Origin of the sequence: Bradyrhizobium sp. BRP23 (assembly GCF_020194135.1) — a bacterium.
Taxonomy (GTDB): domain Bacteria; phylum Pseudomonadota; class Alphaproteobacteria; order Rhizobiales; family Xanthobacteraceae; genus Bradyrhizobium; species Bradyrhizobium yuanmingense.
On record NZ_JADYVW010000006.1, the window covers coordinates 340,928 to 454,404 of the forward strand.

General features: G+C 64.9%; 102 protein-coding genes (2 of these 102 running past the window's edge). 48 read left to right on the plus strand and 54 right to left on the minus strand.

The annotated features are described in order from the left end of the window. The 9 genes from pqqB to I6F24_RS19180 all read left to right on the plus strand — a co-directional run. A protein-coding gene (gene pqqB / locus I6F24_RS19140) for a pyrroloquinoline quinone biosynthesis protein PqqB (protein ID WP_036007351.1) crosses the window boundary here: on the plus strand, nt 1–576 show its 3' portion. It extends 354 nt beyond the left edge of the window; only the last 576 of its 930 coding nucleotides appear in the window; its start codon lies off the left edge, out of view; it ends in the stop codon at nt 574–576. Beyond that, nucleotides 573–1,352 (plus strand): pyrroloquinoline-quinone synthase PqqC, encoded by a 780-nt coding sequence (gene pqqC, locus I6F24_RS19145; protein WP_036027260.1) that lies wholly within the window; start codon nt 573–575, stop codon nt 1,350–1,352. The genes pqqB and pqqC overlap by 4 nt, the downstream gene beginning before the upstream one ends. 11 nt (nt 1,353–1,363) lie before the next feature. Then, the gene (gene pqqD, locus I6F24_RS19150) at nt 1,364–1,675 is read left to right on the plus strand and encodes a pyrroloquinoline quinone biosynthesis peptide chaperone PqqD (protein WP_036027261.1); all 312 of its coding nucleotides are present in this window, start codon (nt 1,364–1,366) and stop codon (nt 1,673–1,675) included. Further along, entirely contained in the window at nt 1,672–2,853 is a 1,182-nt protein-coding gene (gene pqqE / locus I6F24_RS19155) for a pyrroloquinoline quinone biosynthesis protein PqqE (RefSeq protein ID WP_074447547.1), read from the plus strand. Before pqqD ends, pqqE begins: the two co-directional genes overlap by 4 nt. Beyond that, the gene (gene pip / locus I6F24_RS19160; RefSeq protein ID WP_036027268.1) at nt 2,843–3,829 is read left to right on the plus strand and encodes a prolyl aminopeptidase; all 987 of its coding nucleotides are present in this window, start codon (nt 2,843–2,845) and stop codon (nt 3,827–3,829) included. Before pqqE ends, pip begins: the two co-directional genes overlap by 11 nt. Nucleotides 3,830–3,842: 13 nt before the next feature. Next, a complete protein-coding gene (locus tag I6F24_RS19165) occupies nt 3,843–4,520 on the plus strand; it encodes a DUF4286 family protein (RefSeq protein ID WP_036027271.1) in 678 nt (225 codons plus the stop codon). Nucleotides 4,521–4,760: 240 nt separating this feature from the next. Beyond that, on the plus strand, nt 4,761–6,560 hold the full coding sequence (locus tag I6F24_RS19170) for an FAD-dependent oxidoreductase (RefSeq protein ID WP_036027274.1): 1,800 nt from the start codon (nt 4,761–4,763) through the stop codon (nt 6,558–6,560). Then, the gene (locus tag I6F24_RS19175; RefSeq protein ID WP_225112121.1) at nt 6,530–8,377 is read left to right on the plus strand and encodes a 2-oxoacid:acceptor oxidoreductase subunit alpha; all 1,848 of its coding nucleotides are present in this window, start codon (nt 6,530–6,532) and stop codon (nt 8,375–8,377) included. The genes I6F24_RS19170 and I6F24_RS19175 overlap by 31 nt, the downstream gene beginning before the upstream one ends. Continuing rightward, the gene (locus I6F24_RS19180; RefSeq protein WP_225112120.1) at nt 8,374–9,429 is read left to right on the plus strand and encodes a 2-oxoacid:ferredoxin oxidoreductase subunit beta; all 1,056 of its coding nucleotides are present in this window, start codon (nt 8,374–8,376) and stop codon (nt 9,427–9,429) included. The genes I6F24_RS19175 and I6F24_RS19180 overlap by 4 nt, the downstream gene beginning before the upstream one ends. Here the strand turns inward: I6F24_RS19180 and I6F24_RS19185 are convergent, their stop codons facing one another. Then, nucleotides 9,430–9,876 carry a DUF4399 domain-containing protein gene (locus I6F24_RS19185; RefSeq protein ID WP_036007306.1) on the minus strand — a complete coding sequence of 149 codons (447 nt, stop codon included), beginning with the start codon at nt 9,874–9,876 and terminating at the stop codon, nt 9,430–9,432. It lies immediately after the preceding gene. 17 nt (nt 9,877–9,893) lie between these two features. Next, nucleotides 9,894–11,459 (minus strand): SUMF1/EgtB/PvdO family nonheme iron enzyme, encoded by a 1,566-nt coding sequence (locus I6F24_RS19190; RefSeq protein ID WP_225149124.1) that lies wholly within the window; start codon nt 11,457–11,459, stop codon nt 9,894–9,896. A gap of 321 nt (nt 11,460–11,780) precedes the next feature. On the opposite strand from I6F24_RS19190, the gene I6F24_RS19195 reads away from it, so the two are divergent. The 6 genes from I6F24_RS19195 to I6F24_RS19220 all read left to right on the plus strand — a co-directional run bounded on the left by I6F24_RS19195 (nt 11,781) and on the right by I6F24_RS19220 (nt 14,548). Further along, a complete protein-coding gene (locus I6F24_RS19195) occupies nt 11,781–12,401 on the plus strand; it encodes a hypothetical protein (protein WP_225149125.1) in 621 nt (206 codons plus the stop codon). Nucleotides 12,402–12,440: 39 nt separating this feature from the next. Further along, nucleotides 12,441–12,890, plus strand: coding sequence for a DsrE family protein (locus tag I6F24_RS19200; RefSeq protein WP_225149126.1), 450 nt, complete (start codon nt 12,441–12,443; stop codon nt 12,888–12,890). A gap of 214 nt (nt 12,891–13,104) precedes the next feature. After that, nucleotides 13,105–13,428, plus strand: a complete 324-nt coding sequence (locus tag I6F24_RS19205; RefSeq protein ID WP_036027285.1) for a metalloregulator ArsR/SmtB family transcription factor — start codon at nt 13,105–13,107, stop codon at nt 13,426–13,428. After that, complete coding sequence (locus I6F24_RS19210) at nt 13,425–13,853, plus strand: SRPBCC domain-containing protein (RefSeq protein ID WP_057026040.1); 429 nt, start codon at nt 13,425–13,427, stop codon at nt 13,851–13,853. Before I6F24_RS19205 ends, I6F24_RS19210 begins: the two co-directional genes overlap by 4 nt. A gap of 39 nt (nt 13,854–13,892) precedes the next feature. Continuing rightward, nucleotides 13,893–14,096 (plus strand): hypothetical protein, encoded by a 204-nt coding sequence (locus I6F24_RS19215; protein WP_225149127.1) that lies wholly within the window; start codon nt 13,893–13,895, stop codon nt 14,094–14,096. 11 nt (nt 14,097–14,107) lie between these two features. Further along, nucleotides 14,108–14,548 carry a DUF1801 domain-containing protein gene (locus tag I6F24_RS19220; RefSeq protein ID WP_225149128.1) on the plus strand — a complete coding sequence of 147 codons (441 nt, stop codon included), beginning with the start codon at nt 14,108–14,110 and terminating at the stop codon, nt 14,546–14,548. Between the two features lie 213 nt (nt 14,549–14,761). Here I6F24_RS19220 and I6F24_RS19225 read toward each other — a convergent pair whose 3' ends face one another. The 3 genes from I6F24_RS19225 to I6F24_RS19235 are packed head-to-tail and all read right to left on the minus strand — an operon-like array spanning nt 14,762 to nt 19,548. Next, entirely contained in the window at nt 14,762–16,300 is a 1,539-nt protein-coding gene (locus I6F24_RS19225; RefSeq protein WP_225112114.1) for a SpoVR family protein, read from the minus strand. Then, nucleotides 16,297–17,574: a YeaH/YhbH family protein gene (locus tag I6F24_RS19230; protein ID WP_225149385.1), complete on the minus strand. Its 1,278-nt coding sequence runs from the start codon at nt 17,572–17,574 to the stop codon at nt 16,297–16,299. Before I6F24_RS19230 ends, I6F24_RS19225 begins: the two co-directional genes overlap by 4 nt. A 30-nt stretch (nt 17,575–17,604) precedes the next feature. Then, complete coding sequence (locus I6F24_RS19235; RefSeq protein ID WP_036007284.1) at nt 17,605–19,548, minus strand: PrkA family serine protein kinase; 1,944 nt, start codon at nt 19,546–19,548, stop codon at nt 17,605–17,607. A gap of 850 nt (nt 19,549–20,398) precedes the next feature. Here I6F24_RS19235 and I6F24_RS19240 point away from each other — a divergent pair. From I6F24_RS19240 to I6F24_RS19265, 6 genes are read left to right on the plus strand one after another with little or no spacing between them, the layout of a single operon-like run. After that, nucleotides 20,399–23,248, plus strand: a complete 2,850-nt coding sequence (locus I6F24_RS19240; RefSeq protein WP_225149129.1) for a bifunctional transaldolase/phosoglucose isomerase — start codon at nt 20,399–20,401, stop codon at nt 23,246–23,248. A 13-nt stretch (nt 23,249–23,261) separates the two neighbouring features. Beyond that, nucleotides 23,262–24,266, plus strand: a complete 1,005-nt coding sequence (gene gnd, locus I6F24_RS19245) for a phosphogluconate dehydrogenase (NAD(+)-dependent, decarboxylating) (protein ID WP_225149130.1) — start codon at nt 23,262–23,264, stop codon at nt 24,264–24,266. A 22-nt stretch (nt 24,267–24,288) separates the two neighbouring features. After that, nucleotides 24,289–25,800: a glucose-6-phosphate dehydrogenase gene (gene zwf, locus I6F24_RS19250; protein ID WP_225149131.1), complete on the plus strand. Its 1,512-nt coding sequence runs from the start codon at nt 24,289–24,291 to the stop codon at nt 25,798–25,800. Then, a complete protein-coding gene (pgl, locus tag I6F24_RS19255) occupies nt 25,800–26,549 on the plus strand; it encodes a 6-phosphogluconolactonase (protein WP_225149386.1) in 750 nt (249 codons plus the stop codon). The genes zwf and pgl overlap by 1 nt, the downstream gene beginning before the upstream one ends. Further along, nucleotides 26,536–27,078, plus strand: coding sequence for a gluconokinase (locus I6F24_RS19260; RefSeq protein ID WP_225149132.1), 543 nt, complete (start codon nt 26,536–26,538; stop codon nt 27,076–27,078). The genes pgl and I6F24_RS19260 overlap by 14 nt, the downstream gene beginning before the upstream one ends. After that, the gene (locus I6F24_RS19265; protein ID WP_225112109.1) at nt 27,075–27,887 is read left to right on the plus strand and encodes an HAD family hydrolase; all 813 of its coding nucleotides are present in this window, start codon (nt 27,075–27,077) and stop codon (nt 27,885–27,887) included. Before I6F24_RS19260 ends, I6F24_RS19265 begins: the two co-directional genes overlap by 4 nt. A gap of 209 nt (nt 27,888–28,096) precedes the next feature. On the opposite strand, the gene I6F24_RS19270 is transcribed toward I6F24_RS19265, so the two are convergent. Together I6F24_RS19270 and malQ are read right to left on the minus strand one after the other, a co-directional pair. Then, nucleotides 28,097–29,899, minus strand: coding sequence for a glycoside hydrolase family 15 protein (locus I6F24_RS19270; RefSeq protein ID WP_225149133.1), 1,803 nt, complete (start codon nt 29,897–29,899; stop codon nt 28,097–28,099). 30 nt (nt 29,900–29,929) lie between these two features. Beyond that, nucleotides 29,930–31,891 carry a 4-alpha-glucanotransferase gene (gene malQ / locus I6F24_RS19275; RefSeq protein WP_225149134.1) on the minus strand — a complete coding sequence of 654 codons (1,962 nt, stop codon included), beginning with the start codon at nt 31,889–31,891 and terminating at the stop codon, nt 29,930–29,932. A 204-nt stretch (nt 31,892–32,095) separates the two neighbouring features. Between malQ and I6F24_RS19280 the strand changes: the two genes are divergently transcribed. Genes I6F24_RS19280 through treY form a run of 6 tightly spaced genes read left to right on the plus strand, consistent with a single transcriptional unit; the run spans nt 32,096 to nt 46,096 of the window. Beyond that, on the plus strand, nt 32,096–34,042 hold the full coding sequence (locus tag I6F24_RS19280; protein ID WP_225149135.1) for a maltotransferase domain-containing protein: 1,947 nt from the start codon (nt 32,096–32,098) through the stop codon (nt 34,040–34,042). A gap of 11 nt (nt 34,043–34,053) precedes the next feature. Next, entirely contained in the window at nt 34,054–37,347 is a 3,294-nt protein-coding gene (treS, locus tag I6F24_RS19285; RefSeq protein WP_225149136.1) for a maltose alpha-D-glucosyltransferase, read from the plus strand. Beyond that, a complete protein-coding gene (gene glgB / locus I6F24_RS19290; RefSeq protein ID WP_225149137.1) occupies nt 37,340–39,478 on the plus strand; it encodes a 1,4-alpha-glucan branching protein GlgB in 2,139 nt (712 codons plus the stop codon). The genes treS and glgB overlap by 8 nt, the downstream gene beginning before the upstream one ends. Before the next feature lie 3 nt (nt 39,479–39,481). Continuing rightward, a complete protein-coding gene (gene glgX, locus I6F24_RS19295; RefSeq protein ID WP_225149138.1) occupies nt 39,482–41,560 on the plus strand; it encodes a glycogen debranching protein GlgX in 2,079 nt (692 codons plus the stop codon). Further along, on the plus strand, nt 41,557–43,308 hold the full coding sequence (treZ, locus tag I6F24_RS19300; RefSeq protein ID WP_225149139.1) for a malto-oligosyltrehalose trehalohydrolase: 1,752 nt from the start codon (nt 41,557–41,559) through the stop codon (nt 43,306–43,308). Before glgX ends, treZ begins: the two co-directional genes overlap by 4 nt. A gap of 1 nt (nt 43,309) precedes the next feature. Then, nucleotides 43,310–46,096, plus strand: a complete 2,787-nt coding sequence (treY, locus tag I6F24_RS19305) for a malto-oligosyltrehalose synthase (RefSeq protein ID WP_225149140.1) — start codon at nt 43,310–43,312, stop codon at nt 46,094–46,096. Between the two features lie 2 nt (nt 46,097–46,098). Here treY and I6F24_RS19310 read toward each other — a convergent pair whose 3' ends face one another. Next, nucleotides 46,099–46,416, minus strand: a complete 318-nt coding sequence (locus tag I6F24_RS19310) for a polyhydroxyalkanoic acid system family protein (protein WP_036007246.1) — start codon at nt 46,414–46,416, stop codon at nt 46,099–46,101. Nucleotides 46,417–46,595: 179 nt separating this feature from the next. Between I6F24_RS19310 and I6F24_RS19315 the strand changes: the two genes are divergently transcribed. Further along, nucleotides 46,596–46,760 (plus strand): DUF3309 family protein, encoded by a 165-nt coding sequence (locus I6F24_RS19315; RefSeq protein ID WP_009798696.1) that lies wholly within the window; start codon nt 46,596–46,598, stop codon nt 46,758–46,760. Nucleotides 46,761–46,891: 131 nt separating this feature from the next. Here the strand turns inward: I6F24_RS19315 and ligD are convergent, their stop codons facing one another. Beyond that, nucleotides 46,892–49,567 (minus strand): DNA ligase D, encoded by a 2,676-nt coding sequence (gene ligD, locus I6F24_RS19320; protein ID WP_225149141.1) that lies wholly within the window; start codon nt 49,565–49,567, stop codon nt 46,892–46,894. Nucleotides 49,568–49,685: 118 nt separating this feature from the next. Here ligD and I6F24_RS19325 point away from each other — a divergent pair, with 118 nt between their 5' ends. Continuing rightward, on the plus strand, nt 49,686–50,570 hold the full coding sequence (locus I6F24_RS19325) for a Ku protein (RefSeq protein ID WP_225149142.1): 885 nt from the start codon (nt 49,686–49,688) through the stop codon (nt 50,568–50,570). 120 nt (nt 50,571–50,690) lie between these two features. Here the strand turns inward: I6F24_RS19325 and I6F24_RS19330 are convergent, their stop codons facing one another. The 8 genes from I6F24_RS19330 to I6F24_RS19365 all read right to left on the minus strand — a co-directional run bounded on the left by I6F24_RS19330 (nt 50,691) and on the right by I6F24_RS19365 (nt 59,811). Beyond that, nucleotides 50,691–51,380: a response regulator transcription factor gene (locus tag I6F24_RS19330; RefSeq protein WP_036027320.1), complete on the minus strand. Its 690-nt coding sequence runs from the start codon at nt 51,378–51,380 to the stop codon at nt 50,691–50,693. Then, nucleotides 51,377–54,100, minus strand: a complete 2,724-nt coding sequence (locus I6F24_RS19335) for a sensor histidine kinase KdpD (protein WP_225149143.1) — start codon at nt 54,098–54,100, stop codon at nt 51,377–51,379. Before I6F24_RS19335 ends, I6F24_RS19330 begins: the two co-directional genes overlap by 4 nt. A 40-nt stretch (nt 54,101–54,140) precedes the next feature. Then, entirely contained in the window at nt 54,141–54,746 is a 606-nt protein-coding gene (locus I6F24_RS19340; protein ID WP_225149144.1) for a K(+)-transporting ATPase subunit C, read from the minus strand. A 108-nt stretch (nt 54,747–54,854) separates the two neighbouring features. Further along, entirely contained in the window at nt 54,855–56,972 is a 2,118-nt protein-coding gene (gene kdpB / locus I6F24_RS19345) for a potassium-transporting ATPase subunit KdpB (RefSeq protein ID WP_225149145.1), read from the minus strand. A 23-nt stretch (nt 56,973–56,995) separates the two neighbouring features. Further along, entirely contained in the window at nt 56,996–58,699 is a 1,704-nt protein-coding gene (kdpA, locus tag I6F24_RS19350) for a potassium-transporting ATPase subunit KdpA (protein ID WP_225149146.1), read from the minus strand. 111 nt (nt 58,700–58,810) lie between these two features. Continuing rightward, nucleotides 58,811–58,900: a K(+)-transporting ATPase subunit F gene (locus I6F24_RS19355; protein ID WP_035698142.1), complete on the minus strand. Its 90-nt coding sequence runs from the start codon at nt 58,898–58,900 to the stop codon at nt 58,811–58,813. A gap of 11 nt (nt 58,901–58,911) precedes the next feature. Beyond that, nucleotides 58,912–59,067, minus strand: coding sequence for a hypothetical protein (locus tag I6F24_RS19360; RefSeq protein WP_156446730.1), 156 nt, complete (start codon nt 59,065–59,067; stop codon nt 58,912–58,914). Between the two features lie 162 nt (nt 59,068–59,229). Next, nucleotides 59,230–59,811, minus strand: a complete 582-nt coding sequence (locus I6F24_RS19365; protein ID WP_036007209.1) for a TetR/AcrR family transcriptional regulator — start codon at nt 59,809–59,811, stop codon at nt 59,230–59,232. A gap of 85 nt (nt 59,812–59,896) precedes the next feature. On the opposite strand from I6F24_RS19365, the gene I6F24_RS19370 reads away from it, so the two are divergent. The 3 genes from I6F24_RS19370 to I6F24_RS19380 all read left to right on the plus strand — a co-directional run bounded on the left by I6F24_RS19370 (nt 59,897) and on the right by I6F24_RS19380 (nt 62,965). Then, nucleotides 59,897–60,637, plus strand: coding sequence for a crotonase/enoyl-CoA hydratase family protein (locus I6F24_RS19370; protein ID WP_225149147.1), 741 nt, complete (start codon nt 59,897–59,899; stop codon nt 60,635–60,637). Nucleotides 60,638–60,721: 84 nt separating this feature from the next. Next, nucleotides 60,722–61,357: a uracil phosphoribosyltransferase gene (upp, locus tag I6F24_RS19375; protein WP_036007202.1), complete on the plus strand. Its 636-nt coding sequence runs from the start codon at nt 60,722–60,724 to the stop codon at nt 61,355–61,357. A 33-nt stretch (nt 61,358–61,390) separates the two neighbouring features. Beyond that, nucleotides 61,391–62,965, plus strand: a complete 1,575-nt coding sequence (locus I6F24_RS19380; protein WP_225149387.1) for an AMP-binding protein — start codon at nt 61,391–61,393, stop codon at nt 62,963–62,965. A gap of 20 nt (nt 62,966–62,985) precedes the next feature. On the opposite strand, the gene I6F24_RS19385 is transcribed toward I6F24_RS19380, so the two are convergent. Beyond that, nucleotides 62,986–64,152: an acyl-CoA dehydrogenase family protein gene (locus I6F24_RS19385; protein ID WP_060735112.1), complete on the minus strand. Its 1,167-nt coding sequence runs from the start codon at nt 64,150–64,152 to the stop codon at nt 62,986–62,988. A 96-nt stretch (nt 64,153–64,248) separates the two neighbouring features. Here I6F24_RS19385 and I6F24_RS19390 point away from each other — a divergent pair, with 96 nt between their 5' ends. Both I6F24_RS19390 and I6F24_RS19395 read left to right on the plus strand, forming a co-directional pair. Then, on the plus strand, nt 64,249–64,752 hold the full coding sequence (locus I6F24_RS19390; RefSeq protein WP_346656912.1) for a MaoC family dehydratase: 504 nt from the start codon (nt 64,249–64,251) through the stop codon (nt 64,750–64,752). Next, nucleotides 64,752–65,603, plus strand: a complete 852-nt coding sequence (locus tag I6F24_RS19395; protein WP_225149149.1) for a CoA ester lyase — start codon at nt 64,752–64,754, stop codon at nt 65,601–65,603. Before I6F24_RS19390 ends, I6F24_RS19395 begins: the two co-directional genes overlap by 1 nt. A gap of 31 nt (nt 65,604–65,634) precedes the next feature. Here the strand turns inward: I6F24_RS19395 and I6F24_RS19400 are convergent, their stop codons facing one another. After that, nucleotides 65,635–66,036: a hypothetical protein gene (locus I6F24_RS19400; RefSeq protein WP_225149150.1), complete on the minus strand. Its 402-nt coding sequence runs from the start codon at nt 66,034–66,036 to the stop codon at nt 65,635–65,637. 264 nt (nt 66,037–66,300) lie between these two features. Here I6F24_RS19400 and I6F24_RS19405 point away from each other — a divergent pair, with 264 nt between their 5' ends. Next, nucleotides 66,301–66,519, plus strand: coding sequence for a hypothetical protein (locus I6F24_RS19405; RefSeq protein WP_225123961.1), 219 nt, complete (start codon nt 66,301–66,303; stop codon nt 66,517–66,519). Continuing rightward, nucleotides 66,516–66,692, plus strand: a complete 177-nt coding sequence (locus tag I6F24_RS19410) for a hypothetical protein (protein ID WP_225112092.1) — start codon at nt 66,516–66,518, stop codon at nt 66,690–66,692. The genes I6F24_RS19405 and I6F24_RS19410 overlap by 4 nt, the downstream gene beginning before the upstream one ends. A 294-nt stretch (nt 66,693–66,986) precedes the next feature. Here I6F24_RS19410 and I6F24_RS19415 read toward each other — a convergent pair whose 3' ends face one another. The 4 genes from I6F24_RS19415 to I6F24_RS19430 all read right to left on the minus strand — a co-directional run bounded on the left by I6F24_RS19415 (nt 66,987) and on the right by I6F24_RS19430 (nt 69,711). Further along, on the minus strand, nt 66,987–68,093 hold the full coding sequence (locus I6F24_RS19415) for a trypsin-like peptidase domain-containing protein (RefSeq protein WP_109145920.1): 1,107 nt from the start codon (nt 68,091–68,093) through the stop codon (nt 66,987–66,989). 164 nt (nt 68,094–68,257) lie between these two features. Continuing rightward, nucleotides 68,258–68,593 carry a hypothetical protein gene (locus I6F24_RS19420; RefSeq protein ID WP_074447551.1) on the minus strand — a complete coding sequence of 112 codons (336 nt, stop codon included), beginning with the start codon at nt 68,591–68,593 and terminating at the stop codon, nt 68,258–68,260. A gap of 87 nt (nt 68,594–68,680) precedes the next feature. Further along, the gene (locus I6F24_RS19425; RefSeq protein WP_225126118.1) at nt 68,681–69,172 is read right to left on the minus strand and encodes an Hsp20/alpha crystallin family protein; all 492 of its coding nucleotides are present in this window, start codon (nt 69,170–69,172) and stop codon (nt 68,681–68,683) included. 77 nt (nt 69,173–69,249) lie between these two features. Next, nucleotides 69,250–69,711, minus strand: a complete 462-nt coding sequence (locus I6F24_RS19430) for an Hsp20 family protein (RefSeq protein WP_225149151.1) — start codon at nt 69,709–69,711, stop codon at nt 69,250–69,252. Between the two features lie 309 nt (nt 69,712–70,020). Between I6F24_RS19430 and I6F24_RS19435 the strand changes: the two genes are divergently transcribed. Beyond that, nucleotides 70,021–71,583, plus strand: a complete 1,563-nt coding sequence (locus I6F24_RS19435) for a hypothetical protein (RefSeq protein ID WP_051056911.1) — start codon at nt 70,021–70,023, stop codon at nt 71,581–71,583. On the opposite strand, the gene I6F24_RS19440 is transcribed toward I6F24_RS19435, so the two are convergent. Continuing rightward, nucleotides 71,572–72,873 carry an MFS transporter gene (locus I6F24_RS19440; RefSeq protein ID WP_036007173.1) on the minus strand — a complete coding sequence of 434 codons (1,302 nt, stop codon included), beginning with the start codon at nt 72,871–72,873 and terminating at the stop codon, nt 71,572–71,574. The two genes, I6F24_RS19435 and I6F24_RS19440, sit on opposite strands and share 12 nt — an antisense overlap. 366 nt (nt 72,874–73,239) lie before the next feature. On the opposite strand from I6F24_RS19440, the gene I6F24_RS19445 reads away from it, so the two are divergent. From I6F24_RS19445 to I6F24_RS19455, 3 genes are all read left to right on the plus strand, one after another. Further along, nucleotides 73,240–74,454 (plus strand): ABC transporter substrate-binding protein, encoded by a 1,215-nt coding sequence (locus I6F24_RS19445; protein ID WP_225149152.1) that lies wholly within the window; start codon nt 73,240–73,242, stop codon nt 74,452–74,454. 8 nt (nt 74,455–74,462) lie between these two features. Beyond that, nucleotides 74,463–76,196 (plus strand): FAD-dependent oxidoreductase, encoded by a 1,734-nt coding sequence (locus I6F24_RS19450; protein WP_225149153.1) that lies wholly within the window; start codon nt 74,463–74,465, stop codon nt 76,194–76,196. Between the two features lie 77 nt (nt 76,197–76,273). Beyond that, a complete protein-coding gene (locus I6F24_RS19455) occupies nt 76,274–77,068 on the plus strand; it encodes an IclR family transcriptional regulator (protein WP_225149154.1) in 795 nt (264 codons plus the stop codon). Nucleotides 77,069–77,221: 153 nt separating this feature from the next. Here I6F24_RS19455 and I6F24_RS19460 read toward each other — a convergent pair whose 3' ends face one another. The 4 genes from I6F24_RS19460 to I6F24_RS19475 are packed head-to-tail and all read right to left on the minus strand — an operon-like array spanning nt 77,222 to nt 81,725. Then, nucleotides 77,222–78,001, minus strand: a complete 780-nt coding sequence (locus I6F24_RS19460; protein WP_225149155.1) for an SDR family oxidoreductase — start codon at nt 77,999–78,001, stop codon at nt 77,222–77,224. A gap of 39 nt (nt 78,002–78,040) precedes the next feature. Then, the gene (locus I6F24_RS19465) at nt 78,041–78,784 is read right to left on the minus strand and encodes an aspartate/glutamate racemase family protein (RefSeq protein WP_225149156.1); all 744 of its coding nucleotides are present in this window, start codon (nt 78,782–78,784) and stop codon (nt 78,041–78,043) included. 9 nt (nt 78,785–78,793) lie between these two features. Next, on the minus strand, nt 78,794–80,059 hold the full coding sequence (locus I6F24_RS19470) for an FAD-binding oxidoreductase (protein WP_225149157.1): 1,266 nt from the start codon (nt 80,057–80,059) through the stop codon (nt 78,794–78,796). Nucleotides 80,060–80,063: 4 nt separating this feature from the next. Then, nucleotides 80,064–81,725 carry a thiamine pyrophosphate-binding protein gene (locus I6F24_RS19475; protein ID WP_225149158.1) on the minus strand — a complete coding sequence of 554 codons (1,662 nt, stop codon included), beginning with the start codon at nt 81,723–81,725 and terminating at the stop codon, nt 80,064–80,066. 213 nt (nt 81,726–81,938) lie between these two features. Between I6F24_RS19475 and I6F24_RS19480 the strand changes: the two genes are divergently transcribed. Beyond that, nucleotides 81,939–82,628 carry an aspartate/glutamate racemase family protein gene (locus I6F24_RS19480; RefSeq protein WP_225149159.1) on the plus strand — a complete coding sequence of 230 codons (690 nt, stop codon included), beginning with the start codon at nt 81,939–81,941 and terminating at the stop codon, nt 82,626–82,628. 59 nt (nt 82,629–82,687) lie between these two features. Here I6F24_RS19480 and I6F24_RS19485 read toward each other — a convergent pair whose 3' ends face one another. The 6 genes from I6F24_RS19485 to I6F24_RS19510 form a co-directional block, all read right to left on the minus strand. Beyond that, on the minus strand, nt 82,688–83,473 hold the full coding sequence (locus tag I6F24_RS19485) for an ABC transporter permease (protein WP_225149160.1): 786 nt from the start codon (nt 83,471–83,473) through the stop codon (nt 82,688–82,690). Continuing rightward, nucleotides 83,470–84,282 carry an ABC transporter permease gene (locus tag I6F24_RS19490; RefSeq protein WP_225156461.1) on the minus strand — a complete coding sequence of 271 codons (813 nt, stop codon included), beginning with the start codon at nt 84,280–84,282 and terminating at the stop codon, nt 83,470–83,472. Before I6F24_RS19490 ends, I6F24_RS19485 begins: the two co-directional genes overlap by 4 nt. A gap of 68 nt (nt 84,283–84,350) precedes the next feature. Further along, entirely contained in the window at nt 84,351–85,397 is a 1,047-nt protein-coding gene (locus I6F24_RS19495; RefSeq protein ID WP_036027380.1) for an ABC transporter substrate-binding protein, read from the minus strand. A gap of 21 nt (nt 85,398–85,418) precedes the next feature. Further along, nucleotides 85,419–86,726, minus strand: coding sequence for an FAD-binding oxidoreductase (locus tag I6F24_RS19500; RefSeq protein WP_036027382.1), 1,308 nt, complete (start codon nt 86,724–86,726; stop codon nt 85,419–85,421). Between the two features lie 14 nt (nt 86,727–86,740). After that, complete coding sequence (locus tag I6F24_RS19505) at nt 86,741–87,457, minus strand: HAD family hydrolase (RefSeq protein WP_036027384.1); 717 nt, start codon at nt 87,455–87,457, stop codon at nt 86,741–86,743. A gap of 33 nt (nt 87,458–87,490) precedes the next feature. After that, nucleotides 87,491–88,570: an ABC transporter ATP-binding protein gene (locus I6F24_RS19510; RefSeq protein ID WP_225149162.1), complete on the minus strand. Its 1,080-nt coding sequence runs from the start codon at nt 88,568–88,570 to the stop codon at nt 87,491–87,493. Between the two features lie 210 nt (nt 88,571–88,780). Between I6F24_RS19510 and I6F24_RS19515 the strand changes: the two genes are divergently transcribed. Then, entirely contained in the window at nt 88,781–89,719 is a 939-nt protein-coding gene (locus I6F24_RS19515; RefSeq protein WP_036027386.1) for a LysR family transcriptional regulator, read from the plus strand. A 247-nt stretch (nt 89,720–89,966) separates the two neighbouring features. Here I6F24_RS19515 and uxuA read toward each other — a convergent pair whose 3' ends face one another. The 6 genes from uxuA to I6F24_RS19545 all read right to left on the minus strand — a co-directional run bounded on the left by uxuA (nt 89,967) and on the right by I6F24_RS19545 (nt 96,351). Beyond that, complete coding sequence (gene uxuA, locus I6F24_RS19520) at nt 89,967–91,157, minus strand: mannonate dehydratase (RefSeq protein ID WP_225149163.1); 1,191 nt, start codon at nt 91,155–91,157, stop codon at nt 89,967–89,969. A gap of 72 nt (nt 91,158–91,229) precedes the next feature. Continuing rightward, complete coding sequence (locus I6F24_RS19525; RefSeq protein WP_225156463.1) at nt 91,230–92,279, minus strand: L-idonate 5-dehydrogenase; 1,050 nt, start codon at nt 92,277–92,279, stop codon at nt 91,230–91,232. Beyond that, on the minus strand, nt 92,276–93,682 hold the full coding sequence (locus tag I6F24_RS19530) for a TRAP transporter large permease (protein ID WP_109144799.1): 1,407 nt from the start codon (nt 93,680–93,682) through the stop codon (nt 92,276–92,278). The genes I6F24_RS19525 and I6F24_RS19530 overlap by 4 nt, the downstream gene beginning before the upstream one ends. Nucleotides 93,683–93,686: 4 nt before the next feature. Then, a complete protein-coding gene (locus tag I6F24_RS19535; protein WP_036007120.1) occupies nt 93,687–94,265 on the minus strand; it encodes a TRAP transporter small permease in 579 nt (192 codons plus the stop codon). 216 nt (nt 94,266–94,481) lie between these two features. Beyond that, on the minus strand, nt 94,482–95,459 hold the full coding sequence (locus I6F24_RS19540; protein WP_225139182.1) for a sialic acid TRAP transporter substrate-binding protein SiaP: 978 nt from the start codon (nt 95,457–95,459) through the stop codon (nt 94,482–94,484). Nucleotides 95,460–95,526: 67 nt separating this feature from the next. Continuing rightward, complete coding sequence (locus tag I6F24_RS19545; protein ID WP_225149165.1) at nt 95,527–96,351, minus strand: FadR/GntR family transcriptional regulator; 825 nt, start codon at nt 96,349–96,351, stop codon at nt 95,527–95,529. 143 nt (nt 96,352–96,494) lie between these two features. On the opposite strand from I6F24_RS19545, the gene I6F24_RS19550 reads away from it, so the two are divergent. Both I6F24_RS19550 and I6F24_RS19555 read left to right on the plus strand, forming a co-directional pair. Beyond that, nucleotides 96,495–97,979, plus strand: coding sequence for a mannitol dehydrogenase family protein (locus I6F24_RS19550; protein ID WP_225142136.1), 1,485 nt, complete (start codon nt 96,495–96,497; stop codon nt 97,977–97,979). A gap of 95 nt (nt 97,980–98,074) precedes the next feature. Further along, nucleotides 98,075–98,482: a nuclear transport factor 2 family protein gene (locus I6F24_RS19555; RefSeq protein WP_036007097.1), complete on the plus strand. Its 408-nt coding sequence runs from the start codon at nt 98,075–98,077 to the stop codon at nt 98,480–98,482. Between the two features lie 24 nt (nt 98,483–98,506). On the opposite strand, the gene I6F24_RS19560 is transcribed toward I6F24_RS19555, so the two are convergent. Then, nucleotides 98,507–99,262, minus strand: a complete 756-nt coding sequence (locus I6F24_RS19560; protein WP_225149166.1) for an HAD family hydrolase — start codon at nt 99,260–99,262, stop codon at nt 98,507–98,509. Nucleotides 99,263–99,417: 155 nt separating this feature from the next. Between I6F24_RS19560 and I6F24_RS19565 the strand changes: the two genes are divergently transcribed. Both I6F24_RS19565 and I6F24_RS19570 read left to right on the plus strand, forming a co-directional pair. Then, entirely contained in the window at nt 99,418–100,266 is an 849-nt protein-coding gene (locus I6F24_RS19565; protein ID WP_225149167.1) for an SDR family oxidoreductase, read from the plus strand. A 122-nt stretch (nt 100,267–100,388) separates the two neighbouring features. Next, nucleotides 100,389–101,657: a serine hydrolase domain-containing protein gene (locus I6F24_RS19570; protein WP_225149168.1), complete on the plus strand. Its 1,269-nt coding sequence runs from the start codon at nt 100,389–100,391 to the stop codon at nt 101,655–101,657. Between the two features lie 55 nt (nt 101,658–101,712). Here the strand turns inward: I6F24_RS19570 and I6F24_RS19575 are convergent, their stop codons facing one another. Beyond that, the gene (locus I6F24_RS19575) at nt 101,713–102,600 is read right to left on the minus strand and encodes a dienelactone hydrolase family protein (protein WP_225149169.1); all 888 of its coding nucleotides are present in this window, start codon (nt 102,598–102,600) and stop codon (nt 101,713–101,715) included. A gap of 616 nt (nt 102,601–103,216) precedes the next feature. Between I6F24_RS19575 and I6F24_RS19580 the strand changes: the two genes are divergently transcribed. Then, complete coding sequence (locus tag I6F24_RS19580) at nt 103,217–103,795, plus strand: MarR family transcriptional regulator (RefSeq protein ID WP_036007089.1); 579 nt, start codon at nt 103,217–103,219, stop codon at nt 103,793–103,795. A gap of 12 nt (nt 103,796–103,807) precedes the next feature. Here I6F24_RS19580 and I6F24_RS19585 read toward each other — a convergent pair whose 3' ends face one another. Beyond that, entirely contained in the window at nt 103,808–104,764 is a 957-nt protein-coding gene (locus I6F24_RS19585; RefSeq protein WP_036027405.1) for a hypothetical protein, read from the minus strand. A gap of 819 nt (nt 104,765–105,583) precedes the next feature. On the opposite strand from I6F24_RS19585, the gene I6F24_RS19590 reads away from it, so the two are divergent. Continuing rightward, nucleotides 105,584–106,354, plus strand: a complete 771-nt coding sequence (locus I6F24_RS19590; protein WP_192893304.1) for a response regulator transcription factor — start codon at nt 105,584–105,586, stop codon at nt 106,352–106,354. A gap of 112 nt (nt 106,355–106,466) precedes the next feature. On the opposite strand, the gene I6F24_RS19595 is transcribed toward I6F24_RS19590, so the two are convergent. The 11 genes from I6F24_RS19595 to I6F24_RS19645 form a co-directional block, all read right to left on the minus strand. Then, the gene (locus tag I6F24_RS19595) at nt 106,467–106,925 is read right to left on the minus strand and encodes a hypothetical protein (RefSeq protein WP_036007081.1); all 459 of its coding nucleotides are present in this window, start codon (nt 106,923–106,925) and stop codon (nt 106,467–106,469) included. Next, complete coding sequence (locus tag I6F24_RS19600) at nt 106,922–107,434, minus strand: flagellar biosynthesis protein FlgN (protein WP_225146819.1); 513 nt, start codon at nt 107,432–107,434, stop codon at nt 106,922–106,924. The genes I6F24_RS19595 and I6F24_RS19600 overlap by 4 nt, the downstream gene beginning before the upstream one ends. Nucleotides 107,435–107,473: 39 nt before the next feature. Next, nucleotides 107,474–107,953, minus strand: coding sequence for a rod-binding protein (locus I6F24_RS19605; RefSeq protein WP_225149170.1), 480 nt, complete (start codon nt 107,951–107,953; stop codon nt 107,474–107,476). Beyond that, entirely contained in the window at nt 107,950–108,369 is a 420-nt protein-coding gene (locus I6F24_RS19610; RefSeq protein ID WP_036007058.1) for a hypothetical protein, read from the minus strand. The genes I6F24_RS19605 and I6F24_RS19610 overlap by 4 nt, the downstream gene beginning before the upstream one ends. Nucleotides 108,370–108,376: 7 nt before the next feature. Then, nucleotides 108,377–109,129: a flagellar biosynthesis protein FliR gene (fliR, locus tag I6F24_RS19615; protein WP_036007054.1), complete on the minus strand. Its 753-nt coding sequence runs from the start codon at nt 109,127–109,129 to the stop codon at nt 108,377–108,379. Continuing rightward, the gene (gene flhA / locus I6F24_RS19620; protein ID WP_036027411.1) at nt 109,126–111,207 is read right to left on the minus strand and encodes a flagellar biosynthesis protein FlhA; all 2,082 of its coding nucleotides are present in this window, start codon (nt 111,205–111,207) and stop codon (nt 109,126–109,128) included. The genes fliR and flhA overlap by 4 nt, the downstream gene beginning before the upstream one ends. A 75-nt stretch (nt 111,208–111,282) precedes the next feature. Next, nucleotides 111,283–111,549 (minus strand): flagellar biosynthesis protein FliQ, encoded by a 267-nt coding sequence (gene fliQ / locus I6F24_RS19625; RefSeq protein WP_025034323.1) that lies wholly within the window; start codon nt 111,547–111,549, stop codon nt 111,283–111,285. Then, nucleotides 111,546–111,965, minus strand: coding sequence for a flagellar hook assembly protein FlgD (gene flgD / locus I6F24_RS19630; protein WP_036007048.1), 420 nt, complete (start codon nt 111,963–111,965; stop codon nt 111,546–111,548). Before flgD ends, fliQ begins: the two co-directional genes overlap by 4 nt. Nucleotides 111,966–111,980: 15 nt before the next feature. Continuing rightward, nucleotides 111,981–112,391, minus strand: coding sequence for a flagellar biosynthesis repressor FlbT (gene flbT, locus I6F24_RS19635; RefSeq protein ID WP_225149171.1), 411 nt, complete (start codon nt 112,389–112,391; stop codon nt 111,981–111,983). Then, the gene (flaF, locus tag I6F24_RS19640; protein WP_225149172.1) at nt 112,391–112,735 is read right to left on the minus strand and encodes a flagellar biosynthesis regulator FlaF; all 345 of its coding nucleotides are present in this window, start codon (nt 112,733–112,735) and stop codon (nt 112,391–112,393) included. Before flaF ends, flbT begins: the two co-directional genes overlap by 1 nt. Nucleotides 112,736–112,803: 68 nt before the next feature. Then, a protein-coding gene (locus I6F24_RS19645; protein ID WP_036007038.1) for a flagellar hook-associated family protein crosses the window boundary here: on the minus strand, nt 112,804–113,477 show its 3' portion. 373 nt of this gene lie beyond the right edge of the window; only the last 674 of its 1,047 coding nucleotides appear in the window; its start codon lies beyond the right edge, outside the window; it ends in the stop codon at nt 112,804–112,806.

Sequence of the window (113,477 nt, forward strand, 5' to 3'; positions counted from 1 at the left end):
CTCAGCTCCAACAGCATCTTCAACGTGCTGAACGAGAAGAACGTGCGACGCCAGCCGATTGCTCTCCGCGAGCCGTTCGAGCCGCGGCTGCCCGACGGTGCGCGCTCAGGGCTCGAGGTGCTGCCCTTTGCCGTGCCGGGCAAGTCGGCGTGGTATCTCGAAGGCAAGGCGCATCCGGGCGGCGAGAGCGGCGACGGCGACACGCTGGGCCTGAAGATCACCGACAAGGCCACGGGCAAGTTCTTCTACTTCATCGCGGCCTGCGCCGAGGTGACCGACGCGCTCAAGGCCGAGATCGACGGCGCTTCACTGGTGTTCTTCGACGGCACCGTCTGGCGCGACGACGAGATGATCAGGGCTGGCCTCGGCCACAAGACCGGCAAGAGCATGGGCCATGTCGCCATGTCCGGCGAGGACGGCGCCATCGCCCGGCTGGCCGATCTCAATATCGACAGGAAGCTGTTTCTGCATATCAATAACTCGAATCCGGCGCTGCTGCCCGGCTCGCCCGAGCGCAAGCTCACTGAGGAGGCGGGCTGGCAGATACCCGCGGATGGAACGGAGATCGTGCTGTGAACGCCGCATCACTGACTGGAATGACCGCACTCTCGATCGGCAAGGACTTGAAGCTCAACTCCGCCGAGGAGCTGGAGGCAACGCTGCGCCACATCGGCGCCACGCGTTATCACAGCCTGCACCCGTTCCATAAGCTGCTGCATGGCGGCAAGCTGAACAAGGGCCAGGTGCAGGCGTGGGCGCTCAACCGCTACTATTACCAGAGCACCATTCCGATCAAGGACGCGGTGGTGATCTCCCGCTTCCGCGACCGCGCCACGCGGCTGGAATGGCGCCATCGCATCGAAGACCATGACGGCGACGTCGGCAGCGAAGGCGGCATCGAGCGCTGGATCAAGCTGACCGAAGGGCTCGGGCTCGACACCGCTTACGTCGAATCCACCGAAGGCATCTTGCCGGCGACGCGCTTCGCGGTGGAAGCTTATGTGCACTTCTGCCGCGAAAAAAGCCCGCTGGAGGCGATCGCCTCCTCACTGACCGAGCTGTTCGCGCCCAACCTGCATGAGGAGCGCATCGCCGGCATGTTGGAGCACTACGACTTCGTCAACCCGGATATCATGAGCTACTTCAAGCGCCGCCTGACCCAGGCGCCGCGCGACGCCAATTTCGCGCTCGATTATGTCAAGAGGCACGCCACGACGCCGGAGCAGCGCGCGCAGGTCTGCAACGCGCTGATCTTCAAGACCAACGTGCTGTGGGTGCAGCTGGATGCGCTCCAGCATGCCTATGTCGAGGGCCACATTCCGCCGGGCGCGTTCGTGCCCAAAGCGAGCTGAGGATTAAAGCAATGGCCGGGCCGCGAAACATCAGCGTCAGCGAGGCAAGCCGCCCCGTGCTGCCGCGGCATGCCAAGCTGAAATATGACGAGACCCGCAAGGTCTGGGTGATCCTGGCGCCGGAGCGGGTGCTAGCGCCGGACGAGATCGCGGTCGAGGTCTTGCAACTCTGCAACGGCGAGCGCAATGTCGGCGACGTCGCCGATCAGCTCGTCGCAAAGTACGCAGCGCCGCGCGAGGCGATCCTGGCCGACGTCATCGCCATGCTACAGGATCTCGCCGACAAGGGCTTTCTCACCGAGATCAGGGAGAAGACGTCATGAGCGACGTGACCATCCCGCCCAGCGACAGCCTCGCGGTGCTGGAGAAGCAGCGCTCGACGGCGGAGACGTTCGGCATTCCGCTCGCGGTGCTGCTCGAGATCACCCATCGCTGCCCGCTGCAATGTCCCTATTGCTCCAACCCGGTCGAGCTCGACCGCTCCGGCAAGGAGCTGACGACGGACGAGTGGAAAAAAGTGCTGAGCGAGCTCGCCGAGATCGGCGTGCTCCAGGTGCATTTCTCCGGTGGCGAGCCGACGGCGCGGAAAGATCTCGTCGAGCTGGTCAAGCATGCCAGCGACGCCGGGCTCTACACCAATCTCATCACCTCGGCCGTGCTGCTGACGCGCGAGAGGCTCAGCGATCTCGCAGATGCCGGGCTCTGCCATGTGCAGATCTCGTTCCAGGGCATCGAGGACGGCCTCGCAGATCGCGTTGCCGGCTACAAAGGCGGCCACCGCAAGAAGCTCGAAGTCGCGAAATGGACGCGCGAGCTCGACTTGCCGCTCACCGTGAACGCGGTGATGCACCGGCAGAACCTGCACCAGCTGCCCGACATCATCCAGATGGCGCTCGATCTCGATGCCGACCGGCTCGAGGTCGCCAATGTGCAATATTACGGCTGGGCGCTGAAGAATCGCGCCGCGCTAATGCCGACCGTGGCGCAGCTCGATGAGTGTACCCGCCTCGTTGAGGAGGCGCGCGAGCGGCTGAAGGGCCGACTGACGATCGACTACGTGGTGCCGGATTATTACGCGCTGCGGCCGAAGAAGTGCATGGGCGGCTGGGGCCGGCAGTTCTTCAACATCTCGCCCGCCGGCAAGGTGCTGCCCTGCCATGCCGCCGAGAGCATCACCGGGCTCGATTTCGAATCGGTGCGCTCCAACCATTCGATCGCCTGGATCTGGCAGAACTCGGAGGCCTTCAACCGCTATCGCGGCACCGGCTGGATGAAGGAGCCGTGCAAGTCTTGCGAGTTCCGCGAGATCGATTTCGGCGGCTGCCGCTGCCAGGCCTTTGCACTGACCGGAGACGCCGCCAATACCGACCCGGCCTGCGCGCTGTCGCCGCTGCACGAGACCATCTTCAAGCAGGCGGAAGCCGAAGCCGAGGGCGACACCAGCCGCTTCCTCTATCGCAACTTTGCCGGCGGCACCCTGGAATCCGAGAATGACGCCTGACGCCGACGCGGGCTCAGCGGCCAAACGCACTGATCCCTTTGCGCCGCTGACCTCCGATATGCTCGACGTCGGCGACGGCCATGAGCTCTATGTCGAGAGCGTCGGCCGCAGCGACGGCATCCCCGCGGTCTATCTGCATGGCGGGCCCGGCAGCGGCTGCCAGCCCGACCATCGCCGGCTGTTCGATCCCGACCGCTTCTGCGCCGTGCTGTTCGACCAGCGCGGCTGCGGCCGCAGCCGGCCCAAGGGATCACGCGAGCACAACACCACACAGCATCTGATCGCGGACATGGAAACGATCCGCGAAAAGTTTGGCTTCGAACGCTGGATGGTGGTCGGCGGCTCCTGGGGCGCGACGCTGGCGCTGGCTTATGCAGAGGCGCATCCCGAGCACGTCTCCGGCATAGCGCTGCGCGCGACGTTTCTCGGCACGCGGGCCGAGGTCGAGACGGCCTTCACCTCGCGCCTGTCGCAATTCCATCCGGCGCTGTACGAGGATTTCCTCAGCGTGCTGCCGCCAGAGGAGCGCGAGCGGCCGGTGGACGCCTATTGGCGCCGCATCCTCGATGCCGACCCTGCCGTGCATGGCCCGGCGGCGAAGGCCTGGCACGACACCGAACGCGCTCTATCCGAGCACAAGCCGGCACGGACGCGGCTCGACCTCGCCGGGCTGAACGTCTGGCGCACATTGCCGGCGACGCCGTTCATGGAAGCGCATTATTTCATCAACGACAGCTTCATGAACGAGGACCAGCTGCTGCGGAACGCGGGCCGGCTCGACGGCATTCCCGGCATGATCGTGCAGGGTCGCTATGATCTGTTGTGTGCTCCCGCGACAGCGCAGGCCCTTGCGAAAGTATGGCCCGGTTCCGAGCTTCGCATCGTGGAAGAAGCCGGGCATTCGCTCTATGATGGCGGCGTGAGGGACGCGGTCATGAAGTCGATCGCGGACCTTGCGTCGAAGATCGGGCGATGAGAGGACAAGAAGAATGCCGCTCGCCGGAAAGGGCATGCTGCTGACGTCGATGAACATCGACGCTGCGGACGAGGCCGATTTCAACCGCTGGTACGATCGCGAGCATCTGGAAGAGCGTGTCGCAATCGACGGATTTCTCGAAGCGCGGCGCTATGTCGCGCATGCCGCCAACCCCAAATATCTCTCGCTGTACTCGACCGAAACGCTCGGCGTGCTCGACAGCCCCGCCTACCGGGCGCGCCTCGCCGACCAGACCGAATGGTCGCGGCGATCCATGGCGCGCTTCAGGGACATGCTGCGCGTGGTCGCGCGCATCACAATCAGCAAGGGTACTGGCCGCGGCGCGTCGCTCGGCCTGGTGCGGCTGCGGCCGACGCCCGACAACGCCGGTGCGTGGCGTGATGCGCTGCAAGAAAAGCTGGCGCCGCAGGACCGCGACGGCATCATCTCGATGCACCTGCTCGAAAGCGAGCCGGAATTGTCGGGCGCAACGGCGGGAATTCCGGCGGTGCGCAACGAGGGCGCGCGCGACTGGTTCGTGCTGATCGACGGCACGCATGTCAATGCGGTCTCCGCCGTCATCGCAGAGCGCTTCACCGGCCCGGCTGCGGCGCCCTTCCCGCTCCCCATCTCCGTCGGCACCTACTGCCTGATGTGGGACCTCGCCAAGAGCGATGTCGCGCGCGGCTGAACGGCATCCGCATCGCAGCATATTGCACCGCACGCATCTCGTGCGCCGCGCGTTAATGCCGTGCACGCGTAGCTCCCATGAAAGCGGTGACGCGCGCAAATTTGCCGTTGTACTTCGGAACGGTTCTAATAAGCTAACCCAATGACGTCATTCAGAAACCAGATCGAAGCGCGTTAAGCGCTCGCCAAGCTCAAACAAAAAAGGCCGCGGGGTCTTCGGGCCTGCGCGGACAGGGTAGGAATGAAACCGACCGACATCGCGGCCCCCGACTACTTTCACAAAGTGGTCGATTGCCAATGGGCCTGTCCTGCGCACACCCCGGTTCCCGAATACATCCGATTGATCGCCCAAGGCCGCTACAGCGATGCCTACATGATCAATTGGAAATCGAACGTATTTCCCGGCATTCTGGGACGCACCTGCGATCGTCCCTGCGAGCCGGCGTGCCGGCGCGGACGCGTGGAGGAAAATCCTGTCGCGATCTGCCGCCTCAAGCGTGTTGCAGCGGATTTCAAGGACGACATCAGGCAGCGGCTGCCGAAGCCCGGGCCGAAGAACGGCAAGCGCGTTGCGCTGGTCGGCGGCGGTCCCGCTTCGCTGACGGTGGCACGCGATCTCGCGCCGCTCGGCTATCACTGCACCGTGTTCGATGCCGACCCGGAAGCCGGCGGCATGATGCGCACGCAGATCCCGAAATTCCGCCTGCCCAATTCCGTGATCGACGAGGAGACCGGCTACATCCTCAATCTCGGCGTCGAGTTCAAAGGCGGTCACCGCATCGACAGCATGAAGGCGCTGCTCGCCGAGAAATACGACGCCATCTTCGTCGGCTCCGGCGCGCCGCGCGGCCGCGAGCTCGAGCTTCCCGGCCGGAAAGAGGCAGCCGCCAACATCCATATCGGCATCGAATGGCTGGCCAACGTGTCGTTCGGCCATGTCGACAAAATCGGCAAGCGCGTCATCGTGCTCGGCGGCGGCAACACCGCGATGGATTGCTGCCGCACCGCACGCCGGCTCGGCGGCGAGAAAGTCACGGTGGTCGTGCGTTCCGGCTTCGACGAGATGAAGGCCTCGCCCTGGGAGAAGGAGGACGCGATCCACGAGGATATCCCGATCCTCAACTACATGGTCCCGGTGGCCTTCAAGCATGTCGCCGGCAAGCTGATCGGCGTCACCTTCCAGCACGTCAAAGCCGAATACGACGCCAAAGGCCGCCGCAACCTCGTGCCTTCGGGCGATCCCGATCAGACCATTCCCTGCGACGACGTGCTGGTCGCGGTCGGTCAGGAGAACGCCTTCCCCTGGATCGAGCAGGATTGCGGCATCGAGTTCGACAAATGGCACATGCCGAAGGTCGATCCGAAGACCTTCGCCTCGACCAACCCGAAAGTGTTCTTCGGCGGCGATGCCGCGTTCGGCCCGAAGAACATCATCTGGGCGGTCGCGCACGGCCATGACGCCGCGCTGTCGATCCACAAGATGCTCTCGGGCGAAGCGGTCGACGAGCGGCCGCTGCCGGAGGTGCAGATCTCCTCGCAGAAGATGGGCATCCACGAATGGAGCTATGACAACGACATCTCGCCCGACAAGCGCTACAAGGTGCCGCATCGCGACAAGGTCGTTGCGCTGAAGGACATCCGCGCCGAGGTCGAGCTCGGCTATGATGTCAAGCTGGCGCTCGGCGAAGCGCATCGCTGCCTGAACTGCGACGTGCAGACCGTGTTCTCGACCTCGCTCTGCATCGAGTGCGACGCCTGCGCCGACATCTGCCCGATGGATTGCATCACCTTCACCGCCAACGGCGAGGAAAGCGATCTGCGCCAGCGCCTGAAGGCGCCCTCCGCGCATCCGGACCAGGACCTCTACGTCTCCTCGGACCTGAAGACCGGGCGGGTGATGGTGAAGGACGAGGATGTCTGCCTGCATTGCGGGCTGTGCGCCGAGCGCTGTCCCACCGGCGCCTGGGACATGCAGAAATATTTCATCGAGATGACCCACGCAGGTTCGACATGTCCGACAAAAAGCCGATCAGCAGCGTAAACGACTTCGTCGTCCGCTTCGCCAACGTCAACGGCTCGGGCTCGGCCAGCGCCAACGAGATGTTCGCGCGCGCGATCCTGCGCCACGGCGTGCCTGTCAGCCCACGCAACATCTTCCCCTCCAACATCCAGGGCCTGCCGACCTGGTACGAGGTGCGCGTGACGGAAGCCGGCCATCTCGGCGCACGCGGCGGCGTCGACATGATGGTGGCGATGAATCCGCAGACCTGGGACAAGGACGTCGCCGGCATCGAGCCCGGCGGCTACCTGTTCTACGATTCCACCAAGCCGATGCCGTCGACCAAATTCCGCGACGACATCACAGTGATCGGCGTGCCGCTGACTGCGATCACCAACTCGACCTATACCGATCCGCGTCAGCGACAGCTGTTCAAGAACATCATCTATTTGGGCGCGCTCAGCGCGTTGCTCGACATGGACCCCAAGCTGATCGAGCAGCTGATCGGCGAGCAGTACAAAGGCAAGGAGAAGCTGCTCTCCTCCAACGTCCATGCGCTGCATCTCGGCCGCGACTGGGCGCTGCAGAATCTGAAATGTCCGATTGGGCTGCGCGTGAAGAAGTCCGACAAGGTCGGCGACCGCATCTTCATCGAGGGCAACAGCGCCGCCGCGCTCGGCGCGGTCTATGGTGGCGCCACCGTGTGTGCCTGGTATCCGATCACGCCGTCCTCGTCGGTGGCCGAGGCTTTCACCGCCCATTGCAAGAAGTACCGGCACGATCCTGAAACGGGCAAGGCGAAATACGCGATCGTGCAGGGCGAGGACGAGCTCGCGTCGATCGGCATCGTGATCGGCGCGTCCTGGAACGGCGCCCGCGCCTTCACGGCGACCTCCGGCCCCGGCATCTCACTGATGACGGAGTTCATCGGCCTCTCGTACTTTGCCGAGATTCCGGCCGTGATCATGAACATCCAGCGCGCCGGCCCCTCCACGGGCATGCCGACCCGCACCCAGCAATGCGACATCATCGCCTGCGCCTATGCCTCGCATGGCGACACCAAGCATGTGCTGCTGTTCCCCGAGGACCCGGCCGAGGCCTTCGAGTTCGCGGCCGCCGCCTTCGATCTCGCCGAGCGGCTGCAGACGACGATCTTCCTGATGCTCGATCTCGACATCGGCATGAACCACCGGCTCTGCCGCCCGCTGAAGTGGGACGATGCCAGGCAGTATGACCGCGGCAAGGTGATGACGGCGGCGATGCTGGAGGAAGGCCGCGACTTCGGCCGCTATCTCGACGTCGACGGCGACGGCATCCCCTACCGCACCTATCCCGGCACGCATCCGACCAAGGGCTCCTACTTCACCCGCGGCACGTCGCGGGACCGCTATGCGCGCTACTCCGAGGAAGGCACGGTCTACGCCGACAACATGCAGCGCCTGATGCGCAAGTTCGAGACCGCGCAGGACCTGGTGCCGCGTCCGCTGCAGGCCAATGCGGAACGGCCGACCAAATATGGCGTGATATATTTCGGCTCGACCTCGCCGGCGATGGACGAGGCGATCGGCCTGCTGGAAGCGCGCGGGCATCAGCTCGACCGTCTGCGCATCCGCGCCTTCCCGTTCCATTCCAGCGTGGCCAGCTTCCTCGCCGAGCACGATTTCGTATACGTCGTCGAGCAGAACCGCGACAGCCAGCTGCGCCAGCTCATCGTCAACGAGAACGGCATCGATCCCGTCCGGCTGGTGCCGATCGTGCATTACGACGGCACGCCGATCACCGCCCGCTTCATCGCCAAAGCCATTGGCGACCACCAGGACCACCTCAAGGTGACCCCGCTCCGCAAGGCCGTGTCATGACCTACATCGCAAAGCCCAAATTCCATCATCCAGGCCTGAAGAAGAACGCGCTCGGCTACACGCATCGGGACTACGAGGGCAAGATCTCGACGCTGTGCGCGGGCTGCGGCCACGATTCGATCACGGCCTCGATCATCGAAGCCTGCTACGAGCTCTCGATCGAGCCGCATCGGGTGGCGAAGATCTCCGGCATCGGCTGCTCGTCGAAGACGCCGGACTATTTCCTCGGCAATTCGCACGGCTTCAATTCCGTGCACGGCCGCATGCCATCCGTGCTGACAGGCGCCAACCTCGCCAACCGCGAGCTGATCTATCTCGGCGTCTCCGGCGATGGCGATTCCGCCTCGATCGGTTTCGGGCAGTTCGCGCATTCGATCCGGCGCGGCGTTAACATGACCTATATCGTCGAGAACAACGGCGTTTACGGCCTGACCAAGGGCCAGTTCTCGGCGACCGCCGATCGCGGCTCGAAGAGCAAGAAGGGCGTCACCAACACCGACAACGCCATCGACCTCGTCGCCATCGCGCTGCAGTTAGGGGCCACCTTCGTGGCGCGCTCGTTCTCCGGCGACAAGAGCCAGCTGGTGCCGCTGATCGCCGCCGCGATCGGCCACAAGGGCGCGTCCTTCATCGACGTGATCAGCCCCTGCATCGCCTTCAACAACCATGCCGGCTCGACCAAGAGCTTCGACTATGTCCGCGAGCACAATGACGCCGTGAACCGGCTCGACGTGCTGGTCGGCCGCGACCCGATTGCGGTGGACTACGCGCCCGGCACGGTGCAGGTGGTCGAGCAGCACGACGGCAGCAAGATCGCGCTGCGCAAGATCGATGCGGATTACGATCCGCACGACCGCCTGGGCGCCCAGACCTTCCTAGCAAGGCACGCCGCCAAGGGCCAGATCGTCACCGGTCTTCTGTACGTCGACCCTGAGGCCGAAGACCTGCACGAGCATCTCAACACGGTCGAGACGCCGCTCAACGCGCTGGAGGCGGACACGCTCTGCCCGGGCTCGGCGGTGCTGGACAAGATCAACGCCAGCCTGCGGTGATCATCTTCGCGCTGATGCCGCCGGCCTAACGCGTATCGTGATCTTCTCCGACACGACGGGTGGTTCGAACGGATAGTGCTTGGCGTCGCCAAGCACCAGTTGCAGCGTGTGCGTGCCCGGCGGAAGCTCGAGAAACGTTTCGGTTTGTCCGGCTCCGAAATGCAGATGGGACTTGTCCTGCGGAATCGGCTCCTTGGCATCAATGGGGTCTTTCACATCGATCAACAGATGATGGTGGCCGGCATTGTGGTAGTCGTCACCGGCATGCGTCACGCCCATGTTGCGCAGGCCGAACCGGACCCAAAACCCACCACGGATCTTCTGGCCGTCATACGGCGAGATGAAATAAAGCTTGGCGTCCTTTGGCGCAGTTTTGCCTTGCGGATAGGCCGCGCCGGGGAGCAATGCGATGGCGGCCGCGAGCGCGATACAGGAAACGATCTTCATCAAATTGACTCCAGTACCTACGGACTGAGCGCGATCCGGAATCCATGCGTGGGGTAACGGACGCCGGTGTCGTATCCACCGCGGTTTGACGGCCGCACATATCTCGAATCGTTCTTCCAGGAGCCTGAGCGCAGGACATGAGAGCCGCAGTCAGGGCTAGTCCACGCCGAGCCGTCGCTGGGCGCGCCCTGATACGTCCGGTGCCAGCAGTCTGCGACCCACTGATCGATGCCGCCGCCCATGTCGTAAAGCCCGAATGGATTGGGCTTGAAACTGCCGACCTTGGCCGGCTGCTCGGCCGCAAGTTCACCGCAATCCTTGCAGCCCGCCATGCCCGGCTGGAGCTTGTCGCCCCACCAATATTTGGTCTGTGTCCCGCCGCGTGCCGCATATTCCCATTCGGCTTCGCTGGGAAGCCGGTAGGGCTTCTTCGTCGCTTGCGCGAGCCAGGCGACATATTGCTGCGCATCGGTCCAGCTCACATTGCTGACCGGGGCATCGTCCTTGCCAGTGGCCGTGAATCCGCACGCCTTGGCGGCAGCGCATTCGTTCCACTCCTGCACCGTTACCGGATATTTTCCGATCGAGAACGGCTTGATCGTGACCTGATGGACGGGTCGTTCGGTCGGATCGTCATTGCTTCCCATCGCGAAGCTGCCGCCACGAATGGCGATCATTTCGGGTTCCCGGACCGGCGTCATCGATGGACTGGATGCCGGAGACGGTGAAGGCGATGCTGCGGGCGGTGGCACCGTTGTGGGCAACGGAGAAGCCGCGGGTGCGGCTTGTGGCGCCGGTGCTGCCGGGCTCGGTAACGACGGAACGGACTGCGGCGCCGGCGAAGCCAACGGCGCCGCGATCGGGGGAGCGGCAGCCTGTTGCCCCACCTGGCTGCGGTGCTGCACCAGCACGTACCAAAGCACGTAGCCGGCAATCACCAGCAATGCCGTGATCAGAAGAAAGAGCAGGACGTTCTCACGCCGGCTTCTTGTCTTGCCGACCGCATCAGCGTCCGGCAGCACACGATACACGCGCACCGGATCGGTGATGTTCTTGACCTTGCGGTCGCCGAGCGACTCATAGCCGCATACGATCTTGTGTTTGATCTGCTCGTAGATCGCGCCGGATATGAAGACCTGCCCCGGCTCCGCGATGCCCTCGATACGCGTGGCGATGTTGACGCCGTCACCATAGATGTCGTCCGGCTCCACGATGACGTCACCGAGATTGACGCCGATCCGATATTCGAGCCGGGAATGCTTGGGAGTGGAGGCGTTGCGGCCGACGAGATTCTGCTGGATGACGATGCTGCATCGAACGGCTTCCACGGGACTGTCGAATATGGCGATGAAGCCGTCGCCGGTCGTCTTCACCAGACTTCCATGGTGCTCGATGATGCTGGGCTGGATGATGTCGCGCTCGATCCGCTTGACGCGGGCATGCGTGCCTTCCTCGTCGGCCTGCATCAACCGGCTGTAGGAGACGATATCGCCGACGATGATCGCGGCGAGACGGCGAGGCATTCCGCTGTGCGGCGGCGGCTCGTCGGGATTTCCGGGTCTGAAGTTGCGAATTTCGCCCATGCGGGGGACTCCACAAACTTACAAGGCAGCCCCAGCCTACGACCGCTAAAGGCGATCGTCTGTGAAGGCTATCACATTGACGAACCGAGACAATGTCGCAGCGATTGCAGGCTTCAAGTTCCGAAGAGCCGCCCGCTTCACCGCTTGAACCTTCTCGAGCCTATCAGTGACTAAGGCGGAGCGTGAAGCGAGTTGCGCGAATCCGCACCGCGACCACCGCTCGAGCGGCTTGCGACGGTTGAACGCGGGTCACCAATTCTGCGTCTAACAGACAGCAGCTCTGTCCTGCTGCGACGAAATTGTCGTGTGCACGAGACCCTTATGAAGCTCGTCATCCTTGCTGCCCTCACTTTTGCTGCGCTGACCAGCGTCGGCCGCGCCGAGGAAGTCGACGATATCCGCGAGGCCGGTAAGGCCGAGGCCGAGACCTTCAATACGCGGATGTATGCGAAGCCTCCCGGCGACAAGGCCTATGCCTGCTTCGTCCGCCGCTACGATGCCGACCATCTGGCGCGGCATCCGAAGCAGAAGGTCGCCGCGATGAAGCTGCTGATCTCCGCGGAATTCGACAAGGAGGACAAGGAGCTTCACCATTCCTTCCGCCTTGGCTTCAGGTACCGTCACCGCAGCGGCGATTTCGACTCCAGCGGCTCGTGCAACCACGCCGTATTCACCAGGAGCGGCGACGAGGTCCGCCTCGGCTGCGGCGTCGACTGCGATGGCGGCGGCATCGGCGTTGCGCTCTCCAAGGACGACAGGTCCGCGATCGTGCGGCTCGAACGTGTCAGGGTCTGGCAGAACAACAAGCCGGACGATGACGCCGAGCATTCGCTGACCGCCGGCGCCGACGACAAGATTTTCCGGCTCGACCGGGCCGACAATCGCGAGTGCGCCTCGCTGGTGACCGACCGCAAGGAACTCGCGGCGCTGCGCCACAAGTGATATGCCTGCGTAAATTCGGACTTCGTCGAGGAGATCGCCATGAACCGTCGGAACATCCTGTGGAGCGCCGTCTCGGCACTCGGTGCGGCGCTTGGCGTCTCCAGCGCGAAAGCCACCACCGCCACCGCGCCGTCGAACAAGCTCAAGGTGGCCTATCACCTCAGCGACGCCGAGAAGGTCCATTTCGTGCTCGGCAATATCCAGAACCACATCGACGGCGTCGGCGGCCCCGAGCACGTGACGATCGCGCTGGTGATCCACGGCCCGGCGCTGAAGGCGTTTCACTCGGCGCAGGCCAACCCCGACGTCAGCAAGCGCGTCGGTGACTTCTCAAAGGGCGGCATCGAGCTCGCCGCCTGCGGCAACACGATGAAAGCGCAGAACGTGACGCTGAGCGAGCTGCTGCCAGGCTTCGTCAACGCCGAGAACGGCGGGGTGGTGCGGCTCGCCGAGCTGCAGTCGCAGGGGTATCTGTATTTGCGGCCGTAGGTGGGCACGGCGATGGCTGGCGCAGCCCTTTCCGCGTTCTTGCGAGGAGCCCTTGCGACGAAGCAACCCAGACAGCCTCTGCGGACAGATTCTGGATTGCTTCGCTGCGCTCGCAATGACGGGGAGTATGGCGGCGCCGCAGCCCTCGTCACTTGACTTACCCATAACTCCACAGTTATGTGTCTATCCATAACCTCCCGGTTATGGATTTTTCATGACTCCCACCCCCGACCTTCTGTTCAGAACGCTCGCCGACCCCACCCGGCGCGCGATCTTCGAGCGGCTGTGCCGTGAGGGGGAGCAGACGGTCGGGGCGCTGACGGCGCGATCAGGCGTGTCGCAGCCGGCGGTGTCGAAACATCTTGGCGCCCTGAAACAGGCGGGCCTGGTGCGCGACCGGCACGAAGGACGGCAGACCCATTACAGCGCGCAGCCCGGTGCGCTCAATCCGCTGATCGACTGGACCGGCCAGATGGCCGGGTTCTGGCAGAAAAGGTTAGACGCCCTCGACGATCTCCTGAAGAGGATGGACCAATGAACGACCCCGCCGAGACGCGCTCCGTCGTGATCGAGCGCGAATTTGCCTATCCCGCCGAGCGGCTCTGGCGCGCGCTGACGCAGCCGCATCTGATCGAGGAATGGCTGATGAAGAACGACTTCAAGCCGGTCGTCGGCCATCGCTTCAATCTGCGCGGCGAATGGGGCGGCGTGCTGGATTGCGAGGTGCTCACCATCGAACCGCAGAGGACGCTGGCCTACACCTGGAATTTCTCGCATGAGGACGCCGCCTTCGACCTCAAGAGCATCGTCACCTTCACGCTGACGCCGACGAGCGCGGGCACGCATCTGCGCGTCGAGCAGGCGGGCTTCCGCCCGACGCAGAAACAGGCGTTCGGCGGCGCGCATGCCGGCTGGAAGCAGTTTTTGGCCAAGCTGGACGATTTGCTGGCGCGGGCGAGCTAGCTCCACCACCCATTCCGATCATTCTCAAAGGAGGTCCCAATGAGCACGCCTATGTGGATTCGGCAGATTCATCGCTGGCTGTCGATGGCTTTCACGCTTGCCGTCATCGCCAACATCGTGGCGATGACGATGCAAGTCGAGGCCGTGTGGATCGGCTTCCTGGCGCTGGTGCCGCTGATTCCGCTGCTCGCGACCGGGCTCTATCTGTTCGCGCTGCCTTATCGCGGCCGCAGCAACACGTGAACGAGGCGGTGATGAAGAAGCCCGTGACGGCGAAGACGAGCAGCGCGAAGCAAGCAGGTACCGCCTCGCCATCCAAGCTGATCGACGGCCGGATCAAGGAGCTCGGCGACTGGCGCGGCGAGATGCTGGGGCGGGTTCGCGCGCTGATCAAGGAGGCCGACCCTGATGTCGTCGAAGAGTGGAAATGGCGCGGTGTTCCCGTCTGGGAGCACGACGGCATCATCTGCACCGGCGAGACCTACAAGGAGGTCGTGAAGCTGACCTTCGCCAAGGGCGCCGCGCTGGCGGATCCCGCAGGTCTCTTCAATTCCAGCCTCGACGGCAATGTGCGCCGCGCGATCGATATTCGCGAGGGCGAAACGATCAACGAGAAGGCGTTGAAGGCGCTGATCCGCGCGGCGGTCGAGCTGAATGCGAGCAAGAAGAAGCCGGGGAAGCGATCAGCCTCGTAGACGCGATGGGCCGCCACAAGTGCCTTCCTTCTCCCCTTGCGGGAGAAGGTGGCGCGAAGCGCCGGATGAGGGGTCTCCATCGGCACGGGAGAGTGCGGAGAGATACCCCTCACCCCAGTGAGCTTATGTCTGCCGGCATCGCTGCCCTCTCCCGCAAGGGGCGAGGGCACATCAATGCGCATCTCGCGTGGTGCCCCATGTAGGCAGCCCCCGTCACGCCACCGCCGCCGCGATCGGGCGCGGGCTGACGACGTATTCGCGCAGGACCTTGTCGTTGGCGTCGACCTCGATCAGTGCGACGTCGTAGGTCCAGAGATCGGCCAGGTGCTGGAGCACGCGCTTGGCGTCGGTCTCGTTGAGCTGCGAGCCCTTGATGACGTGGTGATGCAGGATCAGGCGGCGGTCGCCGGAGAGATCGACGTCGACCACCTCGATATTGGCATCGATGAAGCCGACATCGTGCTGCCGCGCCAGCTCGCGGCGGACGCGGCGGAAGCCGCGCTCGTCGTGGATGGCGTCGACCCGGATGCCGGCGCGCTCCTCGGGATCGTCGTGCAGGTGGAACATGCGGAAGTGCCGCATCAATTTCGGGCTCAGGAACTGCCCGATGAAGCTTTCGTCGCGGTAATTGGCCCAGACGTCGCGCAGCACGCCCATGACGTCGCCCTTGCCGGCGATGTCGGGAAACCACTCGCGGTCCTCGTCTTCGGGATTGGCGACGATGCGCTCGATGTCCTGCATCACGGCAAAACCGAGTGCGTAAGGATTGAAGCCCGAGAAGCGCGGGTCGTCGAATTCGGGCTGGAACACCACATTGGTGTGCGACCCCAGAAATTCGAGGAAGTTGCCGTCGCTGATGCGACCCTGCTCGTGCAGCTTGGTCATGATGCGATAATGGACGTAGGTCGCCGTTCCCTCGTTCATGACCTTGGTCTGGCTCTGCGGATAGAAATATTGCGCGATGTGGCGGACGATGCGGAGCAGCTCGCGCTGCCAGGGCGCCAGCCGCGGCGCGCTCTTCTCCAGGAAATAGAGCAAATTCTCCTGCGGCAGGCCGAGCAGCTTGCGGCGGCGCTCGATGCTGAGCGTGGAGCGGCTCTTGGCGGCGCCCTTCGGCACGGTGCGCCAGAGATCGTTGAAGACCTCCTCCTCGTGCTGACGGCGACGCCCTGCCCGCTTCTCCTCGGCGCGCAGATCGAGCTTCTTCTTGCCGGGATAACGGTCGATGCCGTGCGACATCAGCGCGTGCGCGGCGTCGAGCGTGCGCTCGACCTCGATGCGGCCGTAGCGATCCTCGCACTGCATGACGTAGTTCTTGGCGAAGTCGAGATAGTCCAGGATGCCGTCGGCATCGGTCCATTGCTTGAACAGATAATTGTTCTTGAAGAAATGGTTGTGGCCGAAGGCGGCGTGCGCGATCACCAGCGTCTGCATCGTCGCCGTGTTCTCCTCCATCAGATAGGATATGCAGGGCGAGGAGTTGATGACGATCTCGTAGGCCAGCCCCATCAGGCCCTTGCGGTAGGACGCCTCATGGAACGCGAAGTGCTTGCCGAACGACCAGTGCTTGTAGAACAGGGGCATGCCGACCGACGAATAGGCGTCCAGCATCTGCTCGGCGGTGATGACCTCGATCTGGTTCGGATAGACGTCGAGGCCGAGATCCTTCAGCGCCACCTCCTCGCAGGCATCGGTGATGCGCTGCAAGGTGTGGAAATCCCAATCGGCGCCTTCGAACAAACGTTCCTTCATGGAGCGGCCTTCTCCTGGGCAGTGTCGCGGCGCTGGAACAGATCGTGGAATACCGGGAAGATCTCGCTGCGCTCCGAGACCTTGCGCATCGAGAGCGGGGCGCCGCTGTTGCGCAGGCGTTCGTAGAGGCTCCAGAGCGAGGAGTCGGAGAGATCGAAGGCGCTGCCGCCGGCCTCGCCGACCTCGAGATAGGCGAAGAACTGGCAGACCGGCAGGATCTTCTCGGTCAATAGGAGCCCCGTGAGCTCGCCGTCGGAATAGGAATTGTCGCCGTCGGAAGCCTGCGCGGCGTAGATGTTCCAATCCGACGGGTTGAAGCGCTCGCGCACGTTCTCGTGCATCGCCTGCAGCGCACTGGAGACCAGCGTGCCGCCCGAGGCCGGACCGTAGAAGAAGGTCTGCTCATCGACCTCCTCGGCGCGGTCGGTGTGGCGGATGAAGACGATCTCGACGTGCTTGTAGCGCCGCTTCAGGAACACGTAGAGCAGCATGTAGAAGCGTTTCGCCAGGTCCTTCATGTGCTCGGACATCGAGCCGGAGACGTCCATCAGGCAGAACATCACGGCCTGCGCGACGGGCTTGGGCACCGTCTCGAAGCGCCGGTAGCGGATGTCGAGCGGATCGATGAAGGGGATGCGCTTGGACTTCGCCTTCAACGTTTCGAGCCGGGCCACGAGAGCCGCACGCTCGTCCTCGTCCGTGCATGCTTCGATCGAGGCTTCCAGCTCTTCGATCTCGTCCTTGCGCGGACGCTTGAGCGCGATGCGGCGGGCGAGCGCGAGCTTCACCGTCCGGCTCACCGAGATGTTGGCGGGCGAGCCGGTCATGGTGTAGCCGGCGCGCTGGATGCCTTCGCTCTCGGTCTGTGCGATCTTGCGCTTGGCGAGATCCGGAAGCTCGAGGTCGTCGAGGAATAGATCGACGAACTCGTCGCGGCTCAGCACGAAGCGGAAGGCGTCCTCGCTGTCGCCTTCGCCGGGACCGGAATCCTTGGCGCTGCCCTGGCCGGAGCGCTGGAGATAGTCGCCTTCAATGAACTTCTTGTTGCCGGGCAGGACCATGTCGCGCGTCCCGCCTTCACGGCGGAAACGCGGCTCGTGCATGCCGTCGAGTGGAATCGTGACCTCACCACCCTCCAGGACGTCCTTGATGTCGCGTTCCTGCGAGGTCTTCTTGACGGCGCCCTGCACCAGGGATTTGGCCCGACGCAAGAACCGCTGGCGGTTCTCAAGACTCTTGCCGCCTGGATTCAGGCGCCTGTCAATAATGTGAATGGGCACTTTACCATTCGCCTCCCATCCGCCTCAACCGGCCTGCTTCACGCGCATGTACCATTCGACGAGCCGGCGAACCTGACGTTCGGTATAGCCGCGCTCCACCATGCGTGCGACGAACTCGCCGTGCTTCTTCTCCGTCTCGCCGTCCTTCTTCGACCCGAAGGAGATGACCGGAAGCAGGTCCTCGACTTGGGAGAATATCCGCTTTTCGATCACATCGCGAATCTTCTCGTAGGAGGTCCAGGTCGGATTTTTGCCGCCGTTCTGGGCCCGGGAGCGTAACGAGAATTTGACGACCTCGTTGCGGAAATCCTTGGGGTTGGCGATGCCCGCCGGCTTCTCGATTTTCGTCAGCTCCTGGTTCAAAAGCTCGCGATCGAGCAGCTGGCCGGTATCGGGATCCTTGAAGTCCTGGTCCTCGATCCAGGCGTCGGCATAGTCGACGTAGCGATCGAACAGGTTCTGGCCGTAATCCGAGTAGGATTCGAGATAAGCCTTCTGGATCTCGTTGCCGATGAACTCGGCGTAGCGCGGTGCGAGCTCGGCCTTGATGAACTCGAGATAGCGTTTCTCGGTCTCCTCAGGCAGCTGCTCGCGGCGGATCGCCTGCTCCAGCGCGTACATCAGATGCACGGCGTCGGCGGCCACCTCCTGCGGATCGTGGTTGAACGTCGCAGCCAGGATCTTGAAGGCGAAGCGGGTCGAGGCGCCATCCATGCCTTCGTCGACGCCGGCGGCGTCGCGATATTCCTGGACGCTGCGCGCCTTCGGATCGGATTCCTTCAGGCTCTCGCCGTCGTAGACCCGCATCTTGGCGAACAGGGTGGAGTTCTCGTGCTTGCGCAGGCGCGACATCACCGAGAACCGCGCCAGCGTCTCCAGCGTCGACGGCGCGCAAGGAGCCGAGGCGAGCTCGGAGCCCTGGATCAGCTTCTCGTAGATCTTCTGCTCCTCGGTGACCCTGAGGCAGTAGGGCACCTTGATGACGCAGATGCGGTCGATGAAGGCTTCGTTGTTCTTGTTGGCCTTGAAGCTGGCCCACTCGGCTTCGTTCGAGTGCGCCAGGATGATGCCGGTGAACGGGATCGCGCCGATATTCTCGGTGCCGATATAGTTGCCTTCCTGGGTTGCGGTCAGCAACGGGTGCAGCATCTTGATCGGCGCCTTGAACATCTCGACGAACTCGAGCACGCCCTGATTGGCGCGGTTGAGGCCGCCGGAATAGCTGTAGGCGTCGGGATCGTTCTGGGCGTAGGTCTCGAGCTTGCGGATGTCGACCTTGCCGACCAGCGAGGAGATGTCCTGGTTGTTCTCGTCACCGGGCTCGGTCTTGGCGATCGCGATCTGGCGCAGCCGCGACGGCTGGATCTTGGCGACCCGGAATTGCGAGATGTCGCCGCCGAAGGCTTCCAGCCGCTTGTAGCACCACGGGCTCATCAGGCCGGTGAGGCGACGGCGCGGAATGCCGTACTTCTCCTCCAGCATCGGACCGAGCTGATCGGGATCGAACAGGCTGAGCGGGCTCTCGAACACGGGCGAGAGCTCGTCACCGGCCTTGAGCACGTAGATCGGCTGCACTTCCATCAGCGACTTGAGCCGCTCGGCGAGCGAGGACTTGCCGCCGCCGACCGGGCCGAGCAAATAGAGGATCTGCTTGCGCTCTTCGAGACCTTGCGCCGCATGGCGGAAGAAACCGACGATGCGCTCGATGGTTTCTTCCATGCCGTAGAAGCCGGCGAAGGCTGGATAGGTGCGGATGGTGCGGTTCAAAAAAATACGGCCAAGGCGTGGGTCCTTGGCCGTGTCAATCGTCTGGGGCTCACCGATCGCCGCTAGCAGTCGTTCGGCCGCGTTCGCGTATTTCATGGGATCGCTTCGACACGATTCCAGATATTCCGCCATCGACATGTCGTGCTGGCTTCTCGCCTCGAACGACCGAGCGAAAGCGTTGAATAGAGAATCGTTGTACATGATCCCTCTCCGCGTGAGTTCCGCTACAAGCTGAAACGAAAGCAGTTACCGGACCGTTCCTCAGGCCGTTTCGAATCAGCGTGAGCACATGACAATCATTGGACACCCTGGTGCCGACTCGACGCAACGCACAACGTAGGCACTCCATGAGTTACGAACAGGCACCTGCCTGTAATTTGTGCGAATCTCCGTCTATTCTGGCTCATTTCCAGAAAATGTCACTCGGTCGCCACATCCGGGCGTTCCCGGGGATGGCCCCATCCGGCGGTGCAGCATAGCGATTGGGGAGCGGCGATCTTATGACGCTTGTACGGCGAAGCCTTGCGGTCCCCGTTCATCTTCCTGCTGCAATGCGGTGTGCTGGCGGCCTGTACGTCGCGGCAACGCGCAGCACCGTGTCACAGTCGCTGCCAGGCCAGGCCCACCCCGACGGATGACAACGCGATCGTTCTGTGCGCAACGGCCAGCTTGGGATGCCGCGGAGCTCTCGCATGTCCGGCGTCGGCCTCAGCACGATCATTTCGTGACCGCGGCAATCTTCGAGCAAGATCTCCGCTATCGAACCCCGTGGCAGAAATTCATTGTCGGTACGGAGAGCGCGGATGCGAAGGAGTGGATGACGACGACATGCCCGCTGGACAGCGAGGCGCTAAGATCGGCCGGATGGTGAACGACCTTTACGCAACAGCAAGCTGCCCGTCTGGATCGCCATGATCGCGACGGAGTTACACTGGAGGGTATGACTCCCGCACCCTTGATTGGTTCCCTCCCGGGTGCATGTAGGCTAGAGGATAGCGCGTCAGACGTTCGCGAAAACCCCTCGTCCGCAGGCTTGGAGATAATAAGCATCATGAATCCCGTCAAAGAACTGGAAAAGCACGGACAGGCGGTCTGGCTCGACTTCCTGGCCCGCGGCTTCATCGCCAAGGGCGACCTGAAGCGGCTGATCGACACCGACGGCGTCAAGGGCGTCACCTCCAACCCGTCGATCTTCGAGAAGGCAATCGGCAGCTCGGACGAATATGACGCCCCGATCGGCAAGGCGCTGAAGCGCGGCGACCGCACCGTGGCCGACCTGTTCGAGGCCGTCGCGATCGAGGACATCCAGAACGCCGCCGACGTGCTGCGCCCGGTCTATGACCGCCTCAAGGGCGGCGACGGCTATGTCAGCCTGGAGGTCTCCCCCTATCTCGCAATGGACACATCGGGCACGATCGCGGAGGCGCGGCGGCTCTGGAAGGACGTCGGTCGCAAGAACCTGATGGTGAAGGTGCCGGCGACGCCGGAGGGCCTGCCGGCGATCGAGCAGCTGATCAGCGAGGGCATCAGCATCAACATCACGCTACTGTTCTCCAAGGCCGTCTATCTCGAGGTGGCCGAGGCCTACATCGCCGGTCTCGAGACCTACGTCGCCGGCGGCGGCGATCCGTCGCATGTCGCCAGCGTCGCCAGCTTCTTCGTCAGCCGGATCGACTCGGTCGTCGACAAGCAGCTGGACGAGAAGATCGCCCGCGCCAACGATCCGTCCGAGAAGGAACGTCTCGCCGCGCTCAAGGGCAAGGTGGCGATCGCCAACGCCAAGCTCGCCTATCAGGACTACAAGCGCCTGTTCGCAGGCCCGCGCTGGGAGAAGCTCGCCGCCAAGGGCGCCAAGCCGCAGCGCATGCTGTGGGCCTCCACCGGCACCAAGAACAAGGACTACAGCGACGTCCTCTATGTCGAGGAGCTGATCGGCCCCGACACCATCAACACCGTGCCGCCGGCAACGCTGGATGCGTTCCGCGATCACGGCAAGCCGCGCGACAGCCTGGAGGAGAACGTCGAGGACGCGAAGCGCGTGCTGGAGGAGCTGGAGCGCTCCGGCATCTCGCTCGATGCGATTGCCGAGGAGCTGGTCAAGGACGGCGTCAAGCTGTTTGCGGATGCCGCCGACAAGCTCTACGGCGCCGTCGCCCACAAGCGCGCCGTCGTGCTCGGGCCCGCACTCGACCGCCAGCAGCTCTCGCTGGGCGACGGGCTCGGCAAGGCGCTGGCCAAGACCACGGAGGAATGGCGGGCGTCGGCCAAGATCCGCAGGCTGTGGCAGCGCGACAAGTCGGTCTGGACCGGCGCGGACGAGGACAAATGGCTGGGCTGGCTCGACAGCCCGGCGAAGGCCGACATTGCCGATTACGAGGACTATGCGGGCCGCGTGAAGAGCCAGAAATTCTCCGACGCCGTCGTGCTCGGCATGGGCGGCTCCAGCCTCGGACCCGAGGTGCTGGCGGAGACCTTCGGCAAGAAGCCCGGCTTCCCCAAGCTGCACGTGCTCGACTCCACCGACCCGGCGCAGGTGCGGGCGATGGAGGCGAAGATCGACATCGCCAACACCGTGTTCATCGTCTCCAGCAAGTCCGGCGGCACCACCGAGCCGAACGCGATGAAGGACTATTTCCACGAGCAGGTTGCCAAGGCGGTGGGTGCAAAGGTGAAGACCGGCCATCGCTTCATCGCGGTGACCGACCCCGGCTCGTCGCTGGAGAAGGCGGCGAAGCAGCTGAACTACGCCCGCATCTTCCATGGCGAGCCCTCGATCGGCGGACGCTATTCGGTGCTCTCGCCCTTCGGCTTGGTGCCGGCGGCAACCGCGGGCATCGACGTCAAGAGCTTCGTCAAGCATGCGCTGGCGATGGCCCGCTCCTGTGGCCCCGATGTGCCGCCGTCCGAAAACCCGGGCGTGCAGCTCGGCCTTGCCATAGGTCTCGCGGGACTCGAAGGCCGCGACAAGGTGACGATCCTGGCGTCGAAGAAGATCGCCGATTTCGGCGCCTGGGCCGAGCAGCTGATCGCGGAATCGACCGGCAAGGAGGGCAAGGGCCTGATCCCGATCGAGGGCGAGCCGCTGGGCGATCCCTCCGTCTACGGCAACGACCGCTTCTTCATCGACATCCGCGTCGAAGGCGAAGCGGACGCCGCACACGATTCCCAGCTTGCCGCGATCGAGGCGGCGGGTCACCCCGTGGTGCGCATCGTCATGAAGTCGATCGAGCATCTCGGCCAGGAATTCTTCCGCTTCGAGATGGCAACCGCCGTGGCCGGCAGCATTCTCGGCATCAACCCGTTCGACCAGCCGGACGTCGAAGCGGCCAAGATCAAGACCCGCGAGCTCACCGCCGCGTTCGAGAAGACCGGCAAGCTGCCGGCGGAAGAGCCGGTGGTCAGCACCAAGGAAGCCGATCTCTACACCGACGAGGCCAATGCCACGGCGCTACGCGCCGCCGGCGCCAATGGCGATCTCGGCTCCTGGCTGAAGGCGCATCTGTCGCGATCCAGCGACGGAGACTACGTCGCCCTGCTCGGCTACATCGCGCGCGACAAGGCCACGATCGACGCGCTTCAGGCCATGCGCCTCGAGGTGCGCGAGAAGCGGCATGTCGCGACCTGCGCCGAGTTCGGCCCGCGCTTCTTGCACTCGACGGGACAGGCCTACAAGGGCGGGCCCGACAGCGGCGTCTTCCTCCAGATCACCGCCGATGACGCCAAGGACCTGCCTGTGCCGGGCCAGAAGGCGAGCTTCGGCGTGATCAAGGCGGCGCAGGCCCGCGGCGATTTCGACGTGCTGACGGAACGCGGCCGGCGTGCGCTGCGGGTGCACCTGAAGGGCGGGCTCAAGAAAGGCCTTGCCGCGCTCAATGCAGCGCTCAACGACGCGCTGAACTAAAGGAATAATGCAGATGCAACTCGGCATGATCGGCCTCGGCCGAATGGGCGGCAACATCGTTCGCCGCCTGATGCGCCACGGGCATTCGACGGTGGTCTACGACAAGGACGCCAAGGCCGTCGCGGGCCTTGCCGCCGACGGCGCGGTCGGCTCGGCGACGCTGGAAGAGTTCGTCGCCAAGCTGGAGCGGCCGCGCACGGCCTGGGTGATGCTGCCGGCAGGACGCATCACCGAGACCACGATCGAGACGATCGCCGGCGTGATGCAGGAAGGCGACGTCATCATCGACGGCGGCAACACCTTCTGGCAGGACGACGTCCGCCGCGGCAAGGCGCTGAAGGCGCGCGGCATCCATTATGTCGATGTCGGCACCTCAGGCGGGGTTTGGGGGCTCGACCGCGGTTACTGCATGATGATCGGCGGCGAGAAGCAGGTGGTCGACCGGCTCGATCCGATCTTCGCGGCGCTCGCGCCGGGCGCCGGCGACATTCCGCGCACGCCGGGGCGCGAGGGCCGCGATCCCCGCGTCGAGCAAGGCTACATCCACGCCGGGCCCGTCGGCGCCGGCCATTTCGTCAAGATGATCCACAACGGCATCGAATACGGCCTGATGCAGGCCTATGCCGAAGGTTTCGACATCCTCAGGAACGCCAATATCGACGCCTTGCCGGCAGATCATCGCTACGATTTCGATCTCGCCGACATCGCCGAAGTGTGGCGGCGCGGCAGCGTGATCCCATCCTGGCTGCTCGACCTCACCTCGACGGCACTCGCCGACAGTCCGCAACTGTCGGAATATTCCGGCTTCGTGGAGGATTCCGGCGAAGGCCGCTGGACCGTGAATGCGGCGGTCGACGAGGCCGTGCCGGCCGAGGTTTTGACCGCGGCGCTCTACACACGTTTCCGTTCCCGCAAGGAACACACCTTCGCCGAAAAAATTCTCTCGGCGATGCGTGCAGGGTTCGGCGGGCACAAGGAGCCGACGCAGCCGGGCGCGGCGAAGCCGAAGAACGCGTAAACCAAGCGAAGGCCGACCATTCGTGACAAAAGACCCGCAGCCAAAGCGCAAGCCGGAAAATTGCGCCTTCGTCATCTTCGGCGTCACCGGCGATCTTACCCATCGCCTAGTGATGCCCTCGCTCTACAACCTGGCGGCCGAGCATCTGTTGCCGGAGAAATTCTGCGTCGTCGGCGTCGCCCGCAGGGGCCAGTCGGATGAGGAGCTGCGCGACAGCCTGCTGAAGGGCTTGCGGCAATTCGCGACGCGCCCGGTGGACGACGACATCGCGACGAGGCTTTTGGAATGCGTGACCTTCGTCGAGGCCGACGCAAAGGATCCGCCCTCCTTCGATCGCCTGCGCGAGCATCTGGATTCGCTGGAATGCGCGCAGGACACCGGCGGCAACCGGCTGTTCTATCTGGCAACCCCGCCGGCCGCGTTCGCGCCGACCGCGCGGGAGCTCGGCCGCACCGGCATGATGAAGGAGAACGGCGCCTGGCGGCGGCTCGTGATCGAAAAGCCGTTCGGCACCGACCTCGCCTCGGCCCGCGCGCTGAATGCCGAACTCTTGAAGATCATGGACGAGCACCAGATCTACCGGATCGATCATTATCTCGGCAAGGAAACGGTGCAGAACATCCTGGTGCTGCGCTTTGCCAACGGCATGTTCGAGCCGATCTGGAATCGCAACCACATCGACCACATCCAGATCACCGTCGAAGAGAAGCTCGGGGTCGGCCACCGCGGCGGCTTCTATGATGCTACCGGCGCGCTGCGCGACATGGTGCCGAACCACCTGTTCCAGCTGATGTCGCTGGTCGCGATGGAGCCTCCCGCCCGCTTCGACGCACATTCCGTACGCTCCGAGAAGGCGGACGTGCTGACATCGATCCAGCTGCCCAGCCGGGAGGACGCACTGAAGAATTCGGTGCGCGCGCAATATCTCGCGGGCCGCAGCGGCGACGACGAGATCACGGACTATCGCAAGACCGCGGACGTCAAGCCCGACAGCACCACCGAGACCTTTGTCGCGCTCAAGCTGATGATCGACAATTGGCGCTGGGCCGGCGTGCCGTTCTACTTGCGCACCGGCAAGGCGCTCGGCCACAAGCGCACCGAAGTCGCGATCAAGTTCAAGCAGGCGCCGCTGTCGATGTTCTCAGGGACGGACGTCGACCGCCTGTCGCAGAACTTCCTCACCATCGGCATCGCCCCGACCGAGAGCATCGAGCTGCAGTTCAACGCCAAGATCCCGGGGCCGAGCATCACCATCGACGGCGTCGAGATGAAGTTCCGCTATGGCGACTATTTCCGCGCGGATCCCTCGACCGGCTATGAGACGCTGATCTACGACTGCATGATCGGCGACAACATCCTGTTCCAGCGCGCCGACGGCATCGAGGCCGGCTGGCAGGCCGTGCAGCCGTTCCTGGACGCCTGGAAGAGCGCGGGCAGCAACGGCATCGAAACCTATGAAGCCGGCAGCGACGGCCCTGCCTGCGCCGACGAGCTGCTCCGGCGCGACGGCCGAAGCTGGCGGAAGTACTCGTGATGGCTCCGGCCGAGCAGCCGAAGCTGATCGTCGAGGCCGATGCCGAAGCTCTCGCCCGCGCCGCGGCCGAACGCGTGATGGCGCGGATCGCGGCCAATGCCGGCCGCATCGCGATCTGCCTCACCGGCGGCTCCAGCCCGAGGAAGCTGTATCAGTTGCTCGGCAGCGAGGCCTGGCGCGGCAGGATTCCGTGGGAGCGCGTGCACTGGTTCATCGGCGACGAGCGCTTCGTGCCCGAAAGCGATCCCCTCAACAACATGGCGGTCGCCCGCGCGACCTTTCTCGATCGCCACGCGCCCGCCGGCCATATTCACCCGATCCCGACCACAGCCGACAATCCCGATGCCGCTGCGGAAGCCTACGCGCGTGAGCTGCAGGCCTTCTATGGCGGAGACCAGCTCGATCCCGCACGTCCGCTGTTCGATCTCGTCCTGATGGGCGCAGGACCGGACGGCCACACCGCCTCGCTGTTTCCCGGTTACCCCGAGATCGAGGAGACCCGACGCTGGGTCGTCGGCGTTCCCAAGGCGAACGTTGCGCCGTTCGTGCCGCGGGTCTCGCTCACCCTGCCCGCTTTGGCCTCCTGCCGCGAGATGCTGTTCGAGATTGCCGGGCACGACAAGCGGCCGATCTTGACGCGCCTCTGCAATGGCGAGAATCTGCCGGCCTTGCGCGCGCGCTCGAACGGCGAGACCGTCTGGCTGGTCGACAAGGCCGCGCTTCCGGAGGACATTCGTGGGCCGCGCTGAAGCACCCTGTGCATTGATCGTGATGGGCGTGTCGGGCTCGGGCAAGAGCACGGTCGCGAAGGCGCTCGGCGAGCGCCTCGGCTGGCGGTTCGAGGACGGCGACAGCTTCCATCCCGCCAGCAATGTCGAGAAGATGCGGGCCGGACATCCCCTCACCGACGAAGACCGCTGGCCCTGGCTGAATGCCATCGCCGACGAAATCGCGCGGGTCTGCGGCCGCGGCGAGCACGTCATCATCGCCTGCTCGGCGCTGAAGCACACCTATCGCGACGTGCTGCTGCGCGGACGCGATGACGTCCGCTTCGTGTTCCTGAAGGGCACCAAGGAGCTGATCGCCGAGCGGCTCGCGCAGCGCAAGGGGCACTTCATGCCGCCCGGACTGCTCGCCAGCCAGTTCGAGACGCTGGAGCCTCCGGAGCCGGGCGAGCACGTCATCACCGTCTCGATCGACGAGACCGTCGAGGCGATCGTAGACGGCATCGTGCGGCAGCTCAAACTGGGCGGCGCAACACCCAAGGTTCTGCCATGACCCAAATCTCACTCGTGGTCTCCGACGTCGACGGCACGCTGCTGACCAAGGACAAGACGCTGACGGAGCGCGCGAAGAACGCCGTGCAGCGGCTGCACCAGGCTGGCATCGGTTTCACCATCACCTCCAGCCGTCCGGCGATCGGCATGCGCTTCTTGATCGAGCCGCTGGCGCTGTGGCTGCCGGTTGGGCCGTTCAACGGCTCCTCGATCGTCGATCCCGAGATGCGGCCGGTCGAGCAGCACCTGATTCCAGCGCGCGCGGCCGAGCGCACCTTGCAGATCCTCCGCGACTACGGCGCCGACGTCTGGCTGTTCACCACCGACAAATGGCTGATCGACAATCCCAGCGGCAGCTACGTCGCGCACGAGCGGCACACGATCCGCTCCGATCCGACGATCGTGACTGACTTCACGCCCTACCTTGCCAGCGCCTGCAAGATCGTCGGCGCCAGCGCCGACGCGGCCCGGCTCGAGGCGTGCGAGAAGGTGATGCAGGAAGCCCTCGGCAGCGCGGCGACCGCGGTGCGCTCGCAGACCTATTATCTCGACATCACCCCGCCGGGCTTCAACAAGGGCACATTCGTGCAAGCGATGGCCAGGCGCCTCGGCATCTCCACCGACGCGGTCGCCACCATCGGCGACATGCAGAACGACCTCGCCATGTTCCGCGTCAGCGGCACCTCGATCGCCATGGGCAACGCCGCCGACAACGTCAAGGACGAGGCGACGCACGTCACTGCGACCAACGAGCAGGACGGCTTTGCCGAGGCGATGGAGATGATCTTGACGCGGAATGGGGTGGGCTAAAGCGGAATGGCTTAGATTGACTCGATTGCCACGGGCTCGGTGCAACCTCTCCCGCTTGCGGGAGAGGTCGCGCCGAAGGCGCGGGTGAGGGCTTTCTCCTCTAGGGGGCTATCCCATTGCGGAGACACCCTCTCCCCAACCCTCTCCCGCAAGCGGGAGAGGGAGTGCACCGTGCTCGTGGCGGCAAAAGCGCCTGACGGCGCTTCCTACTACTTCGACCGCTGCACTGCCGGCTTCTCGCTGCCCTGCCTTGCCGCCGATAAATTGTGCGCCGTGTTGATCAGCGCGATGTGGGTCAGCGCCTGCGGGAAATTGCCGGTCTGGCGGCGGGCCACGGAATCGTATTCTTCGGCCAGTAGCCCGACGTCGTTGGCGATGCCGACCACGCGGTCAAGCAGAACTTGCGCCTTGTCGAGATCGCCCGACAGCACGTAGGCATCGGCGAGCCATAGCGTGCACGCCAGGAAGGCGCCTTCGAGCGGCGGCTGGTCCGGGGGCAGCTCGCGCGGGTCGTGCCGCAGCACGAAACCGTCGCGCATCAGGCATTTTTCGGCCGCGGCGATGGTGCCGCGGATGCGCGGGTCGTCCGCCGGCAGGAACCCGACGGCGGGCAGCAGCAGCACGCTGGCGTCGAGCATCTTCGAGCCGTAGGACTCGACGAACGAATTCTCCTCCGCATCGAATCCCCTGTTGCAGACATCGCGATGGATGGCTTCGCGTAGCGCACGCCAGTGCAGCAGCGGCGCCTTGAAGCCGAAGGTCTCGGCGCTCTTGATGCCGCGGTCGAAGGCGACCCAGGTCATCACCTTGGAGAAGACGTAGTGCTTGGGCTGGCCGCGCCGCTCCCAGATGCCGTGGTCGGGCCGGTCCCAGACTTCGGCCAGATGATTGAGCACGGCGCATTCCAGCGCCCAGGTCGTCTCGTCGTCGAGCTTGAGCCTCGCCATGCGCGACTGGTGGAAGGCGTCGATCAATTCGCCGTAAACATCGAGCTGGAGCTGCGCGTGGGCGGCATTGCCGACGCGCACCGGCTGCGCACCCTCATAACCGTCGAGCCAGCCCGCCTCCCATTCCAGGAGGCGCCTCTGGCCCCAGATGCCGTACATGATCTGCATGTTCGCCGGGGAGCCGGCGGCCGCGCGCAGCAGCCAATTGTGCCAGGCCAGGGCTTCCTCGGTGTAGCCCGAGTTCATCAGCGCCAGCAGCGTGAAGGTGGCATCGCGCAGCCAGCAGAAGCGATAGTCCCAGTTCCTGCTGCCTCCGAGCTTCTCCGGCAAGGAGGTGGTGGGTGCCGCGACGATGCCGCCGGTCGGCGCGAAGGTCAGCGCCTTCAGCGTGATCAGCGAACGCAGGACCAGCTCCTGATAGTCGCCGTCACGGGTGCAATGGCCGCACCAGTCCTCCCAGAATTTTTCGGTCTCCTGAAGCGCCAGCTCCGCATCGATCGGCGCAGGCGGGGCGAGATGCGAGGGACCGTAAGTCAGCACGAATGGCACGGTCTCGCCTTCCTTCACCTCGAAATCCGAGACGGTGGTCAGATCCTCGCCGCGGGTCTCGACCGGAGTGCGCAGCACCGTCATGTCCTGGCCGGCGATGGCCATCAAGGAATGGTCGATCCGCCGCACCCAGGGAATATCCGCGCCGAAGCCGAAGCGGATGACGAGCTCCATCCGCATCTTCACGGTGCCACGGATGCCGCGGACCAGCCGCACGATGTCGGACGCCTTGCCGCGTAGCGGCATGAAATCGATCAGCGCGACGGTGCCGTTCTTCGTCTCGAACCGCGTTTCGAGGATGAGGGTGTTGCCGAGATAGCGCCGCGAGATGGAGGTTGCGGCCTCGCTCGGCGCGACCAGCCAGCGGCCGTTTTTGTGGGTACCGAGGATGGCGGCGAAGCAGGCGTCGGAATCGAAGGCCGGCCAGCACAGCCAGTCGATCGAGCCGTTGCGCCCGACCAGCGCCGCGGTCTCGCAATCGCCGATCAGCGCATAGTCCTCGATCCTCTGAGCCAATGTCGTGCGAGCCTGGCAAGTCCCGGCGGCTCAATTCCCGCCGGGCAATGAACGTTCCCGTGTCGCAGCCTTCAAAGCTGCGAGATCGATCTTGGACGCGATCTTGTCGAGCGCGACCGGCAGGCGCTGGCGCCAGTTCGGATGCTCGTCGATCGTGCCGGGAATGTTGGGCTGGTCGATCACGCCGAGCAGATCCTCCATCGACACCGCGAGCAGCCGTGACGGCGTGCGCGACAGGAAGGCCAGCACAGAGTAGAGATCATTGGCGCTGATGCCGTTCTGGCGCAGGATCTCGTCGAGCCCGCCGAGCGCATCCCAGCGCGCCTGGTCGTTCTCGCCGGGATCGAGCCCGAGCGAGCGCTTCATCTTGAGATCGCTGAAAGAGCGCCAGCCGGCATAGGTCGACAGGTCATGCGTATTCAGCGTCACCAGCGCATTGGGCCGGTAATGGTCGACATTGCGGAAATGGCCGGCATCGTCGCGCTCGAACATCATGACGAGATAGGACCAGATGCCGAAATCCTGCATCATCTCGCGGAAACCTTCCGGCACGGTGCCGAGGTCCTCGCCGATCACGATGCATTTGTGGGCTGCGCTCTCGCGCGCCACGGCGGCCAGCAGCGCCTCGAACGGCATCTGCACATAGGCGCCGTTGTCGGGCTTGAAGCCGCGCGGCACCAGATAAAGCCGTTTCAGGCCGAGCACGTGATCGAGCCGGATGGCTCCGGCATGGCGCATCGACGCCGCCAGCATGTCGGCGAACGGGACGAAGGATTGCGCTTCCAGCCCACCGGCGTTGAAGCCGGCAAGACCCCAGTCCTGGCCGATGGTGTTGAGCACGTCGGGCGGCGCACCGACCGCGAGATGACGCGAGATCGCCGTCTGCTCGTTCCAGGCATCGAAGCCGTTGGACTGAACGCCGACGGCGACGTCGAGATAGAGCCCGACCCGCATGCCGAGCTGGCCGGCCAGCTCCTTGGCCGCATGCAGCTGGCTGTCGGCCGTCCATTGCACGAATTCGACGAACTCGACCTCGCGCCTGTCCGCGCCATTGCGCAGCTCGGCGAATTTCGCCTCGTCCGGCTGCTGCCATTCCGCCGGCCATTCCCACCAGGGTCCTGCGAAGCGATGCCGCAGCACCTCGAAACAGGCAAAGCAGGACAACAGCGGCGCGCGCTCCGCCCGGAAGGCGTCAAACGCCTTGCGACGCGCCGCGCTCGCGCTTGTCACGAAGCTGTTAAAGGCGGCGCGCAGGCCCAGCCATTTCAGCGCCGCCATGTCGGTATAAGGGACGCGGTCGCCCTCGCGCAGACGGGCGGCGGTCGCGGCGGCGTCGGGCACGAGGTCGGCGGAGAATTCAGGGATCGCCTCGACGTCGATGTAGAGCGGGTTGAGGAAAAGCCGGCTGTTCGGCGAATAGGGGCTGCAATCGGCCGGGTGATCGTCGAACAGGACATGCAGCGGATTGAGCCCGACGCCGTCGGCCCCGAGTTGCTTGGCGAGCCGGACGAGGCCAGCGAGATCGGTGAAATCGCCGATGCCCCAATTGCGATTCGAACGGACGCTGTAGAGCTGCACGGCGAGCAGCCAGCCGCGGTCGAAATCGCCGCCGAAGCAGCGCTCGGGCGCCACGATCATCGGCACGTCTTCGCTCGCGCCTTCGGCATCGGTCAGCGTCAGGCGGTGATACCCGAGCGCCAGGCCCGCGGGCCAGGCGATCACGGGCTCGCGCGTCTCGCCTGCCGCGATCACCTTGCCGTTGCCGACGATTTTCCATTGCAGCGGTGGTGTGCCAACCGACGCCAATTCCGTGCGCGGGCGTCCGAGCGCACGCACCACGACCGGCCCGCTGACGAAGCGATAGACCCGCTTCTCCGGCAGGGCGTCGAGGATGGATTTGAGGGCCTCGGGCGCGGTGACCCGCAGCTTGCCGAGGGCATCGATGAATTCGGATTGAACGCCCTTGATGCGGGCTTGAGCTAAAAGATCCATTCGGCACGCAGCTTGCAGGCCATTGTTTGGCCAGGGGCTTCGATATTAGCGAGATCGCGGAAGAGGTTAGTCAGGGGTAACTCGCAAACTGCGCTTGCCGTTCCCGAGGGAACCAATGACACACAAGCGGCTTTCTATCATGGTACCAAGCGTGGGTTCCCGACAAGGGAAACGGGCTCCTGCTTTCTTGTCAATGGCATCACCGTGAACAAGACAATTCAAACTGTCGAGAGTGCCGCGGCCGGCAGCGCTTTCCTGATCGAGGACGTCTATCCCGCGATCGACGGCGGCCGTTTCGCCGTGAAGCGGATCGCGGGCGAGCCGTTCGAGGTCTGGGCCGACATCTACCGCGATGGCGAAGCCGTGATATCAGCCGCGCTGATCTGGCGAGGAGAGCAGGAGCGCGAATGGCGGAGCGAGCCGATGACCCATCACGGCAATGACCGCTGGTCCGGCGCGTTCACGCCCCCCGAGCCCGGCCAATATGTCTACGCGATCGAAGCCTGGACCGACGAGTTCGCCACCTGGTCGCACGCCGCCGCGCGAAAGCGGCGCACCGGGGCCGATGTCAGCCTCGATGCGATCGAGGGCGCCGGGCTTTTGACCAAGGCGCATGGCGCGCGGCAGGACGCCGCAGCAATCATCATCAGGCAGTGCGAGGACTATTTGAGGAACGGCGACATCACCTCGCTGCTCGCAACCGAGCTCGGCGAAGCCATGGCCGAGAGCCAGTCGCGGCCGGACCTGACGCGTTCGCCATTCTTCCCGCTAGCCGCCGACCGCGACAAGGCGCGCTTCAGCACCTGGTATCAGATGATGCCGCGCAGCCAGAGCGCATTGCCGGGCCGGCATGGCACCCTGCGCGACTGCATCGCGCGCGTGCCTGACATCGCCGCGATGGGCTTTGACGTGCTCTACTTCACGCCGATCCACCCGATCGGCAAGACCAGCCGCAAGGGCCGCAACAATGCGCCGGTGGCCCGTGAAGGTGATCCCGGCTCGCCCTATGCGATCGGCTCGGCCGAGGGCGGCCACGATGCGCTGCATCCGGAGCTCGGCACGATCGAGGACTTCCGCGCGTTGGTCGCCACATGTCTTGAATATGGGCTCGAGCTTGCGCTGGACTTCGCGGTGCAGTGCTCGCCGGATCATCCCTGGCTGACGCAGCATCCGGAATGGTTCAAATGGCGGCCCGACCGCTCGGTGAAGACGGCGGACGGCCCCTATTCCGACATCGTTATCCCCGACTTCAATTCGGTCGATCGCGTCGGGCTGTGGAATGCGTTTCGCGACGCCATGCTGTTCTGGATCGACAAGGGTGTAACCATCTTCGCCATCGACAATCACGACACCGCGCCGCTCGCGTTCTGGGAGTGGCTGATCCGCGATATAAGCCGCCGTCATCCCGACGTGATCCTGTTCTCCAAGACCTATGCACGGCCAAAGCTGATGAAGGGCCTCGCCAAGCTCGGCTTTTCGCAGTCCTTCACATACTTTCCCTGGCGCACGGAAAAGTGGGAGCTGGAGCAATATCTCGGCGAGCTGACGCGCTATCCCGAACGCGATTTCTACCGTCCGAACATGTTCGTCAACACGCCTGACCTTTTGCCCTTTCACCTGCAGAGCGGAGAGGCCTGGGCCTTCAAGTCGCGGATCGCACTGGCTGCAACGCTCTCGGGCAATTACGGCATCTACAGCGGATTCGAGCTGCTGGAACATGACGCCATTCCCGGCCGCGAAGAATATCTGGATTCCGAGAAGTATCAGATCAGGCAGCGCGACTGGGACAGACCGGGCAACATCAAATCCTACATCGCAGGGCTCAACCGCATCCGCAACGAGAACGCGGCGCTCCAGCAGACCGCGAACTTGCGCTTCCTGGCCATCGAGAACGGTGAGACGATCGCCTTCGCCAAGGAGACGGCCGATCCGGCCAACATTGTCGTCGTCGTGATCGCGCTGTCGCGCCACGTGCGGGAATGCTGGCTGCCGCTCGGCGATCTCACAGTTGACGCCGGAGGACGGCGTCACCATGTGACGACACTCGAAAACCTCCTCACCGGCGAACAGTCTCGCATCGAATGGGGCGGCATCAAGTTGCGTATCGATCCCGACCGCGATCCGGCACTTCTGTTCCGCTGCCTGGCGTAAGGGGTCACGCCATGAATGTTCTGTCTTCCGTCGATACCAAGAAGGCTGAGGCTGCCGAGATCGTGGATGAGCTCTGGTACAAGGACGCCATCATCTACCAGCTCCACGTCAAGGCCTTCGCCGACAGCAACAATGACGGCATCGGCGACTTCGCCGGCCTGACCGAGCGGCTGCCCTATCTGCAGGAGCTCGGCGTCACTGCGCTGTGGCTGCTGCCGTTCTACCCTTCGCCCGGCCGCGACGACGGCTACGACATCGCCGATTACGGCGCGGTCAATCCCGATTTCGGGACGATGAAGGACTTCAAGCGGTTCATCCAGGAAGCGCAGAAGCGGGGCTTGCGCGTCATCACCGAGCTCGTCGTCAACCACACCTCGGACCAGCACAAATGGTTCAAGCGCGCGCGGCGCAGCCATCCGGGCTCGAGCGCGCGCAACTGGTATGTCTGGAGCGACACGGACCAGAAGTACCAGGGCACGCGGATCATCTTCACCGACACCGAGAAGTCGAACTGGACCTGGGATCCGGAGGCCGGCGCGTTCTACTGGCACCGCTTCTTCTCGCACCAGCCCGATCTCAATTTCGACAATCCGCGCGTTGTCAGCGCCATCATCCAGGTGATGAAGCGCTGGCTCGATGCCGGCGTCGACGGCTTCCGGCTCGATGCCATTCCCTATCTGTGCGAGCGCGAGGGCACCTCGAACGAGAACCTGCCCGAGACGCATGCGATCATCAAGCGCCTGCGCCAGGAGCTGGACGCGTATTCCAAGGGCAAGCTGCTGCTGGCCGAGGCCAATCAATGGCCGGAGGACGTGCAGGAATATTTCGGCCGTGGCGACGAGTGCCACATGGCCTACCATTTCCCCTTGATGCCGCGCATCTACATGGCGATCGCCCAGGAAGACCGCTTCCCGATCACCGACATCCTGCGCCAGACGCCGGATATCCCGGCGAGCTGCCAATGGGCGCTATTCCTGCGCAATCATGACGAGCTGACGCTGGAGATGGTCACCGACGTCGAGCGCGACTATCTCTGGACCACCTACGCCAACGATCCCCGCGCGCGCATCAATGTCGGCATCCGCCGGCGCCTTGCGCCGCTGATGGACAACGACCGGCGCAAGATCGAGTTGATGAACTCGCTGCTGCTGTCGTTCCCGGGCACGCCGATCATCTATTACGGCGACGAGATCGGGATGGGCGACAACATCTATCTCGGCGACCGCAACGGCGTCCGCACGCCGATGCAGTGGAGCCCGGACCGCAACGGCGGCTTCTCGCGCTGCGACCCCGCCCGCCTCTACGCGCCGCTGATCATGGATCCCGTTTACGGCTATGAATCCGTCAACGTGGAGGCGCAGTCGCGCAGCCTGTCCTCGCTGCTCAGCGCCACCAAGCGGCTGATCTCGGTGCGGAAGTCGACGCTCGCCTTCGGCCGCGGCACCATGACCTTCATCCGCCCGGCCAACCGCGCCGTGCTCGCCTATGTCCGCCAATACCGCGACGAGGTGATCCTCTGCGTCGCCAATCTGTCGCGCGCCGCGCAGGCCACCGAGCTCGACCTGTCGCCGTGGAAGGACCGCATCCCGCAGGAGATGCTCGGCCGCACGCGCTTTCCCGCCATCGGCGAATTGCCCTACATGATCACGCTGGGGCCGTACGGCTTCTACTGGTTCCAGCTGCAGGAGCGCGACAAGTCCGAGCCGGTGGTGCCGCGCGCGGTGCCGGAATTCGAGACGCTGGTCGTGCCGGTGAACTCGAACTGGGTCTCGCTCGCCCGCGAGCGCGGCGTGTTCGAGCGCGACGTGCTGCCGGGCTTCCTGTCACGGACGCGCTGGTATCCCGAGAACAATCCCAAGCACATCCGGACCACGCTGACCTCGGCGGTGCCGTTCAGCGACATCGGCGACAACAGACCCTGGATCGCGTTCTTCGAGACGACGCGGGACGAGGTGACGACGCGGTACGTGATGCCCATGCAGATCGAATGGGTGCGTTTCGACCGCGAACGCTTCAACCCGAAGGCGCTCGCCGCCGTCCGCCAGGGCGCACGCGAAGGCACGCTCCTCGACGTCGCGACCGAGCAGATCTTCATCGGTCTGTTCTTACGAGGGCTGTCGCAAAACCTGGTCGTGGACGAGAACAATCTGCGGCTCGAGTTCAAGGCGACCAGCCGTTTCGCCGACTACACCATCAAGGAGCCCGAACGCATCCGCACCATCGAACAGTCGAACAGTACCGCGCTGGTCGACAACAAGTACGTTGCCAAGATCTATCGGCGGCTGGAAAGCGGCATCAGCCCTGAGATCGAGATCGGCTACTATCTCACCGAGGTCGCCCGCTTTGCCAATACGCCGGCGCTGCTCGGCAGCGTCGAGCTGGTCGACGGCAACCAGCGCAGCGCGCTCGGCGTGCTGCATGCCTATGTCGAGAACCAGGGCGACGGCTGGACCGTGACGACCGGATATCTCGACCGCTATATCGACGAGCAGCGCGTGGCGCCCGCCGATGAGATGCCGCGCGAAACCCAGGAGCAGGCGCCCTATCTGCATTTCATCGCGCAGATCGGCCGGCGGCTCGCCGAGCTGCATGTCGCTCTCACCGCGGCAGAGCCCGCCGATCTCGCCCCGGAGCCGATCGACTCCGCCCAGATCAAGGCTGCGCTCTCCGACCTCAAGGCGCGTGCCGAGCGGATTCTCGAGCTGCTTGCCGACAGCCGCGACGGGCTGCGGGAGATGGACCGGCCCCTGATCGACCGGCTCATCGCTGCACGCGCGGACCTGTTCGACCGCCTCAATGCGCTCTTGCCATCCGAGATCGGCGGGTTGAACATCCGTCATCATGGCGACTTCCGGCTCGGGCAAACTCTGATCGTGAAGGACGATATCTTCATCATCGACTTCGACGGCGATCCGCGTGTGCCGCTGGCCAACAAGCGCCGCAAGGCGCCGGCCGCGCGCGACGTCGCCGGCCTGATCCATTCCATCGACCTTTCTGTGAACGTGGCGCTGAGCCGCGCGCTCACGGGTGCTTCCGACGAGCAGGACCGGCTCGCGGCCGCCCTCGACGAATGGCGCGAGCGCGCCACCGCGACCTTCCTGTCCGCCTACCGCGAAGCCATGACCGATCGGAGGCTGTGGCCGGACGATCGGTCCTGCGCGGAAGGCCTGTTGAGATTTTTCCTGCTGGATCGAGCGTTCCACGACGTAGAGTACGAGCTGTCCCGCCGGCCTGAGGGACTCCATGCGCCGCTGACCGGACTGCTTCGCATTCTGTCAAGTGCCGAGAGCGAAGCCCATGCCTAAACTGCCTGCAGAAGCCTATGCGATCATCGAAGGCCGCCACTCCGACCCCTTCCACTATCTCGGGCTGCATCCCGAGGGCGGAAAGAGCGTTGTCCGCGCGTTTCTGCCCGAGGCCACCAATGTCGAGGCAGTCGGCGACCATGGCGAGGTCGCGCCGCTCGATCGCGTCCACGATTCCGGCCTGTTCATCGGCGCCCTGCCCAACGGCTCGAAGCACTACCAGCTGCGCGCGAAGTTCGGCAACGACGTGGTCGAGTTCGAGGATGCCTACCGTTTTCCGCCGATCCTGACCGATTTCGACCTCTATTTGCTCGGCGAAGGCACCCATCAGCGCCTCTACGACAAGCTCGGCGCGCATCCGATGCGGCTCGAGGGCGTCGACGGCATCGGCTTCGTGGTGCTCGCGCCGAACGCGCGGCGCGTCTCCGTGGTCGGCGACTTCAACTACTGGGACGGGCGGCGCCATCCGATGCGGGTGCGCGGCAACGGCTATTGGGAATTGTTCATCCCGCATGCGAAGGCCGGCGATCACTACAAGTTCGAAATCGTCGGACCGCATGGTCATCTGCTGCCGCTGAAATCCGATCCGATGGCATTTGCCAGCGAGCTGCGGCCGAAGACGGCCTCGATCGTGTTCGACGAAGCGCGCCTGCCGCGACCGCGCCCGGCGCCTGAAGGCGTCAACGCATTGTCGGCGCCGATGTCGATCTACGAGGTGCATCTCGGCTCGTGGCGGCGCAAGGACAACAATGAATGGCTGACCTATCGCGAGCTGGCCGAGCAGCTGCCGGCCTATGCCCGCGACATGGGCTTCACCCATCTCGAATTCCTGCCCGTGAACGAGCATCCGTTCGATGGCTCCTGGGGCTATCAGCCGACCGGCCTCTATGCGCCGACCAGCCGTTTCGGCGGCCCCGAGGATTTTGCCGCCCTGATCGATGCCTGCCACCGCGAAGGCATCGGGGTGCTGCTCGACTGGGTGCCGGGCCACTTCCCCGACGATCCGCACGGGCTCGGCCATTTCGACGGCACCGCGCTCTACGAGCACGCCAACCCGCTGCAGGGCCGCCACCTCGACTGGGGCACGCTGATCTACAATTACGGCCGCACCGAAGTGACGAACTTCCTGGTGTCGAATGCGCTGTTCTGGATGGAGCGTTACGCCATCGACGGTCTGCGCGTCGATGCGGTCGCGTCCATGCTCTATCTCGACTACAGCCGGCCGCCCGATGCCTGGATCCCGAACCAATATGGCGGGCGGGAGAACATCGAGGCAATCAACTTCCTGCGCCGCTTCAACACGGAAGTCTTCGCCCGCTTCCCGCAGGCAACCACCGCCGCCGAGGAGTCCACCGCCTGGCCCCAAGTCTCGCGCCCGGTCGAGTTCGGCGGGCTCGGCTTCGGCTACAAGTGGAACATGGGCTGGATGCACGACACGCTGAACTACATCAGCAAGGATCCGATCCACCGCAAGCATCACCACGGCGAGATCCTGTTCGGCCTGCACTATGCGTTCTCGGAGAACTTCATCCTGCCGCTGTCGCATGATGAGGTCGTGCACGGCAAGCGCTCGATCCTCGGCCGCATGCCCGGCGACGAGTGGCAGCGCTTTGCCAATTTGCGCGCCTATTACAGCTTCATGTTCGGCCACCCCGGCAAGAAGCTCTTGTTCATGGGCGCCGAGATCGCGCAGAGCCGCGAATGGAATCACGATCAGTCGCTCGACTGGCACCTGCTCGAATACAAGGTCCATTCCGGCGTCCAGGCCTTGATCCGCGACCTCAACCGGCTCTATCGCGCGGTTCCGGCGCTGCACCAGATGGATTGCGAGCAGGCCGGCTTCGAATGGCTGATCACCGATGATGCCAACCGCAACGTCTTCGCCTGGCTGCGCAAGGGATTCGACGAGCACGCGCGGTGTCTCGTCATCGTCAACTTCTCGCCTAACGTCTACCAGAACTATCGCGTTCGCGTGCCCTTCGGCGGCAAGTGGAAGGAAGTTCTCAACTCCGATTCCGCCCATTACGGCGGCAGCAATGTCGGCAATGTCGGCGAGGTCCATGCCGAGGGCGGCGAGCTGCGCCTCACCATTCCGCCGCTGGCTGCGATCTTTCTCGTTCCGGAAAGCTGATCGATGCGCCTGACTGCCGGATCGCCCGCACGGCTCGGCGCAAGCTGGGACGGACGCGGTACCAATTTCGCGCTGTTCTCCGCCAACGCGCAGAAGGTCGAGCTCTGCCTGTTCGACACCCAAGGCCGCCGCGAGCTCGAGCGCATCGAGCTGCCCGAGAAGACGGAGGATGTCTGGCACGGCTATCTCAACGACGTCGCGCCGGGCCAGCTCTACGGCTTTCGCGTGCACGGCCCCTACGAGCCCGAGCACGGCCATCGCTTCAACGCCAACAAGCTGCTGCTCGACCCCTACGCCAAGCGGCTTGCCGGGCGCTTGGTCTGGAGCGATGCGCATTTCGCCTACCGCACGGGAAGCCCGCGCGAGGACCTGTCCTTCGACCGGCGCGACAATGCGCGCGGCATGCCCAAGGCCGTCGTGGTCGACGAGACCTTCAACTGGGGCCGCCGCGAGATCCGGCCGAATATTCCCTGGGAAGACACGATCATCTACGAGGCCCACGTCAAGGGCCTGACGCAGAAGCGCGAGGACGTTCCGCCGAATCTGCGCGGCACCTATGGCGGCCTGTCATCGCCCGCGATGATCGAGCACCTCAAGAAGCTCGGCGTCACCACGGTCGAGCTGCTGCCGGTGCACAGCTTCGTCGACGACCGCATCCTGGTGGAAAAGAAGCTCGCCAATTACTGGGGCTACAACACGCTGTCGTTCTTTGCGCCTGAGCCACGCTACGCCCAGGACAACGCACTCGATTCCTTCCGCACTACGGTGGCGCGGCTGCACGATGCCGGCATCGAGGTGATGCTCGACGTCGTCTACAACCACACCGCCGAGGGAAATCATCTCGGTCCGACGCTGTGCTATCGCGGCATCGACAACGCCTCCTATTATTGGTTGAACCGCGAGAACCCGCGCTATTACGACGACTTCACCGGATGCGGCTCGTCGGTGAACCTCGCCCATCCGCGCGTGCTGCAGATGGTGATGGATTCCCTGCGCTACTGGGTCGAGGTCTGTCATGTCGACGGCTTCCGCTTCGACCTCGCCACCACGCTGGCGCGCGGGCCGAACGGTTTTGACCGCGGCAGCTCGTTCCTCACCGCGATCCGGCAGGATCCGGTGCTGGCTGCCGTCAAGCTCGTCGCCGAGCCGTGGGACCTCGGCCTCGGCGGCTACCAGGTCGGAGCCTTTCCCTCGCAATGGTCGGAATGGAACGACCGCTATCGCAGCGCCATGCGCCGCTACTGGAGCGGTGAAGGCAGCCTGATCGGCGACATCTCCAGCCGAATGACCGCATCCTCCGACTTGTTCAACCACGACGGACGGCGGCCGCGCGCCAGCATCAACCACATCACCGTCCACGACGGCTTCACGCTCGCCGACCTCTTCAGCTACAACGAGAAGCACAACGAGGCCAACGGCGAGGACAATCGCGACGGCTCCAACGACAATCACAGCAACAATTGCGGCGTCGAGGGCCCGACCGATGATCCTGGCATCATCAACCTGCGCCGCCAGCTGCGCAAGAACGTGCTGGCCTGCCTGATGCTGGCCCAGGGCGTTCCGCTGATCCTCGCCGGCGACGAGGTCGGCAACTCGCAATCTGGCAACAACAACGCCTATTGCCAGGACAACGAGGTCGGCTGGGTCGGCTGGGACAATCTCGGCAAGGACGGCGACGACATGATCGACTTCGTTGCCCATCTCGCCGACATCCGCCGCCGTTTCTCACAGTTGCGCAGCCATCGCTGGCTCGACGGCCGCCCCAAGGACGGCGTCTCCTACGGCGCATTGTGGCTGACGCCCGCCGGCAACGAGATGACGGAGAGTGACTGGACATTCCCGGATGGGCGGTTTCTCTCCTATGTGATGGGCCCGATGGAACCGGGCGGCGCTGCGATCTTTATCGTACTGAACGCCGCTCCCGAAGAGATCGCATTCAAATTGCCCAAAATGACCGAATACAAGCGCTGGCAGCAGATCCTGAACACGACCGATGCCAAGCTGAATACGATCGACTTCCTGCCCGGGAGCGACAGCAAGGCGCCGCCGCGCTCCATGCTCGCCTTCGCAGGCGCACTATGAGGCCATCCTTCGGGGCGAGGCCGACCAAGGACGGCGTGTCGTTCCGGCTGTGGGCGCCGGCCGCGCGCCGCGTCGATCTCCTGCTCGACCGCAGGCACGCGATGCAGCGCCGGCAGGATGGCTGGTTCGTCGCCGAGATCGCCGGCTTGTCATCTGGCAGCAAGTACAAGTTCAGGATCGACGACGACATCGACGTGCCGGATCCCGCTTCGGCCTTCCAGCCCGACGACGTGTTCGGCCCGAGCGAGGTGATCGATCACGATGCCTTCGTCTGGCGCGCACGCGATTGGCGCGGCCGTCCCTGGGAAGAGACGGTGCTGGTCGAGACCCATGTCGGCACCTTCACGTCCGAAGGCAGCTATCGCGCCATGATCGACAAGCTCGATCACCTCGCCGCGACCGGCATCAATGCGGTGGAATTGATGCCGCTCGCCGATTTCGCAGGCCGCCGCGGCTGGGGCTATGACGGCGTGCTGTGGTATGCGCCGGACAGCGCCTATGGCCGGCCCGAAGACCTGAAGACGCTGATCGACGAGGCGCATCTGCGCGGGCTGATGGTGTTCCTCGACGTCGTCTACAATCATTTCGGCCCGGAAGGAAACTATCTCGGCCGTTACGCGCCGACCTTCTTCACCGATGCGCACACGCCGTGGGGCAGCGCGATCGATTATCGCGTGCCGCAGGTGCGAGCCTTCGCCGTCGAGAATGCGCTGTCCTGGCTCGGCGACTACCGCTTCGATGGCCTCAGACTCGACGCCGCCAACCACATCATGGCTGTCCCGGGCGAGCAGTCCATGCTGCAGGACCTCAGCGTTGCCACCGGCGAGCTCGCCAAGGCCACGGGACGCCACATCCATCTCGTGCTGGAGAACGGCGACAACCGCGCCAGCCTGCTCGATGCCGCGCAGGAGCCGCCGAACGGCAAATATCGCGGGCAGTGGAACGACGATTATCATCACGTCTGGCACGTGATGCTGACCGGCGAGCATGCCGGCTACTATGGCGATTACCAGACGCCGCGCCTGGATCTGGCACGCGCTCTCGCCTCCGGCTTCGTCTATCAGGGCGAGATCTCGGAATTCTGGGGCAAGAAGCCGCGCGGCGAGCCGAGCGGCCAGCTGCCGCCGGCGACCTTCGTCAATTTCCTGCAGAACCACGACCAGATCGGCAATCGCCCGCTGGGCGAGCGGCTGGAAAGCCTGGCATCGCCACAGCAGATCGAGGCCGCGCTCGCGCTCACCCTGCTCGCGCCGATGGTGCCGATGCTGTTTCAGGGCGAGGAATGGGGCTCGACGGTCCCCTTCCCGTTCTTCTGCGATTTCCAGGGCGAACTCGCCGATGCCGTGCGCAAGGGCCGCAAGCGCGAATATGCCTGGGCTTACGAGAAATACGGCGACGAGGTGCCCGACCCGCTCGATCCGGCAACGCTGCAATCGGCCGTGCTCGACTGGACCGGCCGCACGCCGCAACAGGATGCGCGGCTCGCGCTGGTGCGTGAGTTGCTCGGCGTCCGTCGCAAGCAGATCGTGCCGCGGCTGAAGGGCGCAAGCTTCGGTGATGCCGAGGCGGCCGACAACGGCCTCGTCACCGCACATTGGCGCATGGGCGACGGCACCACGTTGCGTCTTGTCGCCAACCTGTCGGATCATGAGATCACCTCCAGCGTCAGCGCGGGCACGCCGATCTGGGGCGGCGGAGCCGGCGAGCGGCTCACGCCCTGGTCGGTGGTTTGGCGCCTCGGAGGTTAGAATGCCTCCCGCCATTCCGCTCGCGACCTACCGGCTCCAGCTCACCGCGGATTTCGATTTCGACAAGGCCGCCGCGGTCGTTCCTTATCTCAAGGCGCTGGGCATCACCCATCTCTACGCCTCGCCAGTGATGAAGGCCCGCAAAGGCTCGACCCATGGCTATGACACGGTCGATCACGGCCAGTTCAATCCCGAGCTCGGCGGTGAGACCGGCTTTGCGCGGCTGAGCCAGGCGCTTCAGCAGCACGATCTCGGGCTCATCATCGATTTCGTCCCCAACCATGTCGGCGTGCATTTTGCCGACAATCCGTGGTGGCTCGACGTGCTGGAATGGGGCCAGGCCTCGCCGCACGCGGCGTCCTTCGACATCGACTGGGACCAGCTGGCCTACCGCGCCCGCGGCGGCGTGCTGCTGCCGATCCTCGGCGCGTCCTACGGCGAGGCGCTGGAGCGCGGCGATATCGAGCTGCGCTACGACCCCGACGAAGGAACTTTTTCCGCCTGGTATTTCGAGCACCGCTTACCGATCGCGCCGGAGCGCTATGGCGAGATGCTGCGGATTGTCGTCAAGGAGGCGGACGCGGCGGAAACGGAGCCCGGCAAGCGCCTGCTGTCGCTCGCGACCCGCACCACAGGGCTGCGGCGCCCCAATCGCAAGGAAGCTCCCGGCTTCAAGTCCGAGCTCAAGGAGATCGCAGGCGCCGCCGACATCATCAAGCGCGGCCTTGCCGCCTATCGCGCCGGCAAGGACCGCCCGGCACAGACGTTGACGCTGCATCATCTCCTCGAGCGCCAGCACTACAAGCTCGGGCACTGGCGGCTTGCTTCCAGCGACATCAATTATCGCCGCTTCTTCGACGTCAACGGCCTCGCCGGCCTGCGCGTCGAGGACGCGAGCACGTTTGCCGCTACGCACCGGCTGGTGAAGCAGCTCATCGCCGACGGCAAATTGCAGGGAATCCGGCTCGATCACATCGACGGCCTGCGTGACCCGGCCCAGTATTGCCAGCGATTGCGCCGCCTGGTGCGCGACGCGCAGGGCAACGCAAAGCCCTTCTACACCGTGATCGAGAAGATCCTCTGCGAGCACGAACGCCTGCCGCATTTCGCCGGCGTCCAGGGCACCACCGGCTACGAGTGGATGAATGTCATCACCCACGTGCTGGTCGATCCCAGGGGACTGGAGGCGCTGGACGAGACCTGGCGGCAGATCAGCAACCGGCCGCCGCGGCTTGTGCCTTACGTCAAGGACGCCAAGCGGCGGGTGCTGGAGACGCTGCTCACCAGCGAGTTCACCGTGCTGACGCGCCTGCTCGCGCGCATCGCCAACGGCCATTATTCGACGCGCGACTTCTCGGCCGACAGCCTGCGGCAGGCGCTCGAGCTCTATGTGCTGCATTTCCCGGTCTATCGTACCTACCTGACGCATAGTGGCCCGACCGCAGCGGACCGCAAGCTGATCGACGACACCATCGCGCGCGCCCGCCGCGACTGGTTCGCCGCCGACGAAGGCATCTTCGACTTCCTGCGCGATGCCTTGACCATGGACCTGCTCAAGCCGGGCCGCCCGCCGCACAGCGCCCCGCGCGTGCGCCGCTTCGCGCTGAAGGTGCAGCAATTCACCGGCCCGATGATGGCAAAGTCGCTGGAGGACACCGCGTTCTATCAATTCCACCGGCTGCTGGCGCTGAACGAGGTCGGCGGCGACCCCGCCAGCACCGGCCTCAGCATTCCCGCCTTCCACCAGGCCATGCTGGCCCGCGCCAGGGAATGGCCGCAAGGCATGACCGCAACCGCCACCCACGACACCAAGCGTGGTGAGGATGCGCGCACGCGCATCGCATCGCTCAGCGAGATTCCCGGTGAATGGACCAGCGCAGTGGCGCGCTGGAAGGTGCTGAACGCGCCGCACCTCACGCTGCACGGCAATTTCCGCGCGCCGTCGGCGACGTTCGAATACATGCTCTACCAGACCCTGCTCGGTGTCTGGCCGGTTCAAGCGCCGGCCGATGCTGGCTTCATCGAGCGCATCCAGGCCTATGCCCTCAAGGCCGCGCGCGAAGGCAAGGAGGAGACGAGCTGGCTCAACCCTCATGAAGCGTATGAGAACGGGATCCGCGATTTCATCGCGAAGATCCTCGACCCCGACCAGTCCGCGGAATTCCTTCAGGCCTTGCAGACGCTGGCGCGCCGCGTCGCGCTGCTCGGCACGCTGAACTCGCTAAGCCAGCTCACGCTCAAGGCGACGCTGCCGGGCGTGCCGGACTTCTATCAAGGCACCGAATTCTGGGACCTGTCGCTGGTCGATCCCGACAACCGCCGCCCGGTCGACTTCGCCGCACGCCACGCGGCGCTGACATCACTGGAAGCGCCGGACTGGAGCGGCCTGATCAAGAGCTGGCCGGACGGCAAGCTCAAGCTGGCCTGGACGCGGCATCTGCTCAAGCTGCGCAACGAGCTGGCCGACGTCTTCGCGCAGGGCGACTACCAGCCGCTTGAGGTACGGGGCGCCCATGCCGACCATGTCATCGCCTTCGCGCGTCGTCATGGCCGCGCCGCCGCGATCGTCGTCGTCGGCCGTCATTTCACGCCGTTCACCCAAGCCGGCCGGGAATGGCCCGCACCCGAAGCTATCGACGCCACCATCGACATCACGGGCTATGCCGTGCCCGGCCTTGCCGGCAACGACTTGCCGCTCGCGCAGGCCTTCCGTGACTGTCCTGCCTTGGTCATCGCGGCCCGAACGGCGAACGCCGTCAGGGCGCCGCGGCAACGCGTGCGCGCCTGAAGTTACTTCTCCCCGTCCTTGGTCAGCAGCAATTGGCCGCGCTTCCTGATCGTCGCCTGCGCCATCTCGGCAAAGCGCTGCAACAGCCAGGGCAGCACCACCTCGACCCGAACCTGATCGTCGCCGACATCGACCTGCCCCGTCGCGACCTGGCCGAGCGCGCGGATGCGGAAGGCCATAGTGTCGCCGCTCCAGCGTTCCTCCTCGACCTGCATCACCGGAATGCTCGCCGCGGCGCGGCCGAGCCCCGTCTTGAGCCGGCGCACCGCCTCCTCACGGCCGAGACGATGCGGAATCGAGACGACGAGCGGTGCTGACATGGTCCTGCCTCTTCTGACTGACGTCACATAATCATGCCGGGTCGACCAACAAAGGTTCCATGCAAGTTGATCCCCCGGCCGTGTTTCAAAGCCGGAACTTTACAACCTGCGGCAAGTTGCTCCCGCACAACGGGACAGGTTGCAATGACCCTTCTTACGAAGGGCTGGAGGAGATTCGCATGTCAATCGGCACGATCATTCTGATCATCTTGATCATCGCCCTGCTCGGCGGCTTCAGCGGCATCGGCGGCGGGCCGTTCTACGGCACCGGTTATTACGGCGGCGGCGGCCTCGGGCTCGTCATCGTCATTCTGCTGATCCTGATCCTGATGGGAAGGATCTAGATGCAGACTTCGTAGGATGGGCAAAGGCGCAACGCGCCGTGCCCACCACTTCGCTCGAACGAAACAAGGTGGTGGGCACGCTCCGCTTTGCCCACCCTACGACACCCGCCTTCCCCGCAACAGCGGCAGACCTACTTCACCTTCCCCGCCAGCTTCTTCATCGCGGCCTTGATCGACACGGCTGCATCCTCATACCCCTCCCATGCCTTCGATCGCGCCAGCAGGGCCGGCACGGTGCGCAGCGTATAGCGCTTGGGATCGAGGTCGCTCTTCACCTGCGCCCAGGTCACCGGCATCGAGACCGTGGCCCCGGCGCGCGCTCGGGGCGACAACGGGGCCACCGCCGTCGACATGCGGTCGTTGCGCAGATAATCCAGGAAGATCTTTCCCCTGCGCAGCTTCTTCGACATGTTGAGCAGATAGCGCTCGGGATCGTCGTCGGCCATCCACTGGCAGACGCCTTGCGCAAACGCCTTGGCCTCCTTCCAGCTCACCTTGTCGCGCGCGCCATGGAGCAGCGGCACCACGACGTGAAGGCCCTTGCCGCCGGTGGTCTTGCAGAAGCTGTCCATGCCGATATCGGCGAGCCGCTGCCGCATCTCCTTGGCCGCCTCGACCACGTCGGGAAAGTCCACGTCGGGGGCGGGGTCGAGATCGAACACCAGGCGGCCCGGGGTGTCATAGGCATAGGGCGCGCAGTTCCAGGGATGCAGCTCGACGCCGCCGATCTGCGCCACCGCGGCGAGCCCTTCGATCCGGTCGATCTGAAGATACGGCTTGCGGTCGCCGGAGACCCGCGCGAGCTCAAGAAGGTTCGACGTTCCCTGCATCGCATGGCGCTGGAAGAAGCACTCGCCCTTGATGCCGTCGGGCGCGCGGATCAGCGAACAGGGCCGGCCCTTGAGATGCACGATCATCCATTCGCCGACGGCTTCGAGGTAGCGGGCAAGATCCAGCTTGGTGACGGCACCACCATCGCCGTCATCCGGCCAGAGCGGCTTGTCCGGCTTGGAGATGACGACGCCCATGACCTCGGCATTTTGAGCGGTCTGCTTCGCTCGCCCGCCCGCCTTCGCGCGCGCCGACTTCCTGGTTTTGGGCTCGGCGAGCTCGGTGTCGACGGGCGTCTCGGCCTCGACCTCCTCGGCCGCCTTGTCCTGCCGCAAGCCCTTGAAGGCCGCCTGGCGAATATTGCCGTCGGCCGTGAAGCCCGCGAACTCGATTTCGGCGACGAGCTCCGGCTTCAGCCAATGCACGTCCCGCGTCTTCTTCGGCGCGTTCTTGCCGCCGAACGGGCTTTCCTTGCTCTCAATCGCCTTCAGCGCCGGCATGATGCGCTTGACTTTATCAGCGCCAAAGCCGGTGCCGACCATGCCGACGAAGGCGAGATGATCGCCGCGCTGCACGCCTGCCATCAGCGAACGGAATTTGCCGTTGGTGGTCTTGTAGCCGCCGATCACCACCTCGTGTCCGGCGCGGCATTTCGACTTGACCCAGCTCTCGGTGCGCCCCGAACGATACGGCGCGTTCAGCTTCTTCGACACCACCCCTTCGAGCTCGAGCTTGCAGGCCGATTGCAGCACCGCATCGCCGCCGCTCTCGAAATGCTCGACATAGCGGATCTGAGTCGATTTCCGCTTGCGCGATTCCAGCAGCTTCTTGAGCTGCGCCTTGCGCTCCCCAAGCGGCAGCCGACGGTAGTCCTGCCCTTCCGCGAAAAGCAGATCGAAGGCGAAGAAGATCAGGTCGTCGGTCTTGCCATCGGACAGCGCAGCTTGCAGCGAGGAGAAGTTCGGCGCGCCGTTATGGTCGAGCGCGACGATCTCGCCGTCGATCATCACGTCCGGCAGCGCGGCGGCTTCCTCGGCGATGGAGGCGAACTTGCTGGTCCAGTCGAGACCCTTGCGCGTCTTCAGCGTTGCCTCGCCGTCCTCGACCCGGAGCTGAACGCGATAGCCGTCGAATTTGATTTCGTGGCACCAGCCCTCGTCTCCGGGCGGCCGCTCGACCAGCGTGCAGAGCTGCGGCGCAACGAAATCCGGCATCTCAGACACCGTCTTAGCCCTCGTCGCGGTCGCGGCAGTTTTCTTCGCCGCTTTGCCGCCCTTCAACGCGGTGCGCGGCGACGGCTTCACCGTCCGCCCTTTCGTCTCTTCCGCGCGGTTGGACTGCCAGACCGCGTCGGCCTTGCCCTTGGTCCCCTTCGCCAGCATGAACGGCTTCGGCGCGCGGCCCTTTCCCTCCGCGATCTGTTCCATCGCCCGGCCCGAGGCGACGGACTTGTCCTGCTCGAGAATATCGTTGTCCGCGCCTTCGCGGACATACTCGTCACGATGCTTGATCAAGAGCCAGTTGGTCCGCTTCTCGCCGCCGCGGTTGCGCATCCGCACCAAGACCCAGCTTCCCTGCAGCTTGTCGCCATGGAGCGTGAACTTCAGGTCGCCTTTCTTGAAGCCGGCTTCCGGATCGTCCGATTCCCAGGTGCCGCGGTCCCACAACATCACGGTGCCGCCGCCGTACTGGCCTTCCGGAATCGTGCCTTCGAAATCGCCGTAATCGAGCGGATGGTCCTCGACTTCGACGGCCAGCCGCTTGTCGTGGGGATCAAGCGAAGGCCCCTTCGTCACCGCCCAGGACTTGAACACGCCGTCGAATTCGAGCCGGAGGTCGTAGTGCAGCCGGGTCGCATCATGCTTCTGGATGACGAAGCGCCGCTGTTTCGATGGCGCCACGGCGGTCTTGCCCGATGGCTCCGGCGTTTTCTCGAAGTCCCGCTTCTGTCGGTAGGTGGAGAGTTTCTGCAGCACGTCCCGTCCCGCTTCTCGTTCGGCACTTGAAGCCTATCACGGCGAAAGTCCCGCCCGGAACCAAAACCCGATGGGACGGTTGGGGTTCCAAAACGCCTTGAAAACGCTGGAGAATGGAATGGCCCCGCGCGCCTACTGGAAGGGAACGTTGAAGCTGTCGCTGGTCAGTTGCCCGGTCGTGCTCTATCCGGCGACCACCGCGGCCGAGAAGACGCGGTTTCACCTGATCAACCGCGAGACCGGGAACCGGCTCAAGCAGCAGATGATCGATTCCGAGACCGGCGACGTCGTCGAGAGCGACCAGAAGGGCCGCGGCTACGAAGTGCGCAAGGGCAAGTACGTCGAGATCGAGCCGGAGGAGCTCGAGGCGGTCCAGATCGAGAGCAATCACACCATCGACATCGAGAGCTTCGTGCCGCGCGAGGAGATCGACCAGCGCTTCCTCAACCACCCCTACTACATCGCCCCCGACGGCAAGGCCGCGGTCGACGCCTTCGCGGTGATCCGCGACGCCATGAAGGACCAGGAGCGCGTGGCGCTCGCCAAGATCGTTCTGACGAATCGCGAGCACGTCATGGCGATCGAGCCGCGCGGCAAGGGCCTGCTCGGCACCACGCTGCGCTTCCCTTACGAGCTGCGCGAGGAGGACCAGTTCTTCGACGACATCAAGAGCCCGAAGATCACCAAGGACATGGTCGAGCTCGCCGGCCACATCCTGCAGACCAAGGCGGCGCATTTCGATCCCAGCAAGTTCAAGGACGAATACGAGGACGCGTTGAAGGCCCTGGTGAAGCGCAAGGCCAGCGGCAAGAAGATCGAGCTGCCCGAGCCCGAGGAACGGCCGAGCAACGTCGTCGGCCTGATGGACGCTCTGAAGCAGAGCCTGAAGGGACGCGGCGGGAAGAAGTCGGCGGCGAAGTCGCACGCGCGGCGCGCGACCGGACGGCACCGCAGCGCGAAGAAGGCGCACCGGTCGACGGCAAGGCACAGGAAGGCGGGTTAGTTCGTCATTCCGGGGCGATGCGAAGCATCGAGCCCGGAATCCATCGTGCCAAGCGCGACGGGCAGAGAAATGGATTCCGGGCCCGCGCCAACGGGCGCGTCCCGGAATGACAGCCGGGGTCTATTCCCCCGCCTTCAGCCGATACCCGATCCCCGTCTCCGTCAGCACGTATTGCGGCTGCTCCGGATCGGCTTCGATCTTCTGGCGAAGCTGGCGGACATAGACGCGCAGATATTGCGCGTCGGTCAATTCGTCCCACAGCTCCTTCAGCAGGAAGCGGTGGGTGAGCACCTTGCCGGCGTGCTGCACCAGCACCCGCAACAGATCGTATTCCTTCGGCGAGAGCTTCACCTCGCGATCCCCGACCTTGACGATGCGACGAACGAGATCGACCGAGAGATCGCCGGTGCGGAACACCGGACGCTCGCCCTTGACCTGAAGCTGGTGGCGCAGCGCGGCGCGCAGGCGCGCCAGCAGCTCCTCCATGCCGAACGGCTTGGTGAGATAATCGTCGGCGCCGAGATCGAGCGCCTGGACCTTGCCGGCTTCGTCGCCGCGGCTCGACAGCACCACGATCGGCACGCCGTCGTTGCGGGCGCGGATGGTGCGGAGCAGCTCATGGCCCTGAACGTCGGGCAGGCCGAGATCCAGGATGATCAGCGCCGGCTCCTCGCCAAGTTTCTCCAGCGCCGTCTTGCCGTTCGGCGCTTCCAGGATTTCGTAGCCCTGGGTCGTCAGCCCCATTCGCAGCAATTTGCGGATCGGCGGCTCGTCGTCGATGACCAGGACCTTGATCGGAGCAGCGCTCATGCGGCGGTATCCAATGCGTGGCTCTCTGCCGGAACCGGCAGGCGAATGGTGAGGACCGCGCCGCTCCGCTCGCTGCGATTGGCGGCGGAGATCGTGCCGCGCATCGCCTCGACGAAGCCGCGCGAGATGGCAAGCCCGAGCCCGGTGCCGGGACGGACGTGATCGCCCTTCTGCACGCGATAGAACTTGTCGAACACGCTCTCGAGCTCGTCCGGTGGAATGCCGGCGCCCTCGTCGGCGACCTCGAGCACGACATGAGCGCTGTCGCGCCGGCCGCGGATCGAGATCGTGGTTTCGGGGGGCGCGTATTTCGCGGCATTGTCAAGCAGGTTGAACAGCACCTGCTCGAACAGCACGGCGTCGAGCTGGAGCATCGGCAGATCGGCGGCCAGCACCAGCTCGACCTTGTGGCGGCTGAGGATCTTGCTGGCGCGCCGGAGCGCGCTGCCGACGATCTCGCTGAGATCGTGCAGCGCTGTGTTGGGCACGATGGCGCCGGATTCGAGCTTGGTCATGTCGAGCAGATTGGCGATGAAGCGGTTGAGCCGCTCGGATTCGTCGATCACGGTGGCGAGCAAATCGCGCTTCTCGGTGTCCGAGAGCGCGCCGGCGAGATCGCGCATGGTGGAGGCCGCCCCTAACACCGAGGCGAGCGGCGTCTTCAGATCGTGCGAGATCGAGGTCAACAGCGCCGAGCGCAGCCGCTCGGATTCGACGGTGCGCTTGACGCGGTCCATGTCCTCGACCAGCAGCACACGCTCGATCGCGAGCGCGCCCTGGTCGACCAGCGCATCGAGTAGCCGCCGCTGGTCCGGCGTCAGCAGCGGGCCGGTGCGATCGTTGTCGATGCCGATCACACCGATTGGGCCCCGCCCGGTGCGCATCGGCAGGAACAGCCGTTTTGCGCCGGGCAAGGTGTCCGAGCCGCGGCCGGCGGGGCGATCGTTGCTCCAGGCCCAGTTGGCGGCGGCAAGGTCGGCCTGGTCGAGCTCGTCTTCGGGCGGATAGCCTGATTTCACCGTAAGCAGGCCGTCATCCGGCAACAGCAGCACCACGCGGACCTTGAGCATCAATGCGATCTGGTAGGCACTCGCCCACAAGACGTCGTCGAGCGTGGCGGTGCCGGCGAGCTTGCGGCTGAAGGCATAGAGCTGCTCGGTCATCCTGATCCGGCCGATCGCGGTGTCGGCCTGGATGCGCACGCGCGCCGCGACATTGGAGACGATCATCGCCACCACCATGAACAGCACGAAAGCGGCGACATTGGTCGGGTCGGTGATCGTGAAGGTGTAGATCGGCGGGATGAAGAAGAAATTGTAGCAGAGCGAAGCCGCCACCGTGGCCAGCAGCGAGGGCCACAGGCCGTAGCGCACGGCAACCGCGACGACCGAGGTCAGCAGCACGAGATCGACGTTCTCGATGCCGAAATAGGGCTGGATCAGCTTGGCAGCGCCGAGACCCACAAGCACGATCCCAAGCGCCTTGAGAAAAGGCAAAGGATCGAACGGCTCGGATCGTGCGGCGGTCTGCACCGCCATCTTGGGCGCGGCCTCTCCGGAAAGCTCGTTGCCGGGAATGACGTGAACGCTGATATTGCCCGCACGCCGTACCAGGTCGTGCACGACCGAGCCGCGCGTCATCTCGAACCAGCGCGAGCGCGTCGACTTGCCGATCACGATCTGGGTGACGTTGTTGCCGTGCGCGAAACCGATGAGATCGTCAGCGATGCGGCGGCCGGCGGCGGGAATGGTCAAGGCTTCGCCGCCGAGCGATTCCGCGAGCCGCAGCGTATCGGCCAGCCGATCGCGCTCCTCGTCGGACAATTGCAGCGATCGCCGCGTCTCGATCGAAATCGCGGTGAACGGCGCATGCAGCCGGTCGGCCAATCGCTTGGTGTAGCGCACGAGGCCGGCCGCGCGCGGGTCTTCGCTGACGCAGACCAGGATGCGCTCACCCGCCGCCCAGGGCCCCGGAATCGCATTCGCCTGCATGTGGTTGAGCAGCTGCTCGTCGACCCGCTCGGCGGTGCGCCGCAGTGCGAGCTCGCGCAGCGCCGTGAGATTGCCTGGCGAGAAATAATGCTCCAGCGCCCGCTCGGCCTGCTTGGGCACATAGACCTTGCCCTCCTTCAGGCGCTGGATCAGGTCGTCGGGCGTGAGGTCGATCAGCTCGATCGCGTCGGCGCGGTCGAACACCGAATCCGGCACGGTCTCGCGCACCCGGACATGGGTGATCTGGGCAACGACGTCGTTCAGGCTCTCGATGTGCTGGATGTTGACGGCGGTATAGACGTCGATGCCGTGCGAGAGCAGCTCCTCGACGTCGAGATAGCGCTTGGGATGGCGGCTTCCGGACGCATTGGTGTGGGCGAGTTCGTCGACGAGCGCAATCTGCGGCCGCCGCGCGATCACCGCGTCGAGGTCCATCTCCTCGACGATCTGGCCGCGGTAGTCCAGCCTCTTGCGCGGGACCACTTCGAGGCCGCGCACCAGCGCCTCGGTCTCGGCACGGCCATGGGTCTCGACGAAACCGACCACGACATCGATGCCGGCCTTGCGCTTGGCCTGGGCGCTTTGCAGCATCTCGTAGGTCTTGCCGACGCCGGGAGCGGCGCCGACGAAGATCTTCAGCCTGCCGCTCGCACCCTCCTCCCGGCGCGCCGCTTCCAGCAGGGCCTCCGGTGACGGACGTTGTTCGGGATCGCGGCGCTCTCGGACCATCTTGCCAGTATAGTCACCCCTCCACTGCGAGCCTAGACGGCTACCTCGCGGCCATGCGATCGAGCGCGAGATTCAATGCCAGAACGTTAACCCTGGGCTCGCCGAGCAGGCCGAGCAGGCGGCCTTCGGTGCTGGCGGTCACGAGCTGCTTGACCTGATCCTCAGGCAGCTTCCGCGCCTTCGCCACGCGCGGCACCTGGAATTGCGCCGCTTCCGGCGAGATGTTCGGGTCGAGGCCGCTGGCCGAGGTCGTCACCAGGTCGACCGGCACCGGGGCGCTCGGGTTTTCGCTCCTGAGCTTGTCCACATCTTCCTTCAACCGGTCGGCCAGCGCCTTGCTGGTCGGACCGAGATTGGAGCCGCCCGAATTGGCGGCGTTGTAGGGCGCGGACACCGTCTTGGTCGAATCGTTCGGGTCAGGCGCCAGCGTCGCCGAGGGGCGGCCGTGGAAATATTTGTCGTCCTTGAATTCTTGCCCGATCAGGGCGGAGCCGATCACCTTGCCGTCCTTCTCGATCAGGCTGCCTTGCGCCTGCACGGGAAACAACGCGCCGGCAATGCCGGTCATGGCGAGCGGATAGGCAAGGCCCGTGATGGCGGTGAGTACCAGCAAGAGAACGATGGCGGGGCGGATTTCTCTGAGCATGTGCTTTCTCCTGTTTCTTCCGTCATTGCGAGCGAAGCGAAGCAATCCAGGGTCTTTCCGCGGAGGCAGTCTGGATTGCTTCGTCGCTTCGCTCCTCGCAATGACGGGTTAGGCCAAGTGCAAGGCGGTCACGACGAGGTCGATCGCCTTGATGCCGATGAAAGGAATGACGATGCCGCCGAGCCCGTAGATCAGGAGGTTGCGGCGGAGCAGCGCGCCGGCACCGACGGCGCGATAGGCGACGCCCTTCAGCGCCAGCGGGATCAAGCCGATGATGATCAGCGCATTGAAGATGATCGCCGACAGGATGGCGCTCTGCGGGCTCGACAGGTTCATGACGTTGAGCACGCCAAGCTGCGGATAGAACGCCAGGAACATCGCAGGGATGATCGCAAAATACTTGGCCACGTCGTTGGCGATCGAGAACGTGGTCAGCGCACCGCGCGTCATCAGGAGCTGCTTGCCGATCTCGACCACCTCGATCAGCTTGGTCGGGTTGGAGTCGAGGTCGACCATGTTGCCGGCCTCGCGGGCTGCCTGCGTGCCGGTGTTCATGGCGACGCCGACATCGGCCTGGGCGAGCGCCGGCGCGTCGTTGGTGCCGTCGCCGCACATCGCCACCAGCTTGCCCTTGGCCTGCTCGTCGCGGATCAGCTTGAGCTTGTCCTCGGGCGTTGCCTGCGCCAGGAAATCGTCGACGCCGGCTTCCGCGGCGATCGCGGCCGCCGTCATCGGGTTGTCGCCGGTGATCATGATGGTGCGGATGCCCATGCGGCGGAGCTCGGCGAAGCGTTCGCGGATGCCGCCCTTGACGATGTCCTTGAGCTGGACGATGCCGAGCAGCTTTCCGTCCTTGGCTACCGCCAGCGGCGTGCCGCCCGATTTGGCGACCTCGTCGGCAATGGCGCTGATCTCGCGGCCCGCCTCGGATAGGGCCGCGGGCTGCATCGCCCGTGCCGCATTACCGGAGGAGATCGCGGTCGGCGCCCTGCCGGCGATATAATTGAGCATCGCATCGACCGCGCCCTTGCGCACCGACGAGCCGCCCGCATCGACACCGCTCATTCGGGTCTGCGCCGTGAACGGCACGAAGGTCGCGCCCAGTTCGGCCATGTCGCGGCCGCGGATGCCGTACTTCTCCTTGGCCAGCACGACGATGGAGCGGCCTTCCGGGGTCTCGTCCGCCAGCGAGGCAAGCTGAGCGGCATCCGCCAGCTCCTGCTCGGTGACGCCGCGCACGGGACGGAAGGCCGTCGCCTGCCGGTTGCCGAGGGTGATGGTGCCGGTCTTGTCGAGCAGCAGCGTGTCGACGTCGCCGGCGGCCTCGACCGCGCGGCCCGACATCGCCAGCACATTGAAGCGCACCAGGCGGTCCATGCCGGCGATGCCGATCGCCGACAACAGCGCACCGATCGTGGTCGGGATCAGCGTCACGAACAGAGCGACCAGCACGACCACCGAGATCGAGCCGCCGGCATAAGCGGCGTAGCTCGGGATCGTCACCGTGGCGAACACGAAGATGATGGTGAGGCCGGCGAGCAGGATGTTGAGCGCGATCTCGTTCGGCGTCTTCTGCCGCTCGGCGCCCTCGACCAGCTTGATCATGCGGTCGATGAAGGTCGAGCCCTGCGCGGCGGTGATGCGCACCCGGATCCAGTCCGACAGCACCTGCGTGCCGCCCGTCACCGCCGAACGGTCGCCGCCGGATTCGCGGATCACGGGCGCGGACTCGCCGGTGATGGCGGCCTCGTTGACGGAGGCGACGCCCTCGACCACCTCGCCGTCCGAGGGGATGGTGTCGCCGGCCTCGACCAACACGAGATCGCCGACCTTCAGGCTCGTGCCCGGCACGAGCTTGTAGTCCCGGCCCGCGCCGCTCAGGAGCTTGGCCTGGCTCTCGGTGCGGGTCTTGCGCAGTGTCTCGGCCTGCGCCTTGCCACGGCCCTCGGCCACGGCTTCGGCGAGATTGGCGAACAGCACGGTGAACCACAGCCAGAGGATGATCTGGAAGGTGAAGCCGAGATTCTCCCCGCCGGTGACGAGGTCGCGCAGGAAGATCACGGTCGTGAGCGCGGCCACGATCTCGACCACGAACATCACAGGGTTCTTGATCATGGCGCGCGGATCGAGCTTGGTGAAGGCAGCGCCGATCGCTGGCATCACGATCTTCGGATCCAGCATCGCCGAGACCGGCATGCGCTTGTTGGATTTGTGGACAGGTTCCATGGAGGTCACTCCGAAAAGCGAGATCAGAAGACGTTGCCGGCGTTCATTGCGAGATGCTCGACGATGGGGCCGAGTGCGAGCGCCGGGAAGAAGGTCAGGCCGCCCATGATCAGGATGACGCCGACGACGAGGCCGACGAACAGGCCTCCGGTGGTCGGGAAAGTGCCCATCGACGGCGGGATCGACTTCTTGGCCGCGAGCGAGCCTGCGATCGCCATCGCCGGCACGATCATGAAGAAGCGGCCGACGAACATCGCGGATGCGCCCGTCAGGTTGTAGAACGGGGTGTTGCCGGTCAGGCCGGCGAAGGCGGAGCCGTTGTTGGCGGTCTGCGACGTATAGGCGTAGAGCACTTCCGAGAAGCCGTGCGGGCCCGCATTCGCCATCGAGGCAACGCCGGTGGGCAGCACGACCGCGACGGCCGACCAGCCCAGGATCATCAGCGGCAGGATCAGGATCGCGAGCATCGCCATCTTGACCTCGCGGGCCTCGATCTTCTTGCCGACATATTCCGGCGTACGGCCGACCATCAGGCCTGCGACGAAGATCGCGAGAACGACGAACAGCAGCATGCCGTATAGGCCGGCGCCGACGCCGCCGACGATGATCTCCCCTAACTCCATGTTGATCAGCGGGACCATGCCGCCAAGCGCGGTGAAGCTGTCGTGCATGGCGTTCACGGCACCGCAGGACGCGGCGGTGGTGATCACCGCGAACAGCGAGGACGCGACGATGCCGAAGCGGACTTCCTTGCCCTCCATGTTGCCGCCGGTCAGGCCGAGTGCATGCAGGGTCGTGGTGCCGCTGGCTTCAGCCCAATAGCAAACGGCGACGCCTGCGACGAACAGCACGCCCATCACGGCGAGGATCGCCCAGCCCTGGCGCTGGTTGCCGACCATGCGGCCGAACACGTTGGTGAGCGCCGCGCCGAGCACGAAGATCGACAGCATCTGCACGAAATTCGACAGCGCGGTCGGGTTCTCGAAGGGGTGAGCGGCATTGGCATTGAAGAAGCCGCCGCCATTGGTCCCTAGCATCTTGATTGCGACCTGCGAGGCGACCGGGCCGACCGCGATGGTCTGCTTGGCGCCCTCGAGCGTGGTCGCTTCGACGTAGTCGCCAAGCGTTTGCGGGATGCCCTGCCAAACCAGGAACAGCGTGAACACGACACAGATCGGCAGCAGGATGTAGAGCGTGCAGCGGGTCACATCGACCCAGAAGTTGCCGATTGTGCGCATGGACGCGCGGGCAAAGCCGCGGATCAGGGCAACCGCGAGCACGATGCCGGTCGCCGCCGACAGGAAATTCTGGTGCGTCAGGCCGACCATCTGGGTCAGATAGGACAGCGTGCTCTCGCCGCCGTAGTTCTGCCAGTTGGTATTGGTGATGAAGGAGATCGCGGTGTTGAAGGACAGATCCTCGGCGACCGCGGATTGGCCGGCTGGATTGAACGGCAGCACGGCCTGCAGCCGCATCAGGCCGTAGATGATGAGGAAGCCAGCGACATGGAACAGCAGCATCGCGACCGTGTAGGTCAGCCAGTGCTGCTCGCGCTTCTCGTCGACGCCGGAGATCCAGTAGATGCCGGCCTCGATCGGCCGCAGGACAGGCGACAGGAAGGTGCGCTCGCCGTTGAACACGCGCGTCATGTACCAGCCCAGCGGCTTGGTCAGCGCGACGATAGTCGCACAATAGAGAATGATCTGGAACCAGCCGATCATAGTCATGGCATTAACCCTTCAGGCTTTTGGTCCGGCGCAAAAGCGGCAGGAGCAGCGCGAGCAGGCCCGCGACGAGCAGCGTCGGCCAGCAGCAATTTTGCGAGCAGCAGCACGGCGTCAGAACCGCTCGGGCCGCAGCAGTGCATAGGTGAGATAGATCAGGAGGCCGAACGAGACGGCGCCGGCGAGCGCATAATCGAAGATCATGGTCCGCTCCCTCACAGCCGTTCGCAGGCGTAGGTGTAGCCGATCGCGAGGGCAAAGAAGAAGAAGCCCAGCGCCAGCATCAAAAGGTCCATCATGGCGATACTCCTTGGTACGACACGATCGCCGGCCGAGTTCAATGCAAGCGCATCGCCAGCCGGAAACTTCACCGCTGACGTGCCACTGCGCGCATAGCTTTTCGAGGTGAGGGCTATGGTAACGTTATAGGAATCTCATAAAGGCCGGCGGGAGCCAGCGGCTATGCGCACCCGCAATGCGTCCCGCGGTCGCTCCGGACGGGGCGGAGGCCTGGTGGTGCCCGGCCTCGGCGGCTAGCTCCTCACCTCCGCCTCGATCAGTCGCGCCAGCTCCGACGCGGTGACCTCGATCGGCCGGCCGCTGCGCTCGACGCGGGCCTGGATCAGCGCGCCCTGGAGCGCCGACGTGCAGAGCACCGCCAGCGCCTCCGCCCGCGGCCTGGCAAACCCGTCGGCGACGAGCTTGTCACGCAGGATCGATAGCCGTGCCGCATAGGCCTTGCGACCGGCCTCCGACACGGCGCGCTCGCGCGGCGCCAGCTCGAGCAGCACGGTCGTGATCGGGCAGCCATTGCGGAAGCCGGAGCCCTGCATCCAGCCTGCCAGCAGTCTGGCGTGCGCGCGCAAGAGCTCGCCGGTCGAGCCGCACTCTGCCGCGAGCTCGGCGACCGTCGCCGCGACGCGGCGGCCCGCCTCCTCCACCGCTGCCACCGCGATCGAGGATTTTCCGTCCGGAAAGTAATGATAGAGCGACCCCTTCGGCGCGCCGCTGACGTCGACGATGTCGTTGAGGCCGGTGCGGGCAAATCCCTGGCGGCGGAATAGCGTCACCGCGGCATTGATGATGGGCTGACGGTGCTTCGGCACGGCCGGCATGGCACTCTCCTCCGCTCGGAAATTATATTGATTGGTCTACATCAGCCTCCGACAGTCAAGGCATGACAATGACGGAGAGAGGCAGATGCCTGAGAGAGTGACCTATGAACTGAACGACGGCGTGGCGCGGATCGGGCTCGACGACGGCAAGGTCAACGTGATGTCAGCCGCGATGCTGGGCGAGATCGGCGCCGCCTTCGACCGCGCCGAGACGGAGGCGGAGATCGTGGTGCTGCGCTCGGGCCGGCCAGGCATCTTTTCCGCGGGCTTCGATCTGAAAGTGTTCGCCTCGGGCGATGCTGCCAAGAGCCTGGAGATGGTCCGGGCCGGCGCCGAGCTTGCGCTGCGGCTGATGTCGTTTCCACATCCGACCATCGGCGTGATGGAGGGCCATGCTTACCCGATGGGAACGTTCCTGCTGCTCGCCTGCGACGTCAGGCTGGGCGCGCGCGGACCGCACCGCATGGGGCTGAACGAGGTGGCGATCGGCATCGCGCCTCCCAGCTTTGCCATCGAGCTCGCGCGCAGCCGGCTGCATCCGGCCTGGCTCAGCCGTACCGTCACGCTTGGCGAGATGTACGAACCCGGGGAGGCGCAGACGGCCGGCTTTCTCGATCGCGTGGTTACACCTGAGATGGTCGACGCCACGATCGAGACGATCATCACCGGCCTGCGCGCCATCCACAAGCCGTCGCATGCCACGGCAAAGCGGCGCCTGCGCCGGGGAGCCATGGACGCCATGCGCGCGGCGATCGGTCGCGAGCTGACCATGGCTGCCTATGAGGCAAGCAACCGCGCGCGCAGCGCAGTCGCGCTGCCCGGTTGAGGTCGGCTATCCCGCGGAAAAGGCGTTGCCTAAAACTCCCTGGCCGATCTGGCGCAGTTTCACGGAACCGTGTAGAGCGGTTTCATGAGCACAGGCAATGTCAACGTCGTCGCCCACCCCCTGGTCCAGCACAAGCTCTCCCTGATGCGGGAGAAGGACCGCTCGACCAAGAGCTTTCGCGAGATCCTGAACGAGATCGGGATGCTGCTGGCCTACGAGGTGACGCGCGACCTGCCGCTGGAGCTGGTGGACATCGAGACGCCGATCGCGCCGATGCAGGCACCCAAGATCGCCGGCAAGAAGCTCACGCTGGCGCCGATCCTGCGCGCCGGCGTCGGCTTTCTCGACGGCATGCTCGCCCTGATGCCGTCGGCGCGCATCGCCCATATCGGGCTCTACCGCGACCCCGAGACGTTGCAGGCCGTGGAATATTACTTCAAGGCGCCGCAGGACCTGTCCGACCGCACCGTGATCCTGATGGATCCGATGCTGGCGACCGGCAACTCGGCCTGCGCCGGCGCCTCCCTGCTCAAGGCGCGCGGCGCCCGCGATATCCGCTTCGTCTGCCTCCTGGCCGCCCCTGAAGGCATCGCCAAGTTCCAGAGCGAGCATCCCGACGTGCCGATCTGGACCGCCGCGATCGACGAGCGGCTCAACGACCACGGCTATATCGTGCCGGGCCTGGGCGACGCCGGCGACCGGATGTTCGGCACCAAGTAGACAGGTTTGCACGACCGGGTTAGTCCGATGGCCATGAGTGCCAACGATTTTTCGCTGCAATCGCTGCTCCGGATCAAGACCGCCGCCGACCCTGCCCTGGTATTCGACGGCAAGGCCGTCTCTCGCGCGGAATTCTCGGCGAAGGTCGAGCAGAGCGCCGCCTGGCTAGCCGCGCAAGGCATCGGCAAGGGCGACGTCGTTGCGGTCTGGCTGGTCAACCGGGTCGAATGGCTGACACTGCTGTTCGCCGCCGCACGGCTCGGTGCGGTCGCCGCCGCCGTCAACACGCGCTACCGCAGCGCGGAAGTCGCGCACCTGCTCAAGCTGTCAGGCGCGAAGCTCATGGTGGTCGAGGCGGCATTCCGCGCGATCGACTTTGCCGCCATCCTCGCCGATGTCGCCGAGGCCGAGGTGCCCGCGCTGGAACGGCTGGCGGTGGTCGGCGCGGATGCGATCCCCGCACGCTGGCCCTGCGTGCGGTTCGATGCGTTCGAGACGCCTTACCCTTCCCCTCCGCCGCGCCAGGATGATGTCGACCTGCCCGTGCTGCTCTACACCACGTCGGGCACGACCAAGGGGCCGAAGCTCGTCGCGCATTCGCAAGCGACGCTGGCGACGCACGCCGCCTCCGTCGCCCACGCGCTCCAGCTCGATCACCACCGTCATTCGCTCCTGGCGATGCTGCCGTTCTGCGGCACCTTCGGCATGACGAGCCTGCTCGGCTTCCTCGCGGCCGGCGCGACCATTCATGTGCTCGATGCCTTCGAAGCAGCGCCGGCGCTGGAGATCCTCAGCACGGAGCGCATCACGCATTCCTTCGGTTCGGACGAGATGTTCCGGCGCATCCTCGCCCTCACCGATGCGCCACACCCGTTTCCGCATCTCGAAGTCTGCGGCTTCGCCGCGTTCCAGCCCGGCTGGCGCGAGCTGGCTGTGGAAGCCGAAGCGCGCGGCATGAAGCTGTATGGCCTCTACGGATCGAGCGAGGTGCAGGCGCTGTTCTCGATCGGCGGCCCCAGTGATGCCTTTGCCGATCGGATCGAGGGCGGCGGCTGGCCGATGTCGCCGGAGGCGAAAGTCCGCGTGCGCGATGTCGAGACCGGAGAACTTGCGGCCAGCGGCGTCTCCGGCGAGATCGAGATCAGCGCACCCTCGCGCTTCCTTGGCTATTTCAACAACCCGGAGGCAACGCGCGAGGCGATCACCGTCGACGGATTCTTCCGCACCGGCGACATCGGCCGGCTGCGCGGCGACGGGTCGTTCGTCTACGAGACTCGCGCCGGCGATGCGATGCGCCTCGGTGGCTTCCTGGTCGCGCCCGGTGAGATCGAGGACGAGCTCAAATCCTGCACCGGTGTCGCCGACGCCCAGGTCGTCGCCATCGATCTCAAGGGGCAGGCGCGCTGCGTCGCCTTCGTGATCCCGACAACGGAGCCGCCCATCCAGGAGACGCTGATCGCGCGTCTGCGCGAGCGGCTCGCCGGCTACAAGGTGCCGGCGCGGATCTATGTCGTGGACGCCTTCCCGGTGACCGACAGTGCCAATGGCGTGAAGATCCAGCGCGCCAGGCTTCGCGCCATGGCGATGGAGCGGATCGCCGCCGAATAGATTCGCTCAGTACGACTTGTTCAGTACGATTTGGCGAGCCCCAGCACCTTTTCCGCGATGAAGCTGAGGGCGAGCTGCGGGCTGACCGGCGCGATGCGCGGGATCAGCACCTCGCGCAAATAGCGCTCGACGTGGAATTCCTTGGCGTAGCCGAAGCCGCCATGGGTCATCACCGCCTGTTCGCAGGCCGAGAAGCCCGCTTCGCCCGCCAGATACTTTGCGGCATTGGCCGCGGCGCCGCAGGGCATGCCCTTGTCGTATTGCCAGGCCGCCGACATCACCATCAGCCAGGCCGCCTCGAGCTCGACCCAGTTCACCGCAAGCGGATGCTGGATGCCCTGGTTCTTGCCGATCGGCCGGTTGAACACCACGCGCGTCTTGGCGTATTCGGTCGCGCGCGACAGCGCGAGTTTTCCCAAACCGACAGCCTCGGCCGCGATGAGAATGCGCTCCGGATTCATGCCTTCGAGGATGTACTCGAAGCCTTTGCCCTCCTCGCCGATGCGATCCTCCATCGGGATCTCGAAGTCCTCGAAGAACAGCTCGTTGGAATCGACGATCTTGCGGCCCATCTTTTCGATCTCGTGGACCTTGATCCTGTTGCGGTCGAAATCGGTGTAGAACAGGCTGAGCCCGTGGGTGGGCGAGCGCACCTCTTCCAGGGGCGTGGTGCGCGCCAGCAGCAAAATCTTGTGCGCGACCTGCGCCGTCGAGATCCACACCTTCTGACCATTGACGATGTAGCGGTCGTTCTTGGCGACCGCGCGGGTCTTGAGCTGGGTGGTGTTGAGGCCGGTGTTGGGCTCGGTGACGGCGAAGCACGCCTTCTCGCGGCCCTCGACCATCGGCGGCAGCATGCGCCTGCGCTGCTCCTCGGTGCCGAACACGACGACGGGGTTGAGCCCGAACACGTTGATGTGCACCGCCGAGGCACCGGACATGCCGGCACCCGACTCGGCAATGGTGCGCATCATGATCGCAGCTTCCGTGATGCCGAGCCCGGAGCCGCCATACTCTTCCGGCACGCAGATGCCGAGCCAGCCGGCGTCCGCCAGCGCCTTGTGGAAGTCGTGCGGGAAGCCGCCATCGTGGTCCTTCTTCAGCCAATAGGCGTCGGGAAAACCTTCGCAGATCTTGGCGATGGCGTCGCGAATGGCTTCCTGCTGATCGGTGAGCGCGAAATCCATGGTCTTGATCTCCCTTCGCCAAGCGTTCTTTAGCTCGAAAAACTGCAGGCAGATACGTGAATTTGCCCGCGAAGTGTGTCTACCATGCATGGGGTCATGCGGCGCGACGTGACGCGCGCGCCGTTATTTCGCAGGGAGGAAACCGCGATGGCCGGACTATATTTCGAGGACTTTTCCGTGGGCCAGGAGTTCAGGCATCCGCTGACCCGGACCGTCACGGAGATGGACAACACCATGTTCAGCCTGCTGACGCTCAACCCGCAGCCGCTGCACATCGACGCGCATTTCGCCGAGAAGACCGAGTTCGGCCAGCGCATTTTCAACAGCCTATACACCCTCGGCATCATGATCGGCATGACGGTGTATGATACGACCTTAGGGACTACCGTCGCCAATCTCGGCATGACCGACGTCACCTTTCCGAAGCCGGTCTTCCATGGCGACACGTTGCGGGCCACGACAAAGGTGCTCTCTGTGCGCGAATCCAGATCGCGGCCCAAGGCCGGCATCGTCGAGTTCGAGCACCATGCCCTGAACCAGAGCGACGAGATTGTCGGCAAATGCCGCCGCATGGCGATGATGCACAAGAGGCCGGTCTGATGCGTTCGATGCTGTTCGTGCCGGGCGATTCCCCGCGCAAATTCGAGAAGGCGAGCGAAGGCAAGGCCGACGCGCTGATCATCGATCTCGAGGATTCCGTCGTCACCGAGAAGAAGGCGGAGGCGCGTGAGCTCACGCTCTCGATGCTGAAGAGCCGCCCCGGCCCGCATCAGCTCTATGTCCGCGTCAACGCGCTCGACACCGGCATGACGCTGGCCGATCTCGCCGCGATCATGCCGGGCAGGCCTGATGGCATCGTGCTGCCGAAATCGCAAGGCGGCGACGACGTGCGTCAGGTCGCGACCTGGCTCGAAGCTTTGGAAGCCGCCTCCGGCATCGCGATCGGCGCGACCCGCATCGTCTGCGTCGCGACGGAGACCGCCGGCTCGATCTTCGGGCTCGGCAGCTACAAGGGCAGCTCCCCTCGCCTCGCCGGACTGATGTGGGGCGCGGAAGATCTCTCCGCCTCGCTCGGCGCTACCGAGAAGGCGAGCGGCGGCGTGTTCCACAGCCCCTATCGCCTGGCGCGGGATCTCTGCCTGATCGCGGCGGCAGCCGCCGAGGTCGCGCCGATCGACACTGTTTACACCGACATCGACAATCTCGCCGGCCTCGAGCAGGAGACGCGTGCCGCGCGGCGCGACGGTTTTTCGGCCAAGGCGCTGATCCACCCCAAGCATGTCGACATCGTCAACGCGGCCTTCGCGCCGACGGAGGCCGAGCGCGCCTGGGCGGAGAAGGTGATCGCGGCGTTCGCGAGCAATCCCAATTCCGGCACGTTGCGGCTCGACGGTCAGATGATCGACAAGCCGCACCTTCGCGCGGCGATGAAGATTCTCGGCCAGTCCTAGAGCGGGACGCAAGCCGGGCCGGCTGCCGGCCTCAGTCGAACCCCTGAACGGGCGGTGCCGAGGAATGCGTCGGCGCGGCAGGCGCGGCTTGAACCGGCGGAGCCTGGACCGGCGGGGCCGGATTGCCGGCAGCTCTCATCTGGCCGTTGGCGGCCATTGCCTCGCGCGTGCGCGACGGGCTACCGGTCGCGGCGGCGCGACGCGGCGGCGGCTGCCGGTGCCTGGCCGACTGCGAGCCTCTCAGGCCCCAGGACCGGGCGATCGAAGGTCCGGCCGTGTAGCCGATCAAGGCGCCGGCGACCGCACCCACCGGCCCAAGCACGACCGCACCCGAGACCGCGCCGAGCGCCGCGTCGCCTGCGCGCTCCTGCGCGAGCGCGCCCGCGGGCACGCAGGCCAGCATTGCGACAGCAGTGATCAGTGCCTTGTTCATCGGAGCGCCTCCCTCGCGACAGATCACTCCTGCTCAAATATGGCCACACGAGGTTCGCTTGCCGGCCAACAAAAGGCAATCGCGCCCGGAACCCGGGCGTCCGGACAGCTCGATTGGCCGACCATCGATCTCCAGGAGCCAGCGACAAGGACAGGCGCGCCAACATCTTGACACCGCTCACCCGCTGAATATTTTTTTGCCGAGAAGAGATCTTCTCATCCTCGCAAACCAAAGGATCTAACGCGACCGTCTGGAGAGACGACGATGCTCGATGAGAATTTGGCCCGCATTCGTGCGCACCGCAACAACATCCACCGCTACCGGCGCCTGCTGAAGACCAGGCTGTCGCAGCTCGAGCGCCAATTCATCGAGAGGCGACTTGCCGAAGAGCGATCGGCGCTCGATGGCCTGACCGCCACCACCTTTCCCGTCGGCTTCCGCGCCGCCGAAGCGCCGGCGAACGCGTTGGGGATGGCGCAATGAACAGCCAACGCGACCTGCTCATCCGCGGCAGCGAGAAGGTCATCGGCCATTACGAGCTGCTTCTTGCCAGCGCCAAGAGCGAGCATGAGCGCCAGCTTTATCGCCAGCGCATCGAACGCGAGCGGCGGCTGATCCGGGACCTGCAAGGCGAATGGGATCACCGCGCGGCCTGAGCTGGGAGATCACGCCTCCCCGGCACCGTCGCAGGGAGGGCTATCGCATTTGAGAGCTCTCCCCTGCGGCCATCCTTCGAGACGCTCGCTTGAGGCGGGCTCCTCAGGATGAGGACGGAGTGTGTGGCTGCAGTTTCAAGAGGCACTGACGCTGATGAGCCTCATCCTGAGGAGGCGCGTAAGCGCCGTCTCGAAGGACGAGGCGTGCGCAACGACCGCCATCACAAGTCATATGCCATAGCCCTGCCGTCGCAGGGACGAACCGCTTCCGCGGTTCGTCCCTGCGCATTCGTTTCAGCGGACGAGGCGATTGGGGCCTGCGAGTGCGCTGCTCGTGCCGGCTGCGGGCGCCACTCTCACCGTGGCGGTGAACGGCGCACCGTTGCGTAGCAGCGTGAGCTTCACGTCCTCGCCGATCCGCGCCAGGCCGATCGTGTTGCGGAGCTGGGCGGCAGTGCGGATCGGGCGGTCGTCGGCGCCGGTCACGACATCGCCCTTGCGCAGGCCGGCCTTCTCTGCGGGCGAATCCGCCGCGATCTCGGCGATGACGGCGCCCTGATTCAATCCCTTGTTGACCGACGGATGCAGGTCCTTCAGCGAAATGCCGATGCGGCCGCGCTCGACCCGGCCGCTCACGATGATCTGCTCCATCACCTTGCGCGCCATGTTGACCGGAATGGCAAAGCCGATGCCGACGTTGCCGCCCGCGGGCGAGATGATCGCCGAGTTGATGCCGACGAGCTCGCCACGCAGGCTGACCAGCGCGCCGCCGGAATTGCCGGGATTGATCGCCGCGTCGGTCTGGATGAAATCCTCATAGCCCTGCTTGCCGAGGCCGGTGCGGCCCAGCGCGCTGACGAGCCCCGAGGTCACGGTCTGGCCGAGGCCGAAGGGATTGCCGATCGCGAGGACGAAATCGCCGACATCGAGCCCGTCGCTGTCGCCGAAGGCAAGCGCCTTGAGCCCGACCGGGTTCTGAACCTGGAGCACCGCGACATCCGTGGGCGGATCACGGCCGATCACCTTGGCGGAGAACTGCCGGCCGTCCTTGGTCGTGATCTGAACGGCGGATGTGCCCTCGACCACGTGATTGTTGGTCAGCACATAGCCGCGCTGGGCGTCGACGATGACCCCGGAGCCGGTCGCATTGACCTCCTTCTCGATCTGCCGGGGAACGTCGAAGAACTCGCGAAACAGCGGATCGCGATAGAGCGGATTGTCCTCGCGCACGCGGCCGTGCACGGAGATGTTGACCACGGCGGGCGTCACCTGGCGCACCAGCGGCGCCAGGGTCGGCACCGGGCCGCCGGTCTTCACATCCGGGATCTGGCCGGCGGCAGGCTGCGACGCCGTGAGCGTCAGCATCAGCAAGGCCAGGAACAGCAGACGCACAGCATTCATCATCGTCACCCTGCCGCTTGTGTTGTGGGGAGTTTCGAAACCTTCGTGGCTTCAGCCTTCGTCGCCTGACGCGACGATCCAGCCTTGCAGGGCCAGAAGCGGGACAGTCCAGGCTGCCGCGGCCTGACCGAGCAGCACGAGAGCGAGGACGGTGGGCGTGACTATCATGCCGCCTGCCCTTCTGCGGCGGCCCATGGCCGCCGCAGCCGCATCGGCACGCCGCCGCCCCGCGGCGGATCATCATTGTCATTGTCGCCGTCGAGCTTGCGCAAGGCGGCCAGAATGTCGGCGAGCCGGACCGTGTGGCTCATGCCGGGAATCTCGCGCAAGGCGGGACAGGATTCGACCGCATACATGTCCGATGCCCAGGACGACAGGATGACGCGCTTCTCGGGCGACGAGAGCTCCTCCGCATTCAGGACGTCGGCAGGCGAGTCGTAATGGGCGGCAGGATGAAACAGCGGATTGAGAGTGCCGGAACTGGTATTCACGTTGGTCATCGATGGGTCTCCCACATGCTCCTTTCCAGGGGGACGGCTTGTTGACGATGAGACGGCGGCGCCACATCGCCGTCGTCTCACCTGACTTTAATGCGTATTGATCGCGATGCGCTTGACGCCTTCGCGCGCCTTCTCCGATTTCGGCAGCGACACGGTCAGGACGCCGTTCTTGAACGATGCCTCGGCCTTGTCCTCCTCGACACCCTCCAGCGGAATCTGCCGCTCGAAGGCGCCGTAATAGCGCTCGGTGAAGAACTTGCCTTCGCCGTTGCGCTCCGCCTTCTTCTCGCCGCGGACGGTCAGCACGCCATTGGCGATCTCGACCTGAACGTCCTTCTCCGTCAGGCCGGGAAGCTCCGCCGAGACGGTCAGCGTCTTGTCGGTCTCGCTGAGCTCGACCTTCGGCCAGCCGAAACGGCCCTCCATCAGCGGCGACAGGCTGGTCGCCCCGAAGCCGCGGAAGACATCGTCGAACAGACGGTTCATCTCGCGGTGAAGCGTCAGGAACGGATCGAAATTGTCGCGCGCCGGCGCAAGCTCCTGGTTCTTCGACCAGGGAATGAGATCACGAAAAGCCATGGTACCCTCCTTCATGCATCGGAAAGCGCGGCCCGCGCACGCGCGCGCCGCGTTCCGCTACCTGTTCGATCGAGCGATCAGGCTGCTTTCTTCTGCTCGATCTGCGTTGCCGCAGGAGCGCCGCCCGCGATCGGAATGCGACGCGGCTTCATGGCTTCCGGAACCTCGCGGACGAGGTCGATGATCAGGAGCCCGTCCTGGAACGAGGCCTGCTTCACCTGGACATAGTCGGCGAGGTTGAACACGCGCCGGAACGGACGCGCGGCGATGCCCTGGTAGAGGTATTCGCGCGCAGCCGTCTCGGGCTTCTTGCCCTCGATGGTGAGCGCGTTCTGTTCGGCCGTCACGGTGATGTCGCTCGCGCCGAAGCCTGCCACGGCAAGGCTGATCCGGTAATGGTCTTCGCCGGATCGCTCGATGTTGTAGGGGGGATAATTATCCTCGGTCGCCTGGCGGAGCGTGCTGTCGACGAGGTCGGCCAGGTGGTCGAAGCCGATGGTGGAGCGCCACAGCGGCGCAAAGTCAAAGCTGGTCCTCATAACCAAGTCCTCCAAAGAGCAAGATGGATACGAAGGAGCGCAAGGCGGGATTTCAGACGGGTCCGAAAGACCAACCCGGCGCCCGTGCCGGACCCGGTTGGCATCCGACACACCGCTCTCGCGGCGAAAAACGACTTAGAAAACCGCAAACCGGTTTCAAGAGGGGCCAACGGATTTTTTTTCGACGCCATCGATGGTCCGCCGAGCCCGGACGCACTCGGCGGCAACGGCAAGGTAAAATAGGGGTAAAATGGGCGGGTCGAGGGTAAGGCCAGGTTGCCTCCGCGCATCTGGCCCCGGGCAACGCGCATGACGAACCAGGCGGCAGCACACCGCAGACCAGGGACCCGACCGCGTCCGGCCGGTCGCACGGCCGGCGCGATTGCCCTGCTGGCCGCCGCAACCACCTTTGCGGCGCAGGCCGACGACATTGCCATCTCGCCTGCCGGGCTAAAGACGCTCGGAACGATCGATGCGCGCTTTCAATCCTACAACATCGAGATGGTGGAGGTGACCGGCGGACGGTTCTGGAAGCCTTATCCGCGAACCGCACGTGGCTTCGACGAACGGGATCGTTACAGCGCGCGGCCGCCGATCGATCTTGCCAATGCGCGACTGCGCCTGCTCGCCGCCGCGTTGTCGCCGGCCTATCTGCGCGTGAGCGGCACCTGGGCCAATGCGACGTTCTTCGCCGAGACGCCGGGAGAGCCACCGCCGGGATTCAACACGGTGCTCAGCCGAGCGCAGTGGCGCGGCGTCGTGGAGTTCGCGCATGCCGTCGATGCGGAGATCGTCACCTCCTTTGCGATCAGTCCCGGCAGCCGCGATGACCACGGCATATGGAAGCCGGATCAGGCGCAGCATCTGGTCGACACCACGCGCGCTCTGGGTGGGCGCATCGCCGCCGCCGAATTCATGAACGAGCCGACGCTCGCAGCGACGGGCGGTGCACCGGCGGGCTATGACGCGGCCGCGTATGGCCGCGACTTCAAGGTCTTTCGCGAGTGGATGCGGCGCGCCGCACCGGAGACGCTGATCCTCGGTCCCGGCTCGGTCGGCGATGCACCATCGCCGTCCGGAGCGGGGCTCACCACGCGGGACCTGCTTGCCGCATCCGGTCCCGGCGTCGATCGATTCTCCTATCACCATTACAACACGATCTCACCGCGCTGCGGCGGGCACGACGATCCGGCGCAGGCCCTCTCGGAGCAATGGCTGGCGCGCACGGATACGACACTCCGGACCTACCAGGCGCTGCGCAACGCATTCGAGCCGGGCAAGCCGATCTGGCTGACCGAGACGGCTGATGCCGCCTGCGGCGGCGGCTTATGGGACCGGACTTTTCTGGACACGTTCCGCTATCTCGACCAGCTCGGACGCCTGGCGAAGGCCGGCGTCCAAGTGGTGATGCACAACACGCTGGCTGCCAGCGATTACGGCCTGCTGGACGAAACAACGTTCCGGCCGCGGCCGAGCTATTGGGCCGCGCTGCTCTGGCGCCGGCTGATGGGAACGATCGTGCTCGACGCAGGCAAACCTGCTGCGCGCGATCTCCATCTTTACGCGCATTGCCACCCAGCCACGACAGGCGCGGTGTCGCTGCTCGCAATCAACACCTCGCGCGGCACATCGCGCACGCTATCGCTGCCGGATTCCGCCAAGCGGTACACGCTGCACGCAGCGCAGTTGCAGGGTACGATTGTGCAGTTGAACGGCAAGAGGCTCACGCTGACCCCTGAGGGCCAGCTGCCCCGGCTCGAGGCACGCGCAGCACCGCCGGGAGCAGTCAGGCTTGCGCCGACGACCATCACCTTCCTGGTGTTTCCGAACGCTGCAAGTCCGGCTTGCTTGTCCCGACGCTCAGGATCTTAGCGGGCCCCGCGCCGTCTCCGGCGCCAGCAGCGTCGCGACGATCGTGATGACCGACAGCGCGACGATGTAGACCGACACCGCCCAGTAGGAGCCGGCCCAAGCCAGCAGCGCAGCCGCGATCAGCGGCGAGAAGCCGCCGCTGAGCGCCGCCGCGACGTTGGCGCCGAGCGAGGCACCGCTGTAGCGCACCTGGGTGCGAAACAGCTCCGGCATGAACGCGGCCTTCGGCCCGAACAGCAGCGCATGGGTGAGCGTCATCGTGACGACGAGCGCAAGCGTGATCAGCGCCGGCTCCCTGGTATCGAGGAACCAGAACAGCGGAAACGCCAACGCCACCGAGAACACGCCGCCGGCCAGATACAGCGCCTTGCGTCCGAAGATGTCGGACAGCCAGCCGGCAAGCGGCAGCGTCGCGAACTCGACGATCGCGGCATAGACCACCGCATCCAGGATCACCTGCCGGGGCAGGCCGAGCTTGGTCGTCGCGTAAACCACCGTGAACACGGTGAGGAGATAAGCGAGCCCGACCTCCGATACCGTGATGCCGATCGCGAGCAGAAAGCTGCGCCAGTCGCGGCGCAGCACTTCGAGGGCCGGCTGCGCCAGCACCTCCTTGCGCTCGACGATCTCCTTGAAGTGAGGCGTCTCGGCGAGCTTGAGCCGCACGATGAAGCCGACGCCGACCAGCAGAATGCTGATCAGGAACGGCACGCGCCAGCCCCAGCTGAGGAAGTCCGCCTCGGGCAGCTTCGTCATCAGGGCGAAAATGCCGGTGGAGGCGGCGACGCCGACGGGAAAGCCGACCTGCACCAGGCTGCCGTAGAAGCCGCGGCGATTGCCGGCGTGCTCGATCACCATCACGACCGCGCCGCTCCACTCGCCCCCGAGCCCGATGCCCTGAACGAAACGAAGGATCACGAGCAGGATCGGGGCCCAGACGCCGATCTGATCGTAGGTCGGCAGGCAGCCGATCAGGAAGGTGCCGAGCCCCATCGCGATCATGGTCGCAACCAGCATGGTCTTGCGGCCGAGCCGGTCGCCGTAATGCCCGATGATGGCGCCGCCGATCGGCCGCGCGACGAAACCGACCGCATAGGTCGAGAATGCCGCCAGCGTGCCGACAAAGGGATCGAAGCTCGGGAAGAACAGCTTGTTGAAGACCAGCGCCGCCGCCGTGCCGTAGATCAGGAAATCGTACCACTCGATCGCGGTGCCGAGCGCACTCGCCCACACCACATGCGCCGTCGTCGATCTTTCCGCGGAAGCGGAGACCCCCGTTGCTGTCGTCATGCCCTGCCCTAAAAGGATTCCGGACGGCATCATGGCCAAACCTTGTGACGGCTGCAATCTGTGGAGGTGTTGCCTCCCACAGGATTACGGCGCGGGATTTGTGCGCAGGTCGCGCACCACCCGTCATTGCGAGGAGCCCTTGCGACGAAGCAATCCAGACCGCCTCCGCGGAAAGACTCTGGATTGCTTCGCTTCGCTCGCAATGACGGGTGTTGAGGCAGGAGCGCTCCTTAAGGGGCATCACCCGGCCATCGTGGAACCGGCCCGACAGCCGTTATTCGCCATTGACAAACTAATTCGCCATTATCTAATTTCCCTCCACAACGACCCTGCCGCACCAAGCGGCCAAAAAGAGAGGAAACGATAATGAGAGGGCTTCTGGCCTGCGCCGTGCTCGCGGCCATGACTTCGGCTGCCATGACCACAGGTGCCAGCGCGCAAGTGTCCGACGACGCGGTGCGGATCGGCGTGCTGACGGACCTGTCGAGCTGGGGCCGCGACAACTCTGGGCCGGGCTCGGTCGAGGCCGCAAAGATGGCCGTGGAGGAATTCGGGCCGACCGTGCTCGGCAAGCCGATCGAGATCATCAGCGCCGACCACCAGATGAAGACGGACGTCGGCGTTCAGATCGTCCGCGGCTGGTTCGACAACGGCAAGGTCGACGCCGTCGTCGACATCCCCAATTCCGGCATCGCGATCGCCGTGCACAACATGGTGCGCGAGCGCGGCAAAGTCGCCCTGCTCTCCGGCCCCGGCGCGAGCTCGCTGACCGACGAGCTGTGCAGCCCGAACACCGTACATTTCACCTACGACACCTATGCGCTCTCGAAGGTGACGGCTTCCGCCGTGATCAAGGAAGGCGGCAAGTCCTGGTACTTCATCACCGCGGATTATGCCTTCGGCCATCAACTCGAGAAGGACGCCACGCGCTTCGTCAACGAGATGGGCGGCAAGGTGCTCGGCGGCGTCAGGCATCCGACCAACACCGCCGACTTCTCCTCCTTCGCGCTGCAGGCGCAGAGTTCGAAATCCGACGTGGTCGCCTTCGCCAACGCCGGCCAGGACACCGACAACGCCATCAAGCAGTCCGGCGAGTTCGGCCTGGTCCAGGGTGGACAGAAGCTGGTCGGCCTGTTGATGTTCGACACCGACGTGCACGCGATCGGCCTGAAGGCCGCGCAGGGCACCTACATGACCACGGCGTCCTACTGGGCCATGGACGAGGCCACGCGCGCCTGGTCGAAGAAGTTCTACGAGCGCACCAAGGTGATGCCGACCATGATTCAGACCGGCGTCTACGGCGCGGTGCTGCACTATCTCAAGGCGATCAAGGCGGCCGGCACCGACGATTCCGCCAAGGCGATGGCGAAGATGCGCGAGCTGCCGATCGAGGATATCTTCGTCCATGGCGGCAAGTTGCGCGAGGACGGCCGCGTCATCCGCGACATGTATCTCGCCAAGGTGAAGTCGCCCGAGCAGTCCAAGGAGCCGTGGGATTATCTGGACATCGTCAAGACCGTGAAGGGCGATGACGCCTTCCGCCCGGTCTCCGAATCCAAGTGTCCGCTCCTGAAGAAGTGAGGCCCGATATGGCTGGCAACGAGCATGGCACCATGGAGACGTACGAGTGCGACGTGCTCGTGGCCGGATCGGGTTGCTCCGGCATGTCGGCCGCGATCACCGCGCGTTATCGCGGGCTCGACGTACTGATCGTCGAGAAGGAGCCGCGCTTCGGCGGCACCACGGCCCGCTCCGGCGGCTGGCTCTGGATCCCCGGCACGTCGCTGGCTAAGGCGTATGGCATCGAGGAGACGCCGGAACAGGCCCGCACGTATTTGCGGCATGAGGCCGGCAACAATTACGACGCAGCACGCGTCGATGCCTTCCTCAGCGCCGGTCCTGAAGCGGTCGATTTCTTCACCACCAAGACGGCGCTGCGCTTCGACATGCCGCTGGTGTTTCCCGATTATCACGCGGAAGCGCCCGGCGGTGCCCAGGGCGGCCGCTCCATGGTGACGCGCCCGTTCGACGGCCGCGAGCTCGGCATTCTCATCAAATCGCTCGGCATGCCGCTGCCCGAGCTCACCGTGTTCGGCATGATGTTGGGAAGCGGCAAGGAGATCATCCACTTCATGCGGGTGACGAAGTCGCTGACCTCGGCGGTCTATGTCGCGAAGCGCCTGACGCGGCATTTCATGGACGTGCTGCGCTATGGCCGCGGCATGACGCTCACCAACGGCAATGCGCTCGCAGGCCGCCTCGCAAAGTCAGCGCTCGACCTGAAGATTCCGATGTGGCTGTCCTCGCCGGTGCGCGAGCTGACGGTCGAGAACGGCGCCGTGACCGGCGCCATCGTCTCGCGCGAGGGACGCGAGGTGCGCGTTCGTGCACGACAGGGCGTTGTGCTCGCCTGCGGCGGCTTTCCGCATGACGTCGGGCGGCGCAGGAAGATGTTCCCGCATGCGCCGACCGGCGTTGAGCATTATTCGCCCGGGCCTACGGGCAATACCGGCGACGGCTTGCGCCTTGCAGAAGGCGCCGGCGGCCGCATCGAGGACCGCCTGCCGAACGCGGCGGCCTGGGTGCCGGTATCGCTGACCACGCGCAAGGACGGCTCCAAGGGAGTGATGCCGCACTTCATCGATCGCGCCAAGCCCGGCGTGATCGCGGTGATGCGCGACGGCAGGCGTTTCGCCAATGAGGGCAATTCCTATCACGACTTCGTCCAGGCCATGATCAAGGCCGCCAAGCCCGGCGAGGAGATCGCCGCATTTCTCGTCTGCGATCACAAGACGCTGCGGAAATACGGCCTCGGCTGCGTGCCGCCGTTTCCGATGCCGCTGGGTCATCATTTGAAGACCGGCTATCTCATGCGCGGCGACACGTTGGAAGCGCTGGCGGCGAAAGCCGGGATCGATTCCAAGGCGTTCGCCGAGACGGTCAGGCAGTTCAATGAGACGGCGCCGCTGGGACGCGACGCCGCTTTCGGCAAGGGCTCGAAGGCCTATAACCGCTACCAGGGCGATGCGTTGCACGGCCCCAACCCCTGCGTCGCACCGATCGAGAACGGCCCGTTCTACGCCATCAAGATGGTGATCGGCGATCTCGGCACCTATGCCGGCATCGTCACCGACGCGAACGCACGGGCGCTCGATGCCGAAGGACGGGTGATTCCCGGTCTCTATGCCGCCGGCAACGACATGGCGAGCATCATGGGCGGCAATTATCCGGGCGCCGGCATCACGCTTGGGCCGGCGCTGATCTTCGGCTACATTGCCGGCAGACATCTTGCCGACAGCGCCGCCAAGCGCGACGCGGCGTAGAGCATGATCCGGAAAAGTGTGCAGCGGTTTTCCGAAGAGACCATGCTCAAACAACGACCGAGGCGCATCGGAGGCGCATGAAGAGAGAGAGCCGCGGCATCCAGTCGATCGAGGTCGGCGGCGAATTGCTTCGCGCGCTCGCGCGGAGCAGCGAGCCGATGATGCTGCGCGATCTCGCCCGCGAGGCCGGCATGACGCCGGCCAAGGCGCATCCTTATCTCGCCAGCTTCTCCCGCATCGGCCTGATCGAGCAGGACGAGACCACCGGCCGCTACGAGATCGGCGCGCTGGCGCTGGAGCTCGGCCTGATCAGCCTGCGCCGCCTCTCGGGCGTGCGCATCGCGCGGCCCAAGATCGCGGGCCTTGCGAGCCAGATCGGCCACGCCGTCTCGCTCGCGGTCTGGGGCACGCACGGCCCGACCGTGGTGCAGCTCGAAGAGCCGGCCCAGCCGGTGCACATCGTGATGCGCGTCGGCTCGGTGATGGCGCTGCTGGAGACCGCGACCGGCCGCGCCTTCGCGGCGTTCCTGCCGGAGCAGACGATCAGCGCGGCACTCGACAGCGGCCTCGACCGCCATGGCGTCGGCTACAACCCGAAGCGCGCCGTTAAGGGGGCGAAGGTCGCCGAGATGCTGACCGAGGTGCGCAAGCACGGCCTCGCCCGCGCGCTCGGCGATCCCCTGCCCGGCGTCAACGCGTTCGCCGCCCCGGTGTTCGATCATTCCGGCCACGTCGCGCTGGTCATCACCGCGATGGGCCCGGAAGGCACTTTTGACGCCCGCTGGGACAGCCCGATCGCGCATGCGCTGCGCGACTGCGCCGGGGGCATCTCGAAGCGGCTGGGTTACGGGTTGACGGTCGCGGCGGAGTAAGAGGCAGACTGCCTGCCTCACGACGACTGTCATTCCCCGCGAAGGCGGGGAATCCAGTACGCCGCGGCCCATCGATTCAATCACGACCGCCTCGGAATACTGGATCGCCCGGTCAAGCCGGGCGATGACAGCGAGAGTGGGGCGACAACGCCCCTACTTCTCCTTCACCGGCACCGTGTAGTTCAGAACCAGCCGGCCGCCATCCGGATAGATCGTCTGCCCGGTGATGTAGGACGCATCGTCGCTGGCAAGGAACGCCACGACGGAGGCCACCTCGCTCGGCTCGCCGCCGCGGCCGGCCGGCGTGCGTGACATCACCGTCTTGCGGGCGTCGGCCGAGGTGTAGATCGACGACTTCACCATGTCCGTCAGGATCGTGCCGGGTCCGACTGCGACGACGCGGATGTTGTGCGGAGCGAGCGCGACGGCGGCAACCGAGGTCAGCTGCTTCATGCCGCCCTTCGACATCGCGTAGGTCGCAAGCGAAGGGATCGCCAGCAGCGCGTTCACCGAGGACATGTTGACGATGACCCCGCCGCCGCCTTGCGCGATCATTTGCCTTGCCGCCGCCTGCACGCCGAAGAACGCGCCCTTCAGATTGATGCCGATGATCTCGTCGAACTCATCCTCGGTGATGTCGAGAATGTCGCGATTGCGGGCGACGCCGGCATTGTTGACCATGATGTCGAGCCGGCCGAACTCCTTCACCGCGGTCGCGACCAGCTGATCCACGTCCGCGCGCTTGGCGACATTGCCGACGACAGTGCGTAGCGCATCCGGCCGCCCGAGCTCGGCGGTCGTCGCCGCCAAACCCTCGGCATCGACGTCGGAGATGACGACCTTGACGCCGTCGTCCAAAAATCTCTTCGCGCAGGCCTTGCCGATGCCGCGCGCCGCGCCGGTGATGGCGGCGACCTTGCCGGATAGTTTCATGGGTTCACTCCTGGATGTGTGACGATCTCACGGACGCATTCACGCAAAGACGCGCGGGCGCAGCCCGGCATGAAACCAGGTGATCATGGAATAGATGTCATAGACGGGCAATCCGACTTCGGCCTGAAGCGCGGCGGCATAAGGCGGCATGTTGGTGCATTCGAACACGATGGCGCCGACATCGGGATGCTTTGCGACGAGCTCCTTGCCGGCCTCGACCACGTCGCGCTCGGCTTGCGCGATGTCCATGTCGTCCTTCTCGGCCTTGATCAGGACACGGAAGAACTCCTTGCCGTTCTCGGTGCCGACCAGCGGCGTGTCGAGCGGCACGCCGGCACCTTCGAGATGGGCCGGCGTCAAGGTCGAGCCGGACACCGTGACGAGGCCGACGCGCTTGCCCGGCGGCAGGGTCGCTTGCACCCACGGCACCTGCATCAGCGATGACGTCGCGACGGGAACGCCGACGGCGGCCGCGATCTCCTTCTGGAACAGCGAGAGGAAGCCGCAATTGGTGGTGATGGCCTCCGCCCCCAGCCGCACCAGATCCTTGGCCGCATCGATGAAATCGGGCAAGAGGCCGGCCGCGCCCTTCAGCACGACCTTTTCGGGCGAGGCGCCGCTCACCACGCGATAGAGCACCGGGAATGGCCAGGTCATGCCGTTGCCCATGTCGCCGGGAATGCGGGGAAAGCGCGCTTCCAGCATCAGGATGCCGAGCGGCGCGCCGTAGATGGCCTTGCCGCCACGGGCGATGCGGGAGGGCGAGCTGACTGAGTTGGTCATGGTGCGCTCTCAGAGGAAACGATCGGGCGCAAACGGCGCGAGCGGAATCTCCGGCGCCTTGCCGCTCACGAGCTGGGCGACCAGACGGCCGGTGCGGGCCGAGCCGACCAGGCCGACATGGCCGTGGCCGAACGCATAGACGATATCACGGGAGGCGCGCGCATAGCCGATGCAGGGCCGTCCGTCCGGCATGCTCGGGCGATGGCCGAACCAGGTCTTGACGCGCGAGGCCGGAATGTCCTTCGGCAGTTTCGGGAACATGCTGACGAGGTGGTTGCGCAGAATCTCGGCGCGCTTCCAGTTCGGCGCGGCCTCGAGGCCCGCGATCTCGACGGTCCCGGCGGCGCGCAGGCCCTTGTTGGTCCAGTTCACCACCAGCTTGGCGTCGGAGGCCATCATCGAGCTGCGCGGGCCTGCTTCCGGATTCTCGATCACGACATGATAGCCGCGCTCGGTCTCGAGCGGGAGGGGATCGCCGACCGACGCGGTGAGCTGCTTCGAGCGGGCACCGGCCGCGACCACCGCGGCGTCACAGGCGATCTCGCCGGTCTCGGTGACGACAGCGACGAGCTTGCCGCCCTTGAGCTTCAGCCCGGTCGCCTTGGCGCGTACGTGCTTCGCGCCGCTCGCAATCGCATGATTGGCAAGGGCTGCAACATAAGCGCCGGGATCGCGGCAGCGCCCGGCTTCCTCCACCACGACACCGAAGGTGTAGCGCGGATCCAGATCCGGCTCACGCTGGCGCATTTCGTCGGCATTGAGCTCCAGCCATTCGACGCCAACCTTCCTGCGCAGGCGCCAGCCGAGATCATTGTCGAAATTGCCGCGCGATGTGAACACGTGCATCACGCCGTTGCGCTCGATCAGCTCGGGGACGCCGGCTTCTTCCGCGAGCTTTTTGTGCAGCAGCGGCGCGTCCTTCAGGAGATCGCGCAGCGCGAACGCCGTGGTCTCGACCCGCGCCGCGGTCCAGCCCGAGAGCAGATACTTGATCAGCCAGGGCAGCGCCTTCGGCAAGTAAGACCAGCGGATCGCGAGCGGGCCGAGCGGGTCCAGGAGATAGCCCGGCACCTTCTTCCAGACACCCGGCTCCGCCGGTGGAATCACCGAATGCGACGACAGCCAGCCGGCATTGCCGTAGCTCGCCGCCTGTTCGCCGCCGGGCTCGCCCGGATCGATCAGCGTGACGCGATGGCCCTCGCGCAGCGCCTCGATGGCGCTGATCACGCCGACCGCGCCGGCTCCGATGATGGCGACGTGGCGGCCGTCCGGCATCGCCCTAAGCCTTCACTGCGGGCGTAAAATCCTTGCCGACCGAGATCGCCCTGGGATCGATGATGCAATGGAGGATCGACGGCTTGCCCGAGGCGAGCGCGCGCTCGAAAGCCGGTGCGAACTCTTCGGTGCGCTCGACGCGCTCGCCATGGCCGCCGAACGCCTTCGCATACATCGCGAAATCCGGGTTCTTGAGCTGGGTGCCGACGACGCGGCCGGGATAGTCGCGCTCCTGGTGCATGCGGATGGTGCCGTATTGCGAATTGTCGATGATGATGACGACCAGGGGCGCGTCGTACTGCACGGCGGTGGCGAATTCCTGGCCGTTCATCAGGAAGCAGCCGTCGCCCGCAAACGCGACCACGACACGATCCGGGTATTGCCGCTTGGCCAGCACACCCGCCGGCACGCCATAGCCCATCGAGCCCGAGGTCGGCGCGAGCTGGGCGGCAAAGCTGTGGAAGCGGTGATGGCGATGGATCCAGCCGGCGTAGTTGCCGGCGCCGTTGCAGACGATCGCGTCCTTCGGCAGGCGGTCGCGCAGCCAGGTCATCACCTCGCCGTACTGGAACCTGCCCGGCAGCTCGCGCGCCTTCCCGGTCCAGGCCAGATAATCGGCATGCGCCTTGGCGGCCTCGCCCTTCCACGCCACCGCAACTGACGGCTTCAGCGTCTCGACCGCGGCGGCGAAGGCTGCCGGCGTCGCCTGGATCGCCAGATCAGGCTGATAGACGCGGCCGAGCTCTTCGGAGCCCGGATGCACATGGATCAGCTTCTGCTTCGGATTGGGAATGTCGAGCAGCGTATAGGACGAGGACGGCATCTCCGACATGCGGCCGCCGATGAGCAGGAGGACGTCGGCATTGTCGATGCGCGCCTTCAGACCCGGGCTCGGCCCGATGCCGAGGTCGCCTGCATAATGCGAATGATCGGCATCGATCAGCGAGGCCCGGCGGAACGAGGTCGCGACCGGCAGGTCGAACCGCTCGGCGAACCGCGCGATGCTCTTGGTCGCCTCGTCGGTCCAGCGCGAGCCGCCGAGAATGACGAGTGGCGCCTTCGCGCCGGCCAGCATGGCGCCAAGCTTCTCGATATCGGCAGGCGCCGGCCAGCTCACGGCGGGTTCGATGCGCATGGCATCGGCAACGGCCGCGGTCTCGGTCAGCATGTTCTCCGGCAGCGCGATCACCACGGGACCGGGGCGGCCCTGCATGGCGACGCGGAAGGCACGCGCGACCAGCTCCGGAATGCGGTCGGGGCGATCGATCTCGACCGCCCATTTCGCCATCGAGCCGAACACCGCCTTGTAGTCGAGCTCCTGGAACGCCTCGCGCTCGCGCATGCCGGTGTCGACCTGGCCGACGAACAGGATCATCGGGGTCGAATCCTGCATCGCGATGTGGACGCCGTGGCTGGCATTGGTGGCACCGGGGCCGCGGGTGACGAAGCAGACGCCCGGCCGCCCCGTGAGCTTGCCATAGGCCTCCGCCATCATCGCCGCACCGCCTTCGGCGCGGCAGATCACGACGTCGATCGGGCTGTCATGCAACGCATCGAGCGCCGCCAGATAGCTCTCGCCCGGCACGCAGGTGACGCGCTCGACGCCCTGGGCGACGAGCTGATCGATGAGGATCTGGCCCCCGGTACGGGTGTTGCGAATGGTCATGTCGGCTCCCTCAAGACTTCGGCGATACGCACGTGTTCGGGAACTGGCCTAAGACAGGCCGAGAGCGTGCGCAAGGTCGAAAGGCTTCTCGCAGCCTGCGCAGGCGTCATGCCCGTCCCTGCCGTTTGCACTACAGGCCCTGCCGCGGCCATGATGGCGAGCTTCGGCATCTTCGTCTACGATCCCTCTGAATCACTGTTCGGGAGCACCGGAATGCAAACCATTGGCCTGATCGGAGGCATGAGCTGGGAGAGCACCGCGCTTTACTACAAGCTCATCAACGAGCGGGTCCGCGACCGCATCGGCAAGCTGCATTCGGCCCCGCTTCTGATGTATTCCTACGATTTCGAGGAGATCAAGCAGATGCAATATGCCGGCCGCTGGCAGGAGGCGGCGGCGAGCCTGGCGGAGGTCGCGCGGCTGCTCGAAAGCGCCGGCGCGCGGGCGATCGTGCTGTGCACCAACACGATGCATAAATTGGCGCCCGAGATCATATCCAGCGTGAGCGTTCCGTTCATCCACATCGGCGATGCGACGGCCGAGCGGATTCGGGGCAAGGGATATCGGCGCGTCGGGTTGCTCGGCACCAAGTTCACGATGGAGGAAGACTTCTACATCGACCGATTGCGCGCGCACGGTCTCGACGTCATGGTCCCTCCCGCGGACGAGCGCGCCGAGGTGAACCGCATCATCTACGACGAGCTGTGCCTCGGCAACGTCGCCGCGCCCTCGCGCCGCCGCTACCAGGAGGTGATGGCGGCGCTCGTCGCCGGCGGCGCCGAGTGCATCATCCTCGGCTGCACCGAGATCACCATGCTGGTCGGCCCTAATGACACGTCGGTCGAGACATTCGACACCACGGCCATTCACGCCGAGACGGCCGCCGATTTCGCGATCGGGTGATTTGATCTCCTCAGCTTCAGCCCGTCCGGGATCGGGGTCCCTGGGGACGTGGGCTGTCCTCACCCGCTCCGCTTCTGTCGCGCGCTCGCCAGCAGCACCAGCATGAATGAGGCCGCCGTCATCAAGGTCGATATCGCGGCGATGGTCGGATCGATCTCGTCGCGCAGCGCGGTGAACATGCGCTTGGTCAACGGCTGATACTGGCCACCGGAAATGAACAGCGCGACGATGGTCTCGTCCATCGCCGAGATGAAGGCGAAGATTCCGCCCGCAACCACGCTGGACTTGATCTGCGGCAGCGTCACCGCGAAGAAGCTGCGCAGGCGGTTCATGCCGAGGCTGCGCGCCACCATCTCCTGCGCGGGATCGAAACTCTGCAGGCCCGCGAGCACCGAGATGACGACATAGGGCAGGCCCAGCATCACGTTCGCCAGCACGAGGCCGGGTATGGTCGCGACCAGACCGACTTTGGCATAGACGAAGAAGATGCCGACGGCGGTGATGATGATCGGCACCACCAGCGGCAACAGCAGCGCCAAGTGGATCAGCCTCATGATGCGCAGCTTCGACTGGCTGATGGCATAGGCAGCGGCCACCCCGAACGGGATCGCGATCACGACGGTGAGGAGGGCGACCGTCAGCGTCACCCGCGTCGCCTGCATCCAGGCGGGATTTGAGAAATATTGCTGGTACCAGCGCAGCGAAAAGGACGGTGGCGGAAAGGTGAGAAAGCGCGCGCTGGAGAACGAGATCGGCGCGATAATCAGAACGGGGAGGATCAGATAGACCAGCACCAGCGCGCTGACCACGTAGAGGGCGATCCGTGCGGGCGAGGCGCGCATCATTTCTGCCCCAACACGCGGTCGAGCGAGATGGAGCGGCTGACGACGAAGAAGATCACGAGCACACTGATGAGCAGCACCACCGCGACCGCGCTCGCCGCCCCGAACTGGTTGTAGAGCTCGACATTGCGGCTCACCAGCATCGACACCATCACGGTGCGGCCGCCGCCGAGTAGCTCCGGCGTGATGTAGAAGCCGAGACAGAGCACGAACACCATGGTGCAGCCGGCGAGCACGCCCGGCAGCGACAGCGGCAGGAACACGCGCATGAAGGTGAGCGACGGGCTCGCGCCCAGGCTGGCGCCGGCCTGCATGAGATCGTTGGGAATCTTCTGCATGGTGGCGTAGAGCGGCAACACCATGAAGGGCAGCAGGATGTGCACGGTCGCAACCACCGTGCCAAAGGTGTTGTGGACCAGCGCGAGCGGCTCGGAGGTCACATCGAGATAGCGCAGGAACTGGTTGATCACGCCGGTGCGCTGCAGCAGCGCCAGCCAGGCATAGGCGCGGACCAGCACGCTGGTCCAGAACGGCAGCACGACCAGCGAGAGGATGAGGATGCTCCACCCTTTCGGCACCGAATTGGCAAGGTAGGCCACGGGATAGCCGAGCAGCAGCGCGATTGCCGTGACCGCGAGGCTGATCTCGAAGGTCAGCGCAAAGCTGCGCCAGTAGACGTCTTCGGTGAAGACGCGGCGATAATTCTCCAGCGTGAAGCCGTCATGGTAGATCGACTGCCAGGCCAGCCAGCCCACCGGCAGCACGATCAGAGCCAGGATCACCAGCAGCGCCGGCGAGACCAGTGCCAGCATCAGGCCGTGCTCACGGCGCTGATGTTTTTGGGAGGGATCTGGCATTGAAGTCGTCAACGTTGCCTCGCTCACTTCTGCATGAAGGACGCCCAGCGCTTCTCGGCGGCTTCGCCCGCCGGCGAGGACCACCAGGCGTAGGACATCAGCGCCTGCTTGGCCGCATTGGCCGGCTCGCTCGGCAATTGCGCGGCGCGCTCGGGCTTGATCACGCTGGTCTCGAACGCCTTCGGGTTGCCCGGACCATAGTCGATGTGCAGTGGCAGATTGGCCTGGTGCACGGGATCGACGGCCTCGTTGAGGAATTTTATCGCGGTGGCGAGATTCGGCGCGCCCTTGAGGATGCAGAGCGAGGTACTCTGCAGGATGCCCTGGTTGTAGGTGAAGGCGACCTTCGCGCCTTCCTTGGCGACGGCACTGACGCGGCCATTCCAGGCCATCTCCATGTCGACCTCGCCGTCATTGAGCAACTGCGCCGACTGCGCGCCCGAGGTCCACCACACCGTGATGTGCGGTTTGATCTCTTCCAGCTTCTTGAAGGCGCGGTCGACGTCGAGCGGATAAAGCTTGTCCGGTGCGACGCCGTCGGCCATCAGCGCCGCCTCCAACGTTGCAAACGGATGGTTGCGCAGCGCGCGGCGGCCGGGGAATTTCTTCACGTCCCAGAAATCGGCCCAGCTGTTCGGCGCGTCCTTCGGGAATTTCTTCTGGCTGTAGGCAAGTACGCTCGAATAGAACTCGTAGGACACTGAATAGGGGCTGCGATAGGCCTCCGGCATCGCCGCGCCGTTTGGAATCTTCGAGAAGTCGAGCTTCTCCATCAGCCCCTGTTCGCCGCCGCGCAGGCAGTTACCGGTCGGGGTGTCGACGACGTCCCAGATCGGCTTGCCGCTGCCGACCTGCGTCTTGATCGCGGGCCAGGCATCGGGAATGGAGTCCTGGTTGATGGTGATGCCGAGCTTCTTGGCGGAGGGATCGAGGATCGCCACCGTCTGCGCCTGCTGATAGGCGCCGCCCTGCGAGACGAAGGTGATCTGCTCGGCGGCATCAGCCGCGCTGGTCAGTCCGATTGCGCCCAGCAGCGCGCAGCCCAATCCAAATTTCTGCTTCATCGTCATCCTCACCTCCTCCAAATGATCTCACTGACCGATCGCATCGAGAAACTGGTACCAGCCGGCGACCACGCGCACGGCGGGCTCCCGCAGCGGATAGAACGGAATCGCCTTCATGCGCCGGGCGTCGAGCAGGCCGACGTCGGGCGCCTCGCCGCGCACGAAGGCGGCGAGATAGCTGCCCATCAGGCTCGACATCGCAACGCCTGCGCCGTTGTAGCCGACCGAGAAGAGCGTGCGGTCATCGAGCCGGCCGATATGTGGGACCGAGTCCAGCGTCATCGCGACGAGGCCCGACCATTTGTATGCGAGCGGGACATCGGCGAGATCGGGGAAGATGCCGACCATCGCCTTGCGCAAGGCGTCGAATGCGGCCTGCGAATCCTGCTTGCCGAAGGCGCCGCGGCCGCCGAAGATGACGCGGTTGTCGACCATGCGGAACCAGCGCATCATGCGCTTGGTCTCGGTGTAGGTGCGCCCCGTCGGCATCAGTTTTCCCGCGAGATTGCCGGGAAGCCGCTCGGTTGCGACCATGGCGCTGCGGAACGGGATCAGCGTGCGCTGCAGATGCGCGGTGGCACCGGTCAGATCCGAATAGCTGTTGGTGGCAATGATCGCCTGCCTGGCGCGCACCGCGCCTTGCGGTGTCTCGGCAACGATGCCGTCCTTCTCGCGCCGGAGCTTGACGACCGGCGACTCCTGGAAAATCGGAACGCCGCGGCTTGCAACGCCATTTGCGAGGCCGCGCAGATAGTTCAGCGGATGGATCCCGCCCGAGCCGGGATTGAGCACACCGCCGACAAAGATCTCGGAGCCGGTCTCCTCACGCACCTGTCCCTTGTCGAGAATGCGGACCGCGGCGGAGCCCATCTCGCGCGTCATCCAGTTGGCTTCGTCGATCGCGGCCTTGAGCGTCGTCTCATTGTGCGCGGCCTTGACCTGGCCGGTGCGCACAAGGTTCGCGCTGGTGATGCCGAATTCGGAGACGAGCTCCTCGACCATGTCGGTCGATTCATGCGCGATCTCGTACATGCGCCGCGCCATGGCGCGGCCGTGTGCGGCATCGATCTCACGGAACGAGAGGCGGAATTTTGCGGTGATCACGCCGCCATTGCGCCCGCTCGCGCCCCAGCCGGGACGGTTGGCCTCGAGCACGACGGGGCTGAGCCCGCTCCTGGCAATGTGGTGCGCGGCGGAGAGGCCAGTGTAGCCTGCGCCGATGATCACCACATCCGCCTGTTGCTCGCCCGACAGCACGGGAAACGCGCGCGCCGGCTCCGCCGTGGCTTCCCACAGCGAATTGACGGAAGGCAGCGCGCGCCAGTCCCGTGTCATGCCACAGCTCTCCGTTACGTCGCCGGCCCGATGGCCGCGTCGGCAAGCGCCTTCAACGTCGGATAATGGAAGTCCGGCTTGGTCAGCGTCTCCACCGCCGGCGTGCCGCCGAATCCGGCGATGCCCTGGCGGCGCTCGATCCAGCACACCTTGTAGCCGAGCTTCCGCGCGATCCCGATGTCGTGATATTGGCTCTGCGCGACGTGCAGGATGTCGGACTGCTTGTACCCGAAGGCGGACTGGCGGCCCTTGTTGTAGGCGAAGAATTCCGGGTTCGGTTTTGCAACGCCGGTGTCGTCGGCGCAGACGGTGTCATCGAAGGGATTACCGAGCGCATGCGCGTAGCATGAGAGTGCCACGCGGTCGGCATTGGTCATCGCGACCAGGCGGAATTTTGTGCGCAGGCGCTTCAGCGCCTCGACCGAGTCCGAGAACGGCCCCCAGCGCAGCACGGCAAGCTGGAAGACGTCACAGGAGGCATCGTCCGCCGGCAGCCCGAGCTCCTTGGCGAGATAGCGGTAGACGTAGAACATCACCTCGCTGGAGCGCTCATAATGCTTGTCGCGGCCTCGCTTGTAGGATTCGAAGATCTGCTCGTCGCTGAGCTCGGCCGCCTTCTTGCCTCCGATCTTGCGCACCGCTTCAAGTACGCCGGTCTCGAAATCGATCAGGGTGCCGACGACGTCGAAGGTGAGGACCTTGAAATTGCTGAACGCGGCTTGGGTCGACATATCGCTTCTTCTCTCGGTTGAACAAGGCTGGATTCAGTCCACCCTGGGTACGACAATGGTGTCCTCGGGGTGGAGCGTAACGGTGAGGCTGCCGCCGAGCGGCGGGATGCGGTGATAGGCCTGGTGATAGCTCGGTTGGCGCAGGCTGAGCGCGATGCCGCCTTCGAGCGCGAGGAAAATGCGCAGGCTCTCGCCCTGATAGACGATGTCGGTGACGGTCCCGGTCAGCCGGTTACAGGCGGCATCCTGCGCGCCGTCATCAATCAGCAGCTTCTCGCTGTGCACGGCCAGCATCAGGGCATCGCCATCGGGAATGGCGCGTGCGCTGCGCAGCAAGGCATTGCCGAGCGCAACGCTGGAAGCATCGACGCGGCGGACCGGCAGCATCGTGGCTTCGCCGATGAAGCTGGCAACGAAGGAATCGACGGGATGGTCATGCAGCCGCGCCGGCTCGTCGATCTGGACCAGCCGGCCGTCCTTCATGACGGCGACGCGGTCGCTCATGGTCAGCGCCTCGCGCTGGTCATGGGTGACGTAGATGATGGTCGCGCCGATCCGCTTGTGCAACGCGCGCAGCTCGATCTGCATGGATTCGCGCAGCTGCTTGTCGAGCGCGGAAAGCGGCTCGTCCATCAGGATCAGGCGCGGCTCGAAGATCATGGCGCGCGCCAGCGCCACGCGCTGGCGCTGGCCGCCGGAGAGCTGCGCGATGCCGCGCTCTTCATAGCCGGCAAGCCCGACCATGCTGAGCGCCGCGCGCACCTTGTCCGGCCAGAAGGATTTCGGCAGGCGTCGCGCGCGCAAGGGAAAGGCGACGTTCTCCCCGACGCTCATATGCGGAAACAGCGCGTAGTTCTGGAACACCACGCCGATGTCGCGCTTGTGCGGCGGCATGTAGGTGACGTCACGGCCTCCGAATAGAATCGTGCCTGAGGTCGGCAGGATGAAGCCGCCCAAAATGCCGAGCAGCGTGGTCTTGCCGGAGCCGGACGGGCCAAGCAGTGAGACGAATTCACCGGCGCTGACATTGAGCGAAACGTCGTCGAGGGCGCGAACGGCGCCATAGGCCTTGCTGGCGGACCTGATCTCGACGCTCTCCGCGCGCTTGTCCAACGATCGACCTCGCGATGTCCCTCAGCCGGCGTGCCTCACTGCGCGCCATAAGCCTGCTTTATAGACAGGGATTTGGAGCACTCACGGCAAAGCGTGCGCTGCACCAAATCCTCTCTCGAAGGGCCTGTCTTTAAGCTGTCATGCTGATGACACCAGACTTGGCAAAATCCGGCAATTGCCAAATTCTCACCGCGCCCATAACATGACGTTATGCCAGAGCTCCGTCGCATGCTGCCGTCCAGCAACGCCCTGTTCGTCTTCGACGCGGCGGCGCGCAATGGCAGCTTCACGGCTGCGGCCGCCGAGCTGAACGTCACGCAGCCGGCGGTGAGCCGGATGCTCGGCCAGTTCGAGGAGCATCTCGGCGTTCGCCTGTTCGATCGCAAGGCGGGCCGCGCGGTGCTCACCGAAGAAGGCGAGCTGCTCTATCGCCGCGTGCTCGAAGGCTTTCGCAGCATCGAGAGCGGGCTCGTCGAGATCGAGCGGCGGCGCAAGGGCACCGAGACGGTGACGCTGTCGGTCTCCTCCGCCTTCACCACGCACTGGCTGATGCCGCGCATCGACAAGCTGCAGAAGCAGTTTCCGCAAGTCGATCTGCGCTTCCAGTTGATTTCCGGCGCGCTGCGCGGGCCGGTGGAGAATGTCGACCTCGGCATGCGCTTCCGCGATCGCGACGAGCCGCCCTCCGGCGGCACCCTGGTGATGAAGGAAGTGATGCTGCCGATGTGCAGCCCCACCTATCTCGGCGAGACCGATCCCACCGAGGGCAACACCATCATTCGCCTCGCCGAGACGCCGGGCGACTGGGCCGCGGATTACGCTTCGCTCCTCACCGGCCGCCGCGGCGCGGCCAAGGCGCTGAGCTTCACCGACTATGCCGTCGTGGTGCAGGCCGCGCTGCTCGGCCAGGGCATTGCGCTCGGCTGGCTGACGGTCGCCTCGCACTGGCTGCTCACCGGCGCGCTGGTGCCGGCCTCCGACCGGCTCACCACCACGCGCCGCATCTGCGAATTCCTGCCGCCGCGCAACCGCCCGATGCGCCCGATCGCCGCCGAGATCCGCGACTGGATCATCGCGCAGATGAAAAGCGAGATCGCCGCGATCGACCGGCTCTATCCGAAGCTCGGCGCCATGGCGGCGTGCTATTGAGCCTGGAGCGAGCTTCACAAGAAGCCGTCATGCCCGGGCTTGTCCCGGGCATCCACGTTCGCCGTGCCACGTGGTAAGGCGTGGATGGCCGGGACAAGCCCGGCCATGACGCTGTGGAGGCGTCGCCCCCCTCCCTCCACGTCATTGCGAGCGCAGCGAAGCAATCCAGAGTCTTTCCGCGGAGGGATTCTGGATTGCTTCGTCGCAAGAGCTCCTCGCAAGGACAGTGTGGAGAGAGGTTTGCCCGCTACCGATGCTCGATCGCCCTGATCGCACCGCGCAACTCTGCGAGGCCGCGCAGGCGGCCGATGGCGGTGTAGCCGGGATTGGTGCGCTTGGTGGCGGCGAGATCGTCGAGCATGCGGTGGCCGTGATCGGGACGAAACACGATTCTCTTGTCCGGTGCGCGCCGCGCGTTCTCCTTTAGCAGCGTCTTGAGCACCGCGATCATGTCGACGTCACCGTCGAGATGGTCGGACTCGTAGAACGACAGGACGTCCGCCTCGCGCTTGGTCGCGCGCAGATGGGCGAACGCGATGCGCGGGCCGAAGCGCTCGGCCATATCAGGGAGATTGTTCTCCGCGCGCACGCCGAGCGAGCCGGTGCAGAAGCAGATGCCGTTGGCCTTGGACGGCACGGCATCGAACAGCGCCTGATAATCGTCGGCGCTGGAAGCAATGCGCGGCAGGCCGAACAGCGGCCGCGGCGGATCGTCCGGATGCAGCGTCAAGGAGACATCGAGCTGCTCGGCCACCGGCGTTACGCGCGCGAGGAATTCCGCGAGATGCTGCCGCAATATCTTTGGCGTGATGTCGCGATAGGTGTCCAGCCGATCGCGGAATTGCGGGATCGTCATCGGCTCGGTGGTCGAGCCCGGCAGCGCGCTGGCAATGACCATGACGAGATAGTCGATATCCGCCTGGCTCATCTGCTCGAACAGCTTTTTAGCGCGCGCCTGCTGCTCGGGGGTATACTCCTGCGCGGCCGCCGGGCGCTTCAGGATGTGCAGCTCGAATGCCGCAAAGCGGTCCTGGTCGAAGCGCATGGCACGGGCGCCGTTCGGCAGCTCCCATTCCAGATCGGTGCGGCACCAGTCCACCACGGGCATGAAGTTATAGCAGATGATCTTGATGCCGGACGCGGCGACCGCCTCCAGGCTCGCGATCCACGCCTCGATCGACTTGATCGCTTTTCCGCCGAGGCGCTTGACGTCGTCAGGGATCGGAATCGATTCCACCACCGACCAGGTCAGCTGCGAGCGGCCGGGCTGGCCGTTCTCGATGAAGTTTTTGCGCTCCTCGACCGCCTTGCGCGTCCAGGCCTCTCCGATCGGCACCTGATGCAGCGCCGAGACGATCTGGCTCGCCCCGGCCTGCCTGACATCATCGAGCGAGACCGGATCATCCGGCCCGTACCAGCGCCATCCCTCCAGCATCATGTGCTGCCTCCCAAAGCGTTTTCGAGCGAAGTGGGTACCGGTTCGCGTGAAGAAAACGCGTCAAAACAAAAGTCAGTTCGCGGTCAGCACGACCTTGACGCTCTGCGAACGGTCGAGCGCCAGCCGCAGCGCGTCGGGCGCGGTCGAGAGCGGCCGCTCGGCGGTGACCAGCGACAGCACATCGACGCTGCCGTTGCCGATCAGTTCCACCGCATTCATGAACTCTAAGCCGAAGCGGAACGAGCCGCGCAGATCGATCTCCTTCGCCATCACCGCATTCGACGGCGTCGGGATCTGGCCGCCCGGCAGATTGCCGATCTGCACCACGACGCCGCCGCGCCTGACGATGCCGATCGCGCTGGCAAGGCCGGCAGCCGTGCCCGAGACCTCGAAGGCGACGTCATAGGGGCGCAACGCGGCCTGCGCCTTCAGCCCTTCCTCGCCGGCCGAGACATTCTCGACATGGGAGGCGCCGAGCTTGGTCGCAAAGGTCAGCGGCGCCGGGGCGATGTCGGCCACGGTGATGTCGGCCATGCCGGCGCGGTGCGCCGCGAGCATGGTCAGAAGCCCGATCGGGCCGGCACCGAAGATGATGCTGCGCTTGCCCTCGATCTTGCCGGCGCGCGCCACCGCGTGCAGGCACACCGCGAGCGGCTCGGCCAGCGCGGCCGCCTGGTAGGACACGTGATCGGGAATCTTCACGCACTGCGCAGGGATCGCATCGAAGTAGTTGGCGAAGCCGCCCTGCATGTGCGGCGTCTTCGAAGCCGAGCCCATGAAATAGATGTTCTCGCACAGGTTCGGCCGGCCCTCGCGGCAGGCGACGCAATGGCCGCACCAGCGCGACGGGTTGACGGCGACGCGGTCGCCGACCTTCAGGTTCGCAGCGGCACCGGAGATCTCCACGACCTCGCCCGAGATCTCGTGTCCCAGCACCAGCGGCGACTTCACCACGAAGTCTCCGGTGCGGGCATGACGAAAATAGTGCATGTCCGAGCCGCAGATGCCGCCGGCGCCGAAGCGGATGCGCACCATGCCGTCAGCGAGCCTGTCGAGCGGATGCTCGATCATGCGCAGGTCTTCGGGGCCGAACAGGGTCGCGGCGAGAGCGGTCGAGGTCATTTGGAGAGTCCCATGTATTTTGGCAGCCAGAGGGTCAGTTCGGGAATGAAGGTGATCGCGATCAGCGCCAGCAGCAGCGGAACCAGCCAGGGCAGGATCGCCACCGTCGTTCGCTCGACGGAGAGCTTTGCCACGCGGGCGAGCACGAACAGCACCATGCCGAGCGGCGGATGCAACAGGCCGATCATCAGGTTCAGCGTCATGATCAGGCCGAAATGAATGGGGTCGATGCCGAGCTTGAGCACGATCGGGAGCAGGATCGGCACCAAAATGGTGATTGCCGCCGTGGTGTCGATGAAGCAGCCGACAAACAGGATCAGCACGTTGGCGAGCGCCAGGAACACCCATTTGTTCTGGGTGATGCTGAGCATCCAGTCCGAGAGCATCTGCGCCGCCTGCGACACCGTCAGCAGCCAGGCGAAGATCGACGCCGCCGTGACGATGAACAGCACCGAGGCCGTGGTCTCGATGGTATCGAAGGTCGCCTTGGCGACGGTCTGGAACGTCATGGTGCGGTAGCGGACGAGGCCGAGGAACAGCGACCAGATCACCGCGGCGACGGCGGCTTCCGTCGGCGTGAACCAGCCCAGCGTCATGCCGCCGATCAGGATCACCGGCGCCATCAACGCCATCACCGCCGAGAAGTCGAAATACCAGTCGATCAGGAGCAGCGTGCCGAGGCCGATGACGACGGCCATGTTGACCGAGAGGCCGGCGAGGACCATCAGCCAGATCGCCATCGGGAACGACAGCACGATCAGGATCTCGAGCCCGGCCGAGCCGAGCTGCGGCCAAGAGAACGGCGTGTCGCTGCCCCATTTGTTCTTGTGCGCGAAATAGGTGACCGTCACCATCATGAACAGCGTTAGCACGACGCCGGGAATGACGCCGCCCAGGAACAGCGCGCCGATCGAGACGTTCGCCATCATGCCGTAGATCACGAACGGCAGCGACGGCGGAATGATCGGCCCGAGCGTTGCCGAGGCCGCGGTGACGCCGACCGAGAACTCGGTGGAGTAACCGTGGTCCTTCATCGCCTTGATCTCGATGGTGCCGAGGCCGGCGGCATCCGCAATCGCGGTGCCGGACATGCCGGAGAAGATCACCGAGCCGATGATGTTGACGTGGCCGAGGCCGCCGCGCATCCACCCCACCAGCGCAACCGCGAATTTGTAGATGCGCCCGGTGACGCCGGCGATGTTCATGAGATTGCCGGCCAGGATGAAGAACGGCACGGCGAGCAGCGGGAAGCTCTCGACGCCGGCGATCATGCGCTGCGCCAGCGTGACGTCGGGCGTCACGCCGCTGACCAGGATATAGAGCAGCGACGACACCGCCATGGCGATCGCCACGGGAACGCCGAGCAGCATGAGAACGAGAAAGCCTCCGAGCAACAGCAGCATGGTTTTATCCTTCCGATCCGTCGTAGGCACCGGGACGTTCGAGGACCGAGTAACCCTGCCGCCAGTTCTGGATTGCCACCTGCACAGAGCGCGCGAACATCAGCACGAACCCGAGCAGCACGGCGTAATAGACATAGTCCTTGGGAAGATTGATGGTGGTCATCTGCTCGTCGCCGATGATCCTGATGTAGACCCAGACCAGCTTGATGGCGTAGCCGAAGAAGGCGATCCGGATCAGGTCGATCGCGGTCGACAGCACGCGTCCTACGGCATGCGGCAGGTAGCGATAGACAAGGTCGACCTGGATATGCCGCGACAGCCGTACGCACATCGACGAGCCGATGAAGACCACGCCGATCAGGCAATAGGTCGCGATCTCCTCGGTCCAGGCGTAGCTGTCGTTGAGCACGTAACGGGTGAAGAACTGCAGGAAGACGGCGAGCGCCATCACCCAGAAAATCGCCAGCGCCACCCAGTCCTCGAAGGCGTAGACGCCGAGATCGACCTTCGGCGTCGCCTCCTCCTCGAAGGTGTGCGCGATCTCGTCGGCGGTGATCTGCCGGTGGATTTCGGCGGTGGACATGTTACCTCTCTCCAAATCGTCGTTCCGGGGCTCGCGAAGCGAGAACCCGGAATGACGTCTTTGTTCTACTGTCTCACGCTTGCTCCGCTCCTCATCCTGAGGAGCTTGCGAAGCAAGCGTCTCGAAGGATGCCCCCGGGGCACACCGGGGCCCTCATGGTTCGAGATGCGCTTCGCGCTCCTCACCATGAGGGTCTTATGGCGGGGCAAGCGGCGGTCACTTCACCGCCTGGATCTTCTCCCAATCCGCCTTGCGGTAGCCGAAGGTCTCGAACGCGACGTTCTTCAGCACGGTGTCGCGGAACTCGTTCTTGTCGACCTCGGTCACGGTCAGCCCCTTGTCCTTGAAGAAGGCGACCAGCTTGGCCTCGTTCTGCTTGATCTCGCCCGTTGCCTTGGCAGCGGCCTCCTGCGCCACGTCGGTGAAGATCTTCTTGTCCTCGTCGGACAGCTTCTTCCACAGCGCGCCGGCGATCACGGTGTTGAGGTGATCGACGATGTGGCCGGTCAGCACGATGTGCTTCTGCACCTCGTAGAACTTCTTGGCCTCGATCGTCGTCAGCGGATTTTCCTGCGCCTCGACGGTGCCGTTCTGGAGCGCGAGATAGACCTCGGCGAACGCGATCGGCGCGGTGTTGGCGCCGCAGGCCCGCGGCATCGCCAGATAGGCCGGAACGTCGGGCACGCGGATCTTCAGGCCCTTCATGTCCGCGCAGGTCTTGATCGGCTTGTTGGACGAGGTCTGGCGCACGCCGTAATAGGTCACCGCGACGATGTGGTGGCCGCTCTTGTCCTCATAGCCCTTGGCGAGCTCCTTGAAGATGTCGCTCTTGGTGTAGGCGAGCAGATGATCGGCATCGCGGAAGGTGTAGGGATAATAGGTTACGCCGATCGGCGCGAAGCTCTTGGCCGCGAAGCTCGATCCGGAGATGATGATGTCGACCGAACCGAGCGAGAGGCCCTGGTTGATGTCGGTCTCCTTGCCGAGCTGCGAGGCCGGATAGACCTCGATCTGGTAGCGCCCGTTGGTGCGCTTATTGATCTCCTGCGCGGCCCAGACCGACGCCGTGTGGAACGGCTCCGAAGGCTCGTAGACATGGGCCCATTTGAGCTTGGTCTGCGCCATGCTGGCGCTGGTCGCTGCCAACAGCGTGGCGGCGGAAATCACTGCTGCAATCGTCATCTTCTTTAACATCGACTTTTCCTCCATCGTTCAAGTCTGTTGTTCGCCCGCCCCGGCATGGATGCGGGCCGCCCAATCTTTATCGCCGCCGCGAGCTGCCGCTCTTGGCCAGTTCTTTGGCCCGCTTCTTCGGTGATCGCTTTGGTATCGTCGGCTTCGCCAGGGGTCGCGCGGTCCGGCTTCGCCCCGAGGCCGCTGCTGCGGCGTTCTCGGCGCCAAAGTTCTGTGCAAAGCGCTCCTGGGATCGCGCCAGATGAACGCGCATGGCTTCGCGCGCCGCCTCGGGATCACGCGCCGCGATCGCGTCGCGAACGGCGCGATGCTCGTCGAGTGCCGTGCGCCACGTGCCCGGGTTCTCGAAATAATGCGCGAGCTGCGCGAAATAGGGATTGAGCCGCTGGTCGAACAGCTCGCCGACCACGCGCACCAGCACGGCGTTGCCGAGGCTTCCGGCGATGGCGACGTGGAACGCACGGTCGTGCACCATCGAGGCTTCGCCGGGATGCTCGACATTCTCCATCGCGACCAGGGAGGCGTCGATGCGGGCGACGTCACCCTTCGTCGCCACGCGCGCGGCCTGTTCGGAGATGGCGCTCTCCAGGAATTCGCGGGCGCGCAACAGCTCGAACGGGCCTTCGATGACGGCAGCAGCTGTCGGCGCGGCCACGGCGGCGGGCTCGATCACATAGATGCCGGATCCGACGCGGATGCGCAGGCGCCCTTCGACCTCGAGCGCAATCAAGGCTTCGCGCACCGTGGGCCTCGACACCTTGAGCTGTTCCGCGAGGTCGCGCTCAGTCGGCAAGCGGCTGCCGACCGCGTACTCGCCGCTGTCGATCAGGCTTCGCAATTGATCGGCGACCTGGCGATAGAGCCGTCTCGCCTCCACAGCTTCCAGCGGCACGCTGGTCCTCCCGAAAAGGTCTCGCGCGGCGCCTCCGGCGCCCGCGACCCGCCAATTTTGGAAAATTGGTCTTACCAATTGACCGGAGCATTGACCTGATACGGACGCCATGTCAAGCAGCGGCAAAGCAAGGGGAGACGTCCATGCGCCAGAGTTCGATGCGCCTTGGTCGCGCCAATCTCGACCGCCTGGCACCTGCCATCCGGCGGCCGGCCTATGACCGATCGCGCGTCACGCCCGGCATCGTGCATCTCGGGCTCGGGGCGTTTCATCGTGCCCATCAGGCCGTCGTCATCGACGATTGCCTTGCTAGGGGCAGCATGTCCTGGGGCATCATCGGCGCGAGCCTGCGCAGCCCGGATACGCGCGACGCCCTCGCCCCGCAGGACCATCTCTACACCGTCGCTGTCCGCGCCGCCGAAGGTACCGAGCACCGCGTGATCGGCGCCCTGCTCGACAGCGTCGTCGCGCGCGAGAAGCCGGCAACCCTGGTCGAGCGGATGGCCGATCCCGCCATCCGCATCGTCTCGCTCACGGTGACCGAGAAGGGCTATTGCCATACGCCGCAGACCGGCGATCTCGACGAGCGGCATCCTGATGTCGTGCACGACCTCAATAATTTCGACGCGCCGCGCTCGGCGCCGGGCTTCATCGTCGCCGCGCTGGCACGCCGGCGGGCGCAGGGTCTTTCGCCCTTCACCGTGCTGTGCTGCGACAACCTCGCCGCCAACGGCCACACCGTGCAGCGGATCGTCACGCAGTTCGCCGCGCTGCGTTCTAGGGAACTCGGCAAGTGGATCGCCGACACGGTCGCGTTCCCCTCGACTATGGTCGACCGCATCGTGCCGGAGACGACGGATGCCGACCGCGATGCGGTCGCATCCGCGCTGGGCATGCGCGACGCCTGGCCTGTCATGACCGAGCCGTTCACGCAATGGGTGGTCGAGGACCGCTTCACCGCGGGCCGGCCGGACCTTGCCGCAGCGGGTGTCGAGCTCGTCGGCGACGTCAAGCCGTTCGAGCTGATGAAGCTGCGGCTGCTCAACGCCAGCCATTCCGCGCTGGCCTATCTCGGCTATCTCTCCGGCTACGAGACCATCGCCGACACGATGCAGGATCCGCATTTTGCGCGCCTCGCCGCGCAGGTGATGGAAGAGGCCGCGGTGACGCTGACCATGCCATCAGGCACGGATCTCGCCGCCTATCGCGCCTCGCTGCTCAAGCGCTTCGCCAATCCGGCGCTGCACCATCGCACTTGGCAGATTGCCATGGACGGCTCGCAAAAGCTGCCGCAGCGGCTGCTCGGCGCGATGCAGGATCGCCTTGCCAGAGGCCTGCCCATCGCAACGCATGCGCTGGCGGTGGCCGGCTGGATCCGCTACGTCAGCGGCGTCGACGAGCAGGGACGGCCGATCGACGTGCGCGATCCATTCGCCGCCGAGTTCGCCGCGCTGGCGCGCGAGGCAGGACCCGTTGCCGAGCGCCTCGCGCCGGCACTGCTCGGGGTGGCGAAGGTGTTCGGGCCGCTCGGCGCCGAGCCGCGCCTGCGCGAGGCTGTCACCGCGGCGCTCGGCCGCCTCTATGCCGACGGCGCGCGGCGGGCCGTGGCAACGCACGTTTCAGCGTGACCACGACGCGGGCAGCATCCTGAATGCTGCACTGCGGCCAAAGTCGACGGAAAGTCGCGCTTGATTTTTGCCTGTCCTTGCCCCACCCGAGAGCGATGGGAAACGACACCAAGGTCATCGCCGCCAACGCGGCCTTTTACGCGGCATTCTCGACCGGCGACTTCGCCGGCATGGAACGGATGTGGGCGGATGACGACGGCATCTCCTGCATCCATCCCGGCTGGCCGGCCATCATCGGCCGCGCCACCGTGATCGGAAGCTGGCGCGACATCCTGCAAAACCCGCAGCGGCCGCAGATCGTCTGCGCCGAGCCGCAGGCCATCGTCGACGGCGACAGCGCCCGCGTGCTCTGCATCGAGATCGTCGACGGCACCGCGCTGGCTGCGGCGAACCATTTTCGCCGCGTCGGCGACGACTGGCGCCTGGTGCATCATCAGTCCAGTCCGATCGCACAGATTGTCGAGCAGGCCGAGGACGATAGAGCAAGTCATCGCGTCCACTGAGCACGGCGATCACGGCGCCGTGATCTACTGTGCATGGGGTTGTTTTTCAGCTTTTGTTTGGCGGGCCGAAAGTTCCGACAGATCGTCGAGCACGACATGCGCGCCGGTGAAGTCGTCGTCCCCGAAGAACGTGCTGCGGGTGATCAGAACCGGGACGCCGGCGCGCGAGGCCGCGATCAGACCGTTGGCGGAATCCTCAATCGCAACGCAATCGGACGCCTCGAGCTTCAGCCGCGCCAGAATCTCGAGATAGACGTCGGGCGCCGGCTTCTTGTGCCTGACGTCGTCGCCGGCGACGATCGCATCGAAATCCGCGGCCCAGCGTTTGCCCAGCGCCTGCGACAGCAGCGCATCGATATTGCCGTGCGATGTGGTGGTCGCAATCGCAAGCCGCTGGCCGCGCTCCTTCGCGGCCCTGAGCAAATCCGTCACGCCCGGCCGCAAGGGACAGCGGCCGGCCTCGACCAACTCGGCATAATGCGCGGTCTTGATGCGGTGAAGTTCTGCGATGTCCCCGTCCGACAAGGGCGGAGCGGTCACTAGCCTCTCGTGGTAGGCGCGCATGCGCTCCTTGCCGCCCGTCGCCCGCAACAGGTCCTTGTAGACGGCGCGGTCCCACTGCCAGTCGAGACCGAGGCGGGCGAAGGCCAGATTGAAGGCCTGCCGATGCAGCTCCTCGGTTTCGGCCAAGGTGCCGTCGACGTCGAAGATCAGCGCGGCCGCGCCCCGGATCAGTTCGGCGGCGTCTGCTGGCGCCTGAACCAACGCTTCGGCCTGCATGATCGATGCCTCCCTTCCGACGCCGCCTGAAGCGAGCATCGACCGAGCCGAAGGGCGAGTAAAATCGCAATATCTTTTGCCGGACCCAAAAATCTCTTATGAGCGAACGGCGCGCGACGGCGCGAACGGGAACTTTCGATCTGCACAGGAGACGCATGCGGCTCTTCATCCTCGGCCTCGGCTACAGCGCGCGGCATTTCGTCTGCAAGCACGGCGGCAGCTTCTCGCATGTCGCCGGCACCGTGCGCGATCGCGCGCAGCGGAATGACCTTGCCGGGATCGAGGTGCATCCGTTTTCCGGCAGCCTTCCGTCGCCCGAGACGGTTGAACGGGTTCGCGACGCCGACGTCCTCCTGGTGTCGATCCCGCCCGGCAGCACCGGCGATCCCGCGATCGCGGCGTTTGGCGGCGTGCTGCAGGGAAGCCGCCGCAAGGTCGTCTATCTCTCCACCATCGGGGTGTACGGTGATCACGGCGGAGCGTGGGTCGACGAGAGCACGCCGCCGCAGGCCATCCTCGACCGCACGCGGATGCGGATCGCGGCGGAGCAAGCCTGGACGGATGCGGCGGGCGGCGATGCCGCGATCCTGCGGCTTGCGGGCATCTACGGTCCCGGCCGCAACGCGCTGGCGACACTGCGCGCGGGAACGGCGAGGCGCATCATCAAGCCGGGACAGGTGTTCAACCGCATCCACGTCGATGACATCGCGAGCGCGATCATCGCCGCTATTCATCACCAGGGCGGCGGCGTTTGGAACGTCTGCGACGACGAGCCGGCGCCGCCGCAGGACGTGATCGGCTATGCCGCGCAGCTGATGGGCGTGGCGCCGCCGCCGGAAGAAGCGTTCGCCACCGCCGAAATGTCGGCGATGGCGCGCAGCTTCTATGCCAGCAGCGCCCGCGTCTCCAACGAGAAACTGAAGCGCGAGCTCGGCGTCACGCTGGCCTGCCCCACCTATCGGCACGGCCTCGACGCTCTCTGGCGCGCAGGCGAAGGACGTTAGGGTTCCTGCGCTTCGATGCGTCCCAGACATGCCGCCCCCGCGCTTGACTTCGTCCCTGTGCGGTCATGATCTAGGCATCGAGCGAGCCACCGCACAACGAGCTCGCCTCTTGGGAGAATGCAATGAACAAGACGATCGCCATGATCGCGGCAACGATTGCTGTCGTCACGCTCGGCGCCGCGCGCGCTGCGCCGCTGCCCGAAGCCAATCCCGACGATGTCGGATTTTCGAAGCAAGGCCTTGCACGCCTCGATAATTTCTTCGCGCGCGAGATCGCGGCCAAGCGCGTTCCCGGCGCAGTGATCGCCATCGCGCGCGACGGCAAGCTCGTCCACTACAAGGCCTATGGCCTGCTCGATCCGGCCAAGGGTACGCCGATGCCGCTCGATGCGATCTTCGCGCTGGCCTCGATGACCAAGCCGATGGCAGCGGTCGCCGGCCTGACGCTGATGGAGCAGGGACGGCTGCCGCTCCAGGCCAAGCTGTCCGAATACTACCCGGGCTTCGCCGACATGAAGGTCGGCGTGCCTCAGGCGGATGGATCACTCAAGCTCGAACCGCAGGCCTCGCCGATCTTCATCCACGATCTCTACCGGCATACGTCGGGGCTGATATATGGCGGCCGCCCCGACTCATCGAGCCCGGTGGCGCGGCAATATCCCGATGGCATTGCGCCGGCGATCGAAGGCGACACCCAGGCTTTCATCGATCGCATCACCAAGCTGCCGCTGGCGCAGCAGCCCTCGACCGCGTTCGAATACGGCTTTTCGATCGATGTGCTCGGCGCTGTCGTCGAGAAGGTGAGCGAGCAGAAGCTTGGCGACTATCTCGCTGCCAATGTCTGGCAGCCGCTCGGCATGAAGGATGCGACTTTCCATCCGACCGAGGCGCAGCGCCCGCGCCTCGCCCGCCCCTTCCCGAACGATCCGCTGACGGGCAAGCCGCAGGCCATCAAGCTCCTGGACACTCCAACCAAGTTCGACTGCGGCGGCGCCTGCTCCTTCGCGACGGTCGGCGACTACATCCGCTTCGGACAGATGTTGCTCAACGGCGGCGAGCTCGACGGGCAGCGCATTCTCGGTCCGAAGACCGTCCGTCACATGACGGCGAACCATCTCGGCCCCGAGATCAAGAACAACGTCGCCAATGTCGAGCCGCATCGCGGCGGCTTCGGCTTCGGCCTTTCGGTGGCGGTCCGGACCAGCGAAGGATTGTCGTCGGTCCCCGGCAATCCGGGCGAGTTCACCTGGAACGGAGCCTACGGGACGCAGTTCTTCTGCGATCCCAAGGAGCGTCTCGTCGTCGTGGTGGGAACGGCGGCACCGGGTGAGCTCAGGAAGTATTATCGCGAGCAGGTCCAGGACATCGTCTACGGCGCGATGACGAGGTGAGACCGTCACATGAAAGAGAAAGGGCGGCCACTTGGGCCGCCCTCTTGATTGACCGTCAGCTCAACACGCCGTGTTTCTTGAACCAGGCCTCTGCCTGCTTCCAGGCATCTTCCGCGGCGTCCTTGCGGTAGCTGCCGCGATAGTCGGCATGGAAGCCGTGCGGCGCTTCGGGGTAGATCTTGAAGTCGGCCGTCTTCTTGCTCTGCTCGAGCGCGGCCCTCATCTGCTCGACCTGCGCGACGGGAATGCCGGTATCGGCGCCACCATAGAGGCCGAGCACCGGCGCCTTCATCTCGGGCGCGAGCTGCAGAGGGCTCTTCGGCCACAACGGGTTGGCTGGATCGACCAAGGTCCCGTAGAAGGCAACGCCCGCCTTGAGCGCACCGCTGTGGGCGGCATACTCCCAGACCGTGCGGCCACCCCGGCAAAAGCCGATGATGCCGAGCCTCGTCGTGTCGCCGCCTTGCGATCCTGCCCAGGCGACCGTCGCGTCCAGATCCGACAACAGCTCTGCGTCCGGCTTCGCATTCACCACCGGCAGCAGCTCCTTGATATCCGTGACCTTGGTCAGGTCGATGCCCTTGCGGAAATAATAGTCGGGCGCCACTGCGAACGCGCCGAGCTTGGCAAGGCGGCGCGTCACGTCCCGGATGTATTCGTGCAGCCCAAAGATTTCCATCGCCACGATGACCACCGGCGCCTTGGCGTTGCCGGCCGGGCGGGCGAAATAGGCGGGCATTTCCTCAGAGCCGACCTTGATCTTGGCATCGCCGGCCTGGAGGCCGCTGGTATCCGTCGTGATGATGTCGGCCCGGACCGGACCGGCCGCGAGCGTGTAGCCAGCGGCGACGGCCGCGGTGGCGCTCATGAATCCGCGGCGCGAGAGCGGGGCGACTTTCGTCAGTCCAACGACGTCGGATGTCATGGTGGTTTCAAAGCTCATCGATCTTCCCATTCCTGATTCCCATGCTGATGCCCCTCGGGCGCCGCATTCGCCAGTAATTGCCAGATAAACGCAAGTCACCAGCCTGCGAGCACGCGGCTCACCACTTCATCCCTTCGTTAGCGAGCGCCGGTGTCCGCCGCCCGCCGAAGAGTGGGCCGTGTGCCGGACTTAACCGTCTGGCTGCACTGCACCGCAACATCCATTAACCGAAAAGAATGGTTCTTTGCCTGCCGGCCAGGCCGCTTGGCGCTGCGCAGAATGCGCCTGAGCGCAGACCCGACAGGCTCTGCCGCAACAAATAGCAATCGCAGCGACGATGGTGACACATCATGTTGCTTACGCATCGCTCATCATCACCAAATCACGTGCGAACCGCCGTCATTTGATTGAAATTTTCGGAGGATCTTGGCCGCGCGATTTACCCGGTCTTTCTTTGTGACACCCTAGTTCCACGGCCGGAAGTTCCATCTTCGGAAACGCAGAGGCTTCTTCCCGCGACGCGCGATGCTCGCCCGCAACGGACGGCGGAGCGCGAGCGGGTCTCATTCTCGTCCGCCCCGATTGCGCTACCCGAGGCCCAATTGAATAAACGTTTATGCGACCTGGAACTGAAATGAATTTGGCTCGTGAATCGATTGAACTGTTGGAGCAGGCCGCACGCATCCTGTGGTTCGAAGGCACCAAGCACGGTTTGCGCGACCGCGAATGGATGGCGCTGCGCTTCCTCTCCCGCGCCAACCGATTTTCCCGAACCCCCTCGGCGCTGGCGAGCTACGTCGGCACCACGCGCGGCACCGCCTCGTTCATCATCGGCGAGCTTGAGCGGCTCGGTTATCTCGAGCGGAAGCGCTCGGCCACGGACAAGCGTTCGGTGACGTTGAGCGTGACCCAGCAGGGCAAGAAGTTCCTGGTGCGCGATCCCGTCAACGTCCTCATCGAAGCGATTGGCGTTCTGGACGACGAGGTCAAGATCCGCTTCCGCGACACGTTCCGGCACGTGCTGGACCACTCCGATGCCGCCGAGCAGCGGCACCACACCGACGTCTGCAAGCGGTGCATCTTCCTGCGGGAGGATCGCGCCAATACCGACAGCAAGACGACGGCCGAGTTCAGCTGCCGCCTGTTTCGCGCACCGATCGCCGAAGCGGAGGTCGATCTGCTGTGCACCAGCTTCGAGCATCACCGCCAATAAAAGGCGGCTCGTTCAGGGCGTTGCCTTGCGCGACGAATAGATGACGCCGCCGCTTGATTCCACCACCAGGCGCCCGTTCTCGTTCCTGATCTCTTCGATGCGGCCAAGACCGGGCACCTGTTGTCCCAGCACGGCTTCGATGACACCGTTCGGGCCCTGCAGGATCGCAATTCCCTCATAGGCCTGGCGGACCGACCAGCCCTTGATCGCCTTGCGCGGCGCCAATGCACGCTCGGGTGCAGGCACCGATCCCGTGAATTCGGGCGCGGCGACCGCGGCCATCATCGGCCCTTGCGCTGACACCGGCTGCGTCTGCACCGTCGCCGGCGCGGGAGCTTGGGCTTGGGCTTGCACCTGAGCGAGCTTGTCGAGCTTCACCGTAGAGGACGAGCTCACCCGCTCGATCCGGTCGAGATTCTCGGCAAACCGGCCGAAGCGATCGTTCGTGACCTTGCTGGATTGATCAACCGCGGTCCGCAAGCCATCGAGGTTTTCAGACACGCCCGACACTTGCTTGCGCAGTTGCGCGACGGTCTCGCGCAGAATCCTGATCTCTGCATTGGCCGCAACGTTGTTTGGCGCGGGCTGGGTGGTGAGATAGGCGATCACGCCGGTGCAGGCGCAGACCACCAGCATGGCAGCGACCGCCAGAGTTGCGAGCGGCGCGACCCAGGTCGGACGGGGTGGCGGCGGCTTCGCCACGATCACGGCCGGCTTGATCACGACCGGCGCCGGCTTCGGGATCGCCATCTTGTCGAGGCGGGCCTTGGCACGAATCCGCTTCAAGCCGTCGAGTGCCTCCTTTGCGAGAGCCTCGTCGCTCGCCGTCGCCGATACGCGCTTTGCACTCGCGGCAGGCTTGGTCGTCCGCGCCGCGTTGTCCATTGAATCGCTCGCCTCTGGCGCTGGCTTCGCCGCCGCGGAAGCGTCCGCGGTCGCGTTGGGACGAGCTTGTCCATCGGACAACATATGAAAATGCTCCGTTCGGTTCGGTCTGTCGAGCGACGACGTTATCTGTCGAAGCTTGCCTGAAACGTGCGGGTCGAAAGCCGTTCATCGCGCGTGATGCGACGTCGCATGAGTCGATTGCGCCATACACGTGGCGATAGTGCGACTCGAAAGACACACACTCGACAAGATTTCATCAAGCTGGAGGCGCGGCGCAGACGTGAGTCGAACTTCCGCATGCGGAAAAGCGAGTTCCAGAGTCAATCCGGGGTTGAAAACCCATCAATGTGCGTGCCTCGGAGCACCACCCGAAATAGCTGTAATTGTACGGGGATGCGGAACTATACAACCATCACAATGCAAAACTAGTTCAGTATCAAAATCAACTGATACGTTTGGAAGCATCAAGAAACAACCAGAAACAAATCAACAGCATCAAGTGCGTGTAGCAATCGCTTTCTTTCGCACGCTTGATCGGGAATCGGCAATCGCTACGGTTCTACTCAAGTGATTCTCGCCAGTTGGCGAGGAGATCGACATGGTTCAGCAGTGTTCGGACGCGATGAGCAACTTGGCGCAACTGTTCTAGGTCGTTTCTCAATCTGCTCCGCGAGGTGATCAGTAAGACACCCGCCGAGCCTCACGCAGTAAGCGTTTCAGTATCGAGTTGAAGTAACAGGCCTGCGAGACGCAGGCACTGAACGCGTAGGGCTGCCCGCGAATATCGAAACCACAACAACGGTTCGCGGGATGGAATGTCGTCAAACAGCATCGTTGCCGAGCCGGCGCATCACAACAACCAGCCGGCCGCAACAAGTGCGAAACAGGGGCGAAAGACTGATGTATATTATCGTTGATGATCGTGAGAGCGTCGCGAACAGCTATGTCGGAGGACTCGTTCGCGAAGGCGTATCGTCGATCGGGTTCTCCTCCGGAGAATTCTGGGACTGGCTGCAATCTGCGAGCGAATCCGATCTGGCGGCGGTGGACGCCTTTCTCCTCGGGGATTGCGATGCCCGCGGAAGCCTGCCGCGTGCGATGCGCAAGCGCTCCTCGGCTCCCATCATTGCCATGAGCGGCCAGAAGATGCTCAAGAACACCCTGGAGCTGTTCGAATCGGGGGTGGACGACGTCGTACACGTGCCGATCCACCTGCGCGAGATCCTGGCACGAACGGCCGCGATCGCGCGCCGCCGGGTGGGCGAGCTGCCGAGGCCCTGCGAGAGCAGGATCCAGGTCTTCTTCAACGGCCGTGATCCCGAAATCGCGGGCCACGCCCTCACCCTGCCCCGCCGCGAACTGCGCATTCTCGAATATATGGTGGCCAATCACGGCAAGTGGATCACCAAGACGCAGATCTTCAATGCGGTCTACGGCATCTTCGAGTCCACCTTCGACGAGAGCGTGATCGAGAGCCACGTCAGCAAGCTGCGCAAGAAGCTCCGCGACCGCCTCGGCTTCGACGCGATCGTGGCAAGGCGTTACGTCGGCTACCGCCTCAACATCCCGGCGGGCGAAACTCTCGACGAGCCGGTGCAGGAGCTCGAGGACGTCGGCATCCTCTTGAACCGGGCGCAGGCCGCCCCCGCGGCATACCCGGCCGGAAACTGACAAGGGCGCAAGCCTGGCACGAACCGACAACGGCCTCCGCACTTCGCGGAGGCCGTTGCACGTTCAGCGGGAGAGACGATGGGATGAGCAGCGCTTATGCAGCCATCCCGCGCTACGGCTTCTGCTGGAATTCTTCCTTGGAGACGTAGTTGAAGTCCTCGACCAGGACGTCCTGGACGATGTCACCCTGCATCCGTTCGTTGACGCGCTGCTTGATGGCCGTCGTCAGGATGGCGAGGTCGTAACGGGCGAGCTTCCTGAAGTCGAGACGATCGTCGGCGTAGATCCTGCGGAAGGCCTCGTCGACGACGAACGGCTCCGGCGGGACGTTCAGCTGGTGCATGGTCCGCGCCTCCATGGTGTAGACGAAGCGCGCGACGATGTAGCCCTGGACATTGCCGTTCTCGACCATCGGCACGCTCAGCGCCCGCGTCTTGTGATATTGCAGCCCTTCGAGATATTCGTCCTTCGCCGGCAGCAGGCTGCCCTTCTCCTTCCAATAGGCAACGGCATAGCTCGTGCCTGCCGTGAGGATGCATACCCAAAGCCCGGCCAGCACCAGCCTGATCATTTTCCGTCCTGCGCCGTGCGACCGGTATAGGTGCCGTCGGACTCGGCGTCCTTGACCGCCTTGACGATGATGCCCGCGACTTCGCGGACCGCGTCGTAGTGCATTTCCAGAATGGAGCGATTCCGCTCGAGCTTCTCGCGCAGCCGCTGAATCTCCTCGGTGATCTCGACCTCGCCGCCGAGGTGCATCCGCGCCCGCATCAGGCGGACGAACTCGAGCATGCTCCGGCTCTTCCGCGCGCTGAAATCGTCGAAATCGATCTTCTGGCCGGTCGCGAGCGCAGTCGTCTCCTCCTCGACGATAGTCGCGAGCCGGCGGATTGCGGCCAGCAGGCCACGCATTTCGTCCGATCTCACCGTGTCCGCGGCGTCGACCCTTGCCTCGTCACCCCCGATCGGCAGCAGCACGGGCAGCAGCGCATCGCTCGCTGCGGCTTCCGTCGTCACCATCTCGGTGTCCGCGACCGCCTGGTCCATCGCCACGGCCACCGCGCCTTCTTGTGCCTGCATTGGAAATTCACCTCTCAACTTCTGTCACCCGTTCGCGGATCATGATTTGGCCTTCGCAGCGTCCGGTCCAGCCGGATGCGCGGCGGCGAGCTGCCTGGCGATGCCGACACCGTTGCCCTTTGCCAGCTGACTGCCGAGCTGCTCTGCAAGCATCGACTTCCAGACGCCGCCAGCCGTGCCCTTGCCGAAGACCTCCTCCGACTCCTTCGGCAACATCGTCTCGACGAAGGTCTGGAGGATGAAGGCTTCGAACTTCCGGTAAACCTCGCCGGATGCCGGCGCCTTGATCACCTGCACCGGCGCGCCATTCACGGCACCCGACTGCGCTTCCGCGACTTTCGCCGCGGCTTGATCGGCGGTCGCCGCTTTGGCCTTGCCGACTTCCGCCTCCATCGTGGCGGCGAAATCGGCGTCCGACGATTTCAGCGCGTCGAGCTTCGCGGTCGCGGCGCGCTGCGTCGCGGGGTCCGCGGCTTCGAGGACGTCGAGGACGAGGTCGGGCGTCGCTGTCACGATCATGTCTTGTTCCGGTTGGCTGGCTGTGGCGTCCAGGCGTGCACGGTAAGGCTCGTTCCCGTCATGTCCTCGAGCGAGCGCTTCTCGGCATCGCGGAGCTTGTCTGCGAGTGCGGCCTTGGCGACCTCCTCCAGCTGTTTCACGCGGCGGGTCTCCCGGCGAACCTGGTCGAGCTGCTGCGCGGCCTGCGCCTGCACCGCACGGGCGCCGACGCTCGCCCTGTTGAGACGCCGCGCGATCGATTCGTTCGACGATCCCGCCGGCGGCTTTCCATCGTTCAAGGCTCCGACCAGCCATTCCTGCTCGTCCTGCAGGCTGCGCTCCTGCTGCCGCAATTGCGCGAGCTGCCATTCGGAGAGCCGGAGCTGCAGCTTCACCAGCGAGACCATCCGGCCGAGCTTGTCCGCGCGCGATGTCATGACCCGGTCACTCCGCCAGCCACGACGACACGCCCAGCATGAACTGCGTCAGCAGCTCGTCGCTGGTGAGGTAGAGCAGCAGGAAGCCGCCGAACAGCACGAAGGGCACCGAGATGAAATAGACCGGAATGGCCGGCGTCAGCTTGTTGATCAGGCCGACCGCCAGGTTGACGATGACCGAATAGACGATGAAAGGGCTCGAGATCCGCAGCGTCAGCACGAACGCTTCCGAAAGGCGGCCGACGAGCAGCTCGAGCGCGACGCTGCCGCCCAGCCTGCTGCCGGGCTTCCAGACGTCGTAGGAGTTCATCAGCCCCCGCAGCACCTGCCAGTGCTGGTCGGTCATGAAGAACAGCGTGGTGACGGCCGCCATGATCAGCGGCACCAGGGCCGGCGCCGGATCGGTGTCGGCGATCGGTGTGCCCGGGATGTTGCTCAGCCCGATCGCGCTCGCCATCATGGTCGCCATGGTCTGGAGGGCGAGGAAGAACACGCGCCCGCCGAGTCCGATGACGCTGCCGACCACGAGCTCGGAGCAGATCAGGAGCGCGAGCGTCAGGGGAGCCGCGTTGTCCGTGAGCGGCTTCAGGACGGCAATCAGGATCGGCGTCAGTGCAAACGTCGTGACCAGTGCGACGAACAGGCGCACCTGGGGCGGAACGTTGACGCTGGAATAGCCGGGCACCAGCATCAGGCAGGCGCCGATGCGGCAAAACACGATGAACGTCACCAGCACGCTGTCGGCGAGCCCTGAGATCACGATATGGCTCCGAGCGCCCTGATCTCGGCGCTGCGCGCGACTTCGACATGCGACAGGATCGGCAAAGTCGGGAACACCCGCTCCAGGATCATCCGGACATAGGGGCGCGCTTCCGGCGTCACTGCCAGCACCACGCTGGTGCCGCTCTCGGTGAATTTCCGGATCGCGGCGCTGGCTTCGGTCGCGAACTGCTCGATCAGGCGCGGGTCTGCGTCGAACTCGACGACGTCCCCCTTGGCATCGCGCTTCAGGCTCTGGTGGAAAGCGAGGTCCCAGCGGTTACCGAGACGAACCACGTTGAGCACGCCATTGTCGGAGAGATCGCCGCAGATCTGCTGGGCGAGCCGGGTCCGAACGTGCTCCGCCACCTGCTCGGAGCGCCGCACATGGGGCGCGATCTCGGCGATCGCCTCGAGGATCAGGTGAAGATTGCGAATGGAGACGCGTTCGGCAAGCAGGATCTTCAGGATCGCCAGCAGGCCCGAATAGGAGATCTGCGACGGGCAGAGATCCTCGACCAGGCGCTTGTATTCGGGATCGAGCCGGTCGAGCAGGGCGCGCATGTCCTTGTAGGACAGCAGCTGGGCAAGGTTCGCCCTGATGACTTCGCTCAAATGCGTGAGCAGCACCGACAGATTGTCGACCGGCTTGCAGCCCTGCCGCTTGACTTCGTCGGTGAAGGCTTCCGTCACCCACAGCGCCTTCATGCCGAACGCGGGCTCGATCACCTCGTCGCCCGGCACGTCGGGCTTGCCGTCCTTGTCGACCAGCACCAGCACCTCGCCGAGCCTGAGCTCGCCATGGGCAACGCGCGTGTCGTGAATCCTTATCTGGTAGCTCTTAGGATCGATCGACAGATTGTCCGTGAGCTTGATCTCGGGAATGACGAAGCCGTACTGCTTGGCGAATTTCTTGCGGATCTTGGCCACGCGGTGGGCAAGCTCGGTGCGCGAGCCCAACAGATGGATTGAAAGGTGGCCGCCGAGCGCCAGCTCGATCTCGGCGGTCTTGAGCTGCTCCTTGACGGACTCCTTGGCCTCAGCCTGCGCGCGCTCGTCGGCCTTGCGGGCCTCCTCCTTCTGCTTCAGCGCAGCCTGCCGCTTCGGCAACGAATAGCCGACGAAGGCCATGACACCCCCAAGCAGCACAAACGGCGCCATCGGCAGTCCCGGCATCAAAGCGAGCACGAACATCATCAGTGCGGCGGCCGACACCGCGCGCGGATAGCCGCCGAGCTGCCGCAGCACCGCCTGCTCCGCCGAGCCCGTGGTGCCGCCCTTGGAGACCAGGAGGCCCGCCGACAGCGACACGATCAGCGCCGGCATCTGCGACACCAGACCATCGCCGACGGAGAGCTTGGTGTAGACGTCGGCCGCGCGGGACAGAGTCAATCCGTGATGGGTGACGCCGATGACGATGCCGCCGAAGATGTTGATCGCGGTGATGATGAGACCGGCAATGGCGTCGCCACGGACGAATTTCGAGGCGCCGTCCATGGCGCCGAAGAACGCGCTCTCCTCTTCGAGCTCGCGGCGCCGTCGCTGCGCTTCCTTGTCGTCGATCAAGCCGGCGGACAGGTCCGCATCGATCGCCATCTGCTTGCCCGGGATGGCGTCCAGGGTGAAACGGGCGCCGACTTCGGCGATACGCGTCGCGCCCTTGGTGATCACGACGAAATTCACCGTCACCAGGATCGCGAAGATGATGAGACCGATCACGAAGTCGCCGCCCATGACGAACTTCGAGAAGCCTGCAACGACATGGCCCGCCGCATGTTCACCCTCCCCGCCCCGTGACAGGATCAGGCGCGTCGTCGCGATGTTCAGCGCCAGGCGCAGGATCGTCGCGATCAGCAGAACGGTCGGGAAAGCAGAGAAGTCGAGCGGGCGCTGAATCCACAGCGCCACCATCAGGATCAGGGCCGAAAGCGCGATCGAGAACGCGAGGCCGAGGTCGATCAGGATCGGAGGAATCGGCAGGAACAGGATCGTTAGCATGGTCACGATGCCGGCGGCGAAAAAGGCATCCGTTCCGAGGCGGCGCTGATTGGGCGGGCTAGCAGCTAACGTATCGGCCATGGGGTCACCGGCAGAGGGGTCCGCCCGCAATCTGCCGCGCAAAGCTTACGCGGGGATGGTGCCGGGCCGTCCGGATCAGAAGCCGCGCTCGATCCTGGAATAGACCATCTCAGTGAAGGTCGACAGATGCGCGCCGATGAAGGAGCCGGAGACGGCAACGACCAGGAGAATGACGATGATCTTCGGAACAAAGGTCAGCGTCACCTCCTGGATCTGGGTCAGCGCCTGGATCAGCGCGATGACGGTGCCGACCAGCATGGCTGCGCCGACCGCAGGCCCGGAGGCGACGATGATGGTCCAGATCGCCGCCTGGACGATATCGAGGGCGTCCCGCTCGTTCATGACTGGCTGATCGTGAGGCCCGGTCCGACCGCGACCTTGGTGCCGTCCTGAAGCGTCGCGATCGAGCCGTCGCTGTTGATGGAGACCGAGACGACCTTGCCGCTGAAGGTCGCGCCGGTCGAGTCGGTGAAGCTGACCGTCTTCCCGATCAGCCCGTTGGCCTGCGACAAAGACTGCGAGGACAGCAGCGCGTCCAGCTTCGCATTCGTCTGCATCGCCTGCTCGACCGTCGAGAGCTGGGCGAACTGGCTCATATACTGCGCGGTGTCCATGGGATTGGTCGGATCCTGGTTCTTCATCTGGGCGATGAGGAGCTGGAGAAACGTGTTGTAGTCCACGCTGTTGCTCGACGTCGTCGAGTTGGTGTCGGTCGAACTGGATCTGCTGGTGCTGTCGGTCGCGCTGGTGACGTTCATCTTGTCTCTCCGCTGTCAGGCAGCTTCGACTGGGGAAACGGCGGCGGCGCCGGCCAGGATGGCCTGCTCCACCGGAAACAACGCGCGAATCCGCTTAAGCGCCTCGAAATAGCGGCTCGCCCCAACCAGTTCGTCGATCGCGCCGAGCCCATCGAGCATCTCGCGGTTCTCGCAAACGGCACACAGGGCCGCGTGATGCTGGGCGTAGAGCGCCGCAGCGTCGCGAACGTCGGTCGGGTTCATCAGCATGAGCTGGACGATGAAATAGAGCTGCCGCAGCGCCGTGGTGGCGTCGGACGCCTGCATGACCTGCCCTTCGAGCAGGAACATCACGTCGTTGACGAGCTCGACGGAGACCTTGCGGTCGACGCGGAGCACCGCGCCGTTGATGTAGACCCGTTCGCCCGCGCGCAAGGAGATCTTCATTAAAGCGCGTCTCGGATCAGGCGGTTGATTTCGATGAGCTGCACCACGTCGCTGGACCGCTGCTCGCGGAGACGATCGGCTTCCTTGACCACCCACAGGCCGATCGAGATGATGTCGGCACGCAGCTTGTCCGGCAGGCCGTTGTCCGGGTGCGCGAGATCCTCGATGAAGATCGTCCACAGCCGCCGCACATAGAGCAGGCTCTCGACCTGATCCTCGGGGCTGAAACGCCCCTTCTGGATCCGCTCGAGCCGGTCGATGCCGAGGCTGAGCGCCTGCCGCTCCCGGCTGCGCGCCTCATAGCCACTTTCGTCAACGACCGCTTCATAGACTTCAAACGTCATCAGGACCACTCTTCGCAGAAAACCGAACAACTGGACAAAGGTTACGAGCCTGACAGCGCAGCCTTGGCTCAGAGATAATTGATGAGGCTGATCTTCTGGAGCTGCGAGGTGAGCGCCAGCGCGGTCTGGATCTGTGTCTGCAGCGTATTGACGCGGACCGAGGCTTCGGTCGGGTCGACCGCTTCCATTCCGACGATCTGATTGTTCAGAATGTCCTGCTGCGTCTTGAGCTTGGCGGTTGCGGTGGTGACCCGTTGCTGAACCGTGCCGACGCTGCCGCCGAGCGCAGCGAGATCGTTGATGGCGTTGCCGACCAGCCCGATGGCCTTGTCCACGACGACCTGGAACGTCTCCTGGCTCAGCTTCACGTTCCCGAGATCGGCCATCATGGTGTAGGCCTCGGCGAGCCTGCGGAAGCCGATCTCGTTGGCGCTCACTGACGTGTCCGCGATCTCGGTGGTGGAGATTCGGCTTTGCATGGTCTGGTCCGTCGCCGAGGACCAGTTGGTGTTCCAAGCCGGGCTCGCGAACCCGGCATCGAAGGTGGTGTCCAGGAAGGTCTGCATCTGGGCCGGCGTAATGGTGGCCACGGCGGGCGAGGATTGCGGGAAGCCGAAGGCCGCGAGAAAATCGGCATCGACCTGGTTCTTGCTGGCCGAGCCCGCGGCGTACGGCGTGATGGGCGCGTTCTGCGTGTTGATGCCCGAGAACAGCGACGAGCCGTTATAGGAGACATTCAACG

What these genes read in the sequence shown, in the direction of transcription:
- pqqD (WP_036027261.1), top strand. Translation starts at nt 1,364, where the DNA reads ATGGCCGGGCCGCGAAACATCAGCGTCAGCGAGGCAAGCCGCCCCGTG.
- pqqE (WP_074447547.1), top strand. Translation starts at nt 1,672, where the DNA reads ATGAGCGACGTGACCATCCCGCCCAGCGACAGCCTCGCGGTGCTGGAG.
- pip (WP_036027268.1), top strand. Translation starts at nt 2,843, where the DNA reads ATGACGCCTGACGCCGACGCGGGCTCAGCGGCCAAACGCACTGATCCC.
- I6F24_RS19165 (WP_036027271.1), top strand. Translation starts at nt 3,843, where the DNA reads ATGCCGCTCGCCGGAAAGGGCATGCTGCTGACGTCGATGAACATCGAC.
- I6F24_RS19170 (WP_036027274.1), top strand. Translation starts at nt 4,761, where the DNA reads ATGAAACCGACCGACATCGCGGCCCCCGACTACTTTCACAAAGTGGTC.
- I6F24_RS19175 (WP_225112121.1), top strand. Translation starts at nt 6,530, where the DNA reads ATGTCCGACAAAAAGCCGATCAGCAGCGTAAACGACTTCGTCGTCCGC.
- I6F24_RS19180 (WP_225112120.1), top strand. Translation starts at nt 8,374, where the DNA reads ATGACCTACATCGCAAAGCCCAAATTCCATCATCCAGGCCTGAAGAAG.
- I6F24_RS19185 (WP_036007306.1), bottom strand. Translation starts at nt 9,876, where the DNA reads ATGAAGATCGTTTCCTGTATCGCGCTCGCGGCCGCCATCGCATTGCTC.
- I6F24_RS19190 (WP_225149124.1), bottom strand. Translation starts at nt 11,459, where the DNA reads ATGGGCGAAATTCGCAACTTCAGACCCGGAAATCCCGACGAGCCGCCG.
- I6F24_RS19195 (WP_225149125.1), top strand. Translation starts at nt 11,781, where the DNA reads ATGAAGCTCGTCATCCTTGCTGCCCTCACTTTTGCTGCGCTGACCAGC.
- I6F24_RS19200 (WP_225149126.1), top strand. Translation starts at nt 12,441, where the DNA reads ATGAACCGTCGGAACATCCTGTGGAGCGCCGTCTCGGCACTCGGTGCG.
- I6F24_RS19205 (WP_036027285.1), top strand. Translation starts at nt 13,105, where the DNA reads ATGACTCCCACCCCCGACCTTCTGTTCAGAACGCTCGCCGACCCCACC.
- I6F24_RS19210 (WP_057026040.1), top strand. Translation starts at nt 13,425, where the DNA reads ATGAACGACCCCGCCGAGACGCGCTCCGTCGTGATCGAGCGCGAATTT.
- I6F24_RS19215 (WP_225149127.1), top strand. Translation starts at nt 13,893, where the DNA reads ATGAGCACGCCTATGTGGATTCGGCAGATTCATCGCTGGCTGTCGATG.
- I6F24_RS19220 (WP_225149128.1), top strand. Translation starts at nt 14,108, where the DNA reads ATGAAGAAGCCCGTGACGGCGAAGACGAGCAGCGCGAAGCAAGCAGGT.
- I6F24_RS19225 (WP_225112114.1), bottom strand. Translation starts at nt 16,300, where the DNA reads ATGAAGGAACGTTTGTTCGAAGGCGCCGATTGGGATTTCCACACCTTG.
- I6F24_RS19235 (WP_036007284.1), bottom strand. Translation starts at nt 19,548, where the DNA reads ATGTACAACGATTCTCTATTCAACGCTTTCGCTCGGTCGTTCGAGGCG.
- I6F24_RS19240 (WP_225149129.1), top strand. Translation starts at nt 20,399, where the DNA reads ATGAATCCCGTCAAAGAACTGGAAAAGCACGGACAGGCGGTCTGGCTC.
- gnd (WP_225149130.1), top strand. Translation starts at nt 23,262, where the DNA reads ATGCAACTCGGCATGATCGGCCTCGGCCGAATGGGCGGCAACATCGTT.
- pgl (WP_225149386.1), top strand. Translation starts at nt 25,800, where the DNA reads ATGGCTCCGGCCGAGCAGCCGAAGCTGATCGTCGAGGCCGATGCCGAA.
- I6F24_RS19265 (WP_225112109.1), top strand. Translation starts at nt 27,075, where the DNA reads ATGACCCAAATCTCACTCGTGGTCTCCGACGTCGACGGCACGCTGCTG.
- malQ (WP_225149134.1), bottom strand. Translation starts at nt 31,891, where the DNA reads ATGGATCTTTTAGCTCAAGCCCGCATCAAGGGCGTTCAATCCGAATTC.
- treS (WP_225149136.1), top strand. Translation starts at nt 34,054, where the DNA reads ATGAATGTTCTGTCTTCCGTCGATACCAAGAAGGCTGAGGCTGCCGAG.
- glgB (WP_225149137.1), top strand. Translation starts at nt 37,340, where the DNA reads ATGCCTAAACTGCCTGCAGAAGCCTATGCGATCATCGAAGGCCGCCAC.
- glgX (WP_225149138.1), top strand. Translation starts at nt 39,482, where the DNA reads ATGCGCCTGACTGCCGGATCGCCCGCACGGCTCGGCGCAAGCTGGGAC.
- treZ (WP_225149139.1), top strand. Translation starts at nt 41,557, where the DNA reads ATGAGGCCATCCTTCGGGGCGAGGCCGACCAAGGACGGCGTGTCGTTC.
- treY (WP_225149140.1), top strand. Translation starts at nt 43,310, where the DNA reads ATGCCTCCCGCCATTCCGCTCGCGACCTACCGGCTCCAGCTCACCGCG.
- I6F24_RS19310 (WP_036007246.1), bottom strand. Translation starts at nt 46,416, where the DNA reads ATGTCAGCACCGCTCGTCGTCTCGATTCCGCATCGTCTCGGCCGTGAG.
- I6F24_RS19315 (WP_009798696.1), top strand. Translation starts at nt 46,596, where the DNA reads ATGTCAATCGGCACGATCATTCTGATCATCTTGATCATCGCCCTGCTC.
- I6F24_RS19325 (WP_225149142.1), top strand. Translation starts at nt 49,686, where the DNA reads ATGGCCCCGCGCGCCTACTGGAAGGGAACGTTGAAGCTGTCGCTGGTC.
- I6F24_RS19330 (WP_036027320.1), bottom strand. Translation starts at nt 51,380, where the DNA reads ATGAGCGCTGCTCCGATCAAGGTCCTGGTCATCGACGACGAGCCGCCG.
- I6F24_RS19335 (WP_225149143.1), bottom strand. Translation starts at nt 54,100, where the DNA reads ATGGTCCGAGAGCGCCGCGATCCCGAACAACGTCCGTCACCGGAGGCC.
- I6F24_RS19340 (WP_225149144.1), bottom strand. Translation starts at nt 54,746, where the DNA reads ATGCTCAGAGAAATCCGCCCCGCCATCGTTCTCTTGCTGGTACTCACC.
- kdpB (WP_225149145.1), bottom strand. Translation starts at nt 56,972, where the DNA reads ATGGAACCTGTCCACAAATCCAACAAGCGCATGCCGGTCTCGGCGATG.
- kdpA (WP_225149146.1), bottom strand. Translation starts at nt 58,699, where the DNA reads ATGACTATGATCGGCTGGTTCCAGATCATTCTCTATTGTGCGACTATC.
- I6F24_RS19355 (WP_035698142.1), bottom strand. Translation starts at nt 58,900, where the DNA reads ATGATCTTCGATTATGCGCTCGCCGGCGCCGTCTCGTTCGGCCTCCTG.
- I6F24_RS19365 (WP_036007209.1), bottom strand. Translation starts at nt 59,811, where the DNA reads ATGCCGGCCGTGCCGAAGCACCGTCAGCCCATCATCAATGCCGCGGTG.
- I6F24_RS19370 (WP_225149147.1), top strand. Translation starts at nt 59,897, where the DNA reads ATGCCTGAGAGAGTGACCTATGAACTGAACGACGGCGTGGCGCGGATC.
- upp (WP_036007202.1), top strand. Translation starts at nt 60,722, where the DNA reads ATGAGCACAGGCAATGTCAACGTCGTCGCCCACCCCCTGGTCCAGCAC.
- I6F24_RS19380 (WP_225149387.1), top strand. Translation starts at nt 61,391, where the DNA reads ATGAGTGCCAACGATTTTTCGCTGCAATCGCTGCTCCGGATCAAGACC.
- I6F24_RS19385 (WP_060735112.1), bottom strand. Translation starts at nt 64,152, where the DNA reads ATGGATTTCGCGCTCACCGATCAGCAGGAAGCCATTCGCGACGCCATC.
- I6F24_RS19390 (WP_346656912.1), top strand. Translation starts at nt 64,249, where the DNA reads ATGCGGCGCGACGTGACGCGCGCGCCGTTATTTCGCAGGGAGGAAACC.
- I6F24_RS19395 (WP_225149149.1), top strand. Translation starts at nt 64,752, where the DNA reads ATGCGTTCGATGCTGTTCGTGCCGGGCGATTCCCCGCGCAAATTCGAG.
- I6F24_RS19400 (WP_225149150.1), bottom strand. Translation starts at nt 66,036, where the DNA reads ATGAACAAGGCACTGATCACTGCTGTCGCAATGCTGGCCTGCGTGCCC.
- I6F24_RS19405 (WP_225123961.1), top strand. Translation starts at nt 66,301, where the DNA reads ATGCTCGATGAGAATTTGGCCCGCATTCGTGCGCACCGCAACAACATC.
- I6F24_RS19410 (WP_225112092.1), top strand. Translation starts at nt 66,516, where the DNA reads ATGAACAGCCAACGCGACCTGCTCATCCGCGGCAGCGAGAAGGTCATC.
- I6F24_RS19415 (WP_109145920.1), bottom strand. Translation starts at nt 68,093, where the DNA reads ATGAATGCTGTGCGTCTGCTGTTCCTGGCCTTGCTGATGCTGACGCTC.
- I6F24_RS19420 (WP_074447551.1), bottom strand. Translation starts at nt 68,593, where the DNA reads ATGACCAACGTGAATACCAGTTCCGGCACTCTCAATCCGCTGTTTCAT.
- I6F24_RS19425 (WP_225126118.1), bottom strand. Translation starts at nt 69,172, where the DNA reads ATGGCTTTTCGTGATCTCATTCCCTGGTCGAAGAACCAGGAGCTTGCG.
- I6F24_RS19430 (WP_225149151.1), bottom strand. Translation starts at nt 69,711, where the DNA reads ATGAGGACCAGCTTTGACTTTGCGCCGCTGTGGCGCTCCACCATCGGC.
- I6F24_RS19435 (WP_051056911.1), top strand. Translation starts at nt 70,021, where the DNA reads ATGACGAACCAGGCGGCAGCACACCGCAGACCAGGGACCCGACCGCGT.
- I6F24_RS19440 (WP_036007173.1), bottom strand. Translation starts at nt 72,873, where the DNA reads ATGACGACAGCAACGGGGGTCTCCGCTTCCGCGGAAAGATCGACGACG.
- I6F24_RS19445 (WP_225149152.1), top strand. Translation starts at nt 73,240, where the DNA reads ATGAGAGGGCTTCTGGCCTGCGCCGTGCTCGCGGCCATGACTTCGGCT.
- I6F24_RS19450 (WP_225149153.1), top strand. Translation starts at nt 74,463, where the DNA reads ATGGCTGGCAACGAGCATGGCACCATGGAGACGTACGAGTGCGACGTG.
- I6F24_RS19455 (WP_225149154.1), top strand. Translation starts at nt 76,274, where the DNA reads ATGAAGAGAGAGAGCCGCGGCATCCAGTCGATCGAGGTCGGCGGCGAA.
- I6F24_RS19460 (WP_225149155.1), bottom strand. Translation starts at nt 78,001, where the DNA reads ATGAAACTATCCGGCAAGGTCGCCGCCATCACCGGCGCGGCGCGCGGC.
- I6F24_RS19465 (WP_225149156.1), bottom strand. Translation starts at nt 78,784, where the DNA reads ATGACCAACTCAGTCAGCTCGCCCTCCCGCATCGCCCGTGGCGGCAAG.
- I6F24_RS19470 (WP_225149157.1), bottom strand. Translation starts at nt 80,059, where the DNA reads ATGCCGGACGGCCGCCACGTCGCCATCATCGGAGCCGGCGCGGTCGGC.
- I6F24_RS19475 (WP_225149158.1), bottom strand. Translation starts at nt 81,725, where the DNA reads ATGACCATTCGCAACACCCGTACCGGGGGCCAGATCCTCATCGATCAG.
- I6F24_RS19480 (WP_225149159.1), top strand. Translation starts at nt 81,939, where the DNA reads ATGCAAACCATTGGCCTGATCGGAGGCATGAGCTGGGAGAGCACCGCG.
- I6F24_RS19485 (WP_225149160.1), bottom strand. Translation starts at nt 83,473, where the DNA reads ATGATGCGCGCCTCGCCCGCACGGATCGCCCTCTACGTGGTCAGCGCG.
- I6F24_RS19490 (WP_225156461.1), bottom strand. Translation starts at nt 84,282, where the DNA reads ATGCTGGCACTGGTCTCGCCGGCGCTGCTGGTGATCCTGGCTCTGATC.
- I6F24_RS19495 (WP_036027380.1), bottom strand. Translation starts at nt 85,397, where the DNA reads ATGACGATGAAGCAGAAATTTGGATTGGGCTGCGCGCTGCTGGGCGCA.
- I6F24_RS19500 (WP_036027382.1), bottom strand. Translation starts at nt 86,726, where the DNA reads ATGACACGGGACTGGCGCGCGCTGCCTTCCGTCAATTCGCTGTGGGAA.
- I6F24_RS19505 (WP_036027384.1), bottom strand. Translation starts at nt 87,457, where the DNA reads ATGTCGACCCAAGCCGCGTTCAGCAATTTCAAGGTCCTCACCTTCGAC.
- I6F24_RS19515 (WP_036027386.1), top strand. Translation starts at nt 88,781, where the DNA reads ATGCCAGAGCTCCGTCGCATGCTGCCGTCCAGCAACGCCCTGTTCGTC.
- uxuA (WP_225149163.1), bottom strand. Translation starts at nt 91,157, where the DNA reads ATGATGCTGGAGGGATGGCGCTGGTACGGGCCGGATGATCCGGTCTCG.
- I6F24_RS19525 (WP_225156463.1), bottom strand. Translation starts at nt 92,279, where the DNA reads ATGACCTCGACCGCTCTCGCCGCGACCCTGTTCGGCCCCGAAGACCTG.
- I6F24_RS19530 (WP_109144799.1), bottom strand. Translation starts at nt 93,682, where the DNA reads ATGCTGCTGTTGCTCGGAGGCTTTCTCGTTCTCATGCTGCTCGGCGTT.
- I6F24_RS19535 (WP_036007120.1), bottom strand. Translation starts at nt 94,265, where the DNA reads ATGTCCACCGCCGAAATCCACCGGCAGATCACCGCCGACGAGATCGCG.
- I6F24_RS19540 (WP_225139182.1), bottom strand. Translation starts at nt 95,459, where the DNA reads ATGTTAAAGAAGATGACGATTGCAGCAGTGATTTCCGCCGCCACGCTG.
- I6F24_RS19550 (WP_225142136.1), top strand. Translation starts at nt 96,495, where the DNA reads ATGCGCCAGAGTTCGATGCGCCTTGGTCGCGCCAATCTCGACCGCCTG.
- I6F24_RS19555 (WP_036007097.1), top strand. Translation starts at nt 98,075, where the DNA reads ATGGGAAACGACACCAAGGTCATCGCCGCCAACGCGGCCTTTTACGCG.
- I6F24_RS19560 (WP_225149166.1), bottom strand. Translation starts at nt 99,262, where the DNA reads ATGCAGGCCGAAGCGTTGGTTCAGGCGCCAGCAGACGCCGCCGAACTG.
- I6F24_RS19565 (WP_225149167.1), top strand. Translation starts at nt 99,418, where the DNA reads ATGCGGCTCTTCATCCTCGGCCTCGGCTACAGCGCGCGGCATTTCGTC.
- I6F24_RS19570 (WP_225149168.1), top strand. Translation starts at nt 100,389, where the DNA reads ATGAACAAGACGATCGCCATGATCGCGGCAACGATTGCTGTCGTCACG.
- I6F24_RS19575 (WP_225149169.1), bottom strand. Translation starts at nt 102,600, where the DNA reads ATGAGCTTTGAAACCACCATGACATCCGACGTCGTTGGACTGACGAAA.
- I6F24_RS19580 (WP_036007089.1), top strand. Translation starts at nt 103,217, where the DNA reads ATGAATTTGGCTCGTGAATCGATTGAACTGTTGGAGCAGGCCGCACGC.
- I6F24_RS19585 (WP_036027405.1), bottom strand. Translation starts at nt 104,764, where the DNA reads ATGTTGTCCGATGGACAAGCTCGTCCCAACGCGACCGCGGACGCTTCC.
- I6F24_RS19590 (WP_192893304.1), top strand. Translation starts at nt 105,584, where the DNA reads ATGTATATTATCGTTGATGATCGTGAGAGCGTCGCGAACAGCTATGTC.
- I6F24_RS19595 (WP_036007081.1), bottom strand. Translation starts at nt 106,925, where the DNA reads ATGATCAGGCTGGTGCTGGCCGGGCTTTGGGTATGCATCCTCACGGCA.
- I6F24_RS19600 (WP_225146819.1), bottom strand. Translation starts at nt 107,434, where the DNA reads ATGCAGGCACAAGAAGGCGCGGTGGCCGTGGCGATGGACCAGGCGGTC.
- I6F24_RS19605 (WP_225149170.1), bottom strand. Translation starts at nt 107,953, where the DNA reads ATGATCGTGACAGCGACGCCCGACCTCGTCCTCGACGTCCTCGAAGCC.
- I6F24_RS19610 (WP_036007058.1), bottom strand. Translation starts at nt 108,369, where the DNA reads ATGACATCGCGCGCGGACAAGCTCGGCCGGATGGTCTCGCTGGTGAAG.
- flhA (WP_036027411.1), bottom strand. Translation starts at nt 111,207, where the DNA reads ATGGCCGATACGTTAGCTGCTAGCCCGCCCAATCAGCGCCGCCTCGGA.
- fliQ (WP_025034323.1), bottom strand. Translation starts at nt 111,549, where the DNA reads ATGAACGAGCGGGACGCCCTCGATATCGTCCAGGCGGCGATCTGGACC.
- flgD (WP_036007048.1), bottom strand. Translation starts at nt 111,965, where the DNA reads ATGAACGTCACCAGCGCGACCGACAGCACCAGCAGATCCAGTTCGACC.
- flbT (WP_225149171.1), bottom strand. Translation starts at nt 112,391, where the DNA reads ATGAAGATCTCCTTGCGCGCGGGCGAACGGGTCTACATCAACGGCGCG.
- flaF (WP_225149172.1), bottom strand. Translation starts at nt 112,735, where the DNA reads ATGACGTTTGAAGTCTATGAAGCGGTCGTTGACGAAAGTGGCTATGAG.